At 67.2% G+C, this 112834-nt stretch carries 109 protein-coding genes, 5 tRNA genes and 2 pseudogenes (1 of these 116 only partly in view); 54 read left to right on the forward strand and 62 right to left on the reverse strand.

The features are described 5' to 3' along the window. Positions 1-1145: 1145 nt before the first annotated feature. On the reverse strand, positions 1146-2162 hold the full coding sequence (locus C6Y44_RS04290) for a P63C domain-containing protein (protein WP_192378696.1): 1017 nt from the start codon (positions 2160-2162) through the stop codon (positions 1146-1148). 709 nt (positions 2163-2871) lie between these two features. Next, positions 2872-3024 carry a hypothetical protein gene (locus C6Y44_RS04295; RefSeq protein ID WP_192378697.1) on the reverse strand — a complete coding sequence of 51 codons (153 nt, stop codon included), beginning with the start codon at positions 3022-3024 and terminating at the stop codon, positions 2872-2874. 930 nt (positions 3025-3954) lie between these two features. Between C6Y44_RS04295 and C6Y44_RS04300 the strand changes: the two genes are divergently transcribed. Next, positions 3955-5211 (forward strand): IS701 family transposase, encoded by a 1257-nt coding sequence (locus C6Y44_RS04300; protein WP_106199178.1) that lies wholly within the window; start codon positions 3955-3957, stop codon positions 5209-5211. A gap of 342 nt (positions 5212-5553) precedes the next feature. Here C6Y44_RS04300 and C6Y44_RS04305 read toward each other — a convergent pair whose 3' ends face one another. The 4 genes from C6Y44_RS04305 to C6Y44_RS04320 all read right to left on the reverse strand — a co-directional run bounded on the left by C6Y44_RS04305 (position 5554) and on the right by C6Y44_RS04320 (position 7753). After that, a complete protein-coding gene (locus tag C6Y44_RS04305; RefSeq protein ID WP_192378698.1) occupies positions 5554-6342 on the reverse strand; it encodes a DUF2637 domain-containing protein in 789 nt (262 codons plus the stop codon). Continuing rightward, positions 6342-6509, reverse strand: coding sequence for a hypothetical protein (locus tag C6Y44_RS04310; RefSeq protein WP_192378699.1), 168 nt, complete (start codon positions 6507-6509; stop codon positions 6342-6344). The genes C6Y44_RS04305 and C6Y44_RS04310 overlap by 1 nt, the downstream gene beginning before the upstream one ends. Then, positions 6509-7408, reverse strand: coding sequence for a replication protein (locus C6Y44_RS04315; RefSeq protein WP_192378700.1), 900 nt, complete (start codon positions 7406-7408; stop codon positions 6509-6511). The genes C6Y44_RS04310 and C6Y44_RS04315 overlap by 1 nt, the downstream gene beginning before the upstream one ends. Before the next feature lie 272 nt (positions 7409-7680). Continuing rightward, positions 7681-7753, reverse strand: a tRNA-Lys gene (locus C6Y44_RS04320). A gap of 332 nt (positions 7754-8085) precedes the next feature. Here C6Y44_RS04320 and C6Y44_RS04325 point away from each other — a divergent pair. The 8 genes from C6Y44_RS04325 (at position 8086) to C6Y44_RS04360 (ending at position 12585) form a co-directional block, all read left to right on the forward strand. Next, positions 8086-8745 (forward strand): TetR/AcrR family transcriptional regulator, encoded by a 660-nt coding sequence (locus C6Y44_RS04325; RefSeq protein WP_159416671.1) that lies wholly within the window; start codon positions 8086-8088, stop codon positions 8743-8745. Between the two features lie 100 nt (positions 8746-8845). Beyond that, a tRNA-Glu gene (locus tag C6Y44_RS04330) sits at positions 8846-8918 on the forward strand. A 54-nt stretch (positions 8919-8972) separates the two neighbouring features. Then, a tRNA-Asp gene (locus tag C6Y44_RS04335) sits at positions 8973-9046 on the forward strand. Between the two features lie 39 nt (positions 9047-9085). Further along, positions 9086-9162: transfer RNA gene (locus C6Y44_RS04340), tRNA-Phe, on the forward strand. 85 nt (positions 9163-9247) lie between these two features. Beyond that, positions 9248-9321, forward strand: a tRNA-Asp gene (locus C6Y44_RS04345). Positions 9322-9543: 222 nt separating this feature from the next. After that, positions 9544-10782, forward strand: a complete 1239-nt coding sequence (locus C6Y44_RS04350; protein ID WP_159416670.1) for a glycosyltransferase family 4 protein — start codon at positions 9544-9546, stop codon at positions 10780-10782. Next, the gene (locus C6Y44_RS04355; RefSeq protein ID WP_159416669.1) at positions 10776-11507 is read left to right on the forward strand and encodes a class I SAM-dependent methyltransferase; all 732 of its coding nucleotides are present in this window, start codon (positions 10776-10778) and stop codon (positions 11505-11507) included. Before C6Y44_RS04350 ends, C6Y44_RS04355 begins: the two co-directional genes overlap by 7 nt. After that, positions 11494-12585, forward strand: coding sequence for a glucosidase family protein (locus C6Y44_RS04360; RefSeq protein ID WP_159416668.1), 1092 nt, complete (start codon positions 11494-11496; stop codon positions 12583-12585). The genes C6Y44_RS04355 and C6Y44_RS04360 overlap by 14 nt, the downstream gene beginning before the upstream one ends. Before the next feature lies 1 nt (position 12586). On the opposite strand, the gene C6Y44_RS04365 is transcribed toward C6Y44_RS04360, so the two are convergent. Both C6Y44_RS04365 and C6Y44_RS04370 read right to left on the reverse strand, forming a co-directional pair. Beyond that, positions 12587-13249, reverse strand: coding sequence for a class I SAM-dependent methyltransferase (locus C6Y44_RS04365; RefSeq protein ID WP_159416667.1), 663 nt, complete (start codon positions 13247-13249; stop codon positions 12587-12589). Between the two features lie 44 nt (positions 13250-13293). Further along, positions 13294-13458, reverse strand: a complete 165-nt coding sequence (locus C6Y44_RS04370; RefSeq protein WP_159416666.1) for a hypothetical protein — start codon at positions 13456-13458, stop codon at positions 13294-13296. Positions 13459-14256: 798 nt separating this feature from the next. On the opposite strand from C6Y44_RS04370, the gene C6Y44_RS04375 reads away from it, so the two are divergent. From C6Y44_RS04375 to C6Y44_RS04395, 5 genes are read left to right on the forward strand one after another with little or no spacing between them, the layout of a single operon-like run. Then, positions 14257-14649, forward strand: a complete 393-nt coding sequence (locus C6Y44_RS04375; RefSeq protein WP_192378868.1) for an ArsR/SmtB family transcription factor — start codon at positions 14257-14259, stop codon at positions 14647-14649. Then, positions 14646-15743: an ACR3 family arsenite efflux transporter gene (arsB, locus tag C6Y44_RS04380; protein WP_159416664.1), complete on the forward strand. Its 1098-nt coding sequence runs from the start codon at positions 14646-14648 to the stop codon at positions 15741-15743. Before C6Y44_RS04375 ends, arsB begins: the two co-directional genes overlap by 4 nt. Positions 15744-15746: 3 nt before the next feature. After that, positions 15747-16160: an arsenate reductase ArsC gene (locus tag C6Y44_RS04385; RefSeq protein ID WP_159416663.1), complete on the forward strand. Its 414-nt coding sequence runs from the start codon at positions 15747-15749 to the stop codon at positions 16158-16160. A gap of 14 nt (positions 16161-16174) precedes the next feature. Then, positions 16175-17239 (forward strand): ArsO family NAD(P)H-dependent flavin-containing monooxygenase, encoded by a 1065-nt coding sequence (locus C6Y44_RS04390; protein ID WP_159416662.1) that lies wholly within the window; start codon positions 16175-16177, stop codon positions 17237-17239. A 22-nt stretch (positions 17240-17261) separates the two neighbouring features. Next, positions 17262-17669, forward strand: coding sequence for an arsenate-mycothiol transferase ArsC (locus tag C6Y44_RS04395; protein WP_138998886.1), 408 nt, complete (start codon positions 17262-17264; stop codon positions 17667-17669). Positions 17670-17721: 52 nt separating this feature from the next. Here C6Y44_RS04395 and C6Y44_RS04400 read toward each other — a convergent pair whose 3' ends face one another. Continuing rightward, entirely contained in the window at positions 17722-18207 is a 486-nt protein-coding gene (locus C6Y44_RS04400; protein ID WP_159416661.1) for an ArsI/CadI family heavy metal resistance metalloenzyme, read from the reverse strand. Positions 18208-18304: 97 nt separating this feature from the next. Here C6Y44_RS04400 and C6Y44_RS04405 point away from each other — a divergent pair, with 97 nt between their 5' ends. Further along, the gene (locus C6Y44_RS04405; protein WP_159416660.1) at positions 18305-18664 is read left to right on the forward strand and encodes an Rv2640c family ArsR-like transcriptional regulator; all 360 of its coding nucleotides are present in this window, start codon (positions 18305-18307) and stop codon (positions 18662-18664) included. 172 nt (positions 18665-18836) lie between these two features. On the opposite strand, the pseudogene C6Y44_RS04410 reads toward C6Y44_RS04405, so the two are convergent. From C6Y44_RS04410 to C6Y44_RS04440, 7 genes and pseudogenes are all read right to left on the reverse strand, one after another. Beyond that, a pseudogene (locus C6Y44_RS04410) lies at positions 18837-19442 on the reverse strand (LLM class flavin-dependent oxidoreductase); the annotation flags it as partial. Continuing rightward, positions 19352-19720 (reverse strand): carboxymuconolactone decarboxylase family protein, encoded by a 369-nt coding sequence (locus C6Y44_RS04415; protein WP_006551766.1) that lies wholly within the window; start codon positions 19718-19720, stop codon positions 19352-19354. The pseudogene C6Y44_RS04410 and the gene C6Y44_RS04415, both read right to left, overlap by 91 nt. Next, complete coding sequence (locus C6Y44_RS04420) at positions 19717-20616, reverse strand: NAD(P)-dependent oxidoreductase (protein ID WP_159416659.1); 900 nt, start codon at positions 20614-20616, stop codon at positions 19717-19719. Before C6Y44_RS04420 ends, C6Y44_RS04415 begins: the two co-directional genes overlap by 4 nt. Further along, positions 20613-21362: an SDR family oxidoreductase gene (locus C6Y44_RS04425; protein ID WP_006551764.1), complete on the reverse strand. Its 750-nt coding sequence runs from the start codon at positions 21360-21362 to the stop codon at positions 20613-20615. Before C6Y44_RS04425 ends, C6Y44_RS04420 begins: the two co-directional genes overlap by 4 nt. Before the next feature lie 26 nt (positions 21363-21388). Continuing rightward, entirely contained in the window at positions 21389-22858 is a 1470-nt protein-coding gene (locus C6Y44_RS04430; protein ID WP_192378701.1) for an aldehyde dehydrogenase, read from the reverse strand. Positions 22859-23018: 160 nt separating this feature from the next. After that, on the reverse strand, positions 23019-23849 hold the full coding sequence (locus tag C6Y44_RS04435) for an oxygenase MpaB family protein (protein WP_159416657.1): 831 nt from the start codon (positions 23847-23849) through the stop codon (positions 23019-23021). 46 nt (positions 23850-23895) lie between these two features. Beyond that, positions 23896-24492 (reverse strand): TetR/AcrR family transcriptional regulator, encoded by a 597-nt coding sequence (locus tag C6Y44_RS04440; RefSeq protein WP_159416656.1) that lies wholly within the window; start codon positions 24490-24492, stop codon positions 23896-23898. Positions 24493-24579: 87 nt separating this feature from the next. On the opposite strand from C6Y44_RS04440, the gene C6Y44_RS04445 reads away from it, so the two are divergent. The 9 genes from C6Y44_RS04445 (at position 24580) to C6Y44_RS04485 (ending at position 33488) form a co-directional block, all read left to right on the forward strand. Further along, a complete protein-coding gene (locus C6Y44_RS04445) occupies positions 24580-25806 on the forward strand; it encodes a cytochrome P450 (RefSeq protein WP_159416655.1) in 1227 nt (408 codons plus the stop codon). A 76-nt stretch (positions 25807-25882) separates the two neighbouring features. Continuing rightward, entirely contained in the window at positions 25883-26443 is a 561-nt protein-coding gene (locus tag C6Y44_RS04450; protein WP_159419036.1) for a TetR/AcrR family transcriptional regulator, read from the forward strand. Positions 26444-26518: 75 nt separating this feature from the next. Next, the gene (locus tag C6Y44_RS04455) at positions 26519-27706 is read left to right on the forward strand and encodes a cytochrome P450 (protein WP_159419035.1); all 1188 of its coding nucleotides are present in this window, start codon (positions 26519-26521) and stop codon (positions 27704-27706) included. After that, entirely contained in the window at positions 27699-28484 is a 786-nt protein-coding gene (locus C6Y44_RS04460) for an SDR family oxidoreductase (protein WP_159416654.1), read from the forward strand. The genes C6Y44_RS04455 and C6Y44_RS04460 overlap by 8 nt, the downstream gene beginning before the upstream one ends. Next, positions 28481-29869: a cytochrome P450 gene (locus C6Y44_RS04465; RefSeq protein WP_159416653.1), complete on the forward strand. Its 1389-nt coding sequence runs from the start codon at positions 28481-28483 to the stop codon at positions 29867-29869. The genes C6Y44_RS04460 and C6Y44_RS04465 overlap by 4 nt, the downstream gene beginning before the upstream one ends. A 7-nt stretch (positions 29870-29876) precedes the next feature. After that, positions 29877-30071 (forward strand): ferredoxin, encoded by a 195-nt coding sequence (locus tag C6Y44_RS04470; protein ID WP_120281491.1) that lies wholly within the window; start codon positions 29877-29879, stop codon positions 30069-30071. A gap of 15 nt (positions 30072-30086) precedes the next feature. Then, a complete protein-coding gene (locus C6Y44_RS04475; protein ID WP_120281492.1) occupies positions 30087-30638 on the forward strand; it encodes a Cif family virulence factor in 552 nt (183 codons plus the stop codon). Continuing rightward, positions 30632-31888: a hypothetical protein gene (locus tag C6Y44_RS04480; protein ID WP_159416652.1), complete on the forward strand. Its 1257-nt coding sequence runs from the start codon at positions 30632-30634 to the stop codon at positions 31886-31888. Before C6Y44_RS04475 ends, C6Y44_RS04480 begins: the two co-directional genes overlap by 7 nt. 22 nt (positions 31889-31910) lie before the next feature. Beyond that, positions 31911-33488, forward strand: coding sequence for a GMC oxidoreductase (locus C6Y44_RS04485; RefSeq protein ID WP_159416651.1), 1578 nt, complete (start codon positions 31911-31913; stop codon positions 33486-33488). A 69-nt stretch (positions 33489-33557) separates the two neighbouring features. Here the strand turns inward: C6Y44_RS04485 and C6Y44_RS04490 are convergent, their stop codons facing one another. Continuing rightward, on the reverse strand, positions 33558-35021 hold the full coding sequence (locus C6Y44_RS04490; RefSeq protein ID WP_159416650.1) for an FAD-dependent oxidoreductase: 1464 nt from the start codon (positions 35019-35021) through the stop codon (positions 33558-33560). Between the two features lie 22 nt (positions 35022-35043). Further along, positions 35044-35889 carry an LLM class F420-dependent oxidoreductase gene (locus C6Y44_RS04495; protein WP_159416649.1) on the reverse strand — a complete coding sequence of 282 codons (846 nt, stop codon included), beginning with the start codon at positions 35887-35889 and terminating at the stop codon, positions 35044-35046. Between the two features lie 163 nt (positions 35890-36052). Here C6Y44_RS04495 and C6Y44_RS04500 point away from each other — a divergent pair, with 163 nt between their 5' ends. Next, positions 36053-36736 (forward strand): TetR family transcriptional regulator, encoded by a 684-nt coding sequence (locus C6Y44_RS04500; protein ID WP_120281497.1) that lies wholly within the window; start codon positions 36053-36055, stop codon positions 36734-36736. A 34-nt stretch (positions 36737-36770) separates the two neighbouring features. Here C6Y44_RS04500 and C6Y44_RS04505 read toward each other — a convergent pair whose 3' ends face one another. The 6 genes from C6Y44_RS04505 to C6Y44_RS04530 all read right to left on the reverse strand — a co-directional run bounded on the left by C6Y44_RS04505 (position 36771) and on the right by C6Y44_RS04530 (position 44512). Then, positions 36771-37598: a hypothetical protein gene (locus tag C6Y44_RS04505; protein WP_159416648.1), complete on the reverse strand. Its 828-nt coding sequence runs from the start codon at positions 37596-37598 to the stop codon at positions 36771-36773. A 169-nt stretch (positions 37599-37767) separates the two neighbouring features. Next, entirely contained in the window at positions 37768-37875 is a 108-nt protein-coding gene (locus C6Y44_RS04510) for a methionine/alanine import family NSS transporter small subunit (protein WP_006551747.1), read from the reverse strand. Next, positions 37872-39497 (reverse strand): sodium-dependent transporter, encoded by a 1626-nt coding sequence (locus tag C6Y44_RS04515; RefSeq protein ID WP_455431349.1) that lies wholly within the window; start codon positions 39495-39497, stop codon positions 37872-37874. The genes C6Y44_RS04510 and C6Y44_RS04515 overlap by 4 nt, the downstream gene beginning before the upstream one ends. 63 nt (positions 39498-39560) lie before the next feature. After that, a complete protein-coding gene (locus tag C6Y44_RS04520) occupies positions 39561-40682 on the reverse strand; it encodes a lysylphosphatidylglycerol synthase transmembrane domain-containing protein (RefSeq protein ID WP_159416647.1) in 1122 nt (373 codons plus the stop codon). Further along, the gene (locus C6Y44_RS04525) at positions 40683-42113 is read right to left on the reverse strand and encodes an HAD-IB family hydrolase (protein ID WP_159416646.1); all 1431 of its coding nucleotides are present in this window, start codon (positions 42111-42113) and stop codon (positions 40683-40685) included. Beyond that, positions 42110-44512 (reverse strand): glycerol-3-phosphate 1-O-acyltransferase, encoded by a 2403-nt coding sequence (locus C6Y44_RS04530; RefSeq protein WP_159416645.1) that lies wholly within the window; start codon positions 44510-44512, stop codon positions 42110-42112. Before C6Y44_RS04530 ends, C6Y44_RS04525 begins: the two co-directional genes overlap by 4 nt. A gap of 187 nt (positions 44513-44699) precedes the next feature. Between C6Y44_RS04530 and C6Y44_RS04535 the strand changes: the two genes are divergently transcribed. Then, complete coding sequence (locus C6Y44_RS04535) at positions 44700-46211, forward strand: bifunctional aminoglycoside phosphotransferase/ATP-binding protein (protein WP_159416644.1); 1512 nt, start codon at positions 44700-44702, stop codon at positions 46209-46211. Between the two features lie 70 nt (positions 46212-46281). Here C6Y44_RS04535 and C6Y44_RS04540 read toward each other — a convergent pair whose 3' ends face one another. Continuing rightward, positions 46282-47175 (reverse strand): universal stress protein, encoded by an 894-nt coding sequence (locus C6Y44_RS04540; RefSeq protein WP_088897845.1) that lies wholly within the window; start codon positions 47173-47175, stop codon positions 46282-46284. Positions 47176-47323: 148 nt separating this feature from the next. Further along, positions 47324-48856: a CYTH and CHAD domain-containing protein gene (locus C6Y44_RS04545; RefSeq protein WP_159416643.1), complete on the reverse strand. Its 1533-nt coding sequence runs from the start codon at positions 48854-48856 to the stop codon at positions 47324-47326. Between the two features lie 164 nt (positions 48857-49020). Between C6Y44_RS04545 and C6Y44_RS04550 the strand changes: the two genes are divergently transcribed. Then, positions 49021-49566 carry a flavodoxin domain-containing protein gene (locus C6Y44_RS04550; protein ID WP_016693032.1) on the forward strand — a complete coding sequence of 182 codons (546 nt, stop codon included), beginning with the start codon at positions 49021-49023 and terminating at the stop codon, positions 49564-49566. Between the two features lie 46 nt (positions 49567-49612). Here the strand turns inward: C6Y44_RS04550 and C6Y44_RS04555 are convergent, their stop codons facing one another. Beyond that, positions 49613-50119, reverse strand: coding sequence for an SRPBCC domain-containing protein (locus tag C6Y44_RS04555; RefSeq protein WP_016693033.1), 507 nt, complete (start codon positions 50117-50119; stop codon positions 49613-49615). Between the two features lie 28 nt (positions 50120-50147). Then, positions 50148-51068: a pseudouridine synthase gene (locus tag C6Y44_RS04560; RefSeq protein ID WP_192378702.1), complete on the reverse strand. Its 921-nt coding sequence runs from the start codon at positions 51066-51068 to the stop codon at positions 50148-50150. 169 nt (positions 51069-51237) lie between these two features. Between C6Y44_RS04560 and C6Y44_RS04565 the strand changes: the two genes are divergently transcribed. Further along, positions 51238-52233 (forward strand): alpha/beta hydrolase, encoded by a 996-nt coding sequence (locus C6Y44_RS04565; RefSeq protein WP_254072913.1) that lies wholly within the window; start codon positions 51238-51240, stop codon positions 52231-52233. Further along, positions 52223-53089 carry an oxidoreductase gene (locus C6Y44_RS04570; RefSeq protein WP_159416642.1) on the forward strand — a complete coding sequence of 289 codons (867 nt, stop codon included), beginning with the start codon at positions 52223-52225 and terminating at the stop codon, positions 53087-53089. The genes C6Y44_RS04565 and C6Y44_RS04570 overlap by 11 nt, the downstream gene beginning before the upstream one ends. A 51-nt stretch (positions 53090-53140) precedes the next feature. Here C6Y44_RS04570 and C6Y44_RS04575 read toward each other — a convergent pair whose 3' ends face one another. The 5 genes from C6Y44_RS04575 to C6Y44_RS04595 form a co-directional block, all read right to left on the reverse strand. After that, a complete protein-coding gene (locus tag C6Y44_RS04575; RefSeq protein WP_159416641.1) occupies positions 53141-53575 on the reverse strand; it encodes a GNAT family N-acetyltransferase in 435 nt (144 codons plus the stop codon). 24 nt (positions 53576-53599) lie between these two features. Next, a complete protein-coding gene (locus C6Y44_RS04580; protein ID WP_159416640.1) occupies positions 53600-54334 on the reverse strand; it encodes an aspartate/glutamate racemase family protein in 735 nt (244 codons plus the stop codon). Positions 54335-54340: 6 nt separating this feature from the next. Next, positions 54341-55858: an NCS1 family nucleobase:cation symporter-1 gene (locus C6Y44_RS04585; RefSeq protein ID WP_159416639.1), complete on the reverse strand. Its 1518-nt coding sequence runs from the start codon at positions 55856-55858 to the stop codon at positions 54341-54343. Positions 55859-55994: 136 nt separating this feature from the next. Beyond that, complete coding sequence (locus C6Y44_RS04590) at positions 55995-56717, reverse strand: GntR family transcriptional regulator (RefSeq protein ID WP_120283956.1); 723 nt, start codon at positions 56715-56717, stop codon at positions 55995-55997. Positions 56718-56819: 102 nt separating this feature from the next. Then, complete coding sequence (locus C6Y44_RS04595; protein ID WP_159416638.1) at positions 56820-57995, reverse strand: RNA polymerase sigma factor; 1176 nt, start codon at positions 57993-57995, stop codon at positions 56820-56822. A 165-nt stretch (positions 57996-58160) separates the two neighbouring features. Here C6Y44_RS04595 and C6Y44_RS04600 point away from each other — a divergent pair, with 165 nt between their 5' ends. Then, positions 58161-59048 carry an oxidoreductase gene (locus C6Y44_RS04600; protein WP_120281510.1) on the forward strand — a complete coding sequence of 296 codons (888 nt, stop codon included), beginning with the start codon at positions 58161-58163 and terminating at the stop codon, positions 59046-59048. Positions 59049-59100: 52 nt separating this feature from the next. Here the strand turns inward: C6Y44_RS04600 and C6Y44_RS04605 are convergent, their stop codons facing one another. The 3 genes from C6Y44_RS04605 to C6Y44_RS04615 form a co-directional block, all read right to left on the reverse strand. Further along, a complete protein-coding gene (locus C6Y44_RS04605; protein WP_192378703.1) occupies positions 59101-61401 on the reverse strand; it encodes a DEAD/DEAH box helicase in 2301 nt (766 codons plus the stop codon). Between the two features lie 79 nt (positions 61402-61480). Continuing rightward, a complete protein-coding gene (locus tag C6Y44_RS04610; RefSeq protein ID WP_024103052.1) occupies positions 61481-61903 on the reverse strand; it encodes an organic hydroperoxide resistance protein in 423 nt (140 codons plus the stop codon). Beyond that, a complete protein-coding gene (locus C6Y44_RS04615; protein ID WP_024103053.1) occupies positions 61900-62364 on the reverse strand; it encodes a MarR family winged helix-turn-helix transcriptional regulator in 465 nt (154 codons plus the stop codon). The genes C6Y44_RS04610 and C6Y44_RS04615 overlap by 4 nt, the downstream gene beginning before the upstream one ends. A 150-nt stretch (positions 62365-62514) precedes the next feature. Between C6Y44_RS04615 and C6Y44_RS04620 the strand changes: the two genes are divergently transcribed. Next, positions 62515-64944, forward strand: coding sequence for an ATP-dependent Clp protease ATP-binding subunit (locus tag C6Y44_RS04620; protein WP_159416636.1), 2430 nt, complete (start codon positions 62515-62517; stop codon positions 64942-64944). Between the two features lie 64 nt (positions 64945-65008). Here C6Y44_RS04620 and C6Y44_RS04625 read toward each other — a convergent pair whose 3' ends face one another. Next, positions 65009-66343 carry a maltokinase N-terminal cap-like domain-containing protein gene (locus C6Y44_RS04625; protein WP_225623809.1) on the reverse strand — a complete coding sequence of 445 codons (1335 nt, stop codon included), beginning with the start codon at positions 66341-66343 and terminating at the stop codon, positions 65009-65011. A 56-nt stretch (positions 66344-66399) separates the two neighbouring features. After that, positions 66400-68223, reverse strand: coding sequence for a maltose alpha-D-glucosyltransferase (gene treS / locus C6Y44_RS04630; RefSeq protein WP_024103056.1), 1824 nt, complete (start codon positions 68221-68223; stop codon positions 66400-66402). Positions 68224-68348: 125 nt separating this feature from the next. Between treS and C6Y44_RS04635 the strand changes: the two genes are divergently transcribed. Together C6Y44_RS04635 and C6Y44_RS04640 are read left to right on the forward strand one after the other, a co-directional pair. Next, positions 68349-69533, forward strand: a complete 1185-nt coding sequence (locus C6Y44_RS04635; protein ID WP_174246932.1) for an acyl-CoA dehydrogenase family protein — start codon at positions 68349-68351, stop codon at positions 69531-69533. Positions 69534-69710: 177 nt separating this feature from the next. Then, entirely contained in the window at positions 69711-70337 is a 627-nt protein-coding gene (locus tag C6Y44_RS04640) for a GAF and ANTAR domain-containing protein (RefSeq protein WP_159416634.1), read from the forward strand. Between the two features lie 39 nt (positions 70338-70376). Here the strand turns inward: C6Y44_RS04640 and tcuA are convergent, their stop codons facing one another. From tcuA to C6Y44_RS04655, 3 genes are all read right to left on the reverse strand, one after another. Next, a complete protein-coding gene (gene tcuA / locus C6Y44_RS04645) occupies positions 70377-71861 on the reverse strand; it encodes an FAD-dependent tricarballylate dehydrogenase TcuA (RefSeq protein WP_159416633.1) in 1485 nt (494 codons plus the stop codon). A gap of 114 nt (positions 71862-71975) precedes the next feature. Next, positions 71976-73145 carry an acyl-CoA dehydrogenase family protein gene (locus C6Y44_RS04650; protein ID WP_159416632.1) on the reverse strand — a complete coding sequence of 390 codons (1170 nt, stop codon included), beginning with the start codon at positions 73143-73145 and terminating at the stop codon, positions 71976-71978. Positions 73146-73171: 26 nt separating this feature from the next. Beyond that, a complete protein-coding gene (locus tag C6Y44_RS04655; RefSeq protein ID WP_159416631.1) occupies positions 73172-74077 on the reverse strand; it encodes a VOC family protein in 906 nt (301 codons plus the stop codon). Positions 74078-74361: 284 nt separating this feature from the next. Here C6Y44_RS04655 and C6Y44_RS04660 point away from each other — a divergent pair, with 284 nt between their 5' ends. Then, a complete protein-coding gene (locus tag C6Y44_RS04660; protein WP_159416630.1) occupies positions 74362-75195 on the forward strand; it encodes an alpha/beta fold hydrolase in 834 nt (277 codons plus the stop codon). A gap of 51 nt (positions 75196-75246) precedes the next feature. Here C6Y44_RS04660 and C6Y44_RS04665 read toward each other — a convergent pair whose 3' ends face one another. Then, complete coding sequence (locus C6Y44_RS04665) at positions 75247-76143, reverse strand: IclR family transcriptional regulator (protein ID WP_159416629.1); 897 nt, start codon at positions 76141-76143, stop codon at positions 75247-75249. Between the two features lie 223 nt (positions 76144-76366). Here C6Y44_RS04665 and C6Y44_RS04670 point away from each other — a divergent pair, with 223 nt between their 5' ends. Both C6Y44_RS04670 and C6Y44_RS04675 read left to right on the forward strand, forming a co-directional pair. Then, the gene (locus C6Y44_RS04670; protein WP_159416628.1) at positions 76367-77566 is read left to right on the forward strand and encodes a flavin reductase; all 1200 of its coding nucleotides are present in this window, start codon (positions 76367-76369) and stop codon (positions 77564-77566) included. A gap of 33 nt (positions 77567-77599) precedes the next feature. After that, complete coding sequence (locus C6Y44_RS04675; RefSeq protein ID WP_159416627.1) at positions 77600-78958, forward strand: SLC13 family permease; 1359 nt, start codon at positions 77600-77602, stop codon at positions 78956-78958. A gap of 59 nt (positions 78959-79017) precedes the next feature. On the opposite strand, the gene C6Y44_RS04680 is transcribed toward C6Y44_RS04675, so the two are convergent. Both C6Y44_RS04680 and C6Y44_RS04685 read right to left on the reverse strand, forming a co-directional pair. Continuing rightward, the gene (locus C6Y44_RS04680) at positions 79018-79479 is read right to left on the reverse strand and encodes a PPOX class F420-dependent oxidoreductase (RefSeq protein ID WP_016695676.1); all 462 of its coding nucleotides are present in this window, start codon (positions 79477-79479) and stop codon (positions 79018-79020) included. A gap of 23 nt (positions 79480-79502) precedes the next feature. Next, positions 79503-79907, reverse strand: coding sequence for an SRPBCC family protein (locus C6Y44_RS04685; RefSeq protein WP_159416626.1), 405 nt, complete (start codon positions 79905-79907; stop codon positions 79503-79505). A 162-nt stretch (positions 79908-80069) separates the two neighbouring features. Between C6Y44_RS04685 and C6Y44_RS04690 the strand changes: the two genes are divergently transcribed. From C6Y44_RS04690 to C6Y44_RS04700, 3 genes and pseudogenes are all read left to right on the forward strand, one after another. Beyond that, complete coding sequence (locus C6Y44_RS04690) at positions 80070-80681, forward strand: acetate uptake transporter (RefSeq protein WP_159416625.1); 612 nt, start codon at positions 80070-80072, stop codon at positions 80679-80681. Between the two features lie 234 nt (positions 80682-80915). Further along, entirely contained in the window at positions 80916-82013 is a 1098-nt protein-coding gene (locus C6Y44_RS04695) for a 3-deoxy-7-phosphoheptulonate synthase (protein WP_159416624.1), read from the forward strand. 81 nt (positions 82014-82094) lie between these two features. Further along, a pseudogene (locus tag C6Y44_RS04700) lies at positions 82095-82984 on the forward strand (glycosyltransferase family 2 protein). A gap of 123 nt (positions 82985-83107) precedes the next feature. Here C6Y44_RS04700 and thpD read toward each other — a convergent pair. The 3 genes from thpD to C6Y44_RS04715 form a co-directional block, all read right to left on the reverse strand. Then, entirely contained in the window at positions 83108-83998 is an 891-nt protein-coding gene (gene thpD, locus C6Y44_RS04705; RefSeq protein WP_159416623.1) for an ectoine hydroxylase, read from the reverse strand. A 192-nt stretch (positions 83999-84190) separates the two neighbouring features. After that, the gene (locus C6Y44_RS04710; protein ID WP_159416622.1) at positions 84191-85195 is read right to left on the reverse strand and encodes an AraC family transcriptional regulator; all 1005 of its coding nucleotides are present in this window, start codon (positions 85193-85195) and stop codon (positions 84191-84193) included. Then, entirely contained in the window at positions 85196-86389 is a 1194-nt protein-coding gene (locus tag C6Y44_RS04715; RefSeq protein ID WP_159416621.1) for a pyridoxal phosphate-dependent aminotransferase, read from the reverse strand. It lies immediately after the preceding gene. 112 nt (positions 86390-86501) lie between these two features. On the opposite strand from C6Y44_RS04715, the gene C6Y44_RS04720 reads away from it, so the two are divergent. Continuing rightward, positions 86502-87086, forward strand: a complete 585-nt coding sequence (locus C6Y44_RS04720) for a carboxymuconolactone decarboxylase family protein (protein WP_120281522.1) — start codon at positions 86502-86504, stop codon at positions 87084-87086. Positions 87087-87089: 3 nt separating this feature from the next. Here C6Y44_RS04720 and C6Y44_RS04725 read toward each other — a convergent pair whose 3' ends face one another. Continuing rightward, positions 87090-88016: a sigma-70 family RNA polymerase sigma factor gene (locus C6Y44_RS04725; protein ID WP_120281523.1), complete on the reverse strand. Its 927-nt coding sequence runs from the start codon at positions 88014-88016 to the stop codon at positions 87090-87092. A 102-nt stretch (positions 88017-88118) separates the two neighbouring features. Here C6Y44_RS04725 and C6Y44_RS04730 point away from each other — a divergent pair, with 102 nt between their 5' ends. Then, positions 88119-88760, forward strand: coding sequence for a GyrI-like domain-containing protein (locus tag C6Y44_RS04730; RefSeq protein WP_159416620.1), 642 nt, complete (start codon positions 88119-88121; stop codon positions 88758-88760). Further along, on the forward strand, positions 88760-89254 hold the full coding sequence (locus C6Y44_RS04735; RefSeq protein ID WP_159416619.1) for an NUDIX hydrolase: 495 nt from the start codon (positions 88760-88762) through the stop codon (positions 89252-89254). Before C6Y44_RS04730 ends, C6Y44_RS04735 begins: the two co-directional genes overlap by 1 nt. Here the strand turns inward: C6Y44_RS04735 and C6Y44_RS04740 are convergent. Then, entirely contained in the window at positions 89236-89838 is a 603-nt protein-coding gene (locus C6Y44_RS04740) for a TetR/AcrR family transcriptional regulator (RefSeq protein ID WP_081314495.1), read from the reverse strand. The genes C6Y44_RS04735 and C6Y44_RS04740 overlap by 19 nt on opposite strands. A gap of 289 nt (positions 89839-90127) precedes the next feature. On the opposite strand from C6Y44_RS04740, the gene C6Y44_RS04745 reads away from it, so the two are divergent. Continuing rightward, positions 90128-91354: an oxygenase MpaB family protein gene (locus tag C6Y44_RS04745; RefSeq protein ID WP_159416618.1), complete on the forward strand. Its 1227-nt coding sequence runs from the start codon at positions 90128-90130 to the stop codon at positions 91352-91354. A gap of 54 nt (positions 91355-91408) precedes the next feature. Here the strand turns inward: C6Y44_RS04745 and C6Y44_RS04750 are convergent, their stop codons facing one another. From C6Y44_RS04750 to C6Y44_RS04775, 6 genes are all read right to left on the reverse strand, one after another. Continuing rightward, complete coding sequence (locus C6Y44_RS04750) at positions 91409-91822, reverse strand: DUF302 domain-containing protein (protein ID WP_016695660.1); 414 nt, start codon at positions 91820-91822, stop codon at positions 91409-91411. Between the two features lie 31 nt (positions 91823-91853). Further along, the gene (locus C6Y44_RS04755) at positions 91854-92123 is read right to left on the reverse strand and encodes a metal-sensitive transcriptional regulator (RefSeq protein WP_145691313.1); all 270 of its coding nucleotides are present in this window, start codon (positions 92121-92123) and stop codon (positions 91854-91856) included. Positions 92124-92202: 79 nt separating this feature from the next. Beyond that, positions 92203-92517: a rhodanese-like domain-containing protein gene (locus C6Y44_RS04760; RefSeq protein ID WP_159416617.1), complete on the reverse strand. Its 315-nt coding sequence runs from the start codon at positions 92515-92517 to the stop codon at positions 92203-92205. Between the two features lie 57 nt (positions 92518-92574). Continuing rightward, the gene (locus tag C6Y44_RS04765; protein WP_159416616.1) at positions 92575-93453 is read right to left on the reverse strand and encodes a sulfite exporter TauE/SafE family protein; all 879 of its coding nucleotides are present in this window, start codon (positions 93451-93453) and stop codon (positions 92575-92577) included. A 2-nt stretch (positions 93454-93455) separates the two neighbouring features. Beyond that, on the reverse strand, positions 93456-94052 hold the full coding sequence (locus C6Y44_RS04770; protein ID WP_120282724.1) for a rhodanese-like domain-containing protein: 597 nt from the start codon (positions 94050-94052) through the stop codon (positions 93456-93458). Between the two features lie 116 nt (positions 94053-94168). Next, positions 94169-94438 carry a metal-sensitive transcriptional regulator gene (locus C6Y44_RS04775; RefSeq protein ID WP_159416615.1) on the reverse strand — a complete coding sequence of 90 codons (270 nt, stop codon included), beginning with the start codon at positions 94436-94438 and terminating at the stop codon, positions 94169-94171. 139 nt (positions 94439-94577) lie between these two features. Here C6Y44_RS04775 and C6Y44_RS04780 point away from each other — a divergent pair, with 139 nt between their 5' ends. The 3 genes from C6Y44_RS04780 (at position 94578) to C6Y44_RS04790 (ending at position 97938) form a co-directional block, all read left to right on the forward strand. After that, entirely contained in the window at positions 94578-95957 is a 1380-nt protein-coding gene (locus tag C6Y44_RS04780) for an MBL fold metallo-hydrolase (RefSeq protein ID WP_159416614.1), read from the forward strand. 31 nt (positions 95958-95988) lie between these two features. Next, positions 95989-96363: a thioredoxin gene (trxA, locus tag C6Y44_RS04785; protein ID WP_016691289.1), complete on the forward strand. Its 375-nt coding sequence runs from the start codon at positions 95989-95991 to the stop codon at positions 96361-96363. Positions 96364-96657: 294 nt separating this feature from the next. Next, positions 96658-97938: an MFS transporter gene (locus C6Y44_RS04790; protein ID WP_159416613.1), complete on the forward strand. Its 1281-nt coding sequence runs from the start codon at positions 96658-96660 to the stop codon at positions 97936-97938. 3 nt (positions 97939-97941) lie between these two features. On the opposite strand, the gene C6Y44_RS04795 is transcribed toward C6Y44_RS04790, so the two are convergent. Further along, positions 97942-98991: a patatin-like phospholipase family protein gene (locus C6Y44_RS04795; protein WP_159416612.1), complete on the reverse strand. Its 1050-nt coding sequence runs from the start codon at positions 98989-98991 to the stop codon at positions 97942-97944. Between the two features lie 165 nt (positions 98992-99156). Between C6Y44_RS04795 and C6Y44_RS04800 the strand changes: the two genes are divergently transcribed. Beyond that, complete coding sequence (locus C6Y44_RS04800) at positions 99157-100143, forward strand: LLM class F420-dependent oxidoreductase (protein ID WP_159416611.1); 987 nt, start codon at positions 99157-99159, stop codon at positions 100141-100143. Positions 100144-100162: 19 nt separating this feature from the next. Here C6Y44_RS04800 and C6Y44_RS04805 read toward each other — a convergent pair whose 3' ends face one another. Both C6Y44_RS04805 and C6Y44_RS04810 read right to left on the reverse strand, forming a co-directional pair. Then, complete coding sequence (locus tag C6Y44_RS04805) at positions 100163-100726, reverse strand: GNAT family N-acetyltransferase (protein WP_026060962.1); 564 nt, start codon at positions 100724-100726, stop codon at positions 100163-100165. A gap of 17 nt (positions 100727-100743) precedes the next feature. Next, positions 100744-101412, reverse strand: a complete 669-nt coding sequence (locus tag C6Y44_RS04810) for a DUF3239 domain-containing protein (RefSeq protein WP_159416610.1) — start codon at positions 101410-101412, stop codon at positions 100744-100746. A 270-nt stretch (positions 101413-101682) separates the two neighbouring features. Here C6Y44_RS04810 and C6Y44_RS04815 point away from each other — a divergent pair, with 270 nt between their 5' ends. The 3 genes from C6Y44_RS04815 to C6Y44_RS04825 are packed head-to-tail and all read left to right on the forward strand — an operon-like array spanning position 101683 to position 105447. Next, positions 101683-103053 carry a CitMHS family transporter gene (locus tag C6Y44_RS04815; protein WP_159419033.1) on the forward strand — a complete coding sequence of 457 codons (1371 nt, stop codon included), beginning with the start codon at positions 101683-101685 and terminating at the stop codon, positions 103051-103053. A gap of 49 nt (positions 103054-103102) precedes the next feature. Then, positions 103103-104803 carry an ATP-binding protein gene (locus C6Y44_RS04820; RefSeq protein WP_159416609.1) on the forward strand — a complete coding sequence of 567 codons (1701 nt, stop codon included), beginning with the start codon at positions 103103-103105 and terminating at the stop codon, positions 104801-104803. Then, positions 104785-105447: a response regulator gene (locus C6Y44_RS04825; RefSeq protein WP_159416608.1), complete on the forward strand. Its 663-nt coding sequence runs from the start codon at positions 104785-104787 to the stop codon at positions 105445-105447. The genes C6Y44_RS04820 and C6Y44_RS04825 overlap by 19 nt, the downstream gene beginning before the upstream one ends. Positions 105448-105487: 40 nt before the next feature. On the opposite strand, the gene C6Y44_RS04830 is transcribed toward C6Y44_RS04825, so the two are convergent. The 3 genes from C6Y44_RS04830 to C6Y44_RS04840 form a co-directional block, all read right to left on the reverse strand. After that, positions 105488-107146, reverse strand: coding sequence for a DNA repair helicase XPB (locus C6Y44_RS04830; RefSeq protein ID WP_159416607.1), 1659 nt, complete (start codon positions 107144-107146; stop codon positions 105488-105490). 132 nt (positions 107147-107278) lie between these two features. After that, the gene (locus tag C6Y44_RS04835) at positions 107279-107437 is read right to left on the reverse strand and encodes a hypothetical protein (protein WP_174246931.1); all 159 of its coding nucleotides are present in this window, start codon (positions 107435-107437) and stop codon (positions 107279-107281) included. Between the two features lie 22 nt (positions 107438-107459). Next, entirely contained in the window at positions 107460-107627 is a 168-nt protein-coding gene (locus C6Y44_RS04840) for a hypothetical protein (RefSeq protein WP_019289942.1), read from the reverse strand. 642 nt (positions 107628-108269) lie between these two features. Here C6Y44_RS04840 and C6Y44_RS04845 point away from each other — a divergent pair. Genes C6Y44_RS04845 through C6Y44_RS04860 form a run of 4 tightly spaced genes read left to right on the forward strand, consistent with a single transcriptional unit; the run spans position 108270 to position 112279 of the window. After that, positions 108270-109334 carry a PhnD/SsuA/transferrin family substrate-binding protein gene (locus C6Y44_RS04845; protein WP_159416606.1) on the forward strand — a complete coding sequence of 355 codons (1065 nt, stop codon included), beginning with the start codon at positions 108270-108272 and terminating at the stop codon, positions 109332-109334. Further along, the gene (locus C6Y44_RS04850) at positions 109331-110194 is read left to right on the forward strand and encodes an ABC transporter permease (RefSeq protein WP_159416605.1); all 864 of its coding nucleotides are present in this window, start codon (positions 109331-109333) and stop codon (positions 110192-110194) included. The genes C6Y44_RS04845 and C6Y44_RS04850 overlap by 4 nt, the downstream gene beginning before the upstream one ends. Continuing rightward, complete coding sequence (locus tag C6Y44_RS04855; RefSeq protein WP_085469337.1) at positions 110170-110895, forward strand: ABC transporter ATP-binding protein; 726 nt, start codon at positions 110170-110172, stop codon at positions 110893-110895. Before C6Y44_RS04850 ends, C6Y44_RS04855 begins: the two co-directional genes overlap by 25 nt. A gap of 28 nt (positions 110896-110923) precedes the next feature. Further along, positions 110924-112279 (forward strand): LLM class flavin-dependent oxidoreductase, encoded by a 1356-nt coding sequence (locus tag C6Y44_RS04860; RefSeq protein WP_159416604.1) that lies wholly within the window; start codon positions 110924-110926, stop codon positions 112277-112279. Between the two features lie 70 nt (positions 112280-112349). Here C6Y44_RS04860 and C6Y44_RS04865 read toward each other — a convergent pair whose 3' ends face one another. Next, positions 112350-112834, reverse strand: partial view of a helicase-associated domain-containing protein gene (locus C6Y44_RS04865; RefSeq protein WP_159416603.1) — the end only. It continues 1795 nt past the right edge of the window; 485 of the gene's 2280 nt are visible here — the last part of the coding sequence; its start codon lies beyond the right edge, outside the window; it ends in the stop codon at positions 112350-112352.

The raw sequence follows: 112834 nt of genomic DNA on the forward strand, positions 1-112834 counted from the left end.
GCATCGGGCCGGTCTGCTCGATCCCCCAGCGGCCGAGCGGACCGGCATCATCCACAATGCCACGCCCACGCCGGGGAAGGGTGTGGTTCCACCGCTCGAGGGAGTGGTGAGCGGTGGGACCTCCGGCCACAGCGCAGGGGGATGAGTTGTGACCGGATGCGTGGCGGTCCCGAGGTGGAAGGGGCCGCCACGGACCTCACGGTACTGCAGAACAGGATGACGCGAAACCCGAAACCTTGTGTCGTGGTTGGTTTCACGCGCGGTCTCGCCGGGATTCATCTCTGTCGTCCGGTGGCGGGGGACTTTCGCGGTCCTCGCGGGTGCGGATGACGCGCCCGGCGATGAGGGCCACGATTACGGACAGTGAGAGCCATGCGATGGCCAGCCACAACAACCAGCGCATATCGTGATCAACGACCGATCGGCCGCGATGTTATCGATCAAATCAGATTTCACCTGAGGACTCACCCGCAGCTATGCGATGAAGCGTCGAATGTAGCCCGGCGGTGGAGGTCCCCGGAGGTGTGGACGACTTCCAGCCGTTGACGCCTTGAACATGCATGGCCCACGTCTCTGGAGGTGGGTTGGTGTGTTTGTGTGATCGCAGACGTCGTGAGGTGGTGATCTCGCACGATGGCCGGTGCGATGAAAGATGCCACCAAGGATCGCTCCGATGTCGCGCACGAGCTGGTTGTGCTCGGCGCGGTCCTGCGTTGCGCGCTAGTCTTGAGATCGCGCCGTGTTCCGCCTCCAGCGTCACGGCGCCGAGATCGCCTCCACTGCTTGCGCAGGCATGTGGGGGCGATTTCATGTAGCGCCTCAAATCAGCCTGCTCGATTGATTCCGGTGTGCCACGGATGGATCATCCTGGTTGTGGGACGAGGCAGCCCCGCCGAGCAGCGGAGGGGCCGACGGGGCTGCGGCCACCGCGCAGGGGGGATAGAGCGGTGGCTCGTGGGTCGGCGACAGGGGATTGCCGACCCCGGGGGAGGCTACTGCAAGATTCAACATTCGTAAAGCTTCCGTAGTGAATCTTAGTGATCAGCTTGAGCCGCAGTTCTTGCATTGCACCCCCGTGATGCATAAGCGCATAGACACACAACTGCGCCCCGCTCTGCAAGGAAGGGCGGGGCGCAGTTGTGGGGTCAGAGACCGGTCTTGGAGTCGTACTCGTACTGGATCGGAATGGTGTCGCCCACTCTGGGATGGATGGCATCCAACTTGGTCTTGAAGTCGTCCCAGTCTGTGCTCAGCTTCATCAGTGTCACTACTGAGCCGAGGTGCTCACGCAACTTGGGATACCCGACATTCGTTGTCAGCTTCTGAAACAGCTTGTCCTTTGGCCGCCCAGAATCGGAGCGTCGCTGTACCCGCTTCAACTCTTCGAGCACGCCGGGAGCGAGGCGCTTGTAGACGATATCGTTGGTGAGTACGCCGAAGTATTGAGGCCGGCGGACCGTGGACTCGGGGAACGACAGCCCGCGCAGACGGAAGATCTCCCGGTAGTAGTCCTCGGGGAAAGTCCTGACCCAAGCCTGGAGTTCCTTCGCCACGTACGTCTCAAGGATCTGCTCGAGCGCGTCCTTCGCGCGCATCTCCTGGTATCCGGTCGCCTCATCGACGAGAGCGATGATGCCTACGCGAGCAAGGCCTCGAACGAGGATCTCAGCCTTCTTCGCGACATGCTCCTGGTTCGGAGGAAGGACACCGTCCTGCCTCGCCATGAGGTATATCTCGCATACCACCGGGAGGAGCTCGGCCCGGTAGCCGCGCGCGCGACCGCCCCGGGGGAGCGTGAAGGCGATCGGCTTACTACCTTCGATGATCTCGTCGGTGAGATAGTTTCGGATGCTTTTGGTTTGGAGGAACGGCGGCAAAGGTTCATCCCCCGATGCCGGGCCGCCGCCGCGGGGATGCCGCCCTATGGCTTGCATAAACGATGCTTGACTGACGACCCGCGTGCCGTCTTCGAGTACGTAGCACTCGATCTCGGCATCCCCGATCTTCAGAGGCTTGTCGGGAGATCCGCAGACGGCTTGGACGACGTCCTGGGACCAACGTTCCTTCGCGGCCTTTTTGGCGATCTCGCTGCGCTCACTCGGGCTCAGCTTCGCTGCGCGTGCTTGACCGCCTCGCGCACGGCCGGTTTTCGGATCAGACAAAAAGCCCCCTATGGTCGATGCTTGCTCACTATGCTTGCGGCGAGCTGGTACAACTCTACCATGCAAGCATTATTTCGATTGATGCTTGCATTGCGCAGGAGTCTTGCGGTTCTCTAGGGCAGAGCCATCGCGATTGCGAATGTCTGCAGGTAAAGGCATCAATCTGGGTGCGAATTCCCCTGAAATGTGGCTGCATCGCGACTGCGCTCAGTGACAGGGTGCCACTCCCGCCAAGACCGTTACGAGACGGCATGCCTGCGGTACCAGCAGGAGCCCCGTAACGCATCCTTATGGGCCGAGGCAGCCCCGCTGGCCGCGGGGATATGACCGGCGGGGCTGCGGCGCCGCCTTGTGGTGGAACGACGACCTGGCGGGTCGGCGACAGGGGGTTGTTTCGACCCGTTAGGGGCGGTGCTGCAAGCTTCAATATTCGGAAAGGGCTTCGGCGACTGGCCGTCCGGATCAACGGCGGTGCGTGGACAATCCCAGATCTACCAACGCAGTACTGCCCAGAGGATTGCGACAATCGCGAGGATGGCGGTCAGGACCAATCCGCCGATCGGAGCTCTCGGGTCACCGAACAAGGGTTCGTCCTCATCCCATCTCCATCGAATTCCCTTCATGACTCGATGAAACCGGGACTATCCGGACATCGCAACTGTCCCTGCGGCCTTGTGCAGGTGGTCGTGCATCAGGGAGAAGTAGAAAGCTATTCAAGCCCGCGACGTTCGATTTCTTCCTGGCAGTCCCTGATTGAACGGACAATGCCGTCGATCGTGTTGTCATCGGCGTCTTCCTCGGTGGCCGCGAGAAGCGCGGCGCGCAGTCCGAGAACATAGGTGAGGAGCTCATCGTTGTTCATGCTTGTCGGGGATGTATGCACGGGTCGAGCATGAGCTTGGGGGCGTGCAGATTTCAACCTTTTGCTGGGTTGTCCTGCAGCGTGTAGTTCAGAGAATTCTCGGCTTTCGGTATGTCCGATGCGAGCTTGATGGGGCGGCGATGTATCAGGTGTGCGCGAACGGCTACCGGGTAGGTGGCATAGCGGTGTGGTGCCGGAGTGCTTCGTCATTGCCCCTGCCCGACACGAGGTACTCCGGCATTTGAGTATGACAGCTGAAGTTGTCACGGTGAGAGTCTGCCGATCCGGGGTAGGAGAGTAGCCCCGCCGTCAGGGTGTGAGGGAGCCGTTCGGCGGGGCCGTTGTCGCCGAGCGGGCCGGCGACTTCCCGTCACGATAGCGGACGGTGATCTTGTTGTGTGGTGGCCGCTGAGAGGCTTTGGCAGCAGAAAATCTATATCGGTTCAGTAACGGTCGGCAGGTGGATGCTGTGCAAGCTCGCCATTCTCGGGGGTAAGAATTGGGAGGCGGTTGTCTCCGAGGTACACACTGCCTGAGAGGTGATGGATATGTACGGATGGTTGAAGGCTGCTCCAACGGCAGTGCTGCGAAGGGCGGAAGATCTGGCAATAGATCAGGCGCAACGGCACTTCGAGGAGGGCCGAGCGCAGGATGCGTTGGAGGAGTACAGAATCGCCCGAGTGTTCGGATGTGAGCTGAACCGGCGCGGGAATCGCTGACGGTTCTCGTTCGCGGCGGCGGGGGAGGGGCTCCGTTTCGTCCTCCCCCGACAGAGGGCGAAACGGAGCGTTCTCCTCCCCGGTAAGGAAGGCTCAGGGTGTGCTTAGAATTGTATCGGAATAGGAACATGATCTAGTAGGGCTTTGTTAGGTTCACCACTTCTTGTTGCGAGGCCTCGAGATTCGGTGAGGTTTCCGAGACGATGGCCGGGTGGATGCCGCAGCCCTGGCCGATATTGGTGAGCGCCTCGATGCGTTCGTCGAGCAGGTGTTCTCCTCGCTCAAACGCAAGGATCAGCGGGCGACGGCCGGGATATATACGCGGGGGTTGATGCTCGACGGGCGCCGCAAGTCGATGCAGCCGATGGCCGACCGCCTCGGAGTCGATCACCAACGCCTGCAGCAGTTCGTCACCACCTCCCCATGGGATCCGGTACCGGTCCGGAAAACACTGTCCCGCAAAGCGTGTGATCTGATCTCGCCGGATGCGTGGGTGATCGACGACACCGGATTCGCCAAGGACGGCAATGCCTCACCGTGTGTGGCCCGGCAGTATTCGGGCACCTTGGGCAAGGTCGGCAACTGCCAGGTCGCCGTCAGTGTGCACGCCGCCACCGATACCGCGTCCGCACCCTTGGATTGGCGGCTGTATCTGCCCGAGAGCTGGGACGATCAGCGGTGTGACGATCCGGAGACGGCCTCGGCGATCATCGCTCGCCGGCGACGCAACGCGATTCCCGACGAGGAGCGCTATCGCACCAAGGCAGTCATGGCCCTCGAGATGCTCGACGAGCTGATCTCGTGGGGCCGGACCCCACCGGTGATCGTCGCCGACGCCGGCTACGGCGACTCGGCCACCTTCCGGCAGGGCCTGACCGACCGCGACCTGACCTACGTCGTCGCGGTCAAGGGCGCCACCCTCGCCCACCCGGGCGATGCGGTGCCGGCCACCGCCCCGTATTCCGGCCGCGGCCGGCCACCGACCCGGCGCTACCCGGCGGCGGTGACCTGCAAAGATCTTGTCCTGGCGGCCGGCGTCGAAGCACTGACCGAGATCCCCTGGCGCCGCGGCACCAAGACCGGCCCGGCCAATCCGGCCGCGGCGATGCGCTCACGCTTCGTGGCACTGCGGATCCGCCCGGCCAACCGCACCATTCCCCGCGACGAGGGCGGCGTCCTGCCCCAGGCGTGGCTGCTCGCCGAATGGCCGGCCGGAGCGGCCGCCCCCACCGACTTCTGGTTGGCCACCCTGCCCGAGGACACCCCGCTGTCGGAGTTGGTGCGTCTGGCCAAGATCCGTTGGCGCATCGAACACGACTACCGGGAACTGAAAACCGGTCTCGGCCTCGATCATTTCGAAGGGCGTTCCTGGCTCGGCTGGCACCATCACGTCACGCTCGTCACCGCCGCGCACCTGTTCCTGACGTCCCTGCGGCTGACCGACCCAAAAGCGGTCGGGCGGGACTGACCCTCTACGGCATCGTGCGCGAACTCCAACGCGCACTGGCCTATTGGATCGGCACCTGCCCGACCTGCCACCACACCTTCCCAACCTAACAAAGTACTACTAGAAGAGCGCATTCAATTAGTTTTGATGCATGTCACAGTTCCGTTAAGGAAGTTCACCCCCTGCTTCACCCCAAAAGTACCCAGCTCGATCGATATCCTGGTCGGAGGTGGTGCACCCCCGACGCGCCACCTCTCTCTGATCACCCCCGCCGTCCCCCGGTGGGGGTGATCGTTTTTCGTGCCCGGGGCGGCCGCGCTCGCTGCGTAGTGTCGTCCCGCTCATGTCGTCTGATGCCGTGCGTCAACTTGCAACGGGCTCTGGGGTGAGTGTCGCGCGATGCGCGGTGACCCAGCGCTGCACTTTGTCCTTGGAGACACCGAGCTCGGCGCCTGTCGCACGGACCGTCTTGCCTTCTGCGATGACGCAGTGGATTGCTCGGGCGCGCAGCTCTGCGTCAGTCGCATCGGACGTGCGTGTCGCGGCACGACGGACTTGTCGCGTCGCAGGTGCAGGTGCAGGTGCAGGTGCAGGTGCAGGTGCCGTAGCGTTCGCGACAGGTGTCGCGGGTGCGACATGGAGCTGGGTGACCGGTCGCGATGTCGCGTCGCGCTTGGTGTCCTCGTCGAGCGGTGCGCGGATAGGCTCTGGTTCGCTGTCACGGACGGGTGCTGTCGCGGTGTCGCTGTCCTGTCGCGCGAGCAGGATCGTCAGGTGCACCGCAGCCAGGGTGACGAGCGGCGGCAGTACGGCGATGCCGACGCCGATGGGGGAGCCGGTGAGCTGCCAGGCGTGGATACCGTTGCCTGCGACGGATGCGACGGTGCCTGCGACGAGCAGGAACCACGAGTAGGCCCGTGCGACGCGGTGTCGCGCGACCGCGGCCGCGACGGTTGCGACGACGACCAGGCCGTCGACCGCGACGGGGATCATCCACGCTTGATCGGCCGGCACCTCGTATGCGACAGCGAGCTCGGCGATCGCGGTGAACGACCGCCAGAAGCTGGTGCCGGCCACAGCCGCGGCCGCGAGGGCGGCGAGGGTGACCGCGACGTTGTTGCGCGACGGCACCATGAGACGGGGCAGGGTCATCAGTGGGTCCTTCCGAACGTGTCGTACAGGCCCGCGCACAGGGTGACGAAGGCGTCACGGTAGGCGTCGGCGAAGGTGTCGATGCCGTCCTCCAGGAGGCGGCGGTGTGCGATGTCGATGTGGATCTGGGAGTCGGCGATCAGCGCGGCGAGGGTCTGGTCGTTCATCACGCGGCCGCCCGGCCGTGCGTGCATCGCTGGGGAGGATCGATCGGCGCTCCTAGGTCACCGAGGACCCAGGCGTACTCGTCGCACAGGTCGCAGTCGTCGATCGGTGAGGGTGCGTGCAGCTGCGGGGGCGTCGGCGTGAGGCGGGGCGGGGACATCGCCTTCCACAACCGGATCCAGCCCTGGGCATACAGGGTCGGGTTGTCGTCACGGTGCATGGCTTTCGCCCGGTCGGCCAGAGCCGCGGCGCCGTGCTGGTCGATCAGCTCGAGGATCTCGGCTTTCTGAGCGGGCTTGACGTAGTCGAACGATCCGAGCAGACCGGCGCTTCGGCAGGCGGTGATCAGCTCGGCGTAGTTCGTCTCGAGCCGGACGAGTTCTTTGCGGGCATCTTCGGACAACGACACCGTCACCCCGGCCACCTCGACAGGTGACATTTCGGTGCCCGCGGTGTTGTTGTTTGTTTCAGTCCTGGGTGATCGGTTCTTTGTAAAGACGCCCGTCTTTCCGTCACGCGGACGACCGGAGTTCGATTTCCTGGTCGTCGGTTCGGGAGACGGATCGCCGCCGAGGAGGGGCTCTTCGTAGACGGTCTGGATGGTGTACCACCGTCCACGTTCGTCCTGGACCTTCTCGCGCACGAGGTAGCCGTGGGTTTCGAGCTCGCGCATGCAGGTGCGGACGGCGGTGCGGCCTTCGACGTCGGACTGCTCGGCGATGGCTTCGGAGCGGATGCGCCAGTCTTCGGGCTTGGAGAGCAGCCACAGCAGGATGCAGCGGGCGCGGAAGCTGAGACGCTTGTTGTTGAGCAGACGGTTCGAAACGATGGTGAAGTTATCGGCCAGACGGGGGCCGCGTCGGATACCACCCTGCGGCTGGGCATGGGTATGCTGAGGCACTGTCGAACTCCTTCGCAGTTCGGCCACGCCCCGGGAGTGTTCGCGCACTCGCCGGGGTCCATTCATTTGGTTGTGAGCGCATCGTGGCACAGGGTTCGACGCGCTGTCCATCACGCGCAAGACACGATGCGTCACCCATGAAGACCCTCTGAGAGGACTGCCCGCCGCCCAGGAGGCCGGCCGCCGAGAGAGTCGTGTGAGGTTTGGCACATCGTTGGCACATACGAAAACGGCCTGGCGTCCTCCGAAGAGAAACGCCAGGCCGTCCGCGGTGCCCCCAGTAGGGCTCGAACCTACGACCTGCGGATTAAAAGTCCGTAGCTCTACCAACTGAGCTATAGGGGCATGGGCGCACAGTGTAACCACACCGCAGTGACCACACCGCATGGTGCGGTGACCACATCACAGGGTGAGCCACGCTGCGCGATCGATGATATCGGACATCCGGCGGTGCGGACGCTGCCGGTGACCAATGGAAAGAGGCCCGGGTGCCCACCCCCTGCTTCGCACCCGAGCCGGACAAAGCGTACCACTCGGTGTGTTCTGTGGAAACCCGGGCCCCGGGGGTGGGATTTCACATTTCACCCGGTGGAACACGGCCCGGAGCCGGGATTGTGGGGGGCAGACTAGAGTTGTCTCGTGGGGGAACACAGGAACGTGGAAGGCTGAATTTCCCCATGCCCCGTCAACAGGAGCGTGCGCGTCGTACGCGGGCTGCGATCGTCCGATCGGCAGCCACCGAATTCGCGCGGCGAGGTTTCGCCGCAGCATCGATCAACGCCATCCTCGAGCAGTCGAACGCGACCAAGGGTGCGATGTACTTCCACTTCGCGTCCAAGGAGGATCTGGCCCGGGCGGTACTCGACGAAGGACTCGAGCACTACCGTGCCATCGTCGGCAGGTGGATGGACGTCCCCGATCTCGACCCCTTCGAGCGGCTGCACGGTCTCGTCGGTGATCTCGGTGCGGCTCTGCACGACGACGTGGTCATCGCCGCGGAGTTCCGTCTGGTCACCGAACCCGAGTTCGCGGAGGAGGTCAGGCTGCGCGGCAGCGTCCTATGGGGGCGGGCCGGCTACCAGCTGGCGCGCGAAGCGCAGGAGAAGGGCCTGTTCCGGCCCGATGTCGACCTCCGGCGTTTCGTCGAGGCGATCGCGTCGTCGCTCGCCGGTCAGCGCTATCTCGCCGACCTCACGGCGCCGGAGACCGACGTCCGCGCACGCTTCGAGGCCTGCGTGGAGGTGCCGCTCGAGGCGATGGCGTCGGAGCAGTGGCTCGCGCAGTGGCGGGAGAAGGGCTGGCCGAGCAGGCCCGACAACGACGAATCGGCCACTTGACCTGCTGATTTGTGATTCGCGAATGCCGTGGCATAAGCTGTCCAAGCTCCCAACGGAACGCCAAACCCGTTGAGGGTGCGGTTCGGAGAAATCCGATCGGGCCCCCTTCGTCTAGCGGCCTAGGACGCCGCCCTTTCAAGGCGGTAGCGCGGGTTCGAATCCCGTAGGGGGTACGCTTCGACCTCGTCGAAGTGTGCAGTATCTTGGTGTGAGAAGTGAATATGTATGGCCCTGTGGCGCAGTTGGTTAGCGCGCCGCCCTGTCACGGCGGAGGTCGCGGGTTCGAGTCCCGTCAGGGTCGCTCCAGAGTTTCGATCGGCATTCGGTTCGGGTGCCGTCCGGCCAGGTAGCTCAGTTGGTACGAGCGTCCGCCTGAAAAGCGGAAGGTCGCCGGTTCGATCCCGGCCCTGGCCACCACGGTTGTCCGGCGAACAACCATCAATTTCATATCTTCGACCCACCGGTTGCGGTGGGTCGAGCTGTGGGAACTTCGGTTCCTCATGGCCCTGTGGCGCAGTTGGTTAGCGCGCCGCCCTGTCACGGCGGAGGTCGCGGGTTCGAGTCCCGTCAGGGTCGCTCCAGGCGAAGCCCCGGTATCACATCGATACCGGGGCTTCGTCGTCGTCAGCCGTTCGCAGGCGGTGTCTGCTCGCCGTCCCACTCGCATCGCCGATCCGCACCGGGTGCGGTCCGGCTCGCTATCGTGAGGACACAAAACATGTTCTAGTGTGTGCCCTACACAACTAGTGGACATCTGTCCGAGCGACCTGGCCCTCCGAGCGAACCCCGAGGTGGAATGTGCGCATAGCTCTGTTGTCGTACCGGAGCAAGCCGCATTGTGGGGGTCAGGGGGTCTACGTTCGCCATCTCAGTCGCGAACTCGTCGCCCAGGGACACACCGTCGAGGTGTTCTCCGGGCAGCCGTACCCCGAGCTCGACCCCGGCGTGACGCTCACGAAGGTGCCCAGTCTCGATCTCTATCGCGACGACGATCCGTTCCGCACCCCGAAACCGGGTGAGTACCGCGACTGGATCGACGTCCTCGAGGTCGCCACCATGTGGACCGCCGGTTTCCCCGAACCGCGCACCTTCGGTCTGCGCGCCGCACGACTGTTGCGCGACCGCCTCGGCGACTTCGACGTCGTGCACGACAACCAGTCGCTCGCGTCCGGGTTGCTGCGCATCGCCGAGGACCTTCCCCTCGTTGCGACGATCCACCATCCGATCACCCGCGACCGCGAACTCGATCTCGCCTCCGCGACCACCCTCCGCCGTAGGATCACGCTCCGGCGCTGGTACGGATTCCTGCGCATGCAGGAGAAGGTGGCCCGGCAGATTCCCACGCTGCTCACGGTGTCGGAGAACTCGGCCGACGACATCCGCACGGCCTTCGGGATCGAATCCGAACGCATCCACACGATCCCGCTCGGCGTGAACACGGAGGTGTTCGCGCCGCGGAAGGACGAGCGCGTTCCCGGCCGGATCGTCTGCGTCGCGAGCGCCGACGCCCCGCTCAAGGGTGTTCCCACCCTGCTCGAGGCGGTCGCGAAGCTGCGCACCGAACGCGAGATCGAACTGGTCCTCGTCTCGAAGCTCGCCCCGGGCGGCGCCACCGAGAAGCTCATCGACGAACTCGCGATCGGCGACGTCGTGCGCACCGTCTCCGGGATCGACGACACCGAACTCGCCGACCTGCTCGCCTCCGCCGAGGTCGCGGCGGTGCCGTCGCTGTACGAGGGATTCTCGTTGCCGGCCGTCGAGGCGATGTCGTGCGGAACACCGCTCGTCGCGAGCCGCGCCGGGGCCATCCCCGAGGTCGTCGGGGACGCCGGTCTGCTCGTGCCCCCGGGCGACGCCGAACAGCTCGCAGCGGGGCTCGCGCGCCTGTTCGACGACCCGGCCGAGCGTCGGCGTCTCGGCGCGAAGGGCCGCGACCGGGTGCTCGAACGCTACAGCTGGGCGGCCGTGGCCGCGCAGACCGCCGCGATCTACGACAAGGCGATCGCCGCGCATCGAGAGGGGAAGAACGGATGCTGACCGTCGACTTCGACCGCCTGGGCGTCGTACCGGGGATACGCGCTCTCGACATCGGGGCCGGCGCGGGGCGCCACTCCTTCGAGCTGTACCGCCGCGGCGCGGATGTCGTCGCCTTCGACCAGAACGCCGACGACATGAAGGCCGTCGCCGACATGTTCGTCGCGATGGAACTCGAAGGCGAGGTCCCCGAGGGTGCGCTGGCCCGGGCCGAGGTCGGCGACGCGCTCGCGCTGCCGTACGCCGACGCGACCTTCGATCTCGTGCTCATTTCCGAGGTGCTCGAGCACGTGCCGGAGGACGAACGGGCCATCGCCGAACTCGTCCGGGTCCTCAAGCCCGGTGGTGTCGCGGCCGTGACCGTGCCGCGCTGGCTGCCGGAGAAGATCTGCTGGGCACTGTCGGACGCCTACCACGAGGTGGAGGGCGGGCACATCCGCATCTACAAGGCCGACGAACTCGCCGCGAAACTCGCCGCCGCGGGTCTCACTGTCTCGGGCACCGACCACGCCCACGCGCTGCACGCGCCGTACTGGTGGCTCAAGTGCGCCGTCGGCGTCGACAACGACGACAATCCGCTGACGAAGGCGTACCACCGGCTGCTGGTCTGGGATCTCATGAAGGCCCCGTGGATCACCCGCACGGCCGAGAAGATCCTCGATCCCGTTATCGGGAAGAGTGTCGTGTTCTACCTTGAGAAGCCGGGAAACGCCGGTGCGGCGCGGTGAATCCGCGCGCGTGACGGTGCCGTCGGTGCCGGGTGTTCTGTCGCCGGAACAGAGCCTGGCGACGGGCCGGGCCATCGCGCGGATGCAGGAGCCCTCGGGAGCCGTCCCGTGGTTCCCCGGTGGGCACATCGACCCGTGGGATCACATCGAATCCGCGATGGCGTTGACCGCCATCGGTTTACGTGAAGAGGCGGACGCCGCCTTCGAGTGGTCGCGGCGGACACAGCGTGCCGACGGGTCGTGGCCCATCCAGTTCCGCGGCGACATCGTCGAGAACCACGACACCGACAGCAATTTCACCGCCTACATCGCCGTGGGCGTATGGCACCACCATCTCGTGACGGGCGATCGCGGGTTCGCCGAGCACATGTGGCCGACGGTGCGGGCAGCGCTCGACCTTGTGGTCGACATGCAGTTGCCGGGCGGCCAGATCTCCTGGGCGCGAGGCGACGGCGGAATGTTCGACGAAGCGCTGCTCACTGGTTGCTCGAGTATCCACCAGAGTCTGTGGTGCGGTCTGCGGATCGCCGACCTGGTCGGTGAGGCGCAACCCGAATGGGAGGTCGCGCTGATCCGTCTCGGCCACGCTCTGCGTCGGCACCCCGAGGCGTTCACACCCAAGCCCGAGTACTCGATGGACTGGTACTACCCGATCCTCGGGGGAGCGGTGCGCGGCACCGACGCGCACGAACGGATCCGCGAGCGCTGGTCGGATTTCGTCGTCGACGGGCTCGGGATCCGTTGCGTCGACCATCGTCCGTGGGTCACCGGAGCCGAGACGTGTGAACTGGTCCTGGCGCTCGACGCACTCGGCCACGCCGGGCGTGCCCGCGAATTGTTCGCGGCCATGCAGCATCTGCGCGACCCGGACGGTTCGTACTGGACCGGTCTGGTCTACGCCGACGGCAAGCGGTGGCCGGTGGAGGTCAGTTCCTGGACCAGCGCAGCGGTGATCCTCGCCGCCGATGCGCTCTCGCGCACGACGGGAGGAAACGCGATCTTCCGGGATGCGGCGGCACCCGCCGACCAGGTGGGCGCCGACCGCTGCACCGAACGTTGCCCGGTGCTCGTCCCGTAGTTCAACTGCCGGGCAGGGATCCGACCGTGCCGGCGGTGCGTTCGAGGACGCGCAGCGAGGACGTCACCGACTTCTCGACGAACTCGCCGCTCTCCAGTGCGAGACAGTAGATCTCGTACGGAGGCCGGCCGCCGTCCTTCGGGTCGGGGAAGACGTCGTGGATGATCAGGGCGCCGCCGATGCGCACCCATCTCGCCCAGCCGTCGTAGTCCGCCCGGGCCGCCTCGCTGCTGTGTCCACCGTCGATGAACACGAACGATGCGGGGGTGCGCCAGAACGACGCCACCACAGGAGAATTGCCGACCACCGCGACGACGTGCGATTCGAGGTCGCCGTCGGCGAGGGTGTGCCGCAGCGCGCCGACCGTGTCGAGGCGGCCGGTGTGCGGGTCGACCAGCGACGGATCGTGGTACTCCCAGCCGGGCTGATGCTCTTCCGAACCGCGGTGGTGGTCGACGGTGACGATGGTGCCGCCGGTCGTCTTGGCCGCAGCTCCGAGATACACGGTCGAGCGGCCGCAGTAGGTGCCGATCTCGACGCCGACGCCGTCACCGAGATACTGCACCGCAGCCTCGTGCAGTGCGGTTCCCTCGTCCTGGGGCATGAAACCCGGTGTCGCCTCGGCGAGTTCGATCGCCTCGCGGGGCAGGGTGGTGCGGGACATCGGATGGATCTCCGTTCTTCTCGCGTGATGCGGTGTATCCCGAGTCACCCTACCGACCGATCGCGGCGTCCGATGCTCTCGGACACGACGGTGAGACTGTCGAGATCGCGGATCGCGGCGCACGACCGCTCGACCATCACCGCGAACATGCGGTCGCCGCGCTCGGTCCTCGTGGCGATCCGGCCCGTTCCGATCCGCTCGACCTGCACGTGCGTACCGTGCCACCGAGCACGGCCGAGAGTCGTTCGGGAGTCAGGTCGTCCACCGACAACTACAGATCGGTCATCGTGCGCTCCGGCCGGGGTTTGCGGGTAGAGGTGCGAAACGCTCGGGGTCGCGGGTCGTCCGCCACGCGGCGGCGACCGGGGCGAGCTCGGTGGGCTTGGCGCCGTTTCGGTGGGCGCCGCGTCGATCGGTCCGGAATGAGCACGGACCTGCGCGTCGTCCCTGAAACGGTGCAGTACCTGAGGATCCCAGCTGTTCGCACGCACGAGCACGTCACCACAGCCCTGCAGGTAGGTCGCGAGCCGTCCGGTCAGCTTCCGCGAACGAAAGATCCTCGGGCGTCGACTCGTCGACGGTCGCGAGGACCGACCAGATGCGATCTGTCGACCGGGCTACGACGGGACACGCCGTGCCGCCGCCACCGGACTCGTTGTACGGGGGACTGACGGAGATCACCGCGAATCTCCCACCTCGGCGAGCCAATGCGCGGTGATCGCTGTTTCATAGGCCATGACCACGGCTGTGGTCAGTGGATGTTCGGTATCCCGCGGTCGGCACAACGATTGGGGTCTCGGTTCAAGAACCGATTCCATCCGTTCCACAGTTCGTCGATGAGCTCGAGGAGCCGTTCACGAGAAGGCGTGAACTGGGTACTGGTTGTCATGGGCGGTGATCCTAGGAATGTGAACCGTCAGGTTCTGTGGGAGGAGGTTCTGCCCTGACCGGATGTGGCAAGACGATTTGTCGGCTGATTCGATCAGTGTCAATATTGATGGGTATCGATTCAAACTGATAGTGGTGACCTCTGCTGCGCACCACTGGTACGGGAACCTCTGACGGAGGACTGGGCCGCAGACCTGGCCCGGATGTTCAAGGCGATCGGAGACCCGGTACGCCTACGGCTGCTCAGCCTGATCGCCAGCCATGAGGGCGGCGAAAGCTGTGTCTGCGACATCAGCCCGGCCTTCGACCTGTCCCAGCCGACCATCTCGCATCACCTCAAGGTGCTGCGCGAGGCCGGCCTGCTCGACTGCGAACGCCGTGGCACCTGGGTGTACTACCGGGTGATCCCCTCTGCCTTGGCCCAGCTGTCGGCCGTCCTGTCCCCGGAACGGGGAGTCGTGCCCGGCTCGGACTGCACCGTGGTCGACGATGCCGCGGAGGCGACGCGATGACCGCGACGAACACCGAGCACCAGGCGGTCGTCGGGAAGATGTCGACCCTCGACCGGTTCCTGGCCGTGTGGATCGGCGCCGCCATCGTCGTCGGCCTGTTGCTCGGCCGGATGATTCCCGGCCTGGGTGAAGCGTTGAGTTTCATCGAGATCGACGGCATCTCCCTGCCGATCGCCCTCGGTCTGCTGATCATGATGTATCCAGTGCTGGCGAAGGTGCGCTACGACCGTCTCGACACCGTCACCGGCGACCGCAAGCTGTTGATCTCGTCGCTGATCCTCAACTGGGTCCTCGGCCCGGCACTGATGTTCGCGCTCGCCTGGCTGATGCTGCCGGATCTGCCCGAATATCGCACCGGCCTGATCATTGTGGGTCTGGCTCGCTGCATCGCGATGGTGATCATATGGAACGACCTCGCGTGCGGTGACCGGGAAGCCGCGGCGGTGCTGGTGGCGATCAACTCGGTCTTCCAGGTGATCATGTTCGCCGTGCTCGGCTGGTTCTACCTGTCGGTGCTTCCCGGCTGGCTGGGTCTCGAACAGGCCGCCCTGGATGTGTCGCCGTGGCAGATCGCCAAGTCGGTGCTGATCTTCCTCGGCATTCCCCTGGTCGCAGGGTTCCTCACCCGGCACTTCGGTGAGAAAGCCAAGGGCCGCACCTGGTACGAGGACACCTTCCTGCCGAAGATCGGGCCGTGGGCACTCTACGGGTTGCTGTTCACCATCGTGATCCTGTTCGCGTTGCAGGGCGAGCAGATCACCTCCCGACCGCTGGACGTCGTGCGGATCGCGCTGCCGCTGCTGGCGTACTTCGCGATCATGTGGGGCGGCGGATACCTGTTCGGCGCCGCGATCGGCCTCGGCTACGAACGCACCACCACCCTCGCGTTCACCGCGGCCGGCAACAACTTCGAGCTGGCCATCGCGGTGGCGATCGGCACCTTCGGGGTGACCTCGGGTCAGGCTCTGGCCGGGGTGGTCGGACCGCTCATCGAGGTCCCGGTTCTTGTTGCGCTGGTCTATGTTTCGCTTGCCCTGCGCAACCGTTTCGCCCGCCGCGAGTCGCCACAGGTACCCACATCGAGAGAGGGCTGATCCGTGAGCGCACCGAGTGTGTTGTTCGTCTGTGTCCACAACGCCGGCCGCTCCCAGATGGCTGCCGGGTTCCTCACCGCCCTGGCCGGGGACCGGATCGAAGTGCGCTCCGCCGGAAGCGCCCCGGCCGAGCAGGTCAATCCGGCCGCGGTCGCGGCGATGGCCGAGGTCGGCATCGACATCTCCACCGAGAATCCGAAGATCCTCACCACCGAGGCGGTGCAGGCATCGGATGTGGTGATCACGATGGGCTGCGGGGACACCTGCCCGGTGTTCCCCGGCAAGTCCTACCGCGACTGGGTGCTCGACGACCCGGCCGGGCAGGGCCTCGAAGCGGTGCGCTCGATCCGGGACGAGATCGAGGCCAAGGTCGAAGCCCTCATCGCCGAGTTGACCGCCCCGTCTTCCCCGCGCTGACAGGAGGCTCTTCGATGACGACGAACGTCGATGTCGTGGTGGTCGGCGGTGGGCAGGCGGGTCTGGCTGCCGGCTACTACCTGCGGCGGGCCGGGCACCGCTTCGTGATCCTCGACGACCAGGAACGGCCGGGTGGGGCGTGGCCGCACATGTGGTCCTCGCTGCATCTGTTCTCCCCGGCGGAATTCGCGTCCCTGCCCGGGTGGCCGATGCCCCGCTGGCCGGACGGATTCCCGCCTGCACGGCATGTCGTCGACTATCTCACCGCCTACGAAACCCGCTACGGCCTGCCGATCGAGCGGCCGGTGCGGGTGCAGGCGGTACGCCGCGACGGCCCTGATCTGCTGGTCGACACCGACCGCGGGCAGTGGCGGGCGCGGCGGGTGATCAGCGCCACCGGTACCTGGCAGCGACCGTTTCTGCCGAGCTATCCGGGCATGAATGTGTTCACCGGGCGGCAGTTGCACACCGTCGACTACCGTAGCGCGGCCGAGTTTACCGGCTCGGACGTCGTAGTGGTCGGGGGTGGCAACTCCGCGGCTCAACTCGTCGCCGAGATCTCCACCACCGCGAGAACCATCTGGGTCACCAACCGGCCCCCGCGGTTCCTGCCGGATGGCGTCGATGGCCGGGCCTTGTTCGAGCTCGCCTCCCGCCGTGCAGTGGCCCTGGCTGCCGGACGGACCGATCCCGGCGGCATCGCCGCCCTGGGGGACATCGTGATGGTCCCGGAGGTGCTTGCCGCCCGTGAGCGTGGCGTCATGACCGCGCTGCCGATGTTCGATCGGCTCACCCGGGACGGCATCGCCTGGGGACAGCGCCACCGAACCGCCGATGTCGTGCTGTGGGCCACGGGATTTCGGCCCGCCCTCGCACATCTGCGGCCGTTGCGGTTGCGCGATCACACCGGCACGGTGCCGGTCGCCGGCACCCGCTCGCTCAAGGAATCGCGCCTGCATCTGCTCGGCTACGGCGACTGGACCGGTCCCGGTTCGGCCACCATCCTCGGCGTCGGCCGCACCGCCAAGGCCACCGTCGCCGACCTCGACCTCGACCTCGACCTCGACCTCGACACCTGATCTGCGTGAAAGGACCTCGACCGTGAGCACACCCTCGGTGCTGTTCGTCTGCGTGAAGAACGGCGGAAAGTCCCAGATGGCCGCCGGCCTGATGCGGGCCGCCGCCGGCGACACCGTTACGGTGCACTCCGCCGGTACGAAGCCCGGTGCCGGCATCAATGCCCTGGCGGCCGAAGTGCTCCTCGAGGTCGGCGTCGACATCACCGGCCAGACCCCGACACCGGTCGACCCCGACCTGGTCCGCGACGTCGATCTCGTGGTCACCCTCGGCCGCGAAGCCCACCTCGAGCCGGTGGCCGGGACACAGTTCGAGAACTGGGACACCGACGAGCCGTCCGAGCGCGGCATCGTCGGCATCGAACGGATGCGGCTGGTCCGCGACGACATCGCCGCTCGTGTCACCGACCTTGCCGACCGGCTCCGTCGCTGAAGACACCGAGGTCGGCCACCCGAATCCGGTGGCCGACCTCGAGGGAAGCCGTTCAGCAGGACGGTGCGGCCGAAGCCTGCTGCGTGTCCTCGGCCGGGGCGGCGGTGCCGCAGCACATGCCACCCACGGCGGTGGCCGGATCGTCGAGATGCTGTGGGCTCGAGCCGAAGGTTTCCGAATCGGCGAGGACGGTGTAGACCTCCCACTTCTCCCCGGCCGGGCCGGTAACCCACACTTTGTCCTGGGTGGCGAAGCAGCAGGTGGTGCCGATCTCCTCCTCGGTGAACAGCCCTTCGTCGGTGAGGCGGGCGATTTCGGCGTGGACCTTCTCGCTCGATTCGACCTCCACGCCGAGGTGGTTGATGGTGCCGCCCTTGCCGGGGTTTTCGAGCAGGACCAGCTTCAGTGGCGGTTCGGCGATCGCGAAGTTCGCGTAGCCGGGCTCGAGCTTGGCCGGTTCGGTGCCGAACAGTTTCGTGTAGAAGGCGACCGCTTCTTGCAGGTCGTCGACGTTGAGGGCGAGTTGTGCGCGGGACATGTCAGCCTCCACCTGTGTGGCATATGTCGAAATACTGGACAGGTACAGGATGCGCCACCTTTTCGACATATGTCAAGTAAGTGGATAAGCTCGAACCATGCCGAAAGCCCTGCCCATGATCGACGTCAGCACCCCGATCTGCTGCGAACCGGTCTCGGCCGCACCCATGAGCGACAACGCAGCTCTCGAACTCGCACTACGCCTGAAGGCCCTGGCGGACCCGGTCCGCATCAAGCTCATGTCGATCCTGCTCACCGCCGACGGCGGTGAAGTGTGCACCTGCGATCTCGCCACCGACATCGGCTTGGCCGAATCCACTGTCAGTCACCACCTCGGGCAGCTGCGCAAGGCCGGCATGGTCGTATCCGAACGCCGCGGGATGAACGTCTTCTACCGTGCCCGCGCCGAGTCCCTCGAAGCCCTGCGGATGGTGCTGGACCCGAACTGTTGTCGCTGATCCCGACGTGGTGTCGATTACCTGCCATATGGCCCGGAAGGACGTACATCGAGCAGAAAATCGGGGGTTGGGCGCGCAGCGGCCTTGGTTGGGTCGCTGGTCCGGTGAAGACTGTGTGCAGGACGACGGCGTCGGCCACGCGTCCCGCCAGGTCGAGCGTGCGCTCGCCGAGCGCGACCATGAGGATCGGGATGCGGTCGACGTCCTCGGCGGTGCGTCGCAGATACGGGAAGTCGCCGGCTGGGCCGTGCCGGTCGACGACTGCGTCACCGCGCCACAGCGTCCGGAGCAGATCGACGGTGTCCTCGAGCCGCGCCGACGTCACGCGAGGCAGACCCATGAGAGCGAACAGCACGTCGAAGCCGCGGCCGAGCCCGAGGGCGTAGCGGCCGCGGCTCAACCGGTGCAGTGTGGTCGCCATCGTCGCTGTGACGAGGGGATGGCGGGTGTGCGGATTGGTCGCTGCAGTGCCGATCCCGAGCGTGCGGCTCGTCGCGGCGGCCGCACCGGCCAGCGCTGCCGCGTCCTTGGTGTCGAACCGTTCCGACAGGAAGACCGAGCCGAGACCGATGCGTTCGGCGACGGCGATCTCGTCGAGCAGCGCCCTCGGGTCGTCGGCGTGCCCGGCGAGGCCGTAGAACCCGAGTTCCGGACAGTCCGGCTCCGGTACGGATCCGCCGGGGATGCTCACGAGCGGGCCGCCGCCTTCCGTCGCTGCAGCACGCTGCCCACTGCGTTGTCGAGCTTCGAGCCCAGCGGCCAGCCCACGTAGTGACACAGGAACAGGGCGATCTCGCGGAGCTGCTGCTCGTCGAGTTCCTCGTTCTTCAGCGCCGCTTCGATCTGGATCTCGGCGATGTCCGGGGCGCCCTGCGCGGTGAGTGCCCCGAGCAGCAGCAGTCGCCGATCACGAATGGTCAGCCCGGGCCGGGTCCAGATGTTCGCGAACAGGTGGTCGGCGGTGACGGCGAAGTGCTCACCGGGACCGTCCTGCATCTCCCAGCCGTAGACCTTGGACATCATCTCCAGGCCGCGGCGGCGGGTCTCGTCGGTCATGCGTGCTCCTTCCGGGAACGGGTCCGTGCGATCTCTCCCGTGCCGACTCCGAGGCCGGGGCCGAGGTCGGACAGCGCCCGGGCTCCGAGCGGCAGATCGACTCCGAGGCGATCGCCGAGATCGAGTGCCAGCGCGAGATCCTTCTCACCCAGGGCGCGCACGCGCGAGAAGATCGGGAACCAGGAGTCGTCCTCCGCGAGAGGAGATGTGGTGTCGCGCCACATGATCGAACCGGCGCCGCGGGTGATCGCGTCGGTGTGCCGGACGACCTTGCCGAGCTCGGTGATGTCGATGCCCGCGGTCTCGGCGAGTCGTTGTGCCTCCGTCGCCGCGGTGAACGCGATGAAGTGGAGCAGGTTGCGGGCGAGCTTCATCCGGGTTCCCGCCCCGACGGGACCCGCGTGCACGACCAGCGACGCGAAGGTGCCGAACGGTTCCTCGATCTTGGCGAAGCCGTCGTCGGTCGCGCCGACCATCACGGCGAGAGTGCCGTTCTTCGCACCGCCGGCGCCGCCGCTGACCGGTGCATCGACGAAGTCGACTCCCTTCTCGGCACACTTCGCGGCGAGCTCGACGGCGGTGGTGTCGGAGATCGTCGAGTGCACCGCGACGACCGTGCCGGGCCGGGCCGTCGCGAGCAGTCCGTTCGGACCGGTGACGACGTCGCGGACCTGGGCGTCGTCGAGGACGGTCACGCACACGAGGTCGCAGTCGGCGGCCAGCTCCGCCGGGCTCGACGCCGCCGCGGCGCCCTTGTCGGTGAACGGGCTCATCGCCTCGGGCACCACGTCGAGCACGGTGAGGCCTCCGGGTCGGGTGAGCAACCGCTCGGCCATCGGTGCCCCCATGTTGCCCAGCCCGATGTAACCGACCCGGCCGATCATGGAGTCGGTCACGAGCGGATCACCTGCCCGCCGTCGACGTTGAAGATCTGCCCTGTGACCCAGGCGGCCTCGTCGGAGAGCAGGAACAGGCACATGCCGACGAGATCGTCGGGAGTGCCCATGCGCTTGAGCGGCAACTGCTTCACCATGTCGGCGACCATATTCGCGGGGGTGGTGGTGCGGGTCGCCTCGGTGTCGATGGGGCCGGGGGCGATCGCATTGATGCGGATGTTCGACCCGCCGAGCTCGACGGCGAGTTGCTGTGTGAGACCGTTGATCCCGACCTTCGCGAGCCCGTAGAAACCCGAGTACAGCCAGGCCGCCGTCGACGACTGGTTGACGATCGACCCGCCGTTCTTGGTCATGTGCGGCCACACTGCGCGGGTGACGTTGAGGGCGCCGTCGAGGTTCACGCTCATGAACTTCTTGTAGTAGTCCCACGGAACCGTCAGCAGCAGATCGAGTTTCATGCCGCCGTAGATGGCGGCATTGTTGACCACGTGGTCGATGCCGCCGTAGGTCTCGACGGTCGACACGGCGAGTGCCTCGGCGGAGGCGGGGTCGGAGACATCGACCGACGTGAAGCTCGCGATGCCGCCGTCGGCGACGATCTGTTTGGCGACCTGCTCGCCGAGTTCGGCATCGATATCGGCGACCACCACGTTCGCGCCCTCGGCGGCGAGCGCACGCGCGTACGCCTCGCCGATCCCCTGGGCGGCGCCGGTGACGATCGCGGTGCGACCGGTGAAACGTGCCATCGGAAAAGTCCTTTCGGAAGTTCGGGTCAGCTCGCGGGTTCGGCGACGAGCTTGGTCTCCAGGTATTCCTCGAAACCGGCCACACCCATCTCGCGGCCGATCCCGGACTGCTTGTAGCCCCCGAACGGGGCGTCGGCGGCGTACCAGATGCCGCCGTTGACGCCGAGCGTGCCGGTCCGTACACCTGCGACGATCCGCGCGATGCGGTCCGGATCGGTGCCGTACACCGAACCCGAGAGGCCGTAGGGGGAGTCGTTGGCGATGCGGATCGCGTCGTCGTCGCCGTCGTGAGGGATGATCACGAGCACCGGGCCGAAGATCTCCTCCCGCGCTGTACGCGCGGAGTTGTCGAGGCCGGCGATGAGGGTGGGTTCGACGAAGAATCCCCGCTCGTGTTCGGCGGGACGTCCGCCGCCGGCGACGATCGTGCCGCCTTCCTCGACGGCGAGGCGGATGAAGCCCTCCACCCGCTGTCGCTGCTTCTCGGAGATGAGCGGCCCGCACACCGTGCCGGGATCGCGCGGGTCGCCGGGCCGGATGCCGCTCATGGACTTCGCGGTCAGGGCCACCGCTTCGTCGTACCGTTCGCGGGGAACGAGCAGACGCGTGGTGATCGCGCAGCCCTGGCCGGCATGCGTGCACACGGTGAAGGCCGCCATCGAGCAGGCGCCGCGCAGGTCGGCGTCGTCGAGGACGATGAACGCCGACTTGCCGCCGAGTTCGAGGAAGACCTTCTTGAGGTTCTCTGAGGCTGCGCGCATCACGGCCCGGCCGGTCGCGGTGGAACCGGTGAACGAGATCAGGTCGACGCGCGGATCCTCGCTCAGCTGTGCGCCGAGCCTGTGGTCGCTCGAGGTGACGATGTTCAGCACTCCCGGCGGGATGTCGGTCTCCTCGGCCGCGATCCGCCCGACCAGGGCCGCACACCACGGGGTGTCCGGGGCGGGCTTGAGCACCACGGTGTTCCCGGCGGCGAGAGCGGGCCCGAGCTTGGCGAAGTTGATCTGGTGCGGGAAGTTCCACGGCGTGATCGCGCCGACGACCCCGACCGCTTCCTTGAGCAGATAGCGGTGGGTGGGGATACCCATGGGGGAGGCGTTGCCGAGATCCTGCGTCCACGCGTAACTTTCGGCGAGGTCGGCGAAGTAGAGCAGATCGTCGATGGGGCCTTCGAGATGCGCGGCGCTCGTGAGGAATCGGGGAGCGCCGACCTCGGCGATGGTGATCTCCCGCAGTTCCTCGATGTGCTCGCGCAGAGCGTCGCGCAACTGACGGAGGCAGCGGGCCCGGAAGGCGTGGTCGCGTGACCAGTCGGTGTCGTCGAAGGCGCGACGCGCGGCCGCGATCGCGGCGTCCATGTCGGTGGCGGTGCCCTCGGCCGCGTGGCCGAGCAGTTCTTCGGTGCTCGGATCGGTGATCGCGAAGGTGCCTCCGCTGCCGGGTACGAGCTTGCCGTCGATCAGAAGGGCGGAGCTGTCGGTAGGGCGAAGTGTCATCAGACGTTCCCTCGGTTCTGGACAGGTGTCTGGACTATAGTTCGGCGACGCGATCGAATGCAACGGTTCGTCCGAAACGGACGAAACCGGTGTCGTGTGCGAGGAATTCGACGAATCTCGCACACAACACCGGTCTCGACGAGGGTCCGGTGGTCTCCGGTCAGAACACGCGCAGTCCGAGGCGTCGCCGCGTGCGCAGATCGAGCAGATAGGACTTCCACAGCAACGGCCATACCCACGGCGTGACGCGGTGCAGGCGCCGGACCGCCACGAGATAGCGGTCGAAGCGTCGCTGGTCGTCGGCGGTCCACGGGTAGTGCATGAGGTCGCGGAACTCCGGCGGCAGTGCACCGCGGGTGATCAGTTCGAACGACCTGCCGAGCACCCGGTGGATCCCCCGGCCCAGACGCCCGAGACGCACCTCGAGGAACGCGAGATTGCAGAGTTCGGTGAGATACTCGCGCACCTGCGCGTTCATGGAGATGTCGGCGACGCCGGCCTTCCACAGTTCCTCGTACTCCTCGCGGGTCGTGGGCCACGACTCCGGCCGGACGTTCAGTGTCGTCGCGAGGGTCGCGCCGTCGCGGAGGATCCGGGCGTACTGCTCCTCGGTGAGCGGGCCATACAGGAACTCGTGCTGGTCGATGAAGTACTTGAGCAGGCAGACGGCGACCCACAACTGCAGGGCGGGGGAGTTGGCGCTGTAGCGGACCTCCGCGCCGGGTGACGACGTGACCCGGGCGTGGATCTTCCGTACCGACTCGCGGACGAAATCGCGGTCGGCCTCGGTGCCGAACACTGCGACCGCCAGATAGGTGCCGGTCGTGCGGGCCCGCTTGACCGGATGGAGATCGGCGCGGCCGGAGTCGACCGTGCTGTCGACGACGCCCTGGCCGACGCGGGGATGGGCGAGCTGCATGATGACGTTGGCGGCGTTGATCGTGCCACCGAGCGGTGAGACGAGATCGCCGAGAGTGTCGATCGTCCGCATGACCCCTCCATCTGAAGACGGACGTGTTCAGTTGATGCGTGCCACTCTAGCGCGTCTTCGTGGGGTCGAGGGATGCGCCGGCCAGAACTCCGCGCACGACCGTCTCGTAGATGTGGTCGAGATCGAGCTCGTCGCCCAGGAAGCCGCTGCTCTGGAGGACCGCGAAACCGTGCAGGGCCGCGAACATGCCGACCGCGGCCTCGAGCGTCTCCTCCTCCGGAACGCCGCAGGATGCGAGCATCGTGCGCAGAGCGACGTTGGCGTCCAGTGCGGCGGCGAGCAGACCGTCGCGGTCGACCGGTGCGGTGGTCAGTGCTTCGTAGCGGCGGGGATGTTCGACGGCCCAGGTGTGGTGGGCGTCGATCAGGGCGCGAAGCCCGTCGACGCCGCTGCGGCCCATCGCGACCTCGCGCAGATACGCCCCGAGATCGCTCATCGCGCGGATCTGCACGGTCGCCCGTACGTCGTCGAGATTGCGGACGTGGTTGTACAGCGAGGCCGTGACGATTCCCAATCGCGACGAGAGAGTGCTCATCGTGAGCTGTTCCCATCCCAGCTCGTCGACGATCCCGAGCGCTGCTGCGACGACCTTGTCGCGGGTCAGTGTCCGCCGACGCGCGGGTCGGGAATTGTCGTCTGCCATGGAAGCAGTCTAAGGGGCTTCCATTCCAAACGAAGGTGAGTAGTTTATAAACGAATGCCATTCGTACAATCCCACGAGAGCGGCTTCATGACGACTTCACCCACAGATCTCAAGAACCCCGACGTCTTCGCCCAGGGGGTCCCGCACGATTACTTCTCCGAACTCCGGCGCACCTGTCCGGTCCACCGCCAACCCGAGGAGGGCGGCGCGGGCTTCTGGGCCGTCACCCGGCACGCCGACGTCATCGCGGTCTCCCGCGACAGCGCGACCTTCTCCTCGGCGCTCGGAACCACCCAGATCGACGATTTCGACGAGGAGACACGCCTCAAGCAGGCGTCCATGCTGCTCAACCTCGACCCGCCGGAGCACACCCGCCTGCGGCAACTCGTGAGCCGAGGGTTCACCCCGCGCATGGTGAAGACGCTCGAGGAGCGCATCCGGCGAACGTGCGAACGCACCGTCGACGCGGCGATCGAGGCCGCGCGCGACGGCACGGTGATCGACATCGTCCCGGCGATCTCGGCACCACTGCCACTGGAGGTGATCGCAGCGCTGCTCGGCGCACCGGCCGAGGACGTCGGGAAGCTGTACGACTGGTCGAACCGCATGATCGGTTGGGCCGACCCCGAATATGGCACCACTCAGGAGGACGGCGAGCTCGCCGCCGCCGAGATCTTCCTGTACGCCAACGAGATCGCTGCACAACGACGTTTCGAACCGCGCGACGACATCGTCTCGAAGCTGGTGTGTCCCGACGAGAACGGCGACACGCTGTCCGAGATGGAGTTCGACATGTTCTTCGTCCTGCTCGTCATCGCGGGCAACGAGACGACGCGCAACGCGATCTCGGGCGGGATGCAGGCGTTCGTCGACCATCCCGAGCAATGGCGCCGGTTGCAGGACGATCCCGGTCTGATCGACAACGCCGTGGAGGAGATCCTGCGCTGGGTCACCCCCGTGGTGGGCTTCCGCCGCACGCCCACCTGTCCGGCGTCGATCGGCGACCAGCACGTCGAACGGGGCGACAAGGTGATCATGTACTACCCGAGCGCGAACCGCGACGAGGAGGTCTTCGACGACGCGCACGTCTTCGACATCGGGCGCGAGCACAATCCGCACGTCGCCTTCGGGGGGACGGGTGTGCACTTCTGTCTCGGGGCACATCTGGCGCGGCTCGAACTGCGGATCGTGTTCGAGACCCTCGTTGCCCGTATCGACCGGGTCGAACCTGCCGGCGAACCGCGGCGGTTGCGGTCGAACTTCATCAACGGCGTCAAGTCCATGCCCGTCCGTATCCACCCACGAGAGCGCTGAATTCGCCGAATGAACGCGCTGCGGGCATTGCCGACCCCCTCCAACCGTAGTAATGTCCAGACACGTGTCCAGAAACGTGAATCTCGAATCGACCCGTCGCCGCCTGACCGAGAAGCAGGCCGACACGGTTGCGAGGCTCACGCAGGCCGCGGTCGAGGTGCTCCGCGAGGAGGGATTCACGGGGTTGACGGTGCGTATGGTCGCCGCCCGTGCCGGTGTCGCCCCGGCCACCGCCTACACCTACTTCTCGTCCAAGGAACACCTCGTCGCCGAGGTGTTCTGGCGTCGCTTGGCCAACGCTCCCACGGCCGACGCCGAGAGCACGAGCCGTGCCGATCGGGTGGTCGCGGTGCTGAGGGGAATCGCGCTGCTGTTGGCCGACGAACCCGAACTCGCGGCCGCCGTCACCAGTGCACTGCTCGGTCACGACCCCGATGTCGAACACCTGCGTGCGCGCATCGGACTCGACATCCGTCACCGGATCTCGGCAGCGCTCGGCACCGACTCCGATCCCGACGAACTCGAAGCACTCGAACTGCTCTACGCCGGCGCGCTGGTCCGGGCCGGTATGGGCTACGGCACCTACGAGAAACTCGCCGACAGGCTGGAGACATCCGCCCGACTTCTATTGGAGTGATCCATGATCCAGGCATCCCCGGGCTCCGCGTCGCACGCAGGGCCCGCTTCGCCCGATCCACCGACGCTCGCCCCCGTGATCTTCAACCCGTACGACTACGCCTTCCACGAAGACCCGTATCCCACCTACCGCCGCCTCCGTGAAGAGGAACCGGCCTACCACAACCCCGACCTCGGGTTCTGGGCCCTGTCCCGCCACGCCGACGTCGTCGCGGCCTTCCGCGACAACACCCGGCTCTCGAGCGCCAACGGTGTCTCGCTCGATCCGTCCGCCTACGGGCCCAACGCCCACAAGGTGATGTCCTTCCTCGCGATGGACGACCCGCGCCACATGCGCATGCGTCGGCTCGTCTCCAAAGGATTCACTCCGCGGCGCGTCGCCGACCTCGAGGAACGCATCCTCGAACTGACCCTGCGCTATCTCGAACCCGCGGTGGAGGCAGGGGAATTCGACTGGATCTCGGAGTTCGCGGGCAAGCTGCCCATGGACGTGATCTCCGAACTCATGGGCGTACCCGAATCCGACCGCAGTGAGATCCGCCGCCTCGCCGACCTCGTCGTCCACCGCGAGGAGGGCGTGCTCGACGTGCCGGTCGCCGCGATGGAGGCATCGCTGCACCTCGTCGGCTACTACGCCGACATGCTCGCCGAACGCCGGAAGAAGGACACCTCCGACCTCACGTCGGCGTTGCTGGCCGCCGAGATCGACGGCGACCGGCTCACCGACGACGAGATCATCGGCTTCATGTTCCTCATGGTGGTCGCAGGCAACGAGACCACCACGAAACTCCTCGGCAACGCCCTCTACTGGGGAGCGCACAACAAATCCGAGGTGGCGCAGGTACTCCGCGATCCCGCTCGCGCACCGCAGTGGGTGGAGGAGACCCTCCGCTACGACACTTCGAGCCAGATCGTCGCCCGCACCGCCGTCGCCGACATCGAACTGCACGGCGCCACCATCCGGTCCGGCGACAAGGTACTGCTGCTCATCGGATCCGCCAACCGCGATTCCGACGTCTTCGACACCGCCGACGACTTCCGCATCGGACGCGACAGCTCCCAGAAGATCGCCAGTTTCGGTGGGGGAGTGCACTTCTGTCTCGGCGCACATCTCGCCCGCCTCGAGGCGAACATCGCGCTGGAACAGTTCGCCCGGCGCGTCGCCGACTACGAGATCGACGAGGACCGCTGTGAACGTGTCCATTCCACCAATGTCCGAGGCTTCGCGGCCCTTCCTGTAGAGGTCACCGAACGACATGCCTAGATTCGAACCCCATCCCGAACGCCGTCCCGCGCTGGTCGCCGGAGCCTCCTCCGGAATCGGTACCGCCACCGCCTACGCGCTCGCCGAGGCCGGGCACCCCGTCGCGCTCGGGGCGCGCCGCGTGGAGGAGTGCGCGGCGATCGCGGAGAAGATCCGCGGCGAGGGCGGCGAGGCCTTCGCCCACTTCCTCGACGTGTCGTCCACCGAATCCGTCGGCGAGTTCGTCGCCGCGGCCGAGGAGGCCCTCGGCCCCGCCGAGATCGTCGTCTCGGGAGCGGGCGACATGGATTTCGCGTTGCCGCACGAGATGGATCCCGACCGGTTCGCCTTCCAGGTGAACGTGCACCTGATGGGCACGCAACGTCTGGCCCATCGTGTGCTGCCCGGCATGATCGACCGGAAACGCGGCGACTTCGTCGTGATCGGATCCGACTGTGCCGTGCTTCCCCGGCCCTGGATGGGTGCCTACAACGCCGCCAAGACCGGCCTCGAAGCGCTCGTCCGCGAGATGCGGATGGAACTCGAGGGTACGGGTGTCCGCGCATCGGTCGTGCGCCCAGGGCCGACGCAGACCGGTGCCGGCATGACCGCGCCGGCGGAGGTCCTCGAACCGATGCTCGAGGACTGGGGCACATGGGGTTTCGCCCGACACCCCTACTTCCTTCGTGCATCCGACATCGCCGCGGCCGCGCTCTCGGTCGTCTCGGCCCCCCGCGGCGCCCACATCGTGCTCATCGAGGTTCAACCCGAAGCGCCCCTGCGGAAGGACAATCCATGACCACACTCGTCGAGCCCCGGCGTGTGTCCGGCGGCGAACACGAACACGGCCACCTCGAGGAACTGCGCACCGATCCCATCGCGCTCATGCGCCGGGTACGTGAGGAGTGCGGCGACGTCGGGGTCTTCCAGCTCGCCGACAAGAAGGTCGTACTACTCTCCGGTGCGGAGGCCAACGAGTTCTTCTTCCGTGCCGCGGACGAGGATCTCGACCAGCAGGCCGCCTATCCGTTCATGAAGCCGGTCTTCGGTGAGGGCGTCGTCTTCGACGCCAGCCCCGAACGCCGCAAGGAGATGCTGCACAACTCGGCGCTGCGTGGCGAACAGATGCGGGGCCACGCGGCGACCATCGACCGCGAGGTGCAGGACATGGTCGCCGGCTGGGGCGACGAAGGCGAGATCGACCTGCTCGAATTCTTCGCCGAAATGACGATCTACACGTCGTCGGCCTGCCTGATCGGCAAGAAGTTCCGCGACCAGCTCGACGGACGATTCGCCCACCTCTACCACGACCTCGAGAAGGGCACCGACGCACTGGCCTTCGTCGATCCCTACGCGCCGATCGAGAGTTTCCGGCGACGCGACGAGGCCCGCCGCGGACTCGTGGCACTCGTGCAGGAGATCATGGACGGACGCATCGCGAACCCGCCGCAGGGCAAGGAGGACCGCGACATGCTCGACGTCCTCGTCTCCATCAAGGACGAGGACGGCAAGGAACGGTTCAGTGCCGACGAGATCACCGGCATCTTCATCTCGATGATGTTCGCCGGCCACCACACCACCTCCGGCACGGCGGCCTGGGCGCTCATCGAACTGCTGCGCAACCCCGAGTACATGCAGCAGGTCACGGCAGAACTCGACGTCCTGTACTCCGACGGTGAGAGCGTGAGCTTCCATGCACTGCGGCAGATCCCGGTGCTCGAAGCGGTGCTCAAGGAGACACTACGCCTGCACCCGCCGCTGATCCTGCTTCTTCGGGTCGCGCGCGATGACTTCGAGGTCGCCGGATACCGGATCTCGGAGGGCGATCTCGTGGGTGCGACACCGGCGATCTCCAACCGGATCCCGGAGGACTTCCCGGATCCCGATGCCTTCGATCCCGGCCGCTACATCGACCCCAATCAGGAGGACATCGTCAACCGGTGGACCTGGATTCCGTTCGGGGCGGGTCGGCACCGCTGTGTGGGAGCGGCGTTCGCGCTCATGCAGCTGAAGGCGATATTCTCGGTTCTGCTGCGCGACTTCGAGTTCGAACTGTCCCAGCCGCCCGAGACCTACCGCAACGACCACTCGAAGATGGTGGTCCAGCTCGAACAGCCGTGTGCTGTGCGGTACCGACGTCGCACCCGGGCGGCGTCCGGCACCGGCACAGCGACGCAGGAGTGAGGTTCGGATGAGGATCGAAGCAGATCTCGATCTGTGTCAAGGACACGCGATGTGCTCGATGGAAGCCCCGGACGTCTTCGCCGTCGCCAAACGGGGTGAGGTGGAGGTCCTCCTCGATCCCGTGCCGGAGGAGATGCATGCCGACGTACGAGCAGCTGTGAAGTACTGCCCCACCCAAGCCCTTCGCATCGTCGAAGACTGAGGACCAGGAGACAGGATGGCCACGTTCGATCGTGCCGAGCTCGACGAGATGATCACCCGCTGGGTCGACGCCAACAAGCGCGCCGAGGCCGAAGGCGACTGGAAGCCTTTGGCCGACATGTACACCGAGGACGCCACCTACGGCTGGAACTACGGCCCGAAGGACGAGTTCATGGCCGTGGGACGCGAGGAGATCCGCGACCTCGCGCTGGGCCAGGAGATGGACGGGCTCGAAGGCTGGCAGTATCCCTACCAGCAGTTCGTCGTCGACGACCGCTCCGGCGACGTGATCGGCTTCTGGAAGCAGATCGCCGACAGGACCCGCGAGAACGGCGAGCACTACGCGGTGCACGGTATCGGCGGGAGCTGGTTCCGGTACGGCGGCAACTTCCAGTGGTCGTGGCAGCGCGACTTCTTCGACTTCGGCAACGTCTCGCACCTGTTCCTCGAGATGATCACGGCGAACGCGCTCTCCGACGGCATGCAGAAGCGGATCGAACGGTCTACGGGGAAGAAGCGGCTCCCCGGTTGGTACCGGGTCGGCGAGTCGCCGGTTCCGTTGTGGTGACCGGCGTGGACACCGGCGGATCGTTCGCCGCGCTCTCCCGCACCGCTCTCGCTGTGCTCGTCCCCGAACTGTTGCTGTGCGGTCAGCTCATCGACCGTTCGGGGATGGCGCATCTGATCTCGGCATTCGGTCGGGAGGGCATGGCGGAGGTGGCCATCGAGGAATGGCAGGCGTCCTCACCGTGGTACACGCGCCGCATGCAGCGTGCCCTGAAGTTCGAAGGCGACGACGTCGTCACGATCTTCAAGGGCATGCAGCTCGACATCGGGGCGCCCCCGCAGTTCATGGACTTCCGTTATCGCGTCCACGACCGCGACCACGGCGAGTTCTGGCTCGACCACTGCGGGGCGCTGATGGACGTCGAGCCGCTCGGCGACGCCTACGTGACCGCGATGTGCCACGACATCGAGGACCCGACCTTCGACGCCACCGCGCTCGCCACCAATCCGCACGCCCGGGTCCGGCCGATCCATCGGCCGCCCCGTGCGCCGGCCGACCGGCACCCGCACTGCGCGTGGACGGTCACGATCGACTCCTCGTACGACCCACCGGCTGTCGAACCGCACACCGAAGCGCTCGGCCGGACCGCGGCCGTGGCACTCGAGCTGAGCCCGATCGACCACGATGGAGAGGGGAGACACGACTATTCGGGTCCCCTCCTCGCAGACCTCCGGTTCGACGAGTTCTCGAAGCCGGCCCTGGTACGCATCGCCGAGGAGGTGTGCCTGCAGCATCACCTGCTCGCTCTCGGCTTCCTCATGAGTGTGCGCAAACGAACCGACGAGCAGTCTGCGATCGAGCTGACCCGCAAGCAACTCACGGGTATCGCCGGCATCACGTCCGAGCGCATCCGTACCGCGCTGGGATTGCCGCGCTCGTTCGCCGGCCTGTCGGTGGTGCTCGATGTACACCCGATGCTGGCACCGGACCGGTATGTCGATCGGGTGATCTGTTTCGACGACGCGCTGGGTCTCCGGATCAATCGGCGAGGTGGCGCCTTCGACGACGGGTCCTGGCCCACCTTGATCGACGCCGAACACCTCGGCCCGCTCGACGCCCTGGTGCGCGGTGTGGACCCGCACTTCACCACCCGCCTGGTCTCTGCGACCGACGAGGCTCTCGTCGTCGAGGTGTTCCGTGACGAATCCCCGGCGAAGGAGTGCGACGAGGTCGCCATCACGCGCTTCAGTACGGGTTCGTCCTTCGTCTTCGAAGATCGGGGAATCCCCCTCCCGCTCACCGTTGTCTGACCACGCTCCAGGAGAGCCCTTCGTGAATAGTGCGCTGTCCCGCCGTACCTTCCTGCGGGGAACCGTCGTCGGCGGTGCGGCCGTTGCCGCGTTGTCGTTGTCCCCGATCCCACGCGCACGCGCCGAGGTCACCGAGGAGCGCCATCGGGCGGTCGTCGTGGGCAGCGGATTCGGCGGTGCGATCACCGCGCTGCATCTCGGCCGGGCCGGTGTGCAGACGCTCGTCCTCGAACGTGGGATCCGCTGGCCCACCGGGCCGAACGCCGAGACGTTCCCTCACATGCTGCAACCGGACCGGCGGATGTCGTGGTTGTCGCCCGCCCCGGTGATGACCGGTACTCCGCCGATCCCGACCGAACCGTTCACCGGGCTCATCGAACGGGTTCCGGGGAACGGTATGGACGTCATGTGCGGCGCGGGGGTCGGCGGGAGTTCGCTGGCCTATCACGGCATGACCGTGCAACCCGACGGGCAGCGATTCTCCGATTCGGTGTCCTCGCGTATCGACTACGACCTGCTGGCCTCCGACCACTATCGGCGGGTGGCACGGGTGCTGAGGGTCGCGACCATTCCGGACGATCTGCTCGACCACGATCGGTACCGGTCCTCACGCCAGTTCCTGGACCGTGCAGGTTCGCAGGGCTACGACACCTTCAGAGTGCCGATGTGCATCGACTGGGACTTCGCGCGACGGGAGCTGACCGGGGAACTGAAACCGTCCTACACGACGGGCGACGTCATCTACGGAGTCAACAACGGCGGTAAGTTCTCGGTCGACGTCACCTATCTCGCCGAGGCGGAACGCACGGGGCACGTCACGGTCGCGCCGCTGCACCGGGTCGGCGACATCGAGCGTGCTCCGGACGGCACCTGGATCGTGCACGTGGACCGGATCCACACGGACGGAATGGTTCTCGAACGCAAGCGGATCCTCGCACAGTCGCTGTTCCTCGGTGCCGGATCGGCCGGCACGACCCGTCTCCTCGTGAAGGCGAAGGCGAAGGGGCTCGTCCCCGATCTTCCCGACGGCGTCGGAACGGGATGGGGCAACAACGGCGACCGGGTGTTCGCCGTGACGAGCCCGCTCGTCAGTCCCGGCGACCATCAGGGCGGGCCCGCCTGTGTGGGTATGCGCGACTACACCGATCCCGCCGGCCCGTTGATGATCGTCACCGGCCCGGTGCCGTTCCCCGTCGATGTGGGAACGACCACGATGATCGGTCTGGGGATCGTCGACGGCCGAGGAGTCTGGCACTACGACGCCGGCCGCGACGATGCGGTCCTGAACTGGGATCAGGCCTACGACCGGGAACTCACCCGCGCCATCGAGGCCCGCATCCGGCGGATCGCGGGACCGGCCTCGATCGTCGTCGACGTCAACGCCGTCGACATCAACACCTTCCATCCGCTCGGTGGTGCGCCGTTCGGGACGGTGTGCGACGACGCCGGTCGCGTGCACGACCAGCCCGGCCTGTATGTGGTGGACGGCGCGAAGATTCCGGGATCGACCGGGGCGTGCAATCCGTCGATGACGATCGCGGCGCTCGCCGAGTACGGCGCCGATCGGATCGTCTCTCGCGACCTGGATCGCGTGTTCTGACCCGATGGGTGGTTCCGGTGGCCCCGATGGGTGGTTCCGGTGGCCGGGCCACCGGAACCGTTCCGGCTGTCAGCCTTTCGCAGCCGACAGGCCGGCGCGACGCCCGAAGAAGCTTCCGTCGCCCAGCGACGTGCCGCTCGCATACCCCCACGCGCACACACCCGACGTGCAGCGACCCGCAGCGAACAGGCCGGGGATCGGATCGCCGGACACGTGCAGCACCTCCGAGTTCACCGAGGTGCGCAGACCGCCGAGCGTGAAACCTGCTGTGCAGTTGCGCAGATCGAGCGCCGCGATCGGGCTGCCGATGGGCTTGACCCACTCGCTCTTCTTGCCCAGCACCGGATCGCTGCCGTTCTCGGCGTGCCTGTTGTAGACCTCGACGGTCGCCTGCAACGTCCCCACCGGCAGCTCCATGTCGGATTCGAGTTCGGCGACGGTCTCTGCGACCCACTTCGGACGGAACCGGAAGAAGGGCGTCGAACTCGTTGCCGCACAACCCTCCTCGTACGCCTGTTCGTCGATGATCAGATAGGCCTGGTTGTCGTTCTTCAGCAGCGTGAGCTGACCGATACGGCCCGGATAGGTGTCCTCGGGGACGTACCGCTGACCGCGGCCGTTGACGAGGATGCCGCGGGCCATCAATTGCGGGTCGCCGAAGAAGGCGACCTCGGTGGCGTCCATGTGCGCGAGATCGGCGCCGAGTGCCTGCGCCATGCGGATCGCGCGGCCGTCGTGCTCCTCGATCGCCGCACCCGGGCGACCGCTGAGTTGCGGCGCGTACGACTCGACCATCTCCTTGTTGTACGCGAAACTGCCGGTCGCGAGGACGACGCCGCGGCGGGCCCGGATGTGGACGTCCTTGCCGTACTGCTTGGCCGTCAGGCCCACGACACGTCCGTCGCCGTCGACGATCAATCGCTGCACCCGCACGTCGTATTCGGCTCGTACACCGAGGCTTTCGGCGACCTGCGAGAGCGGCTGCATGAGCATGTACCCGCCGCCCTTCTCTCCGGTGCGCTTGTCGGTCATCTGCGGGACGTGCCCGCGCGGGGCGGGCGTGGCGATCTCGTTGAAGGGCGCGGAGTTCTCACCGCCGGAGTACATCAGGCCGTCGTCACCGGGGATCTCCCACCCGGGTTCGCCCCAGAAGCTCTCCTTGAACACCACACCGTTGTCCACGAGCCACTCGTAGTGTTCGACGCTGCCCTCGCAGTACTCGGTGATCTTCGCTTCATCGGCGCCCGGCCCGAGCGCGGCGAGCATGAACGCCTTCATGTTCTCGGGCGAGTCGTCGAATCCGAGGGCCTTCTGCAGCGGGGTGCCGCCGCCGAGGTAGACGATGCCGCCCGACAGCGAGGCCGCACCGCCCCAACCGCCGGTCCGTTCGAGCACGAGCACGTCGGCACCGGCGCGGGCGGCCTCGATGGACGCCGAGACACCGGCGATGCCGTAACCGGCGACGACGACGTCGGCTTCGTGGTCCCAGGTGGAGACGCTGTCGGCGGGAAGGGGATGGAGATCGGTGCTCATCGGGGTCCGTTCGGGTCGGTGATCAGTGGTCGAGTTTCGAGGCGAGTCGGTCGATGTACGCGACGACGTCGTCCTGGGGACGGTCGGGCAGGCCGAAGATCACCTCGGTGACCCCGGAGTCCTCCCAGATCCTCAGTTGCTCGGCGTCGTGACGGCCTGCCAGGGCGAGGATCTCGGGAGTCCCTGCACGGCCGGCATCGGCCCAGGCCTTGTGGAGGCGCGCGACGTTGTCGACGACGTTGTTCTCCGTGGGTGTGGTGATCCACCCGTCGGTGTGGCGGACGATCCAGTCGAAGTTGCGGTCGGTGGAACCGGCGCCGAGGAAGATCGGGGGCCGTGGCTGCTGCACAGGTTTCGGCCACGCCCAGCTCGGCCCGAACGCGACGAAGTCTCCCTCGTAGGAGGCCTCTTCCTCGGTCCACAGCGCCTGCATCGCTTCGAGATACTGGCGCATCGCGGTGCGCTTCTTCTTCGGCGGTACGCCGTGGTCGGCGAGTTCCTCGGCGTTCCAACCGAATCCGACACCGAAGTTCACCCGGCCGCCGGAAAGGTGATCGAGGCTCGCGATGGTCTTGGCGAGCGTGATGGGGTCGTGCTCGAGGGGCAGTGCGACGGAGGTGCCCAACTTGATCGTCGACGTCACCGCGGCTGCGAGTCCGAGCGCCACCCACGGATCGAGGGTGCGCATGTAGCGGTCGTCGGGAAGGGTCTCGTTGCCCGTTCCCGGATGCGCGGATTCGCGACGGATCGGGATGTGAGTGTGTTCGGGCACATAGAAACTGTCGAAACCGCGACTCTCCGCGGTCGAGGCAGCGACTTCGGGCCGGATTCCCCGGTCGCTCGTGAACAGGGTGATTCCGTGGCGCACAGCAGCCCCTCTCCAGACGGTGACGGAGAAAATGTAACGCGTTCTACATCCGGAGGGAAGAGATTTCCGGACACCTGTCTGATTGTGGCCGGTCGGCGGTACGAAAAGGCAGGCGCACCACGCTGAACTATCCTCGAAACGGGCATGAACGGAAGGTGGCGTGATGACGGAGCAGTCGACGACGGAGACCGCGGGCGAGGAGTCGGCGTCGACGCAGACCTCGCGACCGGCCCTCGGGTCCACCCGGTCGCCCGGTGCGGGCCTGCGGCCGGCGCAGCGGGCGCGGTACATGCGGATCATCGCCTCCGCCGAGGAGCTCGCCTCGGAGGGCGGTTACGACGCCGTGCAGATGCGGGCTGTCGCAGACCGATCCGGTGTCGCTCTCGGTACGGTCTACCGCTACTTCCCGTCGAAGAACCACCTGCTCGTCGTGGCGCTCGTACTCGAATTCGAGACCGCCGCCGAAGCCGTGACCACCGCGGAGATCCCGGGCGGCAGTGCCGCCGAGCGCCTCATGGGCGTGCTGCGCGGGGTGATGCCGCGGCTGTCCGAGAACCCGCTGCGCTACGACGCGCTCATCCGGGCGGCGATGTTCGCCGACGCGTCCTCGGCGCCCGAACTCGACCGTCTCGGTGAGGTGCTCACGCGCCTGTTCGCGCAGGCGGCGGGCATCGACATCGTCACCGAAGAAGTACTCAACGCCGTGCGGATCATCGCCGACGTGTGGATGTCGGCGCTGGTCGCGTGGGTGGCCGGCCGGCAGTCGGTCGACGATGTGCTCGCACACATGGACACCGCCGTCACACTCGTGTTCGACCGGCTGAACCGACTGCAGCGGGCGAGCTGACGCCCACCCGCCGCAGTTCGAGTTCGGGGTTCGATCAGGCCGGCACGTCCACGATGCCGATCGTGGGCAGGAAGAAGCACTGTGCGTCACCGTTCCGGACGTTGCCGAAAACGGCTGCCAGCACGGTTCCCGAGCCGGTCTCGACCGGCGCGACCCGCACGCCGCCCAGTGGCAGCGTGTCGGCGATGAAGGTCGTGATCGCCTGCTCGACGATGCCGCGGGCCTGCGCGGGGACTCCGGCCGGGACGGCGCCTGCGGCAGCCTCCTCCGGCGTGCCCATCGGTACGAAGCCGCCCTGGAATGTGTTGACGTTGAACCACGCGAGCTGGATGCCCGAGGTGTCGGCGTCCTCCTCGAGGCCGACCGGGACGAACGCGAAGAGCGTCTCGGCGGGGGCGACGACGTTCAGGTTCTCCGACACCCACGGAAGGTCGGAGTCGGGCCACGGTCCGGGCAGGGCCCCCGCAACCGCAGGCACGGTGCCCAGCGGCAGGTCGCCGTCGGCCGTGCAGAACGGCGCGACCGTGGGGTAGAGGAACGGTTCGACGCCGAGGCGGCGCAGGAACTCCATGCCGTCCTCGTAGGCGCCGAGCGGTGTCGCTTCGGCCGCGTCGACAGCGCTTCCGCGTGCGTTCGCGATCGCTTCGGCAGCAGCGAGAGCGGTTCGATCGACGCCGGGCAGCGCGCGGAGGGCCTCGAGCGAGCTCACGAGCGGACTCGTGGCGGGCGCTTCCGCCGGTGCTGCCGGCTCCGCGGGTGCGGGCTCGGCGACGGCGACGGCGGGAAGCGCCAGGCCTGCGGCGACGGTCAGGGCTGCGGCGGCCGAGATGCGACGCATCCGATTGCGGTGTCTGCGGCTCATGTGGGGTTCTCCTCCTGTGGGTCGTGACACCCGGACGGGCTCTACCTAACTCTAAAGTAGAGGTTTAGAGTACGACCGTTCCAGGAGACCACAAGGGCGGCGCTCCGGCCAGAGCGCCGCCCCGTGGTGTTACCGAACCGACACCCATGTGGGTCGGTTGTGCAGCTGATCAGTCCGGATCGTCCGGATGCTTTCGCAGATGCAGGATGCTCAGCAGGAGACCGCCCCACAGCGTGACGAGGGCGAGAATCATCATGGCGACTGCCGCTGTGCTCATCGGGTACCTCCGGTGGACGAGTCGGGTCCGGGCGAGGGATCGCCGGACGAAGCAGGCGCCTGGGCGGACGCGAGCGGACGGTTTTCGTCCAGCTCGTATTCCTCGTCGATTCCCCTGCGCCACGGGATGAACGTCAGGAGGACGGCGAGGATGATCACGCCGGCCTGCACGCTCCACCCGAAGGCCGTGACCAGGCTGTCGGGAAGACCGCCGTAGCCGTCGCGGACACGGTCGCGGATCTCGCTGAACAGCATGTAGCCGAGGACGAGCGGGGTGATGATGCCCGTGAACACCATCCAGCCCGTGCCGACCTTGAACGACGACACCGAGTTGAGGTGGTCGCGGAGTTCGGGCAGACGACGATAGATCCACGCGACCACCACGAGCGCCACGAAGGCGACACCCACGATGCCGAACTGGTTCGCGAAGCGGTCCACCACGTCGAGGGTGTTCAGGCCGGTGGTGGTGGGGAAGAGCAGCAGCGACACGATCGCCGACACACCACCGATGGCGAGAACGGCAGGCACCCGGCCGAGGCCCGTCTTGTCCTGGAAGGCCGAAACGGTCACCTGGATGATGCTGATCATCGACGTGAATCCGGCGAAGACCAGCGAGCCGAAGAACAGCACACCGAAGAGCGGGCCGCCGGGCATCTCCGAGACGATCGTCGGGAAGGCGATGAAGGCGAGACCGATACCGCCGGCGACCACCTCACCGACCTCGACGCCTTGCGCCTGGGCCATGAAGCCGAGAGCGGAGAAGACACCGATGCCGGCGAGCACCTCGAAGCTCGAGTTCGAGAACCCGACCACGAGACCCGAACCGGTGAGGTTCGTCTTGCGCTTGAGGTACGACGCGTAGGTCACCATGATGCCGAAGGCGACGGACAGCGAGAAGAAGATCTGCGCGTACGCCGCGATCCACACCCCGGTGTCGGTCAACGCCGACCAGTTCGGGGTGAAGAACGCATCGAGACCGGTGGTCGCGCCGTCGAGGGTCAGCGACCGGACGACGAGCGCACCGAACAGCAGGACCAGCAACGGCACGAAGAACCGGTTGGCGTTGCCGATACCGCGCTGGACGCCGAGAGCGAGCACCGCGAGCGTCGCGATCCAGACCAGCAGCAGCGTCCACGCGACGCCCGGCACGAAGCTCAGGCCGAAGGTCGCATCGGTGTCCTGGTTCAGGAACGAACTCATGAAGAAGCCTTCGGGATCGTCGCCCCAGGCCTCGGTGATCGAGAAGAAGGTGTACCGCGCGGCCCAAGCCACGATCACCGCGTAGTACACGCCGATGACGAAGCACACCAGCACCTGCCACCAGCCGATGAACTCGGCGCCGCGGCGCAGTCTGCGGAAGGCCAGCGGCGGCGAGCCGCGGAACTTGTGCCCGATCGCGTAGTCGACCAGGAGAAGGGGGATACCCGCGGTCAGCAGCGCGACCAGATACGGGATCAGGAATGCGCCACCACCGTTCTCGTAAGCGATGTACGGGAAGCGCCAGATGTTGCCGAGTCCGACCGCCGAGCCGATTGCGGCCATGATGAACACCGACCGGCCCGACCAGACCTCCCGTTTACGTGTGACCTCGTGCTGTGCCACGGACCTCGTCCCTCCATTCATTCGGATGGAGGACAACGCTAGCGCCCCGACCGGCGCGCGGGCGATCTTTTCGGGTCGGCGCCTTCAGTCGTCGTCCCAGAGCCGCAGGTCCGGGGGAGTCTCGTCCTCGTCCTCCTCCTCGCCGACGTTCCGATAGCGGAATGCGAAAACGATCCAGCCGATCGCAGCGACGAGCACGAAACTGATCAACCGGTAGACGACCACCGCCGACAGGGCCTGCGCGCCGGTCATGCCGGAGGCGGTGAGCGCCGGGACCAGCACGGCGTCCATGACACCCAGACCGGCGGGGAGTAGCGGGATGGCACGGCTGGTGGCGGTCCCGGCCGCGTAGGCCACCGCGATCCCTGCCAGGCTCGGCGCGCCACCGACGGCGTACGCGGCGAACGCCAGGCACGCACCGTCGCACACCCAGTTGCTCACCGACCACCCGAACGCACGGGCCGCATGCGGACGGTCGAGTTGCACCGCGCTCAACTGGCCGACGATCTTCCGCCACGCCCGCGCCCCCGCTTGTTCGGGCTTCTTCCGCAGCCGATTCAGGCTCCTCAGGGCGATCAGTCCGATCGATTCGAACGAACCCGGATTGCCCGCCGCGTACTGGATGAGCACGACCAGCAGCAACAGGCCGCCGATCGAGAAGATCAGTGAGAACGGGTTGTTGCTGGCGCCGACGAGCAGAGCGCCGACGAGGCCCAGCAGGGCGAGTCCGGCAGCCTGCAGGAGACCGGCCATGACCAGCTGCCAGGTCGACACCACCGGCGAGGCACCCCAGTGACGCATCTGCCGGTAGGTGAAGGTCGTCCCGACCACCGGTCCGCCCGGGAGGGTCACGCTCATGGAGTTCGCCGCGAGTGCCACCGAAAGCGATTGCCGTTGTGAGACCTTCACACCCGCCGCGGACAGCAGCGCCCGCTGCACCCGTGCGAAGGTCGACATCTCCGCCATCGACGCGCACACCGCCGCGAGGACCCACCACCAGTACAGGTGTCCGAGGCCGCGGACGCTGTCGGACAGCTCCGGCCACACGAGCACGATCTCGACGGTGAGCACCACGACGAGCAGCGCGCCGACGATCCATTTGAGATACCGGCGTCGCTTCGGGGTGAGCGGCCCGTTCTCACCGTTCGGGCTCTCGTCGGCTCCGTCGTCGTCCGGCTCCTCGGGTGTCACGGTCTCGTTCGTCATCTATTCGGTGGGCCAGCTCGACAGCGTGCGGCGGTAGAGGTCCTCGACCTCGGCGATGTGCTCGCCGAGGTTCTCCCGTGACCAGCCGCTCACGTCGATCGGTTCGAGCACCGCCACGTCGACGGTGCCCGACCGCAGCAGAGTCGAGTGCTTCCACAGGATCTCGCCGGCGTTGCGGATCACGACCGGCACGATCGGCACACCGGCCTGCATCGCGATGTGGAAGGCACCCTTCTTGAACCTGCCGATCGCCGGGGTCAGCGAGCGCGTGCCTTCGGGGGCGATGACGATCGACGTCCCCTCGCGGAGGGTGTCGACGACGGGTCCGAGCGCCGCTACCGCCCGTTCGGTGTTCGTGCGGTCGACGAAAGTGGCGCCGACGAACCGCAGGAGCGGCCCGAACAGCGGGTCGTTGGCCATCTCCTTCTTCGTCACACCCGTGAAGTCCTGCCTCAGGACCTTGGCCAGCACCACCGGGTCGAGCTGACTCTGGTGGTTGAAGATGAACACCGCCGGCCGGGCGGCCCACGCATTCGCTTCCCCGACGATGCGTACGTCCACTCCGGCCAGGGCCAGGGAAACCTCGGTGCCGATGCTGATGATCGAGTCCAGCGCGGTCTTGCGGCTGCGGTTGATCAGGCCGAGTCCGAGACCCGTCCACACCGAGCCGAACATTCCGCCGTAGGCGGCGGCGGTGCGGACGAGTTCGCGGGCGCCCGGCGTGCCGCGCGGCCGGAACCGCATGATCGGCCAGTCGCGTTCGATGGCGACGCGGGTGAGAGTGCGATCGGGATTCGTGGCGGTGGGGTTGCCGGCGAAGGCCAGGAAATCCACGTCCTCACCACCGTTGGAATAGGTGTAGCTGGCCTCGGCGTCGATGCCGTGTGTCTCGACGAAATTGCGTGCCGCCTCCGCTTTGCCGCTGCGCCACAACGATTTCCCGTCAACCCGACCGGTGAGCACACCGTTCTCGACCTCGAGCGGGGTGAACAGGATGTGCTCGACGCCCAGCGCGTCCCCGGCGGCCTGGATCTGGTAGCGGGACGCCGACGAGGCGATCACCACCGTGTGGCCCGCGTTCTGGTGTGCGCCGATGAGTTGCCACGCCTCCGGATACAGGTGTCCCGCGATCGTCGTCATGAACAACCGGCGGCCGATCTCGTAGAGCTCGTCCTCGGTGTGACCGCGCCACGCCTTGAAGGCGATCGCGACGAAGCGTTCGAAGTCCTCCTCGGTCTCCGTCCCGCGGATCCCGTTGATCATCGTCGCGGCCAGTTCGGATGCGGAGACCTTCCCGGCCAGCACCCGGTCGCGGAAGAAGTGGACACCGGAGAAGCCGTGCACGATGGTGCCGTCGAAATCGAAGAAGGCCGCCACTTCGGGTCCCTGTGGACCCGTGCGCACCCGTTCGAGGGCCTGCTCGAGGTTCACCGTTCCACCTTTCTGTTCGACACGTCGAGCGACTCGGCCAGCGCGACCCGCTGGGCCAACTCCGACAGCTCCGTTGCGAAGGCCTTCCTGCGCTCGCGGACGATCTCGGGGTCCTCGTCGTGGTCGAGCAGTCCTCGATTGCGCGCCAAGTCGAGCGCGGACGCGAACAACTCCGACGACACCGATTCCGGCCCGTACAGGCGCCGCTGCAGCAGCATCTGCCGGCCCACCGCGACACACTCCGACAGGAAGGCGGCGCGGTCGACCTCGAGCTCCGGGTCCCGGACGGCGAGGCGCTCGGCGACGACGAGCTGCGCGTCGAAGAACGACCGCAGCGTGCGGTGCGACATGAAGAAGCCGGTCTCGACGAGACCGGTCAGAGCTTCGTCCTTCGTCGGCAGCGTGTCGCCCCAGGACGGGACGAGCCAGGCCAGCTCGTCGCGCATCTGGGCCTCGAAGGTGTCGCGGTCGGGGAAGAAGAACTCGAACTTCAGCAGGTCGCGCAGGTTCTTCGCCTCCTCCCACGCCACCCGCGCAGGATCGTCGCCGGGATTGGCGTGCGCGTAGAGGATGGCCAGCTCCATGATCGACCGGTTGACGAACCAGTGCACACCGCTGTTGCGGTAGAACGCCGCGACGAGATGCTGACCCGGCTGGATCGAGTAGACCGGTTCCTCCCCGCCGGCGTAGGTGGTCACCACGCCCGCGTGGGTGAGCGACGAGAGCACGTCCTCGAGGCCACCCTCGACGTCGAGGATGTGGAGGCCGCCCTGCGGGACACCGCGGCGATCGAGATAGCGGCGGACAGGTGCGATCACGGCCCGCACCTCCTCGAGCGTCAGCGAGCGGTCGCGCACACCGAGCAGGGCCAGGGTGACCAGGCAGTTCACCGTCACCGGAGTGTTGCAGTTGATGCGGACCGCGACTTCGAAGGCGACCTTCTGCAGCGCCTTGCGGCGCAGCGCCCGTGTCTCCTCGGAATCCGTCGGCGCCGCGGACGGGTCGGCTGCCAGCGCCGGTGCGGTCAGGTCCGGATCCCCGCCGGTGACCAGCAGTTCGCGCATCGACACGGGATCGCCGAACCGCACGTACACGTTCCCGGCCCGCTTGCGCTGATTGCGGGCGTAGCGCACCAGCCACCCCAGGCCTTCGGGTTTCTTCGTCGCGCCGGTCTGTTCGGCGGCGACCGCCGCGACCTCGGCGAGCCCTTCGTAGGTGATCGAGACCGGCACCAGCATCGCGTCCTCGACCCGTCCGCCGCGGATCGCGTTGGCCACGTAGCTGAGCAGCCCGTAGCGCGGGGCCCGGAGCTTGCCGGTCCGGGTCCGGCCACCCTCGAAATACCACTCGAGGTTGAACCGCTTGCTCAGCAGGAACGCGAAGTACTCCTCGAGCGCGGCCTTGTAGACGTCGTCGTCTGAGAAGCTGCGCCGGATGAACACCGTGCCGGTGCGGCGGGCGACGGGACCGATCGGCCAGAAGGTGAGGTTGGCTCCGCCCATGATGTGGTTGCCGGGAAAGTCGTTCGCCGCCAGGATATCGCCCAGCACGAAGGCATCGGCGTAGGACCGGTGCGAGGGGAGGAAGACCAGGGAGTACCGGCGGTTGGACTCGCGCAGTGCGCGCAGACCGGCCTCGTCGGCGTGCACGGTCCATGCCGACGAGTGCAGCGGCCGCATCGCCTGCGTGAACAGGTCGGTGACCAGTCGTGACTGCACGGCCACGAGTTCGTCGAGCGAACTGCGTGCCCGCGCCTCGACCTCGGCACGCGAGAGGCCGTGCTCGGCGGCGATCTCGTCGAGACGGCGCCGGAAGATCGGCGAGTCCATGATCTGGGCGGCGACGAGCCGCGGGACCTTGTAGCGGTCGCCGATCACCGCTCGCTCGGCGCGTTCGAGCGCGACGACGGCGCGACGGGTCACGTACCGCGCGAGTGCCCCGTCGTCGCCGTCACCGCCCTCCACCCTGAGCGCATCACGCAGTTCGGACAGGCGGGCCGGTTGCGCGACGACGATCCGGTAGCGGTCGGCGCCCTTGCGCACGAGCCATTTCTGCAGCAACAGATTCGGATTGCGTGGGTTCGTGAGGGCGAGGACGTCGGAGAACCGGACACGCCGCGCACCGTCGCGCTCTGCCGGGAGCCACACGACCCGCACGGGCAGGATCAGCGGATCGTCGGTGCGGGTCACGAGCTCCTCGGTGAGCACCCGTGAGTCGAGGTCGAGCGACTCGGGGTGGGTCGGCGTGCGGTACTCGGCGGGAAGCTCGTCCGAGCGCAGCCACTCCTCGATCATCGTCCGCTCGAGAGCCGTCGTGTACGCGACAACCGCCACCGTGGGTCCGTCGTCCGCCCGCACGGTGTCGTCTCCTCGTACCCGGCTCGGTTGATCGTTCCTCATCTCACCCCGTCCAGAAGTCGCCCCGGTGTGAAAGCTACCTGTCGCGGACGGTTCGTTCGGGCGATCCGGACGAGAACGCGCACACTGTGCGGATGCACCGGTGGGCGCTGTGCGGATGCACCGGTCGGCGCTGTGCGGATGCACCGGGGGAGTGTCTGAACGACAATGTGGTGGACGAGACGACTCGGTGGGATCCGCCGACGGCAGGGAGGGCGCAGTGACCACAGGTGCCGGACCGGAGGGTGTCGGCTACGCGGGGGTGAGGGAGACGCATTCGTCGGTGGTCTTCTTCGTCGGCAACCGCGTGCACAAGCTGAAGAAGCCGCTCGACCTGGGTTTCCTCGACAACCGCACGCGTGAGGCCCGCGAACGGATCTGCCACCGGGAGGTGGAGCTCAACCGGCGTCTCGCACCGGACGTCTACCTGGGTGTCGCGGACGTCCACGGCCCGGACGGACAGCTGTGCGAGCACCTCGTCGAGATGGTGAGGCTGCCCGACGACCGGCGCCTGGCCGCGGCGGTCCGTCGAGGTGAGGACGTGTCGGCGGTGATCGACGAGGTGGCACGGCAGGTCGCCGCACTGCACGCCTCCTCGCCGCACGGTCCCGAGATCGACCGGTGTGCCTCCGCGGATTTCGTCGCCGAGTTGTGGGATCTCAGTCTCGACCATCTCGGCCGGCTGGAGGTGGGGGCGGATCGTGCCGGGGCGTTGACGCGGATCCGGGAGTCCGTGCACCGTTACCTCGCCGGTCGGACGGTGCTGTTCGACGAACGCATCGCGGCGGGCCGGGCCGTGGACGGACACGGCGACCTGCTCGCCGACGACATCTTCTGTCTCGACGACGGTCCGCGCATCATCGACTGCCTCGAGTTCGACGACGAGTTGCGCTACGGCGACGCAGTACTCGATCTTGCCTTCCTCGCAATGGATCTCGAACGTCTCGGTGCCGAGTCCGCGGCACGGCGGTTGCTCGAACAGTACGGCGAGGTCTCGGGCGATCACCCGCCCTCCTCGCTCGTGCACCACTACATCGCCTATCGAGCGTTGGTGCGCGCGAAGGTGACCGCTCTGCGCTACGAGCAGGGTGATGCAGCGGCGCGGGAGACGGCGACCGGTTTCGTCGAGCTGCTCGAGGGACATCTCGACCGGGGACGTGTGCGCATGGTGCTCGTCGGTGGTGTCTCCGCGACCGGCAAGACGACACTGTCGCGCACGGTCGGTGCGTATCTCGGAGCGGATGTACTGCGCAGCGACGTCGTCCGCAAGGAGTTGGCGGGTCTGCAACCCACCGACCGCACCGGCGACGGTACGGATGCCGGTCTGTACGCACCGGCGCATTCGGAGGCGACCTACGGGGAACTGCTGCGCCGCGCCGAGACCGCTCTTGCCCGCGGGCGATCCGTCGTGCTGGACGCGACCTGGTTGTCGTCCGGGCAGCGCGACGCGGCCCGTAAGGTCGCGGACGGCGCCGCAGTGGACGTGATCGAGATCGAGTGCCGTGCGGACAAGGGAATCCTGTTGCAGCGGATGGCATCCCGCGCCGATCGCGGCGACGATGCCTCCGATGCGACCCCTGCTGTGCTCGAACAGCAACTCCGTCGGCGGGATCCGTGGCCGGAGGCGGTGGCGATCGATACGGGTGTCGAGACCGTCGACGCGGCGCGGCTGGAGAGCATGCTCGGTCCGGCGCCCTGGTGATCGCGCCCCGGGAACAGCGAACGGGGATCGCTTCGTCGAAGCGATCCCCGTCGGCCCGGAACGGTCGGTTCTAGACCTTGCGGGCGATGAGTACCGGGCACGGAGCCTTGTGCAGCAGGTTCTGGCTCGTGGATCCGAGCAGGGCGGCGCGGAACTGGCCACGCCCGTGGCTTCCGACCGCGACGAGCTGGGCGTCGTCGAGGTGCGCGAGCAGGACCTTCGAGGCCGGGCCCCGGTCGATCACACGCTCGACGGTGACCTCGGGATGGCGATCGCTCCAGCCGGCCAGCGTCTCGGCGAGAACCGCGGTCTCCGAGGTCTCCACGGCATCCCAGTCGACCAGTGCGGCCGTGGCGCCGACACCGAGCGCGGCGTCACCGAGCCAGGAGTGCACTGCCCGGAGCGGAACCCCGAGGGCCGACGCGAGATCGAACGCGTGTGTGACTGCGGCAGCGGACAATTCGCTGCCGTCCACACCGACGACGATCGGCCGGGAATCGGGCAGCGGAGAATCGGTGTTGCCGCGCCACACGACCACCGGGCAGGGGGAATGGTTCGCGACGCGCAGAACGGTGGAGCCGAGCAGGAAGTTCTCCAGCGCACCCGCGCCGGTGGCGCCCATGACGACCAGGCGTGCGTCCTCGGCGGCCTCGAGCAGCGACTTGGCTGCGGGTCCGGGACCGATGAACCTGCTGATCTCGAGATCGGGGTGATCTGCGCGGACTCGTTCGGCGGCGTCGGCGAGGAGCTTCTTGCCGTCCTCCTCGAGCTGCTGGATCATCTGCGACTGCACCAGCACCGCGGCCTCGCTGTAGAAGATGCCTTCCGGGGGCATCGAGTGCACGAGGTGGAGGGGTGCTCCGATACGCGACGCGACGGCTCCGGCCCACCGCGCTGCCGCTACAGCCGTTTCGGAGCCGTCGACGCCTGCGACGACTGCCTTGCGGGTGCTCGGTGTGCTCATCGATATCTCCTTCTCGTTGCGGCGCGCGGCTTCCCGTGCGCCGGTCGGCTCGAGGCCACGTTACCGCCACGACGCGGCTGTGGCCCGGTGTCGACGATCTTCATGATCTCCGATCCGGGGTGCCCGGGCCAGGGCCTTCGGACCTCGATCAGGTCCACAATCGACGGGCGGAGCGGAAGGCCTTCTTCCAGCCGCCGTCCAGATGCGCGGCCTGCGCGTCGCCGAGCTCGGTCTCGATGCGGAACAGGATCCCGAGCCCGAAACTGGTCTCGGCGGTGTGCCCCTGCTCGGAGAGCATGTCCAGGAGATGTTCCCGCGCCACGACGGAGTCCTGGAATTCACCGAGCAGATCCTGGAAGTCGTCGAACCGGTCGAGGATCCGTCCGGAACGCTTCGGATGCAGCGGCGCGATCACCTCGATGGCGTACCGCATCCGTTTGGCGCCCTTGCGTGCCCGGTGCATCAGCGCGTCGCGCTCCGCCGGGTCCTCGGCGTCGCCGACCCTGTCGACGCGGCGCGAGACCTTCTTCGACAGCGCTGCGACCGCGCGCAACAGTTCCTTCCGTGCCACCTTCGGCCGTGCCCCCGCCGCTTCGGTGGCGGGCGCGAGGTCGATGATCGCCGCGTCGAGGCGGGTGAGCAGCCCGACGTACCGATCCGAGTCCAGGGTGTCGACGGCTTCGAGGCGGGCGGCCTCCGACCGTGCCGAGAAGTACTCGTCGATACGGGCTCTCGTCGCTTCCCGGTGCGAGTCCACGGGGATCTCGGCCACGCGATCCGCGAGCCGCTCCCATTGGACCTCGAGATCGCGTGAGGGGCTGAGACGTCTTCCGAGCCAACGGAGTTCGTCGACGAGATCGTGATCGACGACGATCTCGTCGGAATAGGTCTGCAGTGCGCTGCGCAGACGCCGCGCGGCCTTGCGCATGCTGTGCACCGCGTCGGGCGTGTCGCGACGGACCGCGATGTCCGACAGCTCCAGGGTGTGCAGTTCGCTCGAGAGATAGTCGCGTACCGGGAGCAACCCCTTCGCGATCGACGGGCGGGTGGGGATCAGGTCGCCGAGCACGCGGTGGAGCTTCGACGGGCTCTCCGAACGGGTGATGCCGACGGCCGCGAAGCGTTCCTCGAGCGCCGTGAGGAATCGGCCGACCGCCTTGTCGCCGAGGGTGGAATTCCACTCGACCTCGATCTCCTTCCAGCGGATCTCCGATCCGTCGGCTCCGCGCACGGCGTCGACATCGTCGACCACCACCTCCGCGACGAGGCCGCCGTCGGACGACCGGAGTCGGTGCCGATGTCGTCGGGTCACGAGCAGAGCGGCCAGGCTCAGCGGGGCGCCGCGCCGGATGCCGCGCAACAAGGACTCGAGGTCTGCGGGAACGTCCTCGGCCGAGTCGTCACCGAGAGGGAAGTGCAGTTCGGTGCGGGTGTCGATACCGGACGGCAGTTTGAGATGCCATCCCGCGTCGTCGCCGCCCTCGCGCCTCCGGAGCGTGATCTTCGAGCGCAGCAGGCTCAGCTCGGCGGTGTCGTAGTACTGGGCCGACAGTTCGAACCGGTCGACGTCGATCGCATCGACGGACGGCAGTCCCGTCAAGTCCGGAAGCGGCCGGTCGCCGGGGGCGGAATACTTGCGTTCCGCCTCCTCCGCGACGGTCGCCGGCGATGTGCTGGGCATGCATCTACTCCTTCTCCGTCTATGTCGAGTCCACCTTGCCACGCGGTCCGATATGAGGGGGTTCGTCCGACTGTGATCTGCCGATACCGGGCAAAGGGCACTTCGGCCCTGGTCAAGGCCCGGTTCCGGGGTGATCATGGTTCGACGCGGGTCCGGAGGTAGTGATGAAGGTTCTTGTTTCGGTGGCCAGTCGGCACGGTTCGACCGCGGAGATCGCGACAGCGCTGGCCGCGTCGATGCGCCACCACGGCGCGCAGGTCGACGTGAACGCGCCCGAGCACGTCGACGAGGTCGACGCGTACGACGTCGTGGTGCTCGGCAGTGCCGTCTACCGCAGTCGCTGGCTGCGCAGCGCGCGGGAGTTCTCCGACCGGCACGCGGCCGAACTGCGCGAACGCGACGTCTACCTGTTCTCGTCGGGTCCCGTCGCCTCGGGCGGGAGGTCGGTGAACACGTGCTACGACGCGTGCGCCGTCGCCGAACGCGTCGAGGCCGTCGAACATCGCACCTTCCCGGGGAAGTTGGATCCGGCGGTGCTCGGCACCGGCGAACGGATGGTTGTCAGGATGGTCGGTGCCCCTTCCGGTGACTTCCGGGACTGGGACGCGATCGGTGCCTGGGGTGCGCGCATCGTGGCGCGCACGACCGCCCGGGAACACGATCTCGACGGCGTCGGTTCGGCTCCTGCGCGACGTGGGGCGCGCCGCTAGGCGGATATTCCACCCGGGCGGTCGGCCCGGATCCCGAGCCGGGCGATCAGCCCGAGCTTCCCTGATAGTGCGTGCTCAGTTCGGCTGCGCGGTCCCAGATCGACCAGTCGACCGGACGTTCCTCCAACTGGGCCTCGACCACCTCGAATCCGGCGTGCCAGGCGGCGCCGTGTGCGAGGGCGTCCTCCTCGTCGTCGGTGGTGTGGGTGAGGGTGAGCCAGCACCCGCCGGAGCCGTCCGGAGTGAGTTCCCAGTGCAGAACGTCGGTGTCCCAGAGGTATTCCAGGATCCGTGCGGGCCGCACCGTGAGGACACTGCCCATGGTGGTGTGCCCTTCCGGCAGGCCGAAACGTCGGGTCTGTTCCTGCGTCGAGCGGAATTCGAGTGTGGCGCCGGGTGTGAGCTCGAACTCGACGTCGGCAGGGAACCAGGCGCGGAGATGGTGCGGATCGGTCAGGACCCGCCACACTCTCTCCGGCGAGTGGGGGAACGAGCGTTCGAACCGCAGGGCCACCCGCCCGTCATAGGTACGCGAGATGCTGCCGATTTCCATGGAAACCTCCAAGACGAGAACTCGCCGGTCAGCGGGGTCCTGGTGTGCTGTTACTCCATGCTGCCAGGTTTCGTCGGCTTACGAAGCGGGTCGGCCGACCTGTGATCGGATCGTGGAACGACAGGGACCTGGCCAGAAGCTGCAGCGGATTCGAATAGTCCTGCGGCCCAACCTCGTACACCTCCGGATAGAGGTTGTCGCCGAGGATGGGGATTCCCAGGGAGTTCATGTGTACCCGGAGTTGGTGCGTCCGGCCGGTCTCGGGACGCAATCGGTAACGCGCACGGCCGCCGGCCGTGCCTGTGACGTCGATCCGGGTGACGGCGTTGACGGGACCGTCGACCTCGCGTGCCTGCAGCACTCCGCGTTCCTTGACGATGCGGCTGCGGACCTCGCGAGGGAAGTCGAGATGCGGCGCCGCCGGGGCGATCGCCTCGTACTCCTTCTCGACGAGACGCCGGTCGAACAACATCTGGTACGCGCGTCGTGCCTCGCGCCGGACGGTGAACACCAGAACGCCCGCCGTGAGCCGATCGAGACGATGGACGGGGGACAGCTCGGGCAGATCCAGTTCCTTGCGCAACCGGACGACGGCGGTCTCCGTCACCCACGAGCCGCGCGGGGTGGTCGCCAGGAAGTGCGGTTTGTCCACTACGAGCAGGTTCTCGTCGCGGTGGAGGACGTCGATCTCGAAGGGGACGCGCTGTTCGGCGGGCGGATCACGGTAGAGATACACGAATTCGCGCGGGACGTACGGGGTCGAATGTGTGATCGCTGTGCCGTCCTGTACGACCACTTCGCCGCATTCGATCTTCTCCGCGATGCGCGTCGCATCGCTCGGGAAGCGCGCGAGCAGGAACTCCGCTATGGTCTCCCAACTGGGGTTTTCCGGCAGTCGCAGGCGGGTGGGGTTCAGGCCGTCGCGAACGGGGAGGGGAGCTTCGGGCACGGATTGTCAGGCTAGCGGTGCGAACGGAATGCGAATGCCGAGGGCCCGACGATAACGCTGCCGGACTTTCCACGATAACGATTGTGTGCAAGCCTGCTTAAGGTTTCTGCACCGTCGATACCCTGGGACGGAAGTGAAGAATGTTACTGGAGTGCAAGGGGAGCTTGTTGTGACGATTTCGGCGAAGACCGGAACCCGTCGGCGGGGGGGACGCGCTCTCGTACGGCTGCTGGTGGCGGCACTGGTGCTTCCGCTGGCACTCGCGTTCAGCGGGCTCGGTGCCGGCACGGCTGCGGCCGACCCGTACGAACGCTTCCACGAGGACATGGTCGCCGCACCGGGTGGGGTCGGGGCGATCAAGGTGCGCATCTGGCGAGCGAACAACGGCAGCAACAAGGCCGTCTATCTGCTCGACGGTCTGCGCGCCACCGACGACGTGAGCGGCTGGGAACACGAGACCAACGCGGCGTGGCTCGCCGATCACGGCGTCAACGTGATCATGCCGGTGGGTGGACAGTCGAGCTTCTACGCCGACTGGTACGCGCCGAGCAATTTCAACGGCCAGCCCTACACCTACAAGTGGGAGTCCTTCCTCACCCAGAACCTCCCCGACCATCTCGCGAACGCCTACGGCATCGACCGCAACAACAACGCGGTGGTCGGCCTGTCGATGGGCGGTAACGCGGCGCTGATCCTGGCCGCCTACCACCGCGACCAGTTCAAGTTCGCCGGCTCGCTCTCGGGTTACCTCAACCTCTCGGCTCCGGGTATGCGCGAAGCCATCCGTCTCGCCATGCTCGACGCCGGCGGATACAACGCCGACGCGATGTGGGGACCGCCCTGGAACCCGGCGTGGCTGCGTCACGACCCGTTCGTCGCGGCGCCGCAGCTGCGCGGCCTGCCGATGTGGATCTCCGCGGCGAGCGGCCTGCCCGGCCAGTACGACCGGCCGAGCTCGCTGGTGGGCAGCTTCAACACGACCAACGCCATGGGTCTCGAAGCGCTCGCCCGCACGCAGAACCGTGCCTTCCAGGTGCGCCTGCTGACCTTGGGGATCGACACCGCACACTTCTCGTTCCCGATCGTCGGTACCCACTCGTGGGGCTACTGGCAGGACGAGCTGTGGGCGATGCTCCCGATGCTCAAGTCCTCGATTGGCGCCTGACGCCACCACATCGCTGGTCGGCCGCACCGTCGTCGTGACGGGGGCCACCAGCGGGGTGGGTGAAGCGACGGCCCGGGCCCTCGGGGCTGCCGGTGCCACCGTCGTCCTCACCGGTCGCAACGTCGACCGGGGCAAGCGCATCGCCGACGAGATCGGCCCCCGGGCCGAGATGATGTCGCTCGATCTCGCCGACCTCTCGGCGATCCGTGCCTTCGCGGACGCCTTCGCCGATCGGCGGATCGACATCCTGGTCAACAACGCCGGGGTCATGGCGGTGCCGCTGCGTCGCACCGCCGACGGGTTCGAGATGCAGATGGGAACGAACCATCTCGGACACTTCGCCCTGACCGGACTGCTGTTGCCGCGCATCACCGGTCGCGTCGTCACGGTGTCGAGTGCCGCCCATCTGATCGGCCGGATCGATCTCGACGACCTCAACTGGGAACGCCGCCCGTACAACCGCGCCGCGGCGTACGCACAGTCGAAGCTCGCGAACCTGCTGTTCGCGCTCGAGCTCGAACGACGACTCGCCGCGGTCCGCTCACCGCTGCGCGCCGTCGCGGCCCATCCGGGCTACGCGGCGACCGAGGTGGGCAGTCACACGGGGACGTGGTTCGACCGGTTGTTCGGTTTCGGCAAGACGATCCTGCAGCGCACCCCGGACCAGGGAGCCGAATCGGTCGTGCTCGCCGCTTCCGATCCGGGCATCGCGGGCGGCTACATCGGTCCGCGTTTCCTGCTCTACGGAGCGCCCGGTGTCGCCGGCGTGGGGCGTCGCGCCCGCGACCGCGAGACCGCGACGCGGCTGTGGGAGTTGTCGGAGAAACTCACCGGAGTCCATGTCGAGATCGGCTGATACGCGTCGTCGCCCGCACCCCGTGACCGCAGCCCGACGGGCGCCGTGTGGTCACGGGGTGCGGCGCATCGGCACGTGGTCGATCCCGGCCTCGAGGTAGTTCGCTCCGGTGCGCACGAACCCGAATCGCGCGTACCAGTGCTCCAGGTACGCCTGCGCCGAGATGTCGACCACCCCCGGACAGGTCCCGAGCGCCACCTCGATCAGCTCCGCGGCGAGGCCGCGCCCGCGTGCGTGCCGGGCGGTGGCGACACGGCCGATGTGGGCGATGTCCCCGTCGTCGTGGAGCACGCGCAGCGTCGCGAGAACGTCGTCCCCCTCCCGCGTCCAGAACAGTTCGGTGGTCGGGTCGAGATCGCGGCCGTCGAGTTCCGGTTCGCTGGTGATGCCCTGCTCGAAAACGAACACGTCGGTCCGCAGAGCGACGATCCGGTACAGGCTCTCGGGATCGGTCTTCCTCAGCGGGGCATGATGGATGGATGGCACGTCCCGATCGTAGGGGGCGGGGCTTCACCCGCCCGTCGTGAACCCCTCGAGGAGTCCCGCATAGCGCTTCGGCGGGGGAGTCGCGAACTCTTCTCGCTTGCCGGTCGCCAGCCCCATCGTGACCAGCGACTGTACGGTCAGCGTCGCGGCCGCGACACCGTCCACCACCGGCACGCCGATCTCCGCGGAGATGTGCGCACACAGGTCGGCCATCCCGGCGCAGCCGAGCACGATGGCGTCGGAACCGTCCTCGTACAGGGCGTCGAGGCACGCCTCGGTGACGATCTTGCGTGCGTCGGGATCGCTGTCGAGGGCGAGCACCGGCAGGTCGCACGCGTGCACGCCCCGGCACGCGTCGCGCATGCCGTAGCGGTGCGCGAGGTCCCACGCGCGTCCGGTCGTGCGGGCCAGCGTCGTGACGACGGAGAATCCGCGCCCCAGGACCGCAGCGGTGTGCATGGCGGCCTCGGCGATGCCGACGACGGGCCCGGCGGCGAGCTCGCGCGCCGCGTCCAGCCCGGGATCGCCGAAGCACGCGATGACGTAGCCGTCGACGCCGTCGCGTTCACCCCTCTCGATCTCGGTGAGGATGCCCGGCACGGCGAGCGCCTCGTCGTAGTGGCTCTCGATCGACGGAGGTCCCATCGTGGGGCTGACCGCCTCGACGCGTGTGCCCGGACCTGCGACGGCCCGGGCACACGCCTCGATCCTGGCGGTCATCGACCACGTGGTATTCGGGTTGACGACCTTGATGAACATGGAGGATCAGACTGCTTCCTGTGCGACCCGGTCGGGGAGACGGACTGCGAGGCGGGTGCGGGTCGCGAGCAGGTGGTAGACGACGAAGCCGAGACCGCAGCCGATGAACCAGCTGTACTGGGCGGCGGTTCCCATGCCGGGAGCATCGTTGAACAGCACGGGGATCATCGCTACCACGGCCCCGACGACGGTCGCGATCACCGCGGCCGGGTTGTAGCCCTTGCGGTAGAAGTACGCACCCTTCTCGGACATCGTGAACAGGTCGTCGACGATCACCTTCTGCTTGCGCACGAGGTAGTAGTCGGCGATGAGGATGCCGAACAGCGGACCGATGAACGCGCCCAGGGTTTCCAGGGTGTAGTGGATGACCTCGGGGTTGTTGTACAGATTCCACGGGGTGATGAGCACCGAGCCCACCGCGGCGATCATGCCGCCGGCGCGCCAGCTGATCTTCTGCGGGCTGACGTTCGAGAAGTCGAAGGCCGGGGAGATGAAGTTCGCGACGATGTTGATGCCGATCGTGGCGATGGCGAAGGTCAGTGCGCCGAGCACGATCGCGAAGGTCGAATCGATGCGGGCGACGGTCTCGACGGGGTCGGTGATCAATTCGCCGTAGACGGGCAGCGTGAGCGACGCGGTGATCACCACGAGCAACGAGAAGACCAGGAAGTTCACCGGCAGACCGAGGAAGTTGCCCTTCTTGACGGCGGCGTAGGACTTCCCGTACCGGGAGAAGTCGCCGAAGTTGAGCATCGGGCCGGAGAAGTACGAGACCACCAGGGAGATCGCGCCGAGCATGACCGGCACCGACGACCATCCGGTGTGCGTGACCTCGCCGAGGGTCAGATCGATCGCGCTCCAACCGGCCTGGGAGATCAGGTAACCGCACAGCAGGAACATCACGACGTAGACGGCAGGGCCGCAGAAGTCGATGAACCGTCGGATCGACTCCATGCCACGCCAGAACACGCAGGCCTGCAGCACCCAGAGCGTCAGGAAGCTGACCCATCCGAGTGCGGACAGGCCGGCGAATCCGTAGTCCTCGACCACCGCGTACGGCGCGAGCGAGGGGAACAGCTTGATCAGCACCACGTCGAGTGCTGCCGAGGCGAGGAAGGTCTGGATCCCGTACCACGCCACCGCGATCAGGCCGCGGATGATCGCCGGGATGTTCGCGCCGAGGACGCCGAAGACGCTGCGGCAGATCACCGGATAGGGCACACCCGTGACCTGGCTGGGCTTGGCGACGAGATTGCAGAAGAAGTAGACGATCGTGATGCCTACGAGCAGGGCCACGAGGACCTGCCAGCTGGCCAGACCGAGAGCGAACAGGCTGCCGGCGGTGACGTACCCGCCCACGCTGTGGACGTCGGACATCCAGAACGCGAAGATGTTGTACGAACCCCACCGCTGGTTCTTCAACGGGGCGAGGTCGTCGTTGGTCAACCGCGGGTCGTATCCGGTCGCGGGCGGCGGGGGTGCGGTGGGGACGCTACCGGCGCTCGGTGTCAGCACTTCGGTCATGCCTGCTCCTGTGCGAGGGGGAGCCGCCCGTGCCCCGGTGCGAGGCCGGTGGGCGGAGTCGAATCGATCGACGGAACATCAACGGCGGTGGTGAATTCCGATGTGCAGACCGTAACGGGGCGATATTGCCGGAGAGTTACCCGAACTGTATATCTTCCGCGGGAAGCAGGCCGGATTCGGCGGTGAGGCCGGAGATGGCGACGTCGAGATGCCGGTTGTGGTGTTCGGACGCCGCGAGCAGCGCGTCGGTGTCGCGCGCCAGGAAAGCGGTGAGCATCGCCTCGTGCTCGCGATGGAGTTCGGCGCGCTCGGAATCGCTCACGTGCACCATCGGTTGCACGGGTTCGGTGATGTTCCAGGCGTATTCGAGCATGTGCAACAGGCGGTGCATGCGGGACGGCCGGGTGAGGGCCATGTGGAAGACGCGGCTCTCGCGGTGATAGCCGCGCGGGTCGCCTTCCTGCACAGCGCGTTCGAGAAGACGGTGCGACTCCTCGACGCGCCGGTCGTCCTCCTCGGTGGCGTTGCGCACGGCCGCCGCGAGTGACGCCGATTCGAGAGTCTCACGGACGAGATACATTTCGCGCAGTTCCGCGATCGTCAGCTGGGCGACGATGTATCCGTGGTTCTGCCGGTGGGTCACGAGACCTTCGCCGATGAGGGTCTTGAGTGCTTCCCGGACCGGGATGCGGCTCACCCCGAACAACTCCGCGACCTCCCCGACGGGGATCGGTGTGCCCGGGGGTGCGGCTCCGGAGAGGAAGGCGCGGCGCAGCTCCTCGAGGATCACGTCCTGCGGGCGGCCCGGTACGTCGACGCGGAGCTCGTCCAGCAACGCGGATCTACGGCGTGGTGCCACGACCGGGTCCTCCTTCGTCACCGGAATGCGAGTGCTCGACTCCGCGAAGGTAGTCCCGTCGTGTTACGTCCTCGTCTCCGCTGTGTGACGGGGATGCACACCTCACGCGCCGCCGCGCGGAGGGAAGGTCGGCAGCGTCGGCATCGGCCGCGGTGTGGTGGGCGTACCCGTGGTGGGGCGAGGCGTCCCGGTGTTCGGCGCGTCGCTCTCCTCGATGTCCCGGCGGGGGCGGTCCTCGTCCGGCTCGGTGTCGCGTCCCGGCCCGCCGCGCCTGGTGAAGCCACCGGCGGTCGACGTCGCCGTGGTGGTGGGGGCGGCGGTGGTTTCCGCAGCGGGCTCGGCGGTCGGTGCCGAGGTGGTGGTCACCACCGATGCTTCGACCTCGGGTTCCTCCGTCGTCGTCTCCGCGGGCTCGGGGGTCGTGGTCTCGGTCGTCGCTGCGGTCGTGGTCGTCGCGACCGGCGACCCGATGTCGAGCGTCGGCTCGGCAGCAGGACGCAGGACCTGCCGCTCGACGGGCTCGGCCTGCGGGAACACGAAAAGCGCACCGACGCCCAGCACCGCGAACACCGCCACCGATGCCGCGATGACGGGAACGGTGCGCCTCGCCCGGCGATCGCGACGGGGGAAGCCCTCCCGGTCCAGCGGTTCGAGCCGACGCCCGAGATCGAGCAGTTCCGCCTCCGAGGGCTGCACCGCGAGCAGCCGTCCCCGCAGGTGCGCGGGCAGAGGGGTGAAGGGGAGAAGCGAGAACGTTCCGAGAGCGTTCGGCACCCGGGGCACCGCACGGTCGACGAAGTCCTGCGCATGGGCGAGGACACGTCCGTCGCCGGCGGAGCCGAGCATCGCCTCGATCTCGTGGGACGAGAAGTGATGCCGGACCGTGAGGTCGACGACCTCGCGGGCGGTGCCGTCGAGCAGGTGGACCGCCTCGCGGACGTCGAGCACGTCGGAGGCGGCCTGATAGGCGGGGTCGGCCGCGGGGAGATATTCGAGGGCGGAGCCGGTGCGCTCGAGCACGCGGATGCATTCGGCGCGGACCACGGCGTAGAGCCAGGCCCGCAGGAGACTCTCGTCGCGCAGCGAGCGGATCCGCGCGGTCGCCGTCCAGACCGCGTCGTACACCACGTCCGAGGCCGACGACACGGCGACGAAGCCGCACGCGTACGCGTACAGGCCGGGGGCGAAACGGTCGAAGACCGCTGCCGTGGCGTCCGGCTCCCCGTTCCGCAACGCTGCGGCGAGTTCGCGGTCCGGACGTCCGGGGTGGTGCCCCATCGATGGAACCTCCCTGTCGTGCATGCGCCCCCGCGCGCCTGCGGTCGTGAGTTCCGGGGAAGTCTACGAGCAGGTGCGCCCCACGGCGAGGATGCGATCCATCGGGCCCGTCGACGCCGGAAACAGGGGTGTCGCCACGCGGCGCGCGTCCGTAGGGTGGCGGGCATGGGGTGGACCACGAACGATATTCCGGATCTGTCGGGACGCACGATGGTCGTGACGGGGGCCAACAGCGGACTCGGTGCGGAGACCGCCCGGGCGCTGGCCCGGGCCGGTGCCGAGGTGGTGCTCGCCTGCCGCGATGTCGGCAAGGGTGAGTCGGTCGCGGCCGACCTCGGCGACCGCGCGACGGTGCGTCGTCTGGACCTGGCGGATCTCTCGTCGATCCGTGCGTTCGCCGACGAGGTGCGTGCCCGGCACGAGCGCATCGACGTCCTGGTCAACAACGCAGGCGTCATGGCGGTGCCGTTGCGGCGGACGGCCGACGGTTTCGAGATGCAGATCGGGACCAATCACTTCGGCCACTTCGCCCTCACCGGGTTGCTGCTCGATCGCATCACCGACCGGGTGGTGACGGTCAGCAGCACGATGCACCGCATCGGCAGCATCGATCTCGACGACATCAACTGGGAACGCCGCCGCTACGAGCGCTGGCTCGCCTACGGGCAGTCGAAGCTGGCGAACCTGCTGTTCGCGTACGAACTGCAGCGGCGCCTCAGCGCCGCCGGATCGAGCGTGAGTTCGCTTGCTGCACATCCGGGTTATTCGTCGACGAATCTGCAGTACCGCAGCGAGTCCTGGCACGGGAAGATCGTCGAACTCGTCACCCCCATCATCGGGCAGTCCCCGCAGCAGGGCGCACTCCCGACTCTTTACGCGGCGACCTCGCCGGAGGCGGAACCGGGCGGCTACTACGGGCCGGATTCCTTCTTCGAGATGCGCGGCCGGCCGAAGCGGGTGCAGTCCACCTCGCGGTCACGCGACGAGATCCTGGCGCGGAGGTTGTGGGAACTGTCCGAGCGGCTGTGCTCCGTCGAGTACTCGATGCCCTAGAGCGTCGATGCCGTAGCTCCTGCAGGGCTGCAGTCCTGCAGGGCTGCAGTTCTCAGGTCAGGGTGAACGAGACCGGCGGCAGATCGTCGCGCCGGCACAGTCCGGTCTGATCCACGAGGTCGAGGGTGCGCAGATAACGCCGGACCAGATCGCCTGCCGAGAGCCCCGCATCCGATGCGGTGCGCAGGGCGGCGGCGAGTCCGTCCCCGCGTGCCCAGCGGTGGATCGCGGCGACGGCGATCGGATCCGGATCCGGCCCCACTTCCAGGCCGAGACGCTCTTCGCGTCCGGCGAGTTCGCTCCACAGCCGTGAGGTGGCGCGCAGCGCCTCGTCGATCGCCGGGGTGGTGCGTCCCGGGACTCCGACGGTGCGGCGCCGGGTCTCGCCCAGAGCGCTCGAGGCGACGGCGGCGAGTTCGGCCGGTGTCAGCCCCGACCACGCGCCCGTCCGCACGCATTCGGCGACGAGAAGGTCGTTCGCACAGTAGATCCGGCCCAGGCGACGACCGTCGTCGGTGACGTAGGCCGACCCGCCCATCGGGTCGCGGAGCAGATAACCCCGCTCCTCGAGCAGATCCAGTGTGCGATCGAAGGTCTCGACGAGGCGGCCGGTGACCGTGTCGATCTGCGACCGCATCCGTTCGGTGTCGCCGTACACCGCGGCGCGTCGTGTCGAGAGAGCGAGAAGGCGCTCCCTGTCGCCGCGTCGATGCGCGGGATGCGACCGCACCGCCCGTGCCAGCGACGTCACCAGCTCGGCCGAACCGGAGCGCCGTGCCTCGGCGAGCCGGTCGCACAGGTGCCGGTACTCGGTGAAGCCCTCGACGTCCCCGAGTTCGGTGTCGAGATCACGCAGCGCCGTCGTGTTCGCGCGGACGGCGTCGGTGAGCGCCGCGACGGATCGTTCGGCCTGGAACTGGGCGAACGAGCGTCGCAGGAACTCGCGGGAGCCGGGGATGCCGCGGCCGGCGACCAGATTGACCGCGGTGTTGTAGCCGACGCGCAGCGAACTGTGCAGCGGGTACGAGCGTGCGCCGGCGAGACCGGCGACGGTCGCGGGGGCGGCCTCGGGACTCCACAGCACGACGGCGTGGCCTTCGACATCGATGCCGCGGCGGCCGGCGCGACCGGTGAGCTGGGTGTACTCGCCGGGAGAGAGGCGCACCGGGCCGTCGGCGGTGGGTTTGACGAGGCGTTCGAGGACGACGGTGCGCGCCGGCATGTTCACCCCCACGGCGAGGGTCTCGGTGGCGAACACGACCCGCACGAGACCGCGGGCGAACAACTCCTCGACGGTGTGACGGAAGGCCGGGATCAGGCCGGCGTGGTGCGCGGCGAAACCGCGTTCGAGTCCTTCGAGCCACTCTGTGTGACCGACGGCGTCGAGATCGGCAGGCGGCAGGGCGGCGGTGTGCCGGTCGGCGACCGCACGGATCTCGGCGACGTCGGCCGCCTCGGTGAGACGGACCGACGATTCGAGGCATTCGGTGACGGCGTCGTCGCAGCCGTTGCGGCTGAACCGGAACCAGATGGCCGGCAACAGTTGTTCGGCCTCGAGCCGGGCGACGACCTCGGGCAGGTCGGCACCGGCCGGTCCGGGTGCTCCGCGTGCACGTCGCCGTCGTTGTCCACGGCCGGTCGCGGGGCCGGGCGCGGCCTCGACGAGCTGACGGTGGGCGATGTACCGCTCGAGGGTCTCGTCGACGGTGCCGGACGGGGACAGCAGGTCGAACAGCCGCCCGCCGGCGAGCATGTGCTGGGTGAGCGGGACTGGCCGTGTCTCCTCGACGACGACCGCGAGGTCGCCGCGGACGCCGCGCAGCCAGCCGCCGAACTCCTCGGCGTTGCTGACCGTGGCCGACAGGCTGGTCAGCCGCACGTCGTCGGGGAGCGAGAGGATCGCTTCCTCCCACACCGCGCCGCGTTCGCGGTCGGCGAGATAGTGCACCTCGTCCATGACGACGTGGGTGAGTCCGTGCAGGAGCGGGGAGCCGCCGTGCAGCATGCTGCGCAGCACTTCGGTGGTCATGACGACCACGGGCGCATGAGGGTCCAGCGAGATGTCGCCGGTGAGCAGACCGACACGGTCGTCGCCGAACCGGCGCGACAGGTCGAGATACTTCTGGTTGCTCAGCGCCTTGATGGGGGTGGTGTAGAAGCAGCGTCCGCCCGCTGAGAGTGCGAGACGGGCGGCGAATTCACCGACGACGGTCTTGCCCGCCCCGGTGGGAGCGCACACCAGCACGTCGCGGTCGTCCTCGAGGGCGCGGCAGGCCTCGACCTGGAAGTCGTCGAGGGGAAAATCGAGTTCGGTCGCGAACAGCGAGAGCTGCGACCGGTCCTGCGTGCGCACATGTCCACGCTACGGGTCGGCGCGGACACGTGCGCAACGCAGGGGGGACGTCAGTCGCTCGTCACCCCTCGGGGGTGACTCAGTCGTCCGTCACCTCGAGGGTGACGTCGATGTTGCCGCGGGTCGCGTTGGAGTACGGGCACACCTGGTGGGCCTTCTCGGTGAGCTCGAGCGCCTGCTCGCGGGGGAGGTTCGGCAGGGTCACCTCGAGGGTGACGGCAAGACCGAATCCGCCGCCGTCGGTCGGGCCGATGCCGACGCGGGCGCCGACCGCGGAGTCGCTGACGTCCGCCTTCTCCTGCCGGGCGATCATCTGCAGTGCCGAGTGGAAGCACGCGGCGTATCCGGCGGCGAAGAGCTGTTCGGGGTTGGTGCCCTTGCCGCTGCCGCCCATCTCGGTGGGGATGGACAGGTCGACGTCGAGCTTGCCGTCGCTGGTGCGGGCGTGGCCGTCGCGGCCTGCTCCGGTGGCGAGTGCTTCGGCGGTGTAGATGATGTTCACGATGTCCTGCCTTTCTTCGAGAGTGCGCCGGGTGCTTCCTGCAACGCGGCGGTCAGGCGGTGGAGCGTCTCGCGCAGCGCGACCAGTTCGTCGACGTCGAACCGGCTGTCCCGCGTCACGCAGCCGGGGATGTCCGCGGCCTCTGTCCGGAGTGCATCTCCCGCTTCGGTGAGGTGGACGACGACACGACGTTCGTCGGTCTGCTGCCGGCGTCGTTCGACGTATCCGGCGGCCTCGAGCCGTTTGAGCAGGGGGGACAGTGTGCCCGTGTCGAGATCGAGCGAGTCGCACAGATCCTGCACGCCTCGCGCGTCGCGTTCCCACAGTGCCAGGAGCACGAGGTACTGCGGGTAGGTGATGCCCAGCCGATCGAGATGCGGCCGATAGGCGGCCGTGATGGTGCGGGAGGCGCGGTAGAGCGCGAAGCACACCTGCTGGTCGAGTTCGAGTGGAGACGGCACGGGAATGAATGTAGCGCCCCGTTTTGTTGTACACAACATTAATGGCCACAACTCGATACGTGTTCCAGATCACTTCCATGTGGGAATTGAGAGAACTCTGGGCACGTTAGTTGAGTGAGAATGGCTCAAGTTCGACAGAAAGGCTTCGGAATGCCGGCATTCTTCGGGCCTGGTGGCCCCGGCCGAATCGACATCACACGTTTCATGAGCCGCGGTACCCAGGACCTCCTCGCCCACGCAGCGCGTTACGCCACCGACCGTGGTGACGCGGAACTCGACGTGCTGCACCTCCTTCGCGCGATGGCGGAGCAGGATCCGTCCCGCACGGTCATGACGCGCGCCGGAGCCGACCCCGCCGACGTCGCTGCCGCCGTCGACCAGCGGCTGCCGCAGAGCCGCCCCGGTGAGGCCGTCTCCGCACCCGCACTGACCGGTGCAGTGAAGACCGCACTCCTCGAAGCGCACCAGCTCTCGCGTGCGCTCGGCTCCACCTACATCGACCCCGAGCACCTGTTCTTCACGCTCGCGGCCGACCAGACCCGCGCTCCCGGACGACTGCTGGCGTCGCTGGGCGTGACCCCGCAGTCGTTGCAGACCGCGCTGCAACCCACCCCCGCAGCTCCCGTCGCGGAGGAGACCCCGACGCCGACGCTCGACAAATTCGGCGTCGACCTCACCGAGCGGGCCCGCGGCGGCGGCATCGACCCCGTCATCGGCCGTGCCGACGAGATCGAGCAGACGATCGAGATCCTCGCCCGACGCACCAAGAACAACCCGGTGCTCGTCGGTGAGGCCGGCGTCGGCAAGACCGCCATCGTCGAAGGGCTCGCCCAGCGCATCGTCGACGGCGACGTCCCGGACATCCTGCAGGACAAGCGGATCGTCCAGCTCGACCTGACGGCGATGGTCGCCGGAACCCGCTACCGGGGCGACTTCGAGGAACGCCTCACCGCGGCACTCGACGAGATCACCGCCCAGCAGGGCAAGCTCATCGTCTTCATCGACGAGATCCACACCGTCGTCGGCGCGGGCGCCGGCAACGAGGGCGCGATGGACGCGGCGAACATCCTCAAGCCGAAGCTCGCCCGCGGTGAACTGCACGTCGTCGGTGCGACCACCCTCGACGAGTACCGCAAGCACATCGAGAAGGATCCGGCGCTCGAACGTCGTTTCCAGCCGGTCACGGTCGACGAGCCCGCCCGCGACGACGCCGTCGCGATCCTGAAGGGTCTCGCCGATCGGTACGCCGAGTTCCACAAGGTCCGGTACACCGACGAAGCGCTCGAAGCGGCCGTCGACCTGTCGATGCGGTACCTGCCCGACCGGCATCTGCCGGACAAGGCGATCGACCTCGTCGACCAGGCCGGTGCACGACTGCGCCTGCGGGTGCCGCGCACCGACGTGACCGAACTGCGTTCGCGGCTGGACGAACTCGAAGCCGAGAAGGATCGCGCGGTCGAGGCCGAACAGTACGAGGAAGCCTCGCGCATCCGCGACGAGATCCTGCGCATCCAGGCGCGGATCGACGGTGACGGTGGTGAGGGCGACGGCGAGGGAACTCCCACCGTCGACCCCGAGCTGATCGCCGAGATCGTCTCGCGGGCCACCGGGGTTCCCGCCTCGCAGATGACCCGTGCCGAGAAGGAGAGGCTGCGCACTCTCGAGGACGAGCTGCACAAGCGTGTCGTCGGGCAGGACGAGGCCGTCCACGCCGTGGCACGCGCCGTGCGGCGCAGCCGCTCCGGCATGAGCGACCCGCGTCGTCCGGTGGGCAGCTTCCTGTTCCTCGGTCCCACCGGCGTCGGCAAGACCGAGCTCGCGAAGGCACTCGCCGAGGTCCTCTTCGGCGACGAGCGCACCATGCTGCGCATCGATATGAGCGAGTTCGGCGAACGCCACACCGTGAGCCGTCTCGTCGGTGCCCCTCCCGGTTACGTCGGTTACGGCGAGGCCGGGCAGCTCACCGAACAGGTGCGTCGCCACCCCTATTCGGTGGTGCTGCTCGACGAGATCGAGAAGGCGCACCCGGACGTGTTCAACACGCTGCTGCAGGTCCTCGACGACGGTCGCCTCACCGACGGTGAGGGACGCACGGTGGACTTCACCAACACCGTCGTCATCATGACCAGCAACCTCGGTTCGGACATCATCTCGAGCCGCGGAGGCGCGCTCGGCTTCACCACCGGTGACGCCGAGGCGGCCGAGAAGCCGCTGCGCGATCGGGTCATGGGACGGCTGCGCGAATCGATGCGGCCGGAGTTCCTCAACCGCATCGACGAGATCGTGATGTTCCGCAAGCTCGACGACGACCAGCTGCACCGGATCACCGAGCTGCTGCTCGACGACAGCCGGAAGCGGCTGCAGAGCAAGGGGATCGATCTCGAGTTCACCGCCGACGCGGTGGCGTGGATCGCCCGCAACGGTCACCAGCCCGAGTTCGGTGCCCGTCCGTTGCGCCGCTCGATCTCCCGGGTGGTCGACGATCGCATCGCCGACATGCTGCTCGACGACGTGCTCGCCGAGGGCAACCGGGTCACGGCGGACGTCGTCGAGGACGAATTGCTGCTCCAAGTCGGCTGACTTGCACGACGAGGAAGGGGAGAGATGCCACGGCATCTCTCCCCTTCCCGCGTTCGGGCTGTGGTCAGCGGGCGGTGAGACGACGGATCGCCTCGAGCGGCAGGTGCAGCCACGAGGGCCGGTGCCGTGCCTCGTAGACCACCTCGTAGACCGCCTTGTCGAGCTCGTAACCGCGCAGCAGGACGTCGGAGTCCCGCGGATCCGTGCCCGAGGCAGCTGCGTAGCCGTCGCAGAAGGCGGCACAGTTGCGTTCGGCCCACTCCCGGGCCCGGAACTCCCGCTGCGACTCCACCGCCGTGCCCTGTTCGGATTCACGGATCGAGTGATGCGCGGCGTAGTCGAACGACCGCAGCATTCCCGCCACGTCCCGGAACGGACTGTCGGGTTTGCGGCGCTCCTCGAGTGACTTCGCGGGTTCGCCCTCGAAGTCGATGAGCAACCAGCGCTCGGGGGTACGCAGCACCTGTCCGAGATGAAGGTCTCCGTGGATGCGGTGCACCGGAACCTGACCCAGCGCCGCGACCTCCTCGAACCGCGCCCGGACCGCGTCGGTGAGTCCGGCGAGCTCGGGGACCTCGGCCGCTGCACCCTCGAGCCGGCGGATCATGCCCTCGGCCAGTTCGGCGGCGGCGCGTTCGTCGGTGCCGAGCGCGGAGCCGAGATGGGCGTGCACATCCGCCACGGCCGCACCGATGCGATGGGATTCCCCGGCGAAGTCGGTGCCCACCTCGTCGGCGCGCAGGTCTCCTTCGAGGAGCAGGTCCCGGACACTGCCGAGCGCCATCGACCAGCCGTCGGCCGAGTTCGCCGCGAAGTCCTGCACCATCGCCAGCGTGGTGCGGACCCCGTCGACCTCCGCTTCGATCCACGCCCGGATCGGGGCGATCGACCGGCATCCGTCCTCACCGAGCGCGAGCGGCAGCTCGACGTCCGGATTGATGCCGAGCGTGAGCCGACGGAACATCTTGAGCAGCAACTTCTCTCCGAGGACCACGGAGGTGTTGGACTGCTCCGCGCTCAGCGCACGCCCACGCAGGCCCGGTTCGATGACCGCGCCCGGCACGGTGTGGAGATCCACCGGGCCGGCGGGGGTGCCGCTCGCCAGATTGCGCGAATACCGGTCGAGGATCTCCTGGTCGCGGAGGCCGTCGTAGACGTGCAGGCCGTGGTCGTGGGAGTCGTCGGGGCCGACCACGCTCCAGGACTGCAGTTCCTCGGGGAGATGGGAACGGAAACCGAGGGGCACCTGATAGATCTGGTCCGCGGTCGAGTCGAACGAGACCTTCACGATCAGATGGTCGGCCCCGAAACCGGACTCCTCCACGAGCGGATGACGCAGGACGACACCGATCCCGGTGATGGTGTGGCCCTTGGCCGCGAACCATCGCTGGTGCGGCATCCATTCGCGCAGATCCTCGACGAGCCGTTCGTCCGGATAGAGCTCGCTGTTGGTCGTCACGGCTGCACCGCCGCTTCCGCTTCGCTGCTCACCGGGTGCTCGCCCGGTCCCTCCTTCGACGGATCGGGTTGCAGCGCGAACCAGAAGAATCCGTGACCGGGCAGGGTGATCATGTAACCCTCCTCCGTGATCGTCGGGAACGGGACGGACCCGGTCAGCTCCACCGGGATCCACCCGGCGAAGCGCGACAGATCGAGGACGACCGCCTGCGGATAGCGCGACAGGTTGTTCACGCACAGGATGACGTCGCTGTAATTGCGTTCCGGGCCGGGCGACATCTCGCGCAGATAGGACAGGATCGCGGGATTCGCGCTGCCGAGTTCGGTGAACGAGGCCTTACCGAAGGCCGGATGCTGCTTGCGGACCTGGATCATCCGCCGCGTCCAGTGCAACAGCGAGTTCGTCGAGTTCATCTGCGATTCGACGTTCACCGCCTGGTACCCGTAGGTGGGATCCATGATCACCGGCAGGTACAGCCGGCCCGGGTCGGCGCGGGAGAAGCCCGCGTTGCGGTCGGGGGTCCACTGCATCGGGGTCCGCACCGCGTCGCGGTCGCCGAGCCAGATGTTGTCGCCCATGCCGATCTCGTCGCCGTAATACAGGACGGGGGAGCCCGGTAGGCTCAGCAACAGGGCGGTGAAGAGCTCGAGCTGGTTGCGGTCGTTCTCCAGCAACGGCGCCAGACGACGGCGGATGCCGATGTTGGCGCGCATCCGCGGGTCGGTGACGTACTCGGCGTACATGTAGTCGCGTTCCTCGTCCGTCACCATCTCGAGGGTCAGCTCGTCGTGGTTGCGGAGGAAGATGCCCCACTGGGCGGTCTTCGGGATCGGCGGGGTCTGGGCGAGGATCTCCGAGATCGGGAAACGGTTCTGCCGCCGCACCGCCATGAAGATGCGCGGCATCAGCGGGAAGTGGAAGGCCATGTGGCACTCGTCGCCGATCTCGGGTTCGCCGAAGTACTCGACGACGTCGGTGGGCCACTGGTTCGCCTCCGCCAGCATCACCCGGCCGGGATATTCGGCATCCATCACCGCACGGCACTTCTTGAGGAAGGCGTGCGTCTCGGGGAGGTTCTCGCAGTTGGTCCCCTCACGCTCGAACAGATAGGGGACCGCGTCGAGGCGGAACCCGTCGATGCCGAGATCGAGCCAGAAGCGCAGGACGTCGAGCATCGCGTCCTGTACTTCGGGGTTGTCGTAGTTCAGGTCGGGCTGGTGCGAGAAGAACCGGTGCCAGTAGTACTGCTTGCGCACCGGATCCCACGTCCAGTTGGACGTCTCGGTGTCGACGAAGATGATGCGGGCTTCCTGGTATCGGTCGTCGACATCCGACCACACGTAGAAGTCGCCGTACGGCCCGTCGGGGTCGCTCCGCGATTCCTGGAACCACGCGTGCGTGTCGGACGTGTGGTTCATGACGAGGTCGGTGATGACGCGGATACCGCGTTTGTGCGCCTCGTCGAGGAAGGTCACGAAATCCTCGACCGTGCCGAACTCCGGTAGCACGGCACGGAAGTCGCGGATGTCGTAACCGCCGTCTCGGAGCGGTGAATCGTAGAAGGGCGGCAGCCAGATGCAGTCGGCGCCGAGCCACGCGATGTAGTCGAGTTTCTCGGTCAGTCCACGCAGGTCGCCGGTGCCGTCGTTGTTCGAGTCGTTGAAAGCGCGGGCGAGGACCTCGTAGAACACCGCGGTCTTGAACCAGTCCGGGTCGACGGGCAGGCTGCGCGCATGGGCGAAGTCCTCGGCCCGGCTCTCGACGAGATGACCGTCTTCGGTGTGTTCGTATTCGGGTACTCGGTCGGACGGATCCGGCATGGCACCTCCGTGCTCGTCGCGTCGCAGGATGGACTCGCCCCAGAATGCCCCGGCGGACGGATTTCCACACCCGGACCGGACGGAACGCTATGTGAGTGCACGTGTGCGCCGATAGATTGGCGGGCATGACTGCGAACCGGCCCGAAGGGCGGGTGGCCGAGCTGTGCACCCGCATGCGTTCGTTCATCGACGACGAGGTGATTCCTCTCGAACCCGTCCTGAGCCGCCACGACGACAAGGCCGCCGAGGCACTCGCCGGGCTGAAGGCCAGGGCGAAGGAACTCGGGTTGTGGGCACTGGGGCATCCCGAGGAGATGGGCGGGGGCGGGGTTCCCTTCCTCGACTTCGTCTACCTCAACGAGATCATCGGCCGCTCCGAGTACGGTCAGCTCGCGGTGGGATCGGTGTCCATGCAGGACGCCCTGATGATCCAGCGTCACGGCACCGCCGAACAACGCGAGCGCTGGATCCCGGGGCTCGTCTCCGGCGACATCCTGCCCTCCGTCGGCATGACCGAGCCGGAAGTGGCGGGATCCGACCCCGTGCTCGTGCAGACCACCGCCCGGCTCGAGAACGGCGAATGGGTGATCGACGGGCACAAGTGGTTCACCACCGGCGCCGCGCAGGCCGGCTACTGCACGGTCTTCGCCCGGACCGAACCCGAGTCGACTCCGCTGCACCGCAGCATCAGCGCGATCATCGTGCCCATCGACACCCCCGGACTCGAGATCGTGCGGGCGATCCCCACGATGGGGCACGACCCGAGCGATCACTACGAGGTGCGGTACGACGGTGTGCGGGTTCCCGAGGAGAACGTGCTCGGTGAACGCGGCAACGGCTTCGTCGTCGCACAGGACCGGCTCGGACCGGGACGGATCTTCCACTGCATGCGATGGCTCGGCCAGGCCCAACGGGCCTTCGAACTCATGTGTGCCCGCGCCAACTCGCGCTTCGCGCACGGTTCGCTGCTCGCCGAGAAGGGCGAGATCCAGCGCTACATCGCCGAATCCGCCGCCGACATCCAGGCCGCACGTCTGATGACCCTGGACGCCGCGCGGGTGATGGACGCGGGGGAGGACGCCCGGGTCCGGATCGGGCTCATCAAGTTCCGAGGCGCGCAGATGCTGCACGACGTCGTCGACCGCGCGATCCAGGTGCACGGGGCGCTCGGTCTCACCGCCGACACGCCGCTCGAGGGGATGTACCGGCGGGCGCGCTACGCCCGTATCTACGACGGCCCCGACGAGGTGCACCGGATGTCCACGGCACGGCGGATGCTGCGCGACCCGGAACGCGTGCCGTGGCGGTAGACCGCCGGCCGCTCGTGACCGGTACGACCGACTCTTCGCACTAGGGTCTTTCGGCACGCCGGGAGGCCGATGCAAGTATGTGGCGTGACATCGGGGGAGGTCGGTAACAGGGAGCGGTCGAGCGGCGCACGGCCCGAAGGGCGATGGCGCTGTTCGATCGACGAGGTGGCGCGCAGGATGCGCGCCGAATCCGCATGTCTCGACGACACCCTGCGCCTGATCACCTCGGCGGCCGTCGAGCTGATCCCGGGCGCCGAGCAGGCCGGCATCGCGGTGCGTACGTCCGGCCTGCGCTTCGAATCCCGCGCCGCGACCGGGCCGCTGCCGAGTGCGGTCGACGCAGTGCAGCAGGAAGCGGGCGACGGCCCCTGCGTGGAGTCGATGCGGGAGCGGAGTGCGGTTCTCGTCACCGATATGAGGTGTGAGAGTCGTTGGCCCGCTGTAACTTCCGAATCTGCGGCTGCCGGTGTCGGATCGACGCTGGTGCTGTGCCTGTACACCGACGAGGTCCACGGAGCGCTGCACGTACACAGTTCTCGTGCGGAAGCGTTCGACGAGCACAGCATCGATGTGGGCACGAGCCTGGCGACCCACGCGGCGATCGCGCTGGTCGCCTCCCGTCAAGAGGAACAGTTGCGCGACGCACTCGCGTCCCGCGATGTCATCGGGCAGGCGAAGGGCATGCTCATGGAACGCTTCGCGGTGGGTGCCGACGATGCGTTCGTCCTGCTCCGGAGACTGTCCCAGGAGCGCAACGTGCCCCTGCGACGGATCGCGGGGCACGTGGTCGAGGCGGGGCGGTGAACCGGACGGCCGCCTGCTCCGTCCGGTCCACCTGCGAGATCAGACCGCCGCTGTCTGCTCCGCGGCGTGGGAACCCGCGATCCGCCCGAAGACCGAACCGTTCGTCAGACCCGAGCCACCGGGGTAGTTGAAGTAGAAGATGCCACCGACGAGCTCACCTGCGGCGTAGAGCCCGGAGATCGGGTTCATGTCGGTGTCGAGCACCTGGGCGTTCGAGTTGATGCGGACACCGCCGAAGGTGAAGGTGATACCGCACGTGACCTGGTAGGCCTCGAACGGGCCCTCGTCGAGCGTGTTCGCCCAGTTCGTCTTGTTCACGGGCAGTCCGCTCGTTCCGCGACCGTCCTTGACGTTCGGGTTGAATTCGACCGAGGTGTCCACGGCCGCGTTGTACGCCCGGACCTCCTCGAGGAAACCGTCGGGATCCACACCCTCCAGCTTCTGGGCCAGGGCCTCGAGCGTGGGAGCGGTGACCTTGGTGACCTGCCGGATCTTGTACTCGTCGCGCAGGAGGTGGGTGACCTTCTGGTCGAAGACCTGCCATGCGAACTGGTTCGGCTGTTCGAGGATGCGGCGGCCGTACTTCGCGTAGGTGTAGTTGCGGAAGTCGGCGCCCTCGTCGACGAAGCGCTTGCCATGGGCGTTGACCAGGATGCCGAACGGGTAGCTGTGCTTCTGGAAGCCGTCGCCGACCGCGAGGTCGCCGAACTCGGGGGCGTTGCGCTCCCAGCCGACGGCGTGGCAACCCGACCAGTTGCCCGTCGGGCTCGCGCCGATGTCGAGAGCCATCTTGTGGCCGTCACCGGTGTTGAACATCGTGCCGCGAACCTTCGCAAGATCCCACGACGGGCCGAGGTAGCGGGTGCGCCACTCGGTGTTGGCCTGGAAACCACCGCTCGCGAGGACGACGGCGTCGGCGAGTTCGTCGCGGGTCTGACCGTTCTGCTTCACACGCACACCGGTGACACTGTCGTCGCCGTGGATGAGGGACACCACGCGGGCGCCGTACTCGATCTTCACACCCTCGCGCTCGGCCGCCTTGCACAGGTAGTCGACCAGGCCCGGGCCGCCGCCGTTGACCTCGACGGTCAGGCCGCCCCAGAACTTGAACTTCCCGTCGACCTTGAACGCCTGGCGTCCGTAGATCGGCATGAACTTCACCCCCTTGTCCCGCATCCAGGACAGGGTCGGGTAGCTCTGTTCGACGAGGATGCCGGCCAGATCGGGGTCGGTACGGTACTCGGTGACGCGAGCGAGGTCGTCGAGGAAATCCTCCGAGGTGTACGAACCGAAGTCGGTGTTGGCGACTTCTTCGTCCGTCAGATCGGGCATCAGGCGACGCAGGTCGTCGACGCCGTCGTAGGCGACACGCATCGCGCCGGCGGTGAACGCGGTGTTCCCGCCTCGACGGTCCTGATCGGCCCGCTCGAGGACGAGAACCTCCGCGCCCTTCTCGCGAGCGGCCAGCGCCGCGCAGAGTGCGGCGTTACCGGCTCCGACGACGATCACGCGGCTTGTAGTCATGGGTCGATACCTCTCGTTACTGCGAAAACAGGGGTGGATGAGGGCAGCCTCGGATCGCCCTGCCGCTCGCACTCGGTGGTGCGGCAGGGTCGAGGCAGAATTCGTGGGGTTCGGTCAGTACCGCGCGGTAGGCGGCAGTTCGTGGCCGAACAGATTGAGCCCGTACTGCACGTAGACCGGTGCGGTCGTGTTCATCATGTGGTTCATCGCGGCGTGCGCGTCGCGCCACATGCGCTGGATCGGGTGGGAGGTGTGCAGTGCGGCGCCGCCCGTGTCGACGAACAGGCGATCGGCGGCGCGCACCGCGCGAGCACTGGCGTTGACCTGGTTGCGGCGGACCTCGATCCGCAGGTCCTTGGAGATCGTCTCGCCACTGGCCGCGACGTCGTAGACCCGGTCGATGTCCCAGAGGAAGTGCTGGACCGAGGCCTGGATATCGGCGGCGGCCTCACCGAGCAGTGCGAGGCTGTTCGGGTCCTGGCTGACGTTGCCGGACAGTCGCGAGATCCGGGCACGGCTGTGGTCGATGTAGGCCTGCAGCACGCCGTTGCAGATCGCCAGCGTGCTGGCGGTGATGGCTCCGGAGAACATGATCTGACGCGGAATCGAGTAGAGCGGATTGTCCAGACCGACCGCACGACCGGCGGTGCCGTCGACGATGCGGTTCTGATCGATCACCCTATGGGCGGGGACGAAGGCGTCGCGCACAATGAGATCCTTCGATCCCGTGCCGCGCAGACCCATGACGTTCCACGAGTCCTCGACGATCTCGTAATCCCCTCGGGGAAGGCAGAAATGGTAGGTGCCCTTGCCGTCCGGCTGACCGTCGGGCCCGAGGATCAGGCCACCGATCATCACCCACTGACACTGGTCGGTACCCGAGGAGAAGGACCATCGGCCGTTGAAGATGTAGCCGCCCTCGACAGGCTTCGCCCGGCCCATCGGCGCGTACGGCGAAGCGACCCAGGTGTCCTCGTTCTCGCCCCACACCTCCTCCTGCAGTCGCTGGTCGGTCTGGGCGAGTTCGTGGGCGTGCACCCCGACGACTCCCGCGACCCAGCCGGTCGATGCGCAGCGGGTGCCGAGCTCGAACAGCGTCTCGAAGTAGTCGCGAGGATGGCATTCGTACCCTCCGAACTGCTTGGGCTGCAACATGCGCATCACCCCTGCAGATCGCAGGGCGGCTGCCACCTCGTCGGTGATCTGTCCGGCTGCCTCGTTGTCGGCTGCATGGTCGCGCCAGAAATCGGACAGTTCCAGCACGCGGGCCTTCACCTCGAACATGGGATCCCTTTCGATCGGAGAGTATGTCAGTCGACGTCGGCTGCGGGGAGCAGCGATAGCTGTGTCTCGCCTCGCCGATGTCCCCAGTAATGGGCGTCCTCGTACCGTGCGGGGCGCCAGTCGTCGTCCACGAGAAGACCTCCGGTGCCGAACTCCAGGCCGAAGCCCGACGGCGTGCGCACGTAGAACGAGAGCATCTCGTCGTTGGTGTGCTTACCGAACGTCGTGATGAGGGAGGCCTCCCCGTCGAGAACCTTGTCGTACGCGCGTCCGACGGCGTCGAGATCGGACACCTCGAGCATCATGTGCCCGACACCCGGTTCGACGCCGTCGATCTCGGCGAAGGCGAACGAGTGGTGGCGCGCGTTGCAGTGGAAGAACAGCAGATCAGCCTGTCGCTTCGGGGAATTCACCAGATCGGTGAACTTCATCCCCAATACGTCGACGTACAGCTTCCAGTACGCTTCGCGGTCGCTCACGACCTGCAGGACGTGCCCGAGTCCGTGCTCGCCGGCGACGAAGGTGTTGCCGACGGGAGAAGCGAAGCGTTCCAACGATTCCGTGAGACCGTAGTAGAGCTCGATGGAGGCGAGTCCATCGGGATCCGCGAACGAGACCAGTTCGATGACGCCGCGTTCGGCGGCCTTCTCGGGTGTCTCCCGTCGCGTGGGATGGCCGGCTGCGTCCAGTCGTTCCTGCAGTGCCCGCAACTCGGCCGGACCCGAGACCTCCCAGCCGATCACAGCGATGCGGTCGCGATCGGCACGGCGCACCTCGACCCGGTAGAGCTTCTCGTCGACACGGAAACGCACCACATCATCGGACTCGTCGGCGATCTGCATGCCGCAGAGAAACGTTCCGAAACGCTTCCACTGCTCGAACTGCGTCGTCTCGATGACGAGGTAACCCAGTGCCTTCACGCTCGGGTCCATGATGGTTTCCTCCTGGATGATGGTGCCGGCCCGGTCGCAGCCGGGCATCGGCGTGACGTCCCGGGAAGGGGCCGTGGGTCGGTCGGTGCGTTCCCTGCTCCGACCGGGACTGTGACCATCGTGGAGCGGGTCACGTCGGGGCGCCAGAGTGATGTTCCAAAGCCTGAAACTTCGATGTGACCGGGATTTCGTTCCAACTCTCGGAAACGAAGGATGGCGCAGGGGTGGCACGGTCCGGCACGCTGCGGCCCATCAGCACTGTCTGCGGATCCGAGGAGGAGCCCATGATTCCGTTCACCGAGGAAGCGACCGCCAAGGTTGTGGACACACCCAGCGGCAAGATCCGCTACCACGAATACGGGGAGGGTCATCCGGTCGTCTTCCTCCACGGCTCAGGTCCCGGTGCCACCGGGTGGAGCAATTTCGCGGCCAACATGAAAGCGCTCGGCACCGAATACCGGTGCCTCGCGGTCGATATGCCCGGCTGGGGCGGTTCTGCTCCGGTCACACCCGCCGAGCGGGTCCATCACCGCACCGCGGTCGAACTCCTCGACGCCCTGCAGATCGACGCCGCGGCCTTCATCGGCAACTCCATGGGAGGCGCGACCTGCCTGAAGGTCGCCGCCAGCGCACCCGAACGCGTCACTCATCTCGTGACCATGGGAGCGGGTGCCGGTGGGGCCAAGTTCTTCGGAGCCGCCGACGGCCCCACCGAGGGCCTGAAAGTGCTGCAGCGCGCGTACCGGGACCCGTCGCCCGAAACGATGCGGGAACTCGTCGAGATCATGACCTTCGATCCTGCGTTCGCTACCGACGCCCTCGCGGAGGAGCGCTCCCGGAACGCCACCGCTAATCCGGAGCACCTGGCCAACTTCATCTCGGGCATCGGCAAGGACCGTCCGCACCGGGCCACCGATGCCGAACTGGCCGCAATCTCGGTGCCGACCATGATCATCCACGGTCGTGACGACCGGGTCGTGCACTTCGAGAACGGTCTGAAGCTGTGCACGCTCATTCCGAACTCCCGGCTGGTCCTGCTCAACCGGTGCGGCCACTGGGCCCAGCTCGAACACGCCGACGAGTTCAACGGGCTGGTCGCGAACTTCCTGAAGTCCTGACCGGACCGGTACCCCGGCATAGCTCGTAGCCGACGGCCCAGCGGCCGCCGGCTACGAGCTTCTCCGCAGGTGGGGGCCGCCGTCCTCGCGCTCGACGTCGGCATTCATCTCCTCGGCCGAGACCAGCATGTTCGACAACATACGGGCGAACCGAACGACCCGTCGGGCCAGTTTCGCCTCGTCGAACGCCACGCTGCGCACCGAGACCGACAGTGCTCCGACGGGCCTCGTGCCCCGGGTGACGATCGCGCCCACACAGCTGACCCCGAGGACTGTCTCCTCGAGGTCGACGGTGTATCCCATCGGCCGGGTGCGCGCGAGTTGATCGACGAGCATCTGCGGAGCGGACTTCGAGTTCCGCGTCAACCGGATCAGCGGGGACGGGATCGCTGTCCGGCCCTCCTGGTCGATCTGCTCCGCCAGGAGGGCCTTCCCCAGGGCCGTGGTCGTCAGGGGCAACCGTGCCCCGATGCGGGTGGGCAGTGCCACCGAATCGGGGCCGTGGATCTTCTCCGCCACCAGGACGTCGTTGCCGCGCCGTACGCCGAAGCGCACGACTCCTCTTGTCTCCACGTACAACTCGGTCATGAGTGGTTTGGCGAGGGTGGGTGGGCCGTCGACGCGGCCGAGTATGGAACTCTGCGCCAACTCGAAGATCTGCCAACTCGGCCGGTACTTGCGGCCGTCCCGTTCGAGCAGTCCGCTGGCGACGAGGTGTGAGAGCAGTCGGTAGGCGGTCGACTTCGGCAGTCCGTTCGCTTCGGCGACCTCGGTGACCCCGAGGGACGACAGCTGCCCGCGGAAGGAGTCGAGCACACTCAGCGCCTTCTCGACCGAGGTCATCTCCATCATGTCGAGGGGGAACTCTCGTGGATCGGGTGCCGGGACTCCCGGATCCGTGGGCTCTGCCGGTCCGGTACCCCACGGGTACCTGGGGTTCTGCGACATCGTCGACCTTTCGTGCTGGAGAACCGACCCCCCACAGTGACGTTTCAGCGCGCACAAATATAAGCCACATCACACGGGGAATGAAAGAAATGCGACTTCTTCGGATTGTGCCAACTCTTGAAACGAAGGGGTGGTGGGGGTCACACCAGCATACCTACTGTTGCGCAGCAGACCGCCGGCCGATCGAGGGCCGGCAATCGACGAAGGGCTCGATGTGTTCGAAGTGGATGACTTTCGCGAGGTGCTCGGACACCACCCCACAGGCGTCTCCCTGGTGACCGGGTTGTCCGAGGACGGCGAACCTGTGGGCATGGTCGTCGGTACGTTCAACTCGGTTTCCCTGGATCCGCCGATGGTGTCGTTCATGCCGATGCGGACCTCCTACACCTGGTCGAATATGCGATCCGCCAAGCGTTTCTGCATCAACATCCTGGCGTCCGACCAGCAGGACCGATGCGGTGCGTTCATGCGAGCGCCTACCGAGGAACGGTTCGCGGACTGGCCGTGGACGCCGTCGCCGGGCGGTCTTCCCGTCCTGAGCGATGTGATCGCGTGGATCGAGTGCAGCACGGTGAACGAGATCGAAGCAGGCGACCACTGGATCGTTCTCGGCAGCGTCGAGTCGCTCGCCGTTTCCCGGCCCGTGCCGCCGTTGCTCTACTTCCAAGGGGGATACGGGCGTTTCGCCCCGAAATCCCTCGTGTTCATCCCTGATCGTGACATCCGATGCGGTGTTCAGGACGCCGAGCTCGCGCGACCGGTACTCGAACGTCTCGCAGGTGCGCACGACGCCGAATGTTCGAACGTCGTCACCATCGGCGACCAGGCGATGGCCGTGGTCGGTTCGGCCACCGGCAGGAACGTCGCGAACACCCGCCGGCTCGGCCTGCGCATGCCGCTGGTGCCACCGGTGGGAGATCTGTTCGCAGCCTTCAACGACGAGGTGTTCGCAGAGGCCTGGATCGACCGGCGCACCGACCGCAGCGAGGGGGCGGCGGACAAGCTCCGGGATCGCCTGGAACTCGTTCGATCACAGGGATGGTCGGCTTCGCTCACGGCGAGTGGGAACTACAGCGATCTTGCCCTGCACCGAGCGTTCAGCAACTTCACCCGTGGCAACTACACGCCGGCCGAGGAACGTAGAATCCTCACTGCCGTAGCGGAATCGGCAGAGTACTATTCTTCCGATCCGATCTCCCGCACCGCGCTCTACTCGGTGGGATCGATGGTCGTTCCCGTCCGCAACGAGGACGGAAGCCTACGTTCGGCTCTGCGTCTCGGTCAGCTCGACAAGTCGATGACCGGTTCCGAATTGTTCGACCTCGCACAGGAACTCGAGGACGCTGCCCGCGAGATCGAACTGCTGCTCCGCGGCGGTGAGGTCGTCGACCCGATGGTTCTGCAGCACCTCACCTCCTACTGATCCTCTTCCGGTCTCCTCTGAACAAGGACAGACATGGGTACACAAATCTTCTCGATGCTGGTACTGGGTGCCATCATCGCCATCGGCACCTGGAAATCCATCCACATCGGTGTCCTTGCTCTCGTGGCAGCCTTCGGCGTCGGCACACTGATCGGTGGACAAACGATCAAGGAGGTCATGGCGGGATTTCCCGTCGGCATTCTCGTGCTGCTGCTCGGCATCACGTACCTCTTCTCGATCGTCCGCGAGTCCGGGGTCATCGACTGGATCGTGCAGCAGACCCTGCGCCTCGTCGGCGGGCGGGTCTTCGCGATCCCGTGGGTGTTCTTCCTTCTCGCAGCGCTGCTGGGATCCATGGGTTCGTCGCTGACCTCCTTGGCGCTGGCGCCCATCGCGATGATCTTCGCCGGTCGGCACCGGCTGCACCCGCTGCTGATGGCGCTGACGATCGTGCTCGGCGGCGGAGCGGGTGGGTTCGCGCCCACCTCCCTGTTCGGCATCATCACCAACGGCATCGCGGCCGACAACGGTATCGAGCCGCAGCCCTGGGCGCTGTTCGCCGCCGGCTTCGGCATCAACGCCGTGCTCTTCACCCTGGCCTTCGTCGCCCTCGCACTGCGGAACCGTCCGACGGAGACGAACCCGTCCGACGGCGGGCCGGGAACTTCGGGTGCGCCTGTTCCGGTGGACGGGTCGCCTGAGGGCACGCGATCGGAGCACGGTGACGGGGCGACGGCCACCGCCACCGCGGTGGCCGTCGACGACTCGCCGGCGACAGCCGCGCTCTCCCGTTACCAGCTCCTGTGCCTGGCCGCCGTTGCGGCATTGATGACCCTGGTCATCGTGTTCATGTTCCTGGACATCGAATCCGACGTGGGTGTGCTCGCACTGGCACTCGCACTGGTGATCTCGGTGCTCTATCCCAGCCGCACACGTGAAGCGGTCAAGGGCGTGGACTGGTCGACGATCCTCCTCGTGGGAGGCATTCTCACCTACGTCGGCGTGATGCAGAAGATGGGGACCGTCGAGCTTCTCGGTCACGCCGCCGAATCGATCGGATCGCCCTTCCTCGCCGCGTTCGCGCTCTGCTTCGTCGCGGCACTCGTCTCCGCCTTCGCCTCGACGACCGGAATCCTGGGTGCGTTGATCCCTCTGGCGGTCCCCGTCATCGCAATCGGCGGACTGCCCGGCTTCGGCCTGATCATGGCGATCGCCATCTCGTCCAACCTGGTCGACAGCACGCCTTTCTCGTCGCCGGGCGCGACGTGCATTGCGAACGCACAGGCGAAGGATCGTTCGAGGCTCACCAAGCTGATGCTGGCCTGGGGATTCTCGATGATCATCCTCGGACCGATCATCACCATCGCGGTATTGGTCGTCCCGGGCATGTGACGACAAGTCGCACACGAGAACGGATACGGCCCTCGAATGCGAGGGCCGTATCCGTTCCTTCACGCCAGTTCGGGCGGGAAGCCTCCCGTGGCCACCGGACCCCAGCGGGTCGGGGTGATCCGGATCAGCGACTTGCCCTGATCGCGCATGGCCTGCCGGTACTCGTCCCAGTCCGAATGCTCACCGGCTATGTTGCGGAAGTACTCGACGAACGGTTCGACGTCGTCGTGGGCATCGATCACCTCCGCGGTTCCGTCGACCTGCACCCACGCGTCGTTCCAGTCGTCGGACAGCACGACGACACCGACCTCGGGCCGGCTACGGGCGTTGCGGGTCTTGGCGCGCCGGGGATAGGTCGCGATCACGATGCGTCCGCTGTCGTCGACGCCGCCGGTGACAGGGGAGGCCTGCGGTGTGCCGTCGTCGCGCTGCGTCATGAGGATCATCCGGTGCCGGGGCCGGACGAAATCCAGCAGTTCCTGCAGGCCGACTGCGGTGTTGGTGGCGATCTTGCGGGCCATTCACGTTCTCCTGTTCCGAAGGGTCACGACTCGAGGAGTGCCGCGAGTCGCGCGAGGTCCTCTTCCACCATGCGCGTGTCGCGGTCGAACTCGTCGTCGGTCAACTCGATCTGCCGGACGGTGAAGACGATCTCGGCACCGTCCGGATGGGGGAGTACCCGCATCGGGTTGTACACCGTCGTCCCCGACGGCAGTGTCACCTCGTGGTCGAGCACCCCGTGGTCGTTGGTGCCGACGAACCGGACGGTGACCTTGCCCATCGGGGACTCCGCGACGAGGGTGTCGCCGACCCGCCGCACCTCGCTCCGCGCCAGACCGGCCGCCCACTTCGGCAGGTTGTCGGGATCCGCGGCGAACTCGTAGACTCGGCGCGGTGGGCATCGGACGACCCGAGCGACATGGCGGCTGCGGACGACGTGCGTGCTCATGCTCGCCACATTAGAAGTTCGAGAGTTCGATCGCCCCCGGAAATCGGCTTCCCGTTTGCCGCACGCACACCGGTTGCCGAGGCGCACACTGGAAGTGTTCGAACCATCCGAAGGAGCCCGGGAGCCTGCGTCGGGCACTTCTCCCGTGAAGGAAGCCGGCGGATGTCGTACACCGAAGACGACCCCAACGAAATCGCGGTCCCCGTTCACAGAGGCGCCCACATCGCCGATCCCGGACCCTTGGGTCTGGCAGCCTTCGCCCTCACGACGTTCATCCTGTCCTGCGCCAACGCCGGGTTCATCTCGGTGGAGGCGGAAGCCGCCGTCTTCGGGGTGGCATTGTTCTACGGCGGCCTCACACAGCTCGCCGCCGGAATGTGGGAGTTCCTGAAGGGCAACGTCTTCGGGGCGACGGCGTTCAGCTCGTACGGGGCGTTCTGGCTGAGCTTCTGGTATCTGGTCACTTACACCGCCGAGGAGATGGGTGCCGAGCGGCACGTCGGGGTGGGCATCTTCCTGCTGGCCTGGACCATCTTCACCGTCTACATGTGGTTCGCCAGTACCCGGATCAGCGCAGCCCTCTTCGTCACCTTCTCGGTGCTCCTCGCCGCCTTCGTCTTCCTCACCCTCGGAGCGCTGCTGGAGCAGACCGGTCTGACGAGGGTCGGTGGCTATTTCGGACTCGCCGCTGCCGCCGGTGCCTGGTACACCTCCGCTGCCGGAGTGCTGAGCACGACCTTCGGGCGTATCGTCCTGCCCACGGGCCCACGCTGACGAGGCACCTCTTCGTCCCCACACCGGGGGTGGTTTGACAGGCGCATCGGCCGTCCTGGTACAGTCCGAAGCTATGCAGCGTGCATATTTCTGGTTTAGCAGGCCGGCCCGGGGTGGGTCGGTCGGCGTGACCACGCGCTGACTTCTTCACCTACGAGCCGGATCCAGACCGGCTCGTAGGAATCTCAGGTTCTCTCGGGTCGGAATCCGAACCACCGAGAACAGGAACCATCGATGAGCCCCAGCACCGGAACCGCGACCACCGGAATCTCCACGTCGAATCTCGACGAACAGCGCACCGTCAAGGTCAGCCCCCTCGTCGCACCCTCCGAGATCCGTGCCGAGTACGCACCCGACGCCGTCGTCGCAGCGACCGTCCGCTCGGGTCGCGCCGGCACCGTCGACATCCTCAACGGAGCCGACGACCGCCTCGTCGTCGTGGTCGGCCCCTGCTCCGTGCACGACCCCGCCGCCGCGATGGACTACGCGCGCCGTCTGGCCGCCAAGGCCGAGGAATTGCGCGACGACCTGCACGTCGTGATGCGCGTGTACTTCGAGAAGCCGCGCACCACGCTCGGATGGAAGGGCCTGCTCAACGACCCGCACCTCGACGGCACCTTCGACATCAACACCGGCCTGCGCATCGGCCGCAAGCTGCTGCTCGACGTCTCCGGTCTCGGCCTGCCCGTCGGCTGCGAGTTCCTCGATCCGATCCTTCCCCAGTACTACGCCGACCTGGTCACCTACGGAGCCATCGGCGCCCGCACCGCCGCGAGTCAGGTCCACCGCCAGCTGTGCAGCGCGCTGTCCATGCCCGTCGGCATCAAGAACTCCACCGAAGGTGACGTGCAGGTCGCGGTCGACGGCACCCGTGCCGCAGCGGCCAGCCACGTCTTCCCCGGCACCGACCTCGACGGTCAGGCTGCGCTCATCGAGACCGTCGGCAACCCGGACTGCCACGTCATCCTGCGCGGTGGTAGCGCGGGACCGAACTACGACGCCGAGACCGTGGCCGACACGATGGCCCGCCTGCGCAAGGCCGGTCTGCCCGAGCGTGTCGTCATCGACGCGAGCCACGGCAACAGCCGCAAGGACCACAACAAGCAGGTCGACGTCGTCACCGATGTCGCCGAGCGCATCGAGGCCGGCGAGAAGGGCATCGTCGGACTGATGCTCGAGAGCTTCATCGAGGCGGGACGTCAGGACCTGACCCTCGGCGAGGCCGACAAGCTCGACTACGGCAAGTCGATCACCGACGCGTGCATCGACTGGGACACCACCGCCGCGCAGCTCGACCGCCTCGCGCAGGCCGTGCGCACCCGTCGCGGCTGAACCGTCTGCGGCGCGAAGGGCCGGCGGAGTCGTCAGCGATGGCGAACCGCCGGCCCTCGTCGGTCCGGTAGCGTCGTTTCCATGGCTACGAACAGGTTGTCGATCGTCGTGCCGGCCCACAACGAGGAGCGTTACATCGCGCAATGCCTCGCGGCGCTGCTCGCCCAGAAGTCGGAGATCCACGAAATCCTGGTCGTGGACAACAATTCGACCGATCGCACGGCGCAGATCGTCGAAGCCATCGCCGCCGGCGAGCCCCTCGTGCGACGGATCGTCGAGTCACGACCGGGTGTCGCATTCGCGCGTAATGCCGGATTCGATGCGGCCACGGGAGATCTCATCGGACGGATCGATGCGGACACGCGGGTTCGTCCCGGCTGGGCGCACACCGTCCGCAGCTTCTTCGCCCGCGACGACACCGCCGAGGTGGGAGCGATCAGCGGACTCAGCAACTCCTACGATTCCCCCTACCGCAGGCTCAAACAGTGGTACATCACATCGACAAACGGGTCGCGCAAGGAGCATTTGGCGGGGAACGGCGGATCGACAATCTGCACGGCGCGAACATGGCACTGCGACGGTCCGCGTGGGAACGGGTCCGCGACGCCGTCAGTACCGACCCGAAGATCCACGAGGACATCGACCTCGCACTGTGTCTCCGCGAAGCGGACATCGAGATCGCCCAGCTCACCGAACTGTTCGTCGACGTGTCACCGCGCCGCGCCTACACACCGCCGAGCGAGTACGCGGCCTACATCCAATCGGGCATCGACACTTTCGAACTGCACGGCAGACTCACGCCGCAGATCCGCAAACTCGTTCGCCTGCAGTCGCGTCTCCACGTGATCGCGTATGCGGCATACCGGCCCTACGATCGCGAGCTGGGCAGGTTCACCCTCCGGCGAGCGATCTTCGGCTCGCGCGGACGCGCCATGCCCATCGACATGCAGGAGCGCACGACATCTCCGTGAGAACCGCGCCCTGTCCGCGTCGCTGCGACAACGGCGCCTTATCGGCGGCGCTGCCGACGACGGCGGCCGGGACGCCGCAGGGCATCCCGGCCACAGCCGTGGGAGGTGCTCACCTCATGTCTGTCACTTCAGGGGCGTGAAGTCGCGGCTGCCCAGATAGGGCGGACGCGGCTTCGACGCGGCGAAGGGTTCGACGAGCGTGTTCTCGACGCTGTTGAACACCACGAACAGGTTCGAACGCGGGAACGGCGTGATGTTCCCGTTCGAACCGTGCATGCAGTTCGAATCGAAGACCGTCGCCGAACCTGCCGGGCCGGTGAATGTCGCGATGCCGTGCTCGGCCGCCAGCCGGGTGAGGGTGTCCTCGTCGGGCGAACCCGTCGGCGGAACATGGGTGACCAGGGACTCGCGGTAGTAGTCCTCGGGCGTCTCACCCGCGCACGAGACGTACGTCCTGTGCGAACCCGGCATGATCATCAAACCGCCGTTGTAGCCGTAGTTCTCGGTCAGAGCGATCGAGATGCTCAGGGCACGCGGCTTGGGCATGCCGTCCTCGGCGTGCCACGTCTCGAAGTCCGAATGCCAGTAGAACGGGCCCCCGCGGAAGCCGGGCTTGACGTTGAGCCGCGACTGGTGGACGTACACATCGGATCCCAGCAGTTGCCGTGCGATACCGACGATCTCGGGCCTGCGGATGATGGAGTCCACGAGATCGCTGAGCCGGTGCACGTCGAAGACCGAGCGGACATCGCCGCTGCCCTGTTCGCGGACCACACGGTCGTCGTCACCGAGCTCCCGGCCGAGTCGTGCGGTCTCCTCCAGAAGGTTTCCCACATCGTGTGCGGCGAGAAGCCCTTCGGCGGTGTGGAACCCGCGGCGGTCGTATTCGACCACGGCCTCGGCGTCGAGCGGCCCGCCGGTAGCCGAACCCCAGACGACGGGATCCTTCCTCTCGACGGACTCGCAGGCGGTGCGACCGCGGGTCGGATAGTCGTCGCGAACGATCGTGCGCATAGCTCGTAAATCACCCTCTCGAAAGTCGATGACGGTTCGCTTCCGACGTTCCCACTGAAAATGCAGGAATGCAAGCCGGGCTCCGGCATGTCCGCGTGCCGGCTCCTCGCCCATAGCTCCTGGTCGAATCGAGTTTCGTTCCGGAACCGGCCGGGTATGCGTCGGCGTCGCGACGGTCGGCAGCCGCGAGCGTCAGCGGTGTTCTCGGTATGCGCGAGGGGTGTTTCCGGTCCACCTCTTGAACGCCCGGCGGAAGGCGCTCGGCTCGGAGAAGCCGAGCCGGGACGACAGATCGTCGACCGCTTCACCGCGTCTCAGACCCGCGATCGCGAGGTCGCGGAGGACCTCCTCGCGCAACTGCCCCAGCGACGTGCCCTCCTGGCGGAGCAGGCGTCGCAGATGGGGAGGGCTCACCGCGAGCCTGCCGGCGATGTCCTCGGCGGTCGCCGTCCGGCCTTCGATGCCCGACTCGAAGATCCGCCGAACCTGGGACGCCACCGTCGACTCGTACTCACGTTCGGAGAGAATGAGATTCGGAGAATCCCGCAGGTACTCCTCGAGTGATTCCTCGGTCTGAACGAGTGGCGACTTCAGTGCAGCATTGTCGATCTCGAGCGCGGCCCGTCCCGCGCCGAAGGTCACCGGCACGCCGAAGATCGCGTCGTAACTGCGCGCCAGGACGGGATCGGGTTCGGTGTACGGCAGGAACACCGATTCGAGGGGGACACGCCCGCCCACCAGCCACGCGGCGAAGCGGTGCAGCAGCATGAGAAGAAAATCCACCACCACACGGGTCTTGTCGTCCACGACCTCCGGCAGTTCCACGTCCAGGAAGGTGGTGGACGCCCCCGGGGTCAGGCTCAACTGCGGCAGGGACCGGATGACATGGTTCACCTCGATCATCCGTTGCAGAGCGTGGTCGAGATCGGGTCGGTGGATGAGGGTCAGGCACATCACGCGGAAGGTGCCGCGGGGCACGGGAGCCGCTGCGATGCCGAAGAGTTCGTCGTCGGTGATCTGCCAGACCACCTGCGTGAAACGACTGACCTGGGCGGGAGTGAGCCGGGCATGGGGATGGGTGAGCACCGCGCGGCTGATACGTGCTGCCTCGAGTGCCGGATGCAGATCGATACCCTCCTCGGCTCCCACCCGTACCGCTCGCGACACGAAGTCCGACGGGATGGTCGGTCGCAACATCTAGCGCGCCTCCTGCAATCCGTTCAGACGTGCCACCGCTTCGGTGAGCACCTCGTCCCGTTTGCAGAACGCGAAGCGCACCAGATGGTTCCACGACGCAGTGTCGTCCACGAAGACGCTCACCGGTACCGCGGCCACCCCGATACGGCCCGGAAGTTCCCGGCAGAAGGCCACCGCGTCGGTCCGGCCGAGGGGTGTCAGATCGGCACACACGAAATAGGTTCCGGCGGAGTCGAACACCTTCAGACCGGCCTCGGAGAGTGCGTGGGACAGGAACGTTCGCTTGCGTTCGAGATCGGCGCGCATCGACGCGATCCACTCCTGTTCGTGCGTCAACGCATGTGCGACCGCCGGTTGGAAGGGCGCCCCACCGACGAACGTCATGAACTGTTTCGCGGCGCGCACCCCGTCGATCAACTCGCGCGGGCCCATCGCCCACCCGATCTTCCATCCGGTGACGTTGAAGGTCTTGGCGGCGCTCGAGACCGTGATCGTCCGTTCGGCCATGCCGGGCAACGATGCGAGCGGGATGTGCGTACGGCCGTCGAAGACCAGATGTTCGTACACCTCATCGGACAGCACCAGCAGGTCGCGTTCGCAGGCGAGCTCGGCCAGGGCGGTCAACGCTTCACGGTCGTAGACGGTGCCGGTGGGATTGTGCGGGCTGTTGACGACCAGCATCCGTGTCCGGTCGGTGACGGCGGCGCGCAGGGCGTCGACGTCGAGCACGAAACCGTTCCCGGAACGGGTCAGCGGCACGGTCCGTCGCGTTGCGCCGGCGAGCGCCACCGAGGCCGCGTACGAGTCGTAGTACGGCTCCGTGAGGAGCACCTCCTCGCCGGGTTCGACGAGCCCGAGGATGGCGGCGCTGATTGCCTCGGTGGCGCCGACGGTGACGAGTACCTCGGATTCGGGGTCGTGGTGCAGGCCGTACCGCGCGGCGCGGTCGGCGGCGACGGCCTCGCGCAGGACCGGCATGCCGGACCCGGGCGGGTACTGGTTGACCCCCTCGGCGATGGCGCGGCGGGCGATCTCGAGCATGGCGGGCGGGCCGTCGACGTCGGGAAAGCCCTGCCCGAGGTTGATCGCACCGTGCCGGACGGCGAGTTCGGTCATCTCGGCGAAGATCGTCGAGGCGAACGGTCGTAACCGGGCGACCGTACGAACTCGTCCCGAAGTCGTCGAATCAGCCATTCCTGCAGCGTAGCGCCCGCGGTGTCACATCCGTGCGGCCTGCCTCGTCTCCATGATGTAGGCCACCTCGAACCGGCGGAGTATCCGTCGGTCGCACCGGAAGGACACCGTCATGGCACGACTCGAAGCCGTCGCTCCCGACCGCACCGGTCCGATGACCCGTGCGATGTATGCGCTCGCCCGCCGCAGGTTCGGTTCGGTCCCCGAACCCTTCGCGGTGGCCGCGCACCATCCGCGGTTGATGCGTACGAGCGGAGTCCACGAGATGCTCGCCCAACGCGCCTCCACCGTCCTGCCCGCCGCGGTCCGGGAGATCGCCGTCTACCGCGTGGCGTGGACCGTCGGATGCTCGTGGTGCATCGACTTCGGGACGATGCTGCAGCGACTGGACGGACTCGACACCGAACGACTCGCCCACATCGCCGAATACGAGACCTCCGATCTCTACAGCGACGACGAGAAAGCGGCGATCGCCTACGCCGATGCGATGACCGGCGACGTGGCGAGGGAGGTCACCGATGAACAGGTCGCCGACCTCGAGCGTCGTTTCGGGCCGGCGGGCGTCGTCGAACTCACCTATCAGATCGCGCTCGAGAACATGCGTGCGCGCATGAACTCGGCGCTGGGCATCCACGATCAGGGATTCAGCACGGACGCCTGCCGGGTGCCGTGGGCCGACGAAGCCGGGAACGCATGACACCTAGTCGAAGATGCTGTCGGGCAGGAGCACTCCGCGTCCGAGCTTCTCGGGGTTCGCGATGTCGTAGGCCGCCCAGATTCGTCCGTCCCGCACGGTCCACGCTGTCACGCGCGGAGGAAAACCCGGGCGACCGTTCTCGGCCGGACGACCGCGGTTCAACAGACCCAGCTCGCCGTTGACGAGGACCGGTTCGAAGGCCGTCAACGCCTCGGCGCCGTAGAGCCGCAACAGTCCGAGGATGAAGCGCGCGACCTTCTCGGCGCCGACCACGATGTTCAGTGCCGTGCGCGTCGTGCCGCCGGCGTCGCCGATCATGCGGGCGTCGGGATGGAGCGCGGCGACGACGGCGTCGAGGTCGGCGCCCGCGAAGGCCGCGACGAGCCGCGCGACGGCCTCCTCGTGTTCGGCCGGTGAACTCGGCGGTGGAACGGCCGAGACCGTGCGGCGAGCGCGGGAGGCCAGCTGGCGCGCGGTCGAGGTGGCGACGCCGAGGATGCGGGCGATGTCGTCGAACGGGATGTCGAACGCGTCGTGGAGCACGAACGCGACGCGCTGGGCCGGTGTCAGGTTGTCGAGGACGACGAGCGCGGCCAGCCGGTTGTCCTCGTCGCGCACGATCTCGTCGAGCGGGTCCGGGGGAGCGGGGGAGCCGAGGGGCGCCACGACGGGTTCGGGTAGCCACTGGCCCACGTAGGTCTCGCGGCGCACCGCGGCCGAGCGCAGTCTGTCGAGGCACAACCGTCCCACGACGGTCGTCAGCCAGGCACGCAGGTCGCGCACCTCGGAGACGTCCGCGCCCGCGAGTCGCAGCCATGCGTCCTGCACGGCGTCCTCGGCGTCGGCGATGCTGCCGGTGAGTCGGTACGCCACCGACAGCAGGTGGGTGCGGTTCTCCTCGAATGTCTTCTGGGTGCTCTCGTCGAGCATGGGGACGATGCTAGACGCGATCGGCCCCGGGGCGAAGGGGTGTCGATCGCCCGTACGGATGCCATCGGACGCTTATTCTCGTCCTCGAACGGAAGGGGCGCCGTGGACAAATACGACATCAAGCGTGAGTACCGCGAGCTGTACTCGTGCTCGACCGAGGATTTCGTCGAGGTGCACGTCCCCGAGTTCGGTTACCTCGCCGTGGACGGCAAGGGTGATCCGAACGGTTCCGAGGAGTACGCCGATGCCGTCGAGGCCCTCTACGCGGTGGCGTACACCCTGAAATTCACCTCCAAGAAGGAACTCGGCCGGGATTTCGTCGTCGGACCTCTCGAAGGTCTGTGGTGGAGCGAGGACATGACCACCTTCCTCACGCGGGACAAGAACTCCTGGTCGTGGCGCATGCTCATCGCGCAGCCTCCCTGGATCACCGACGACATGGTGGACGACGCGATCGAGGCTGCGGGCGACAAGGCCGGGGCGAAGAAGAAGCCGCTCCCGTCCCTGTCGCGTGTGCAGCCGTTCCGGATGACGGAGGGCAGGGCACTGCAGATCCTGCACATCGGACCGTACGACGACGAAGGCCCCGTCCTGCATCACCTGCACACGCAGGTGATGCCCGAACGAGGGGTGACGTTCGCCGGCGACCACCACGAGATCTACCTGTCCGACCCTCGTCGCGCGGCCCCGGAGAAGCTGAAAGCCATTCTGCGTCAGCCTGTCGCAGGAATACAGGAGCGATGATGGCCGTCACCAGCGCAGGTCTGATGTTCTACCGCGTCGACGACACAGGTCTGCTCAGCGTGTGGCTCGTCCACCCCGGCGGCCCGTTCTGGAAGGGGAAGGACGAAGCGGCCTGGTCGGTGCCGAAGGGGGAGTACGGCCCGGAGGAGGACCCCAGGGAGGTCGCCCTGCGCGAGTTCACCGAGGAGTGCGGGATCGAACCGCCGGACGTGCCGCTGTCGTTGCTCGGTCGCTACCGGCAGTCGTCCGGCAAGATCGTCAGCATCTACGCGGGGGAGACGACGGACGAGTTGGAATTCGCCGAAAGCAACACGTGCGAGGTCGAATGGCCGCCGAAGTCCGGTAAGCGGATCACGATCCCGGAGGTCGACGATGCGCGCTGGATCGTCGCGGCGGACGCCGAGACGAAACTGCACAAGGGGCAGCGGCCGGTGCTGGAAGCACTGCGTACGCGATTGGACGAAGAAGGCCGGTACTATCGCGTCGAACCGTAGTCCGGCAGCACCATCGGAACGAGGAACTGCCGGGCGATCGAGGCGAGAGCCTCGTCGTCGTCGATGTCGACGACCTGGCTCGGTGTGGTGAGGAACGACGCCGAGATGCGGACGAGCATCTCGGCCACGAGGTCGGTGTTCAGATCGGCGGCGACCGTTCCGGCGCGTTGTTCACGCTGCAACTGCCCCGCGACGAACCGGCGGACGGCGGCGAGCATCGTTCCGTCGTCGCCCCCGATCGCACCTGCGAACAGCACCGGTTCGGTCTCGAGCAGATTGCCGATCAGCCTGTTGGTGCGGATGACACGCAGCGCGCTGACGAATCCGAGGACCACCCGGTCCGCCACGGTGTCGGCCTGGGCGATGTCCTCGAGGAAACGCAGGAAGTAGCGGCGGAACTCGCGAAGGATGACCTCGTCGACGAGGGCGTCCTTCGATTCGAACTTGCGGTACAAGGTGATTCGCGACAGCTTCGCACGGCGGGCGATCTCCTCCATCGAGGAGCGTTGGATGCCGGTGCGGCAGAACTGTTCGTAGGCGGCATCGAGCAGGCGCACGCGGGTCTCGTCGATCTCGGTACCCATGACGGATTCGTCCGGAAGGAGAAGTGCGTCCTGAAAAGCACGTTCCAGCAACGACGCCGATTCGGCAGGGGGCGGTGGAGAGGCGGGTGAGACCGCTCGGAAAATCGGCGACGCAGAATCCACATGTCCTCCTCGAAGTGCAGAGTTTACCGTTCCGGTCCTGTCGCCGACCATCCCGAGCAGTGACATTTCACGATTCATTGTGACCCGAGCCACGGTGTGGTTCCATGTTACAGAGAAACTCCGGATGTTTCATTGCTACATCCACGAGTCGTAGGGGAGCGACAGTATGGATAATCCGAGCAGGCGCGACGTTCTGAAAACCGGTGGCCTCCTTGGCGCGCTGGGGGCGTTCGCGGTGGCGACACCGGCCCAGGCCCGACCCTGGAGGTGGTCGCCGGCAGGGTCGATACCGGGTACGGGGAGCGGTGCCGATCCGCGACAGGTATGGGACGCCGAGGCCGACCCGCTCGTCGCCTCGTTGCTCGAGCGCGGCGACGTACCGAGGGTCAACGAGCTGCTGCGCACCTGGAAGAAGAACTCCCAGCCGTTGCCCGAAGGGCTTCCGAACGACCTGCGCGATTTCATGGAACACGCCCGGCAGCTTCCGTCCTGGGCCGATCCGGCGAAACTCGAGACGGCCGTCCGGTTCAACGAGAAGCGCGGGCTGTATCTCGGTGTCCTGTACGGATTCGTGAGCGGGATGATGAGCACGGTCATCCCGAAGGAAGCACTGGCCGTCTACTATTCCAAGGGCGGCGCCAACATGAAGGGCCGCATCTCGAAGACGGCGAAACTCGGGTACGACATCGGTTCTCGCAACGCGTATCTGGGCGACGGTGAAATGATCGTCACGTCCGTCAAGACCAGGCTCGTCCATGCCGCCGTGCGCCATCTGCTCCCGCAATCGTCGCACTGGTCCAACATGGCGCCCGAGGATGTGCCGATCAGCCAGCACGACATGATGGTCACCTGGCACAGCCTGCCCACCAGCGTGATGCGCACGTTGAAGGAGTGGAAGGTTCCGATCCCGGCTGCGGAGGCCGACGGATTTCTCCACTCGTGGCAGGTCAGCGCGCACATGCTCGGTATCGAGGATCAGTACATCCCGGCCACCTGGGACGACGCCGAATCCCAGGCGCAGGAAGCGCTCGATCCGATCCTCGCGCCCACGCCCGAGGGTGTGAAGCTCGCCGATATGCTGCTCGACCTCGGTAAGGGTCTCGACTTCACGCTCCTGACCCGCCCCATCCTCGGGGCGCTGACACGGTTCGCGCTCGGCGACGAGATCGCCGACTGGCTCAACATTCCACGCGAACCCGTCTGGGGCACACTGCTCGACGTCGCGTGGGGTCCGTTCATCGCGGTACGCGAAGGCCTGCTGCCGCTTCCGCTGGCGCCGGATGCCTACTGGACGTTCGACGAACTGCTGCGCCAGTTCGTCCTGCTGTACATGTCGGAACTGCGCCCGATCAGCATCGAGATCCCCGAATACAACAATCCCAACTATCCCTGACCCGTTCGGGGCGAGGGCCGGCACAGTCGCCGTGCCGGCCCTCGTGGTGTCGCTTCAGTTCTGTGCCGTATCCGCCTTCAAGGAATCGATGGCGGCCTGCAAAGCGGTGGTGGCGTCGTCGGCGACCTCCGCGAGTCCCGGCTGATCGGCGACCTGCACCATCATCTGTGGGTTCATCGCGTCGACCACCACGGTGTCGGGATCCTCGGGGTCGGTGCGGACCACGACGTTGCAGGGGAGCAAGAGCCCGATCTGCCGATCGACCGTCACCGCCCGGTGGGCGAGCGGCGGATTGCATGCACCGAGGATCATGTAATCCTCCAGCTCCTCACCGAGCTTGGCCTTCAGGGTGGCCTTCATGTCGATCTCGGTGAGAATGCCGAATCCCTGCCCGGCCAGTGCCTTGCGGGTGCGTTCGACCGCATCGTCGAACGAGGTATGCAGGGTGGTCGAGAGTGCGAGTGTCATGGGTGTCCTGCTTTCTCTCGGATGGGAGGTGTCAAGCCAGGGCGAGGAAGAGCTTCTCGAGTTCGGCCTCGGACATCGGCTCCTTGCCGTCCTGGGCCGTCTCGGTGAGGCATTCCCGCAAACCGCTCGCCACAATCTTGAATCCGGCGCGGTCCAGAGCGCGGGAGACCGCGGCGAGCTGGGTTACGACATCCTTGCAGTCACGACCCTGTTCGATCATCGCGATCACTCCGCCGAGCTGACCCTGCGCGCGGCGCAGCCGGTTGAGTACCAGTGCGATGCTGTCTTCGTCGCCGACCATGGAGGCGTCCTTTCCTAGTTCTGTAGACCAGTGTACCCCCGGGGGTATCTGGTCGGAGTGTGAGTTGTGCGACCGATGCTCAGGCGGTGGGGCCGCGCCGGACCTCTCGGCCCGCAGTCACCCACGCTCTCGTTCCGCCGGCAACGGATACCGCGGGCCGTCCGGCCGATTCGAGGATCTCGGCTCCGCGCTTGCTCCGGTTTCCCGATGCACAGATGACGTAGACGGTCTCTCCCGGAGATACCTCGCCCACACGGGCGGACAGTTCGGGGAGGGGAATCAATTGGGCGCCGGGAACGTGGCCCTGGATGTACTCGTAGTCCTCGCGGACATCGAGCACCGGAGCTCCGGACTCCCACGCCTGGATCAGAGCGGCAGTGTCGACTTCGTGCATGGTGAACTCCTCGGTTCGGGTCTGTCGAGAATGGGTGAGTACTTCCGACTCTTCCGCTCAGCCCGCCGCCACGGCGGCGCGAGGGCGCCCTCCGAGTCGTTGCAGCGGGCAGTGCTCCCTGCGGTTGCAGGCATAGATAGCGCCGGCGGCAACGACGGTGAGTGCCGCCGCGGCGATGCCGACGCCGGGGTGGATCTCCTGGGCGAGGATGACGGAGGACATGATCAGGACGAACCAGCCGAAGCTCTTGCGCAGGGTGTCCGGATCGACCAGTGAGGTCAGGCGGCCGCCGATGAGGCTGCCCACGACGGCGGCACCGGTGACCATCGCCGCCAGACGCCAGTCGATCTGCACTGTGGACAGGTAGCCGCCGAGTCCGGCGAAGGACTTCATGGCGATCACGATCAGCGAGGTACCGACGGCGACCGGCATCGGCAGGCCGCCGAGCAGTGCCAGAGCCGGGACGACGAGGAAGCCGCCGCCGGCGCCGACGAGGCCGGTGACCAGACCGACGACCACACCGTCGAGCAGGATCTTGCCGACGGGCATCGCGCGCTCGCCCTCGTCGGCCGCGGCTTTGTTCTTGCGGCCGCGGAGCATCGCGATCGCCGTGGCGATCATCATCACGGCGAAGCCGAGCAGCAGGACGGTGCCCGGGATGAAGCGTGAGAGCAGACCACCGCCGTAGGCGCCGACCATGCCTGCCAGGCCGAACAGGATTCCGGTGCGCCACTGCACGCGGCCGGCACGTGCGTGGGAGATCGCGCCGACCGCGCTGGTGACACCCACGACCAGCAGCGAAGTGGCAATCGCTTCCTTGGCGTCCATACCTGCGACGTAAGCGAGTAGCGGGACGGTGAGAATCGAGCCCCCGCCACCGAGCAGTCCGAGGGTGACACCGACGAGCACTGCCAGAGCTACGGTCAACGCGATCATGATCAGTTCCTCTCGGCGCGTTCTGTATTCGACCGGACCAGCTGCGCGACGATGCTCTGGGCATCACACGAGGCGCCGCGGTTGTAGGGCAGCTTGGACAGCAGCATGCCCATCGCGCAGGTGTTCGACAGTGCGGCGAAGGTCAACCCACCGCCGATTCCGGCGGCGAGCCACTTGAGCTTCGGCACGGCGATGCTGCCGAGAACCGAGCTCAGCACGAGCGAACCGGCGACGAGCCGGACCTGGCGTTCGAGATCCCAGCGTTCGGCGCCGCGGTTGACGGGCAGGCCGGCCGATTCCCAGCCGAGCATGCCGCCGGCGAGGATGTGGAGGTTGAACAATCCTGCGTCGCGCAGGGTCTCTTCGGCTTGACCGGCACGCTGTCCGGATCTGCATACCAGCACGACGTTCTCGTCGAAATGGGCACAGAACTCGTCGCGGTGCTCGCGCAACAGGTCCAGGGGGACGTTGTAGGCGCCGGGAATGTGCACGGATTCGAACTCGCCCGGAGTCCGGACGTCGATGATCCGCACGTTCTTGCCGGAGTCGATCGACGCGTGCAAGGAGTTCGGGTCGACGGTGACAGCAGACTCGATCATGAATGGCCTTTCGATCGGGGAATCGGATGGGGCTGATAGAAGTGCCCCAGGGGGTATTCTTCGACTATCGTACACATACCCCCAGGGGTATATGCAAGGAGTGTTGTCGTGTGAACTCAGGCGAGGCCGAGGAACAACTCCTCGAGTTCCTTCTCGGTGATGCGGTCGTCGCAGGCGGCGTCCTGTTCGTCGAGGATGCATCGGCGGAGCCGGTCCGAGATGATCTTGAATCCGGCGCGATGCAGCGCGTGGGATGTCGCTGCGAGCTGGATGACCACCTCGCGCAGATCGCGGTCGGTTTCGAGCATCGTGATAACCGCGGTGAGCTGGCCTTGTGCTCGGCGCAGGCGTCGCAGGGCGGCGGTATCGGCTTCCGGATTCTCCATCGGTAACTCCCTGCTCGATCCTGCGCTGCCGGGAAATCGAACCCGGATACCCCAGGGGGTACTTGACATACCCTAGGGGGTATATGCCACGATGTCTACATCGCCGGAACATCACCCGGATCCAGCAACGGAGGAATCCATGATTCTCGAGCAGTACTACATCGAGTGCCTCTCCCACGCGTCCTACCTCATCGGCGACGAGAGCGCCGGCAGGGCGGTCGTGGTCGACCCCCGCCGCGACATCACCGAATACCTGTCCGACGCAAAGAAGTACGGGCTGACCATCGAAGGTGTGATCAACACCCACTTCCACGCCGACTTCGTCTCCGGCCACCTCGAACTGGTCGACGCCACAGGTGCGTGGATCGGATTCGGTGAAGCCGCCGAGACCGACTACCCGATCCGGCGGTTGCGCGACGGCGAGAAGCTCTCCCTCGGCGAGGTCGAACTCGAAATCCTGTCCACCCCGGGCCACACCTGGGAATCGATCTCGGTGCTGGTGCGCGAGCATCCCGACGCCGTCCCGACCGCGGTGCTCACCGGCGACTCCCTGTTCATCGGCGACGTCGGCCGTCCCGACCTGGTCAACCTCGGAGACGGCTCGACCAGCGATCTGGCGCGGGCCATGTACCACACCGTGCACGAGAAGTTGCTGACGCTGCCCGACGAGGTCGTCGTCATGCCCGCTCACGGCGCCGGTTCGTCGTGCGGAAAGAACCTGTCGACCGAACTCACCTCGACCATCGGGGAGCAGCGCGCCACGAATCCGTCCGTGCAACCGATGAGCGAGGACGACTTCGTCGCCCTGGTCACCGAAGGGCAGCCGGCCGCCCCGTCGTACTTCTCGGTCGACGCCGCGATGAACAAGCTGATGCACCCGCTTCTGCTGCAGGACCGCACCATTCCCGAGCTGAACCCCGAGCAGGTGAAGGCCGAACTCGTCGCCGGCACGCGTGTTCTCGATGCGAGAAGCGTCGACGATTTCGCCGCTGGGCATCTGCGCGGATCGGTCAACGTCGGGTTCGACGGGCGTTTCGCCGAGACCGGCGGCATGGTCGCCGAGGTCGGCGAGAAGATCGTGCTGATCACCTATCCCGGTGAGGAGCAGGACGCCGCGGTGCGCCTGGCGCGAATCGGATCCGACGGTGCCGCAGGCTATCTGAACGTCGATCGGGACGGGGCCTTCCCCGCGGAGCTGGCCGGCCTGATCGAGGCCGCACCCCGGACGACCGTCGAGGAACTCGACTGCTTGCTCGCCGCCGACGCGGTCACCCTCGTCGACATCCGCAACCCCGGTGAGCGCGAGTTCGGGACGATCCCGGGCGCGGTGCCGATCCCGTTGGCGCAGTTGCGCGCCCGCCTGGACCAGGTTCCCGCCGGCAAGCCGATCGTGGTGCACTGTGCCGGTGGATGGCGTTCGAGCGTGGCGGCTTCGCTGCTGCGGGCCCAGGGCTTCGAGAACGTCACGGACCTGCTCGGCGGCTACAACGCGTGGGCCGAATCTCACGTCCCTGCCTGATCATTCCGGCCCGGAGAAAGGAACGGAAACGATGACGACGAAGAACCTCACGATGGCGGACTTCGAATCCACCATCGTCGGCAACGATATCGTGCTCGTCGACTTCTGGGCGTCGTGGTGCGGCCCGTGCCGTGCCTTCGCCCCGGTCTTCGACAAGTCGTCGCAGGTACACCCCGAGATCGTGCATGCCAAGGTCGACACCGAGGCCGAGCAGCAGCTCGCCGCCATGGCGAACATCCGCTCGATTCCGACGATCATGGCATTCCGAGAAGGTGTGCTCGTCTACTCACAGCCCGGCGCGTTGCCGGCACCGGCTCTCGAGGACCTGATCACCCGGATCGAGGCCCTCGATATGACCGAGATCCACGACCAGGTTGCCGAACAACGCGCAGCCTCCCGCTCCTGACCCTTCGCCGGGTCCGTAGCGAACTCTCATCGAGGAGGACTCTCATGTGTTACCCCGTCGCCTGCCCGAACTGCGGAAAGACCGGATGGGGCGGATGCGGACAGCATGTCGACGCCGTCTTGCGTTCCGTGCCCGCCGCCGATCGCTGCACCTGCGGTCAGGACACCGTCCCGGCCCGCGCCGAGCGTCGAAGCGTGCGTTCGCTCTTCCGTCGCTGACCTTGGTCACAACCATGGAGACGGTGTCCGAACCGGAACCGGCCGTAGCCGTCGGCCCCGACCCGGAGGCCGGGACGTGAGCCCCAGGGCCACGCCCCGGCCTCCGGTGCTGGGCCTGCGGGCCAACGCCGCGCAGTTCACCCTGTTGGTGGTTGTCAACGCCCTGGTGGGAGGCATGGTCGGTCAGCAACAGGCCGTGCTGCCGCTGCTTGCCGAGAACGAATTCGGGCTGAGCGGTTACACATTCATTTTCACCTACGTGACCGCCTTCGGGATCACCAAGGCCGCCGCGAACTACTTTGCCGGGACCTTCTCCGACCGCTACGGACGCAAACCCGTGCTGCTGGTGGGATGGTTGTTCGCCCTGCCGGTACCTCTCATGCTGATTCTCGCCACCGACTGGTGGTGGGTGGTAGCCGCGAACGTACTGTTGGGTATCAACCAGGGGCTCACCTGGTCGACGACCGTGGTGATGAAGATCGATCTGGTCGGTCCGGCCCGGCGCGGTCTGGCCATGGGACTCAACGAAGCTGCAGGTTACGGCGCTGTCGCCGTGACATCACTGTTCGCCGGTCACCTGGCCGAGCAATTCGGTCTGCGCCCGGCACCCTTCCTGTTGGGGCTCGCGTACACAGCCCTGGCGTTGGTGTTGTCGGGTTTCTTCGTGAAGGAAACTCGGGATCACGCACTGCTCGACGCCGGGCACCATGTGGCCCGCGCCGACGGGATCCACGATCACCTTCACGCCGACCTGGCCGACCGTGAGATCGTGGCCCAGACCAGTCTTCGGGAACCCGCTCTGTCCTCGGCGAGTCAGGCGGGACTGGTCAACAACCTCAATTTCGGTCTCTCATGGGGATTGTTTCCCCTGTTGTTCGCCACCGCGGATCTCGCCGTTGCACAGATCGGCCTGCTGTTCGCCCTTTATCCAGGAGTGTGGGGCGCGGGACAATTGGTCACCGGAGCCCTTTCGGACCGGATCGGCCGGAAGCACCTGATCACCGCGGGAATGGCCACACAGGCCGCCGCCCTGGCGGTCATCGCGCTGAGCGACGCATTCGCGGGCTGGGCGACCGGCACCGTACTGCTGGGCGCGGGCACCGCCATGGTCTATCCCACCCTGCTGGCCGTGATCGGCGACGTCGCCCACCCGGTCTGGCGAGGCAGGGCCGTCGGCGTCTACCGCGTCTGGCGCGATCTCGGCTACGCGGTCGGGGCAGTCCTCGGCGGGATCGTCGCCGACCTGATGGGTCTGCACGCCGCCGTCGGAGTCGCTGCGGCCGTCAGCGCAACCTCCGCGCTGATCGTCGCTCTCCGGATGTACGAAACACACCGGCCGGTCGCCGCTGCTCGGTAGCAGTCAAGGCGAGCCGGGCTCGTCCGGTGACGAGTCGACAGAGATCTCGGGCCCCGGACCGGTGGGGGCGGAGGCCGCGATACCGGCACGATCGAGGGCGTCCTCGGCGAGTGCGCGCCCCAGCGCGATCATCTCGGCCGCCTTGTGGAAGTCGAGACTTCGGCACGCGGTGCGCGGGACCTCCACGAGGATGTCGGGCGGATAGGCCGCCAGCTGGAACCGGGACAGCGCCGACTGCATGATGTCGAGCGACCGGTTCATCACCGCGACGCGTCCGAACTTCGGGATGAGCGCATCGTCGGCGTCGACGTCGCCAGTGTCCTCGGTGTCCTCCTCCGGCGGCTCGTCGTTCGCCGCATTGGTCGAGAACCGGTTGACCACCGACCGCACGATGTCGGTGTCGAGCATCTGGTTGGCGCTGCGCCGGAAACGTGCCTTCCATTCCTCGATGGGCCGTGCCTCGGAGCTGGCGTTCTCGGGTGATCGTGCCGAGCCCTGCTCCTCCCCACCGAGGCTGACTCCGATCGTGAGGTCGGCGGGCATGCCGACCGTCGGTGCGATCGGTAGGGGCGACAGGGTGCCGCCGTCGGTGAGGACGCGGCCGTTGAGTATCACCGGCGTGATGACACCGGGTATCGCGATGGACGCCCGGATCGCAGCGTGGACGGGACCTCGCTGGAACCAGACGGCGCGACCTGCTGCGAGGTCGGTGGCTACTGCGGTGAACGGAATCGGGAGTTCCTCGATCACCGCATCGCCGAGGATCTCCCGCATCTTGGACAGGATTCGTTCGGCGCGGATCGCGCCGGGGGCCGAGACCGACAGGTCGAGAAGGCGCACCACATCCATCTGGGACAGACCCGTGGCCCATTCGGTGTACGGGTCCATCGCGCCTGCCGCGTAGACGCCACCGACCAGCGCGCCCATCGAAGCGCCTGAGACTCCGACAATTTCGAGGCCACGTTCCTCGATCGCCCGGATGGCGCCGATATGGGCGTATCCGCGGGCACCGCCACTGCCGAGGGCGAGTGCCACGCGTGTCCGTCCGGCCATGGGTCCGATGGTACGCAGCACCCTCACCGATATCCGACGGGAGCGCAGTCGTCGTGTCGCGCACAGCGCCGGAGTTCGGAAGAATGTTCGGCGGTCGCACTGCACACTGGAGCCTGTGGGTGGATGGACGACATCGCGCCCCGTACCTATCAGCGAAGGAGCCGCATGCGTTTCGGATTGTTCGTCCCCCAAGGTTGGCGACTGGACCTCGTCGGCATCGACCCCTCCGACCAGTGGCAGGTGATGCGCGATCTCGCGCTCCGCGCCGATCGCGGACCGTGGGAATCGATCTGGGTGTACGACCACTTCCACACCGTCCCTGCACCCACCGACGAGGCCACCCACGAGGCATGGAGCCTCGTGTCGGCCTTCGCCGCCGTCACCGAGCGCGTGCGCATCGGCCAGATGTGTACGGCCATGGCCTACCGCAACCCCGCCTATCTCGCGAAGGTCGCGGCCACCGCCGACATCATCTCCGGTGGGCGCATCGAGATGGGGATCGGTGGCGGATGGTACGAACACGAATGGCGTGCATACGGTTACGGCTTCCCGTCGCCGGGTGAGCGGCTGCGCCGACTCGACGAGGGCGTGCAGATCTTCCGACAGGCGTGGACCACGGGTTCCGCGACGTTCTCGGGTAGGCATTACACCGTCGACGGAGCCATCGTCCGTCCGCTTCCGCTGCAGGACGGCGGTATTCCGCTGTGGATCGCCGGCGGCGGCGAGAAGGTGACCCTGAAGATCGCCGCGAAGTACGCGCAGTACACCAACTTCGACGGCACACCCGAAGGGTTCGCGCGCAAGTCGGAGATCCTGCGCGAGCACTGCGCCGAGGTCGGCACCGACTTCGACGCCATCGTGCGATCGGCCAACTACAACGTGGCGATCGGCCGCACCGAAGCCGAGGTGCAGGACCGGCTCGAGGCACTGCGGGCCCGTCTCGAACCGATCGTCGGAGCGGAGAAGGCCGACGGGGCGCTCGACGCCTTCCGGGGGATGCCCGCCGTCGGCACCCCCGAGCAGATCGTCGAGAACCTCGCTGCGCTGAAGAAGCAGGGGCTCGAGTACGCGATCTTCTACGTTCCCGAAGCCGCCTACGACACCTCGGGGCTGGAACTGCTCGAGAAGGAAGTGCTCCCGCACCTCGTGTGATGCCCACTGCCCCTGAGGCCTAGAGGGGCCAGCCCTCCACAGGTCCGGGTGGGTCGTCGGCGGACAGTCCGGCGACCCACACGTCCCGCGGCACGCCCCGCTGGAGCAGGCCGTTGCGGGCGATGCCCTCGTACCGGAACCCGACCCGTCGTGCGACGGCGGCGGAGGCATGGTTGCCGACGAAGGCACGCCACGCGACCCGCGGGACGTTCATGCCGTCCGGCGCGAACGCGAAACCGCATGCCAGGCGCACCGCGGCGGTCGCGAGTCCGTGGCGCCGCGTCGTCGGTGCGATCCAGTACCCGATCTCCGGGTCCGAGCCCTCACGCGGAACGAATCCGACCATGCCGCGCAATACTCCGTCCGCGGCGGTGCGCACGGCCCAGTCGGGCCATCCCTGGGCCCACTTGGCCGGAACGACGTCCTCGACGAAGTGCAGCGCGTCCGCTCGGGCGTAGGGGGAGGGCACGGTGGTCCACCGGGCGATCAGCGGATCCCGGCACGCCTGGGTGATGGCGTCGACGTCGGCCGGACCCGGTGGCGAGAGCACCACCGCGCCGTCGGTCAGCGTGCGTACGTCCATGTCACCGCAGTCCTGTGTCACCGCATCTCGGGCGGCAGTTCCTTGCTCGCCAGTTCGAGGCGACGCTCGTCGGTGGCGTCGATCTGGTCCACCATCTTCAGCTTGTCCTTCAGCACGCGCCACTCCACCTCGGGGATCTGCGCGACCGCGTCGGCAATGATCTTCTGATCACGGGTACCCCAGGCGATCGGCATGGGGCCCACCATCTGCCAGACCCCCGAGTCGTTGCGGGTCGTGCGGTCGGACAGGACCGCGGCACACGGCACCCGCTCACCGATCGCGATCCGGTGACCCGGCACCGCCTCCACGTTGCGGGTGACCAGGGCGAAGTGCCGACCGGACGTCTCGGGCTTGGCGATGTCGACCAGCGCGAGCAGCGTCAGCCCGCGGGCACGCTTGGCGGCGACGACGGCCGGGACGAGCGGGCTGTCGCGGTAGAGCTGCTCGATGGTCCCCACCTTGCGCGGCGCCCACAATGCCACCCACACCGACGTCGCTGCCGCGATCGCCAGCACGGCGGCGACGATGTACGCCCAGGCCTCGCCGAGCAGGAACAGACCCACCGCACCCGCGACACACACCAGGCCGACGAATATCGCCGACCACCGCAGACGACGGACATCCGCGAGGGTCTGGTTCACGGTCTTGGCATGGGGCAGGTCCACAGGGAAGTCGAAGCGGCGCACGCCACCAGCTTATGGGAGCCCTTCGGCCGACCACTGCCGGTCTCCGGCGGCGAGCCCGGCCGCGGCGGGCTCGAGCAGAATGCGCACAACGGCGCTTTCGCGCGCAACGGTGACTCGGCGAGGGACGTGGCCACACACTCTGCTGTAGCAGAGATCACACAATCCTCACGGCTTCGAGCCGGACCCCGCACGAACCTCCGGTCGCACCCGCGACCCGTGGTCGACGTGTGCCCGGACCGGCCCTGATCACGTCAGAAAGTGGGCACCGCCATGCTCGTCGTCCTCGGCTTCCTGATGGTCGCCACGTTCATGTACCTGATCATGTCGAAACGGGCCACCCCGGTCGTCGGCCTGATCCTGATCCCGGTCGCGTTCGGCCTGATCGCCGGAGCCGGCACCGACATCGGCGACATGATCGTCGACGGCGTCGAAAGTCTCGCCCCCACAGCGGCGCTGCTGTTCTTCGCGATCATCTTCTTCGGCACCATGATCGACGTCGGCCTGTTCGATCCGCTCGTGCGGCTCATCCTGCGGCTCGTGCGCGACGACCCGGCACGACTGGTGATCGGAACCGCAGTGCTGGCGATGGTCGTCTCCCTCGACGGGGACGGGTCCACGACGTTCATCATCACCACCTCCGCACTGTTGCCGCTCTACCTGAAACTGAAGGTCAGCCCCGTCGTCCTCACCGTCGTCGCGGGCCTGGCGAATGCCACGATGAACATCATCCCGTGGGGCGGGCCGACGGTCCGTGCGGCCAGCGCGCTCGGGTTGTCCCCGTCCGACGTGTTCGTCCCGATGATCCCGTCGCTCGTCGTGGGACTCGTGGTCGTGCTGGGCTTCGCTGCTCATCTGGGCTTCGTCGAACGTCGCCGCCTCGGGAAGCTCACGTGGAAGCCCGACCTGATGCCGCTCGGCGCCGGTCCGTCCGGAGTGGGTACGACGGTCGGAAAGGACACCGATGCCACCGACGGGGAGGTCGGTCAGTTGGCTGCCGGACTCGACCCCGACCGTCCGACCCTGCGTCCGCGTCTGCTGCCCTTCAACGCGATCCTCACGGTGGCGCTGCTCGTCGTCCTCGGTCTCGACATCCTGCCGATCCCCGTGCTGTTCATGATCGCCGCCGGTATCGCGCTGGCCGTGAACTTCCCGCGCGTCGTCGACCAGTCCGCCGCGATCGCACGCCATTCGTCGAGCATCGTGTCGGTCGTCGCGATGGTGTTCGCCGCGGCCGTCCTGACGGGCGTGTTCCAGGGCACCGGGATGGTCGAGTCGATGGCGTTGTGGCTCACCGGCGTCGTCCCCGACTCGCTCGGCCCGTTCCTCGCCGTCATCACCGGTCTGCTCAGCATCCCGATGACCTTCTTCATGACCAACGACGCCTTCTACTTCGGGGTGCTCCCCGTCCTGGCGGAGACGGCAGCGCAGTACGGCATCGAACCGGTCGAGATGGCGCGCGCATCGATCACCGGACAGCCCGTCCACATGCAGAGCCCGCTGGTCCCGGCGATCCTGCTGCTGGTGACCCTCGCCGGGGTGCCGTTGGCCGACCACCACCGCAAGGTGCTGTGGCGCGCGGGAGTGGTGTCGGTCGTGATGCTCGTCGTCGGGGTGGTACTCGGGCAGATTCCGTTCGGGTGAGATCGGCTCCGAGCCACACTGGACGGATGGGACGAACGGGAGCGACGCCGTGAAACTTCGCACCCAGGTACTTCTGCTCCAGTCCGCGGTGGTGGCGGTGGCGCTCGGCATCGGATTCACGGTGTTCGCCACCACCACCGAGGACCGAGTCACCGACGAGCACGGTCAGCGCGCGCTCGCGATCGCACGGTCGGTGTCCGCGGACCCGACCGTGCGGGACGAGGTCGCACGCTATTCGGCCGCCGACGACGGGGTGGTCTCCCCGGACAACCCGGAACTCGCATCCGGTGCGGTGCAGCAGGCCGCCGAGGCGGTCCGCACCGCCACCGGAGCGTTGTTCGTCGTGGTCACCGACGACCAGGGGCTCCGGCTCGCGCATCCCGATCCGGAGCAGCTCGGCCGGAGGGTGAGCACCGATCCCACCGAGGCACTCGCCGGACGCGAGGTCGTGACCAGCGAGTCGGGCACGCTCGGCGATTCCGTGCGGGCCAAGGTGCCGGTGACCGATCCCGCCTCGGGCAGAGTGGTCGGGGAGGTGAGCGTCGGCATCGCCACCGACCGGGTGCGCGCCGACCTGCGCAGCGACCTCGCCGATGCCGTCCTGATCGCGCTCGCGGCACTCGGGTGCGGTGCTGTCGGATCGTTGCTGCTCGCCAACCGCTGGAAGCGGCTCACTCTGGGACTCGAACCCGAACAGCTCACCGAGCTGGTCCGCGAACAGGAGGTCGTGCTGCACGGGATCTCCGACGGGGTCGTCGGCACCGACGCCCGCGGCAACGTCACCGTCGTCAACGCCGAGGCGCGTCGCCTGCTCGATCTCGACGACGGGATCGGCCGCAACGTCGGTCCCGACGACGGAATCGGCAACAGTGTCGACACCCTCGGCATGACCCCGCGGCTGCTCGACGTGCTGCGCTCCGCGGACGGCATCCCGGTCGCGGCGACCACCGGCGACCGGGTCGTCGTCGCCGTCTCGCGGCGTGTGGTGCGCGACGGCCGGGATCTCGGCACGGTGATGTCGGTGCGGGACCGGACCGACATCGAGGCACTCACGCGCGAACTCGACGCGGTCAAGGCGATGAGTACGGCACTGCGGGCCCAGCGGCACGAATTCGCGAACCGGCTCCACCTGCTCGACGGACTGCTCCGCCGGGGGCATGCGGAGCAGGCGCTCGAGTACATCGAACAGATCCTCGGTTCGGGCCCGCTCGGTGAGCAGCTCGAGGGCATCGACGCGATCACCGACCCGTACCTGCACGCCTTCCTCGTCGCGAAGGCCGCGCATGCGCGCGAGCAGGGAGTCACGCTCGTGCTCGGCGAGAACACGTGGGTGCACGCCACCGTGCGAGCGCCCGTCGACGTCACCACGGTGCTCGGCAACCTGCTCGACAATGCGATCGAGGCGGCACGCACGAGCGGGCGCGCTCCGGCCGAGATCGAGGTGGAACTGATGGAGGACGGTGCCGACCTGCACGTGAGTGTCGCGGACACCGGTGACGGCGTCGATCCCGAGCTGCCGGACATCTTCGCCGAGGGCGCGACGACCCGGAGCGATCCGACGGTGCCCGGCGGTCGCGGGATGGGGCTGGCACTGGCACGGCGCATCGCGCGGCTGCACGGTGGCGATGTCGTGCTCGCGGACTGCGGCGGGCAGCGCACCCCGGAGAATCCGACCGGGGGCGCGGTCTTCCTGGCGACGCTGCCCGGGATGCTCGACGAAAGGGACACGGGATGGGCGGAACGAATCTGAAGGTCCTCGTCGTCGACGACGACTTCCGAGTCGCCGAACTCCACGCATCCGTGGTCTCGAGTGTGGCGGGATTCGAGGTCTGCGCGGTCGCCGGGAGCATCGCGGCGGCCCGGGACGCCGTTCGGACCGGTCCCGTCGATCTCGCCCTCGTGGACGTGTACCTACCGGACGGCTCCGGAATCGACCTGATCCGGAGCCTCGAATGCGACAGTTTCGTGCTCGGTGCCGCCGGTGAGGGCACGACGGTGCGCGCGGCACTCACCGCTGGTGCACTGGTGTATCTGGTCAAACCGTTCGCGAGCACCGAACTGGCCCGGCGCCTGGCGGCCTACGTGCAGTACCGCAGGGTCGTCGCGGGGGAGGAGCTCACCCAGACCGAGATCGACACGGCGCTGGCCGCACTGCGGCCGGTGTTGCCGGCCACCCGCCCGGCGCCCTCGCGTTCGATGACCGAAGAGCTCGTGATGCAGGCGCTCCGGGAATCACCGGAACCGATGTCGGCGGGGGAGGTGGCCGTGACGATCGGGGTGTCGCGCGCGACCGCCCAGCGCTATCTCGCGGCGCTCGTCGCGAAGAAACGCCTCCGGATGCAGTTGCGCTACGGCACCACCGGCCGTCCCGAACAGGAATACCGGCCGCTGTGACACGGAGTCCCTGTGACGCGTCGCGCAGGGACGCTCCGCGTCAGCCGATCTGCGGTCCGAGCAGGTCGTCGGCGTCGGTGATCCGGTACGCGTAACCCTGCTCGGCGAGGAACCGCTGGCGGTGCGCGGCATACTCGGCGTCGAGGGTGTCGCGCGAGACGACGGAGTAGAAGTGGGCCTGGCCGCCGTCGTGCTTCGGACGCAGCAGCCGCCCGAGACGCTGGGCCTCCTCCTGACGCGAGCCGAAGGTGCCCGACACCTGGATCGCGACCGAGGCCTCCGGCAGGTCGATGGAGAAGTTCGCGACCTTCGACACGACGAGCACCTTCAACTCGCCCGACCGGAACCGGTCGAACAGCGCCTCGCGTTCCTTCGTCTTAGTCGAACCCTTGATGACCGGGGCGTCGAGCGCTTCACCGAGCTCGTCGAGCTGATCGATGTAGGCACCGATGATCAGTGTCGGGGCGTCCTGGTGTTGCTCGAGGATCGACTTCACGACCGGGATCTTGGTGCGCGCGGTCGAGCACAGCTTGTACCGTTCCTCGGGCTCGGCCACCGCGTACGCCATGCGCTCGGCGTCGGTGAGGGTCACGCGGACCTCCACGCAGTCGGCGGGGGCGATCCAGCCCTGGGCCTCGATATCCTTCCATGGCGCGTCGAACCGCTTCGGGCCGATGAGCGAGAAGACGTCGCCTTCGCGTCCGTCCTCGCGCACGAGCGTCGCGGTGAGACCGAGGCGGCGGCGGGACTGCAGGTCGGCGGTCATACGGAAGACCGGCGCCGGCAGCAGGTGCACCTCGTCGTAGATCATCAGCCCCCAGTCGCGGGAGTCGAACAACTCGAGATTGCGGTACTCACCCTTCGACTTGCGGGTGATCACCTGGTAGGTGGCGATGGTGACCGGACGGATCTCCTTCTTCTCACCCGAGTACTCGCCGATCTCGTCCTCGGTGAGGGAGGTGCGGGCGATCAGCTCGCGCTTCCACTGGCGCCCGGCGACCGTGTTCGTCACGAGGATGAGCGTCGTCGCGCCGGCCTTCGCCATCGCGGCCGCGCCGACCATCGTCTTACCGGCACCGCACGGCAGCACCACGACACCCGAGCCGCCCGACCAGAACGAGTCGGCGGCCAGTTCCTGGTAGTCACGCAGGTTCCAGGGATTCGTCTCGAAGTCCAGCGAGATCGAATGGGCCTCGCCGTCGACGTACCCCGCGAGGTCCTCGGCCGGCCAGCCGATCTTCAGCAGCATCTGCTTGACGCGTCCGCGCTCGCTCGGATGCACGATCACGGTGTCGTCGTCGATGCGCGCACCGAGCATCGGGGCGATCTTCTTGTTCCGCAGGACCTCGGCGAGCACCGCCCGGTCGAGGCTGACCAGGGTCAGGCCGTGCGCGGGGTTCTTGACCAGCTGGAGGCGCCCGTAGCGGCTCATGGTGTCGACGATGTCGACGAGCAGCGCCTGCGGGACGGCGAACCGGGAATGCGACACCAGCGCGTCGACGACCTGCTCGGCGTCGTGACCGGCGGCACGGGCGTTCCACAATGCCAGCGGCGTCACGCGGTAGGTGTGGATGTGCTCGGGGGCGCGTTCGAGCTCGGCGAACGGTGCGATCGCCTGCCGCGCCTCGTTCGCCCGTTCGTGATCGACCTCGAGAAGCACGGTCTTGTCGGACTGGACGATGAGCGGTCCGTCGGCCACGAGTGCCTCCTGTGGATGGAAAGTAGAACTTTCCCATTCTCCAGGTTCGGGCCGTACCGCGCCACCACGACGGTGTACGGCCGTGCGTTCCCCCGTGGCGGGAACGCACGGCCGACCGGTTTCACGGCGTACTCACCGTGCGAGCGACTGCCGCACCTCCATCACGCACACCAGTGCCTCGGAGATACCGGACCGGTAACCGGCGTCCTTCTCGGAGGCGGGAGATCTCGAATCCAGTTCCGATTCGAGTCGTTCCTGGATCTTGTCCAGGGCATGCAGCGTCCGCTTCATTCCAGTACCGATTTCTCTTTTCTCAGGCCGGCTGTTTCATCGCGCCGGCACGCTCGTCGAGAACGAACACCCGTGCACGCGCCAATGCGGCGCGATATCCGTGCCGCTGTGCGTCGGTGCCCGTTTCCCGACCGGACAATCCACTTATCTTGTCGTACAGAGCTTCGAGCGCTGCGATTTCGAGATCCATGGCCTGCAACCGGATTCAGCTCCGCTTCCGCTTATGAATGAACTCGCCGGCTTCGACGGCCTTCTGCCGCTTCTCCTGGCGACGTTCCTTCAGGGACTTCGCTGGCTTCTTCGGATTCTTGCCCTTGTCGGCCATTGTCACTCCATCTTCGATGAACAACCACTCGACAGGACCACACCATACGTCATTTCCCGGAAAAAGCCAGTCGCTCGAATTATTCTGTGCGCCATCCGAACACAGCACTGAAATATTCCGTATTCCGGTGTCCGGAGTTGATTTCACCGTGCGTCGATCCCTGTCGCGGAGTTCCGCGCGGCCGATACCGTCACCGGCGATGCTGTGCAGACGGAAGGATGTCCACAGCCCGGACAGACGGGGGAGAGCGATGGGCCGGACCGTGATCGCAGGCCGCAGTGCCTCGCGTCGCGAACACCGTGCGTGTCGCGTCGTCCACCGATCGCGGTTCCGCGGTTGTCCGCACTGTCGCTGTTCTCCGTACCGCGACCGCTGATTTCGGGACTGCTGTTCCCGGGACTGCTGTTCTCGAGGTCGGGCCCGCACTCGGGTTCCCGTTCGTCTTCCGGTAGTGCGCGTCGGCGTATTCGCGCGACGTCGCGCCCATCACCTTCGCAAGGAGTTCTCATGACCGTGTCCTCACTCGTGCGCTCTCGAAGATCGCGCGCTCCGATCGTCGTCGCGGCCGCACTGAGCGTCGTGCTCACAGGGTGCGTCGGCGGTTCGACCGGGGGATTGTCCGCCGACGCCGAACTCCCCGAGGAGGTTCCACCAGGGACGTCGTTGAGCATCGCGGTCAAGCCCACTCGTATCCAGCTCGAGGCGACCGGCCGTATCGACGAGTTGCCGTTCACAGTGTCGGACTGGCCCGATGTCTCGGCCGGTCCCGACGTCATCCAGGCGTTCCGCGGCGACGCCGTCGACCTCGCGGCCAATGCGGCGATTCCTCCCATCCAGGCCCATGCCACCGGGCTCGACGCCAGGATTGTCGCCGTACGCGAGAAGGATTCGCCGCAGTACTCGCTCGCGACGGCACCCGGTACCGACATCGATTCGCTGGACGACCTGCGCGGCAGGAAAATCGCGTTGTCGCCGGGGCAGGCTCAGGGTGTCGTCGTGCTCCGGACGCTGAAGTCGGCCGGAATCGGCCTCGACGAGGTGGAATTCGTCGAACTGCCGAGCACACAGTTCCTCACGGCTCTCCAGGCGAAACAGGTCGACGTCGCACCGCTGGCGGAACCGACCCTCACGAAGTACCTGAACCAGTACGAAACCGAGGGTGCGCGAGGGGTGTTCACGCCCGAGGTCGACGCGCTGAGTGTTCTGTGGGCTCCGGTGTCCGTGCTCGAGGACCCCGCGAAGGTCGCAGCGATCAAGGAGTTCATCCCGCTGTGGGCGCAGGGCGACGTCTGGGCATGGGAGAACCGGGACGAGTGGATCCGGAAGTACTACGTCGAGAGCGAGGGGGTCTCGTACGAGGACGGCAGGCGGATCGTCGACACCGTCGGCCAGAAACCGGCATATCCCACCGACTGGGACTCCGCGATCGAATGGACGCAGGAGACCTCGGAACTGCTCGACGAGGCCGGATGGTTCGACGAGTTCGACGTCGAGCAGATTTTCGATCGCAGATTCGAAACGATTGCTGCGGAGTCGGTTCCGCAGGAGTACCGGAAGGGGTCGGATTCGTGACCAGCACACTGACACAACCGGTGGAGGTCGGCGCCCGCCCGCCGGACCCCGTCGATCCGCCACCGACGGAGGGGATCAGGCCGCTCCGGCGGCTCGGCCTCCGCAAGGCCGTCCCGTTCTCGCGCATGACCGGCGTGGTTCTGCTGCTCGCCGTGTGGGCGCTCGGGTCGGGTGCCGGATGGATCGACGACCGCAAGCTCTCCGCTCCCTGGACCGTGGTGACCAGCGCGGTCGAGCTCGTCGCGGAAGGAACTCTGCAACAACACATCCTGGCATCGCTGAGCCGTGCCGTGCTGGGCTTCGTGATCGGATGCGTCATCGGCACCGCGCTCGCACTCGCATCCGGTCTGACCCGCACCGGCGAAGCCCTGATCGACGGCCCTGTGCAGTTCAAGCGTGCGATCCCGACGCTGGGTCTCATCCCGCTGCTGATCCTGTGGCTCGGCATCGGCGAGACCTTCAAGATCACGGTGATCGCACTCGGGACGGTCGTGACCATCTACATCCAGACGCACAACGCCCTCACGGCGCTCGAACAGCGCTACGTCGAACTCGCCGAGGTCCTCGGTCTCACGCGCGCACAGTTCGTGTGGAAGGTGGTGCTGCGAGGAGCGCTGCCCGGATTCTTCCTCGGTCTGCGCCTGGCGGTGACCGGTGCGTGGCTCACCCTGATCGTGGTCGAGAGCATCAACGCTGTGAGCGGCCTGGGCAAGATGATGTTCAACGCCCAGAACTACGGTCAGCCGGACGTCATCCTCGTCGGATTGCTCGTCTACGGCGTCTTCGGTCTGGCATCCGACGCCGGTCTCCGGTTGCTCGAGCGTCGGGCGCTCACCTGGCGGAAGACGCTGGGCGGATGAGCGCCGTACGCATCCGCGGCCTGATCCGCGGCTTCGGCGACCGGAACGTGCTCGACGGACTCGACCTCGAGATCCCCGACGGGCAGTTCGTCGCCCTGCTCGGCAGGAGCGGATCCGGGAAGTCCACTCTGCTGCGCGCTCTTGCCGGCCTCGACTACGACGTGGAGATCCGCGGCGGCGCACTCGCGGTACCGGAGAAGGTCTCCGTCGCCTTCCAGGACTCCCGTCTGCTGCCCTGGCTGCGCGTGCTCGACAACGTCACGCTCGGTCTCGACAGGCAGGGCAGGAGCCGGGGATCCGAGATGCTGGCCGAGGTCGGCCTGGCCGGGCGCGAGGACGCCTGGCCGCTCGAACTCTCGGGCGGGGAGCAACAGCGTGTCGCGCTGGCCCGAGCCCTGGTACGGGAGCCGCAGTTGCTGCTCGCCGACGAGCCGTTCGGCGCGCTCGACGCCCTGACCCGCATCAGGATGCACGGACTGCTCGACGACCTCGTCCGCGCGCACCGTCCCACCGTGCTGCTCGTGACCCACGACGTCGACGAGGCGATCGTGCTCGCCGACCGGATCGTCGTGCTGGACGAAGGACGCATCGCCGTCGACCGCCACGTGGATCTCGACAAACCCCGTTCCATCACGGATCCCGGCTTCCGGGACATCCGTGAAGACCTCCTCACCGCCCTCGGTGTCATCACACAACCGTGACGAAAGACCTTTCACGACAGGAGAAGACATGACCGATCGTCGATTGCACCTCAACGCCTTCCTCATGCCCATCGGCCACCACGAAGCGGCGTGGCGTCTGCCGGAGAGCGACCCGAACGCGAATCTCGACATTCAGCACTACATCTCGCTCGCCCGCACCGCCGAGCGTGGCAGGTTCGACTCGGTGTTCCTCGCCGACAGCCCCGTACTGTTCGCGAATCCCGAGCGGCGTCCGAGCGGCAAGCTCGAACCCACGATCATCCTCACCGCGATCGCGACGGCCACCGAGCGGATCGGTCTCATCGGGACCGCGTCGACGACCTACAACGAGCCCTACAACCTCGCGCGGCGATTCGCATCGCTGGACTTCGTCAGCGGGGGACGTGCCGGCTGGAACATCGTCACCACCGCCGGGGACGACGCCGCCCGCAATTTCGGTCTCGACGGCGTGCCGGCGCACAAGAGCCGCTATGCGCGGGCCGCCGAGTTCGTCGAGGTGTCGACCAAGCTGTGGGACAGCTGGGAGGACGACGCGATCGTCGCCGACAAGGAGGCGGCGATCCACGCCGACTCCGCGAAGGTCCACACCTTCGAACACGAGGGAGAGTTCTTCTCGGTGGCCGGGCCGCTCAACGTGCCGCGGTCGCCGCAGGGCTACCCGCTGCTCGTGCAGGCGGGCTCGTCGGAGAACGGCAAGGACTTCGCCGCGCTGTACGCCGAGGCGATCTTCACCGCCCAGCCCACCTTCGAGGAGGGCAAGGCGTTCTACGACGACGTCAAGGACCGCGTGGGCAAGGTCGGCCGCGACCCGCGGCAGGTGCTGATCCTCCCTGGCATCGTGCCCGTCATCGGCGATACGGAGAAGGAAGCGCGTGAACTCGACGCCGAACTGGCCCGGCTGATCTCGCCCGAGTACGCCCGCCGCCAGCTCGCCGAACGGTTCGGGCTGCGGCCGGAGCAGCTTCCGCTCGACGAGCCGCTGCCGGAGAACCTGCCGTCCGAGGACGAGATCGAGGGAGCAAAGAGCCGGTACACGCTCATCGTGCAGCTCGCGCGACGGGAGAACCTCACGGTGCGGCAGCTCATCGAACGCCTCGGCGGCGGTCGAGGCCACCGCACTTTCGCGGGCACGGCCGAGCAGGTGGCCGACACGATCGAGCACTGGTTCCACAGCGGCGCGGCCGACGGCTTCAACATCATGCCCGCGGTGCTGCCGTCGGGGCTCGAGAAGTTCGTCGACGGTGTGGTGCCGATCCTGCAGGAGCGCGGTCTGTTCCGCACCGAGTACACCGAATCCACCCTGCGTGGGCACTATGGGCTCCCGCGGCCGGAGAACCAGTTCACAGTCGGCAGGGCGTTCGCGCGGTTCGCGACGCAGCGCTGAGCCTCTCCGCCCACGGGCCGGTGGTGGGCGGTTCCGCGCGATGCCTGATCGACCGCACCCGGGTCCGTCGTCAGTCGACCAGCGCCACCGACGTGACACGGTGCAGGACGAAGCTGCGCACCGAGCCGGTCGCCGGGTCGAAGGCCTGCACCTGCCCGCCGCCCACCGACACCGGGTCGACGATGCGGCGCGTCGCCACCCCCTGCGCGTCGACGTAGCCGAGGGTGACGCTGCGCTTGCCGTGCACAGCCAGTTGCAGCAGCGCGAGTGTCGCCGCACCGCCGGATCGGCTGCCGTCACCACGTGCCGAGGCCGTCGGTGTCGCGGCCTCCGCACGGTCGCCGGCGCGCAGCGTGCGCACGAGGGTGTCGAGTTGTTCGTCGCTCGGCGCGGTGGGCCCGGCGTAGCGGGCCCGGGCGCGCGGCATCGCGACGCGGGCACCCCGGGGCCGTAGATCCACGATCGCTCCCGAGGCGTCCTCCCCGGCGGGAGCGAAACCAGCGGTGCGCAGCTCGGTGAGCACCTCGGCGAGAGGCGCCTGCGAGATCGCGACGG

Origin of the sequence: Rhodococcus rhodochrous (assembly GCF_014854695.1) — a bacterium.
In the GTDB taxonomy this organism is placed as follows: Bacteria; Actinomycetota; Actinomycetes; order Mycobacteriales; family Mycobacteriaceae; genus Rhodococcus.

Excerpts from the sequence above, each read along its gene's own strand:
- C6Y44_RS04295 (WP_192378697.1), bottom strand. The coding sequence starts at position 3,024 with ATGAACAACGATGAGCTCCTCACCTATGTTCTCGGACTGCGCGCCGCG.
- C6Y44_RS04305 (WP_192378698.1), bottom strand. The coding sequence starts at position 6,342 with ATGACCCTGCCCCGTCTCATGGTGCCGTCGCGCAACAACGTCGCGGTC.
- C6Y44_RS04310 (WP_192378699.1), bottom strand. The coding sequence starts at position 6,509 with ATGAACGACCAGACCCTCGCCGCGCTGATCGCCGACTCCCAGATCCAC.
- C6Y44_RS04325 (WP_159416671.1), top strand. The coding sequence starts at position 8,086 with ATGCCCCGTCAACAGGAGCGTGCGCGTCGTACGCGGGCTGCGATCGTC.
- C6Y44_RS04355 (WP_159416669.1), top strand. The coding sequence starts at position 10,776 with ATGCTGACCGTCGACTTCGACCGCCTGGGCGTCGTACCGGGGATACGC.
- C6Y44_RS04365 (WP_159416667.1), bottom strand. The coding sequence starts at position 13,249 with ATGTCCCGCACCACCCTGCCCCGCGAGGCGATCGAACTCGCCGAGGCG.
- arsB (WP_159416664.1), top strand. The coding sequence starts at position 14,646 with ATGACCGCGACGAACACCGAGCACCAGGCGGTCGTCGGGAAGATGTCG.
- C6Y44_RS04390 (WP_159416662.1), top strand. The coding sequence starts at position 16,175 with ATGACGACGAACGTCGATGTCGTGGTGGTCGGCGGTGGGCAGGCGGGT.
- C6Y44_RS04400 (WP_159416661.1), bottom strand. The coding sequence starts at position 18,207 with ATGTCCCGCGCACAACTCGCCCTCAACGTCGACGACCTGCAAGAAGCG.
- C6Y44_RS04405 (WP_159416660.1), top strand. The coding sequence starts at position 18,305 with ATGCCGAAAGCCCTGCCCATGATCGACGTCAGCACCCCGATCTGCTGC.
- C6Y44_RS04415 (WP_006551766.1), bottom strand. The coding sequence starts at position 19,720 with ATGACCGACGAGACCCGCCGCCGCGGCCTGGAGATGATGTCCAAGGTC.
- C6Y44_RS04425 (WP_006551764.1), bottom strand. The coding sequence starts at position 21,362 with ATGGCACGTTTCACCGGTCGCACCGCGATCGTCACCGGCGCCGCCCAG.
- C6Y44_RS04430 (WP_192378701.1), bottom strand. The coding sequence starts at position 22,858 with ATGACACTTCGCCCTACCGACAGCTCCGCCCTTCTGATCGACGGCAAG.
- C6Y44_RS04435 (WP_159416657.1), bottom strand. The coding sequence starts at position 23,849 with ATGCGGACGATCGACACTCTCGGCGATCTCGTCTCACCGCTCGGTGGC.
- C6Y44_RS04440 (WP_159416656.1), bottom strand. The coding sequence starts at position 24,492 with ATGGCAGACGACAATTCCCGACCCGCGCGTCGGCGGACACTGACCCGC.
- C6Y44_RS04445 (WP_159416655.1), top strand. The coding sequence starts at position 24,580 with ATGACGACTTCACCCACAGATCTCAAGAACCCCGACGTCTTCGCCCAG.
- C6Y44_RS04460 (WP_159416654.1), top strand. The coding sequence starts at position 27,699 with ATGCCTAGATTCGAACCCCATCCCGAACGCCGTCCCGCGCTGGTCGCC.
- C6Y44_RS04465 (WP_159416653.1), top strand. The coding sequence starts at position 28,481 with ATGACCACACTCGTCGAGCCCCGGCGTGTGTCCGGCGGCGAACACGAA.
- C6Y44_RS04470 (WP_120281491.1), top strand. The coding sequence starts at position 29,877 with ATGAGGATCGAAGCAGATCTCGATCTGTGTCAAGGACACGCGATGTGC.
- C6Y44_RS04475 (WP_120281492.1), top strand. The coding sequence starts at position 30,087 with ATGGCCACGTTCGATCGTGCCGAGCTCGACGAGATGATCACCCGCTGG.
- C6Y44_RS04490 (WP_159416650.1), bottom strand. The coding sequence starts at position 35,021 with ATGAGCACCGATCTCCATCCCCTTCCCGCCGACAGCGTCTCCACCTGG.
- C6Y44_RS04500 (WP_120281497.1), top strand. The coding sequence starts at position 36,053 with ATGACGGAGCAGTCGACGACGGAGACCGCGGGCGAGGAGTCGGCGTCG.
- C6Y44_RS04505 (WP_159416648.1), bottom strand. The coding sequence starts at position 37,598 with ATGAGCCGCAGACACCGCAATCGGATGCGTCGCATCTCGGCCGCCGCA.
- C6Y44_RS04510 (WP_006551747.1), bottom strand. The coding sequence starts at position 37,875 with ATGAGCACAGCGGCAGTCGCCATGATGATTCTCGCCCTCGTCACGCTG.
- C6Y44_RS04515 (WP_455431349.1), bottom strand. The coding sequence starts at position 39,497 with ATGAATGGAGGGACGAGGTCCGTGGCACAGCACGAGGTCACACGTAAA.
- C6Y44_RS04520 (WP_159416647.1), bottom strand. The coding sequence starts at position 40,682 with ATGACGAACGAGACCGTGACACCCGAGGAGCCGGACGACGACGGAGCC.
- C6Y44_RS04530 (WP_159416645.1), bottom strand. The coding sequence starts at position 44,512 with ATGAGGAACGATCAACCGAGCCGGGTACGAGGAGACGACACCGTGCGG.
- C6Y44_RS04540 (WP_088897845.1), bottom strand. The coding sequence starts at position 47,175 with ATGAGCACACCGAGCACCCGCAAGGCAGTCGTCGCAGGCGTCGACGGC.
- C6Y44_RS04545 (WP_159416643.1), bottom strand. The coding sequence starts at position 48,856 with ATGCCCAGCACATCGCCGGCGACCGTCGCGGAGGAGGCGGAACGCAAG.
- C6Y44_RS04550 (WP_016693032.1), top strand. The coding sequence starts at position 49,021 with ATGAAGGTTCTTGTTTCGGTGGCCAGTCGGCACGGTTCGACCGCGGAG.
- C6Y44_RS04555 (WP_016693033.1), bottom strand. The coding sequence starts at position 50,119 with ATGGAAATCGGCAGCATCTCGCGTACCTATGACGGGCGGGTGGCCCTG.
- C6Y44_RS04580 (WP_159416640.1), bottom strand. The coding sequence starts at position 54,334 with ATGTTCATCAAGGTCGTCAACCCGAATACCACGTGGTCGATGACCGCC.
- C6Y44_RS04585 (WP_159416639.1), bottom strand. The coding sequence starts at position 55,858 with ATGACCGAAGTGCTGACACCGAGCGCCGGTAGCGTCCCCACCGCACCC.
- C6Y44_RS04595 (WP_159416638.1), bottom strand. The coding sequence starts at position 57,995 with ATGGGGCACCACCCCGGACGTCCGGACCGCGAACTCGCCGCAGCGTTG.
- C6Y44_RS04600 (WP_120281510.1), top strand. The coding sequence starts at position 58,161 with ATGGGGTGGACCACGAACGATATTCCGGATCTGTCGGGACGCACGATG.
- C6Y44_RS04620 (WP_159416636.1), top strand. The coding sequence starts at position 62,515 with ATGCCGGCATTCTTCGGGCCTGGTGGCCCCGGCCGAATCGACATCACA.
- C6Y44_RS04625 (WP_225623809.1), bottom strand. The coding sequence starts at position 66,343 with ATGCCGCACCAGCGATGGTTCGCGGCCAAGGGCCACACCATCACCGGG.
- treS (WP_024103056.1), bottom strand. The coding sequence starts at position 68,223 with ATGCCGGATCCGTCCGACCGAGTACCCGAATACGAACACACCGAAGAC.
- C6Y44_RS04635 (WP_174246932.1), top strand. The coding sequence starts at position 68,349 with ATGACTGCGAACCGGCCCGAAGGGCGGGTGGCCGAGCTGTGCACCCGC.
- C6Y44_RS04640 (WP_159416634.1), top strand. The coding sequence starts at position 69,711 with ATGCGCGCCGAATCCGCATGTCTCGACGACACCCTGCGCCTGATCACC.
- tcuA (WP_159416633.1), bottom strand. The coding sequence starts at position 71,861 with ATGACTACAAGCCGCGTGATCGTCGTCGGAGCCGGTAACGCCGCACTC.
- C6Y44_RS04650 (WP_159416632.1), bottom strand. The coding sequence starts at position 73,145 with ATGTTCGAGGTGAAGGCCCGCGTGCTGGAACTGTCCGATTTCTGGCGC.
- C6Y44_RS04655 (WP_159416631.1), bottom strand. The coding sequence starts at position 74,077 with ATGGACCCGAGCGTGAAGGCACTGGGTTACCTCGTCATCGAGACGACG.
- C6Y44_RS04660 (WP_159416630.1), top strand. The coding sequence starts at position 74,362 with ATGATTCCGTTCACCGAGGAAGCGACCGCCAAGGTTGTGGACACACCC.
- C6Y44_RS04665 (WP_159416629.1), bottom strand. The coding sequence starts at position 76,143 with ATGTCGCAGAACCCCAGGTACCCGTGGGGTACCGGACCGGCAGAGCCC.
- C6Y44_RS04675 (WP_159416627.1), top strand. The coding sequence starts at position 77,600 with ATGGGTACACAAATCTTCTCGATGCTGGTACTGGGTGCCATCATCGCC.
- C6Y44_RS04680 (WP_016695676.1), bottom strand. The coding sequence starts at position 79,479 with ATGGCCCGCAAGATCGCCACCAACACCGCAGTCGGCCTGCAGGAACTG.
- C6Y44_RS04685 (WP_159416626.1), bottom strand. The coding sequence starts at position 79,907 with ATGAGCACGCACGTCGTCCGCAGCCGCCATGTCGCTCGGGTCGTCCGA.
- C6Y44_RS04690 (WP_159416625.1), top strand. The coding sequence starts at position 80,070 with ATGTCGTACACCGAAGACGACCCCAACGAAATCGCGGTCCCCGTTCAC.
- C6Y44_RS04695 (WP_159416624.1), top strand. The coding sequence starts at position 80,916 with ATGAGCCCCAGCACCGGAACCGCGACCACCGGAATCTCCACGTCGAAT.
- thpD (WP_159416623.1), bottom strand. The coding sequence starts at position 83,998 with ATGCGCACGATCGTTCGCGACGACTATCCGACCCGCGGTCGCACCGCC.
- C6Y44_RS04710 (WP_159416622.1), bottom strand. The coding sequence starts at position 85,195 with ATGTTGCGACCGACCATCCCGTCGGACTTCGTGTCGCGAGCGGTACGG.
- C6Y44_RS04715 (WP_159416621.1), bottom strand. The coding sequence starts at position 86,389 with ATGGCTGATTCGACGACTTCGGGACGAGTTCGTACGGTCGCCCGGTTA.
- C6Y44_RS04720 (WP_120281522.1), top strand. The coding sequence starts at position 86,502 with ATGGCACGACTCGAAGCCGTCGCTCCCGACCGCACCGGTCCGATGACC.
- C6Y44_RS04725 (WP_120281523.1), bottom strand. The coding sequence starts at position 88,016 with ATGCTCGACGAGAGCACCCAGAAGACATTCGAGGAGAACCGCACCCAC.
- C6Y44_RS04735 (WP_159416619.1), top strand. The coding sequence starts at position 88,760 with ATGGCCGTCACCAGCGCAGGTCTGATGTTCTACCGCGTCGACGACACA.
- C6Y44_RS04740 (WP_081314495.1), bottom strand. The coding sequence starts at position 89,838 with ATGGGTACCGAGATCGACGAGACCCGCGTGCGCCTGCTCGATGCCGCC.
- C6Y44_RS04745 (WP_159416618.1), top strand. The coding sequence starts at position 90,128 with ATGGATAATCCGAGCAGGCGCGACGTTCTGAAAACCGGTGGCCTCCTT.
- C6Y44_RS04750 (WP_016695660.1), bottom strand. The coding sequence starts at position 91,822 with ATGACACTCGCACTCTCGACCACCCTGCATACCTCGTTCGACGATGCG.
- C6Y44_RS04755 (WP_145691313.1), bottom strand. The coding sequence starts at position 92,123 with ATGGTCGGCGACGAAGACAGCATCGCACTGGTACTCAACCGGCTGCGC.
- C6Y44_RS04760 (WP_159416617.1), bottom strand. The coding sequence starts at position 92,517 with ATGCACGAAGTCGACACTGCCGCTCTGATCCAGGCGTGGGAGTCCGGA.
- C6Y44_RS04765 (WP_159416616.1), bottom strand. The coding sequence starts at position 93,453 with ATGATCGCGTTGACCGTAGCTCTGGCAGTGCTCGTCGGTGTCACCCTC.
- C6Y44_RS04770 (WP_120282724.1), bottom strand. The coding sequence starts at position 94,052 with ATGATCGAGTCTGCTGTCACCGTCGACCCGAACTCCTTGCACGCGTCG.
- C6Y44_RS04775 (WP_159416615.1), bottom strand. The coding sequence starts at position 94,438 with ATGGAGAATCCGGAAGCCGATACCGCCGCCCTGCGACGCCTGCGCCGA.
- C6Y44_RS04780 (WP_159416614.1), top strand. The coding sequence starts at position 94,578 with ATGATTCTCGAGCAGTACTACATCGAGTGCCTCTCCCACGCGTCCTAC.
- trxA (WP_016691289.1), top strand. The coding sequence starts at position 95,989 with ATGACGACGAAGAACCTCACGATGGCGGACTTCGAATCCACCATCGTC.
- C6Y44_RS04795 (WP_159416612.1), bottom strand. The coding sequence starts at position 98,991 with ATGGCCGGACGGACACGCGTGGCACTCGCCCTCGGCAGTGGCGGTGCC.
- C6Y44_RS04800 (WP_159416611.1), top strand. The coding sequence starts at position 99,157 with ATGCGTTTCGGATTGTTCGTCCCCCAAGGTTGGCGACTGGACCTCGTC.
- C6Y44_RS04805 (WP_026060962.1), bottom strand. The coding sequence starts at position 100,726 with ATGGACGTACGCACGCTGACCGACGGCGCGGTGGTGCTCTCGCCACCG.
- C6Y44_RS04815 (WP_159419033.1), top strand. The coding sequence starts at position 101,683 with ATGCTCGTCGTCCTCGGCTTCCTGATGGTCGCCACGTTCATGTACCTG.
- C6Y44_RS04825 (WP_159416608.1), top strand. The coding sequence starts at position 104,785 with ATGGGCGGAACGAATCTGAAGGTCCTCGTCGTCGACGACGACTTCCGA.
- C6Y44_RS04835 (WP_174246931.1), bottom strand. The coding sequence starts at position 107,437 with ATGAAGCGGACGCTGCATGCCCTGGACAAGATCCAGGAACGACTCGAA.
- C6Y44_RS04840 (WP_019289942.1), bottom strand. The coding sequence starts at position 107,627 with ATGGATCTCGAAATCGCAGCGCTCGAAGCTCTGTACGACAAGATAAGT.
- C6Y44_RS04845 (WP_159416606.1), top strand. The coding sequence starts at position 108,270 with ATGACCGTGTCCTCACTCGTGCGCTCTCGAAGATCGCGCGCTCCGATC.
- C6Y44_RS04860 (WP_159416604.1), top strand. The coding sequence starts at position 110,924 with ATGACCGATCGTCGATTGCACCTCAACGCCTTCCTCATGCCCATCGGC.